The sequence below is a fragment of the Deltaproteobacteria bacterium genome (assembly GCA_016875395.1).
In the GTDB taxonomy this organism is placed as follows: Bacteria; Myxococcota_A; UBA9160; order UBA9160; family UBA6930; genus VGRF01.
This window is the reverse complement of sequence record VGRF01000003.1, coordinates 1-112,986: the sequence shown is the minus strand read 5'-3', so window position 1 is coordinate 112,986 and position 112,986 is coordinate 1. Positions and strand designations below refer to the sequence as shown.

Genomic DNA, 112,986 nt, shown 5'->3' with positions numbered 1-112,986 from the left:
GTTTGAGGGCGAAGCCGGTATCGAGCAGATCGCGCGGGATCTGCGAATCCCGTACCCGCAAAAGGTCGAAGGTGGTCCGGCGGAGGGTTAGATCCGATACACCCGCTCCGCCGTCCCGCGGAACATCTCCTTCTTCTCCTCCGCGTTGAATCCCGACGCGATGCGCTTGAAGCTGTTCCACAGCACGGGATAACTGCACGAGACGCGGTCCATCGGGAAGTTGCTCTCGAACATGCAGCGCTTCGGGCCGAAGCGGTCGATCGCGTGCAGGTACCAGTCGCGCGTGGTGGCGGCGATCTCTTCGGAGCCGGGCGGCTTCGGGCGCTTGTCGAAGCCCCAGTTGTTGATGGCCATGAGCAGGCCGCCGAGCTTCGCGACGACGTTCTCGCAGCGCGCGAGCTCGGCCACGTCGCGCTTCCACTGCGCGAAGATCTCGGCGCGCTTGCCCTGATAAGGCCCGATGCCGAGCGGGCCGCCAAAGTGATCGAACACGATCGTCACGTTCGGGAACGCGCGCGCCAGCGCGGTGAGCTCGGGGATCTGGTGGTGATAGAGCCAGGCGTCGAAGCTGAGGCCGCGCCGCTCGAGCTCGGCGAAGCCGCGGCGGAAGGCGGCGTCGCCTAACAAGCCGGCCGGCGGCGCGGTGTGCGAGCGGCGGATCTCCGGGTTCGGGTCGAAGGCGCTCGCGTGGCGGATGCCGCGGAAGCGGTTCGGGCTGGCGGCGATGTGCGCGTCGAGCAGGCGCGGCACGTCGGCGCCGCGTGTCAGGTCCGCGCGGCTCACGATGCCCGCGCACGCGCGCACTTCGCCGTAGTGCCCGCTCGCGCTCATCGCCGCGACGCCCTGCACGAACTCCGTCTCGCCCACGAAGCGCAGCGCCTCGTCGCCGTCCGCGCGATAGAACGCGGCGCACTCGACGAACACGGTGCTCACCACGCGATGCCCGCCGAACTCGGCGAGCAGCTCGTCGAGCAGGAAGCGCTCGCTGTGGCTGACGCGGTCCCACAGGTGGTGGTGCGGATCGCAGATCGCGAGCTCGGGCTCGAGCACGTCTTCGCGATGCTGCGCGAGCCAAGTCAGGTCGCCGGGCATGGGGGCCTCCTCGTGGCGGCGCGCCGCAGGGCGCGCGGGTGCCGCACGCTAGGTCAGCGGCGTAGACTGCGGCCTAAGGTTGCACGTGTGCAACGGAGGCGCCGACATGTCCCGCGCGAAGCTGATCGAGATGGCGAAGCACATGGTGACCCTCACGCAGGAGGATCGAGTCGAGCAGGCGCCCGACGTGCTGCGCATCCCGGCGCAGCACTACCTCAGCGAAGAGCGCGCGAAGCTCGAGAAGGAGAAGATCTTCAAGCGCGTGCCGCTGATGCTCGCGGCGTCGTGCGAGCTGCCGAAGGCTGGCGACTACAAGTCGATCGAGGCGGCCTCTGTACCCGTGCTGATCGCGCGCGGGACCGACGGCGTCGCGCGCGCGTTCGTGAACTCGTGCGCGCACCGCGGCGCGCAGATCATCACCGAGACGTGCGGCAACGCGCGGCGCTTCACCTGCCCGTATCACGCCTGGGCCTACGACCTCGAAGGCAAGCTCACGGGCGTCTTCCAAGAGAAGGACTTCGGCAAAGTCGACCGCGCGACGCACGGCCTAATCACTCTGCCGACGCTCGAACGCGCGGGCCTGATCTGGGTGATTCTCGATCGCAACTCCAAGCTCTCGATCGAGAACTTCCTGTGCGGCTACGACGAGATGCTCGGCGGCTTCGGCTTCGAGTCCTGGTACTTCTTCGCGCGCCGCACGCTGAAGGGTCCTAACTGGAAGATCGCCTACGACGGCTATCTCGATCTCTATCACCTCCCCATCCTTCACAAGAACACCTTCGGCCCCGACATGCCGAACCGCGCGCTCTACTACCCGTGGGGCCCGCACCAGCGCGTGACCGCGCTCGGCCGCAACGCGCCCACGCGCGTCGACCAAGTGGGCGCGGGCACCGCGTCGTCGAACGAGCTGAAGGCGCCCGAGGAGTGGCCGGACGCGGCTCTGATGAGCGGTGTGTGGACGATCTTCCCGCACATCTCGATCGCGTCGTTCGACGGCGGCGGGCGCGGCGTGATGATCTCGCAGCTCTTCCCCGGCGAGAGCGCGCTCGAGTCGTACACGGTCCAGAACTACTTGATGGAGAAGCCGCCGACCGACGAGCAGCGCGAGAGCGCGGACAAGATGTTCGGGATGCTCGAGTTCGTGGTCAGGGAAGAGGACTACGCGACGGGTCTGCGCCAGCAGCGCGCGCTGCAGAGCGGCGCACGCACGCACGTACTGTTCGGCCGCAACGAGAGCGGCGGTCAGCGCTTCCACGGCTACACGGACCGCCTGATCGCGATGAGCGACGAAGAGCTCTGCAAAGAGTTCGGAGGCTGAGATGACCGACGCACCCGTGCTGCTGCGCGAGGACAAGGACGGGGTGGCCACGCTCACGCTGAACCGCCCCGATCAGTTCAACTCGCTGAGCGAAGCGCTGATCGACGCGCTCTCGGGCGAGCTGACGCGCATCGCGAGCGACGAGACGGTGCGCGTGGTCGTGCTCGCCGGCGCCGGCCGCGCGTTCTGCGCGGGGCACGACCTGAAGGAGATGCGCGCGAACCCGCGCCAGAGTTATTACGAGGATCTGTTCGGGCGCTGCGGGCGCATGATGCAGCAGGTCGTCGCGCTGCCGAAGCCGGTGATCGCGCGCGTGCACGGCGTCGCGACCGCGGCCGGCGCGCAGCTCGTCGCGAGCTGCGATCTCGCGCTCGCGAGCGAGAACGCGCGCTTCGGCACCACGGGCATCAACCTCGGCCTGTTCTGCTCGACGCCGAGCGTGGCCGTGTCCCGCGCGATCGGGAAGAAGCGCGCCTTCGAGCTGCTCTTCACCGGCGACATGATCGACGCCAAGACCGCCGAGAGCGTCGGCCTCGTCAACCGTGCCGTGCCGCTCGCCGAGCTCGACGCCGAAGTCGCGAAGCTCGCGAAGAAGCTCTCCGCGCAGCTGCCCGTCGCGGTGCGCACGGGCAAGCAGATGTTCGAGAAGCAGCTGCGCATGGAGCTTCCCGACGCCTACAAGTTCGCCGGCGACACCATGGCCTCGAACATGATGGAGGCCGACACGGTGGAAGGGATCGACGCGTTCATCGAGAAGCGCGATCCGAAGTGGAAGCGGGCCTGAGCGCGCGCTGAGAACCGTCCGAGGGGAAACGAGCGATGGCCGACAACACGCAGATCCTCTTGATGGAGCGGCCGCGCGGTCCGCTCACCGAGAAGCACTTCGCGTCGCGCAGCGCTGCGATTCCGGCGCCTGCCGACGGACAAGTGCTCGTGCGCAGCGTGCTGCTCTCGCTCGACGCCGCGAACCGCGCGTGGATGCAAGGGGCGACCTACCGCGCCGCGCTCGAAGCGGGCCAGCTGATGAGCGGCTACGGGCTCGGCGAAGTCGTCGAGTCGCGCTCGCCGAAGTTCGCGCGCGGCGATCTCGTTCTCGGCGAGCTCGGCTGGCAGGAGTGGTGCGCCGCTGACGCGAAGACGTTCGCACGTGCGAGCGCGCACCGGCCGTTGTCGCATCAGCTCTCGGTGTTGGGCGTGACCGGCAAGACCGCGTATCACGGCTTACTCCACGTGCCCGGCATCGCAGCGGGCGAGACGCTGCTCGTCTCCGCCGCTGGCGGAGCGGTCGGCTCGCTCGTCGGGCAGATCGGCAAGATCAAGGGCGCGCGCGTCGTCGGCGTCGCGGGCGGCAGCGAGAAGTGCGCGTGGGTCGTGCGCGAGCTCGGCTTCGACGCGTGCATCGACCACAAGGCGGACGACCTCGCGGCGCAGCTGAAGCGCGCAGCGCCGGAGGGCATCGACGTTTACTTCGACAACACCGGCGGCGCGATTCTCCAGGCCGCGCTGTTCGCGATGAAGCCGCGCGGTCGCATCTCGTGCTGCGGCGCCGTCTCGCAGTACGACGTCGCTGCGCCGAAGAGCCCCGCCGGCGTGCCCGGACTGCTCGTGGTGAAGCGGCTGCGCATGGAGGGCTTCCTCGTCATGGACTTTGCCGACAAGGACGCCGAAGCCGAGCGCGATCTCTCCGCGTGGGCAGCGAGCGGAAAGCTGAGAGTCGTCGAAGACGTGATCGACGGACTCGAGAACGCGCCTCGCGCGCTGATCGGGCTGCTGGCCGGTGAGAACCGCGGCAAGCGCATGATTCGGGTGGCGGCGGAACCGCGCTAGCCGAGCGAGTGGGTCTACGCGGTGCGCCGCGCGAGATAATCGTCCGCGATCTCGACGAGCCGTGCTCGCCCGAAGCTCGGATCGTGCCCGCCGTGCACGACGCTCACGGGCAGCTCGCGCAGCCGCCGCATCGTCGCCAGGTAATCGGGAACGTTCGCGCCGGGGATCTGGTCGAGCAGCGGGCCGTCGTAGATCGCGTCGCCGGAGAAGAGCGTGCCGCTCTTCGCATCCCAAAGGCCGATGCTGCCGGGCGAGTGGCCGGGCAGGTGCAGCACCTCGAACGCGCGGTCGCCGAGGTCGATCACGTCGCCCTCGTGCAGCACGCGCGTCGCGGTGGCGGCTGCGAGCCGATGCGCGGCAGGGTCGAAGCCTTCGCGCGGGATCGCAGTGATTAGGCCCGCGCTGAGGTCGTAGCCGAGATTGGCGAAGAACTTGCGCGTCGCGTCGTCGTAGGCGGCGAGCTCGAGCGGGAGGTTGTTCTCGCCGCTCGCCATCGCATCCGCCTCGCTCGCGTGAATCCAGCGCTCCGCGAACTCGTGCATTCCGCCGGTGTGGTCGTGATGCACGTGCGTCGCGACGGCGGCGAGCGGCCGCTCGAAGAGGTCGCGCGCGGCGTCGACGAGGCTCGCGACGCCGAGGCCGGTGTCGACGACGAGGTCGCGCGCGCGGCCGCGCACGTGCCAGACGTTGCAGCGCAGGAGCGGCGCCACGTGCGGCTCCCACAAGAGCGTCACGCCGCGGCCGACTTCGCGGCGCGAGAACCAACGCTCGGCGACGCGCAGCGCCATCGCGGCTCCTTCGCGCGCGAGAGTCGCACGCCGCGAATGCGCGTAGCTACGGTCGCGCGCCCGAACGAAGGAGCACTCATGTCCCTCGCAGGTCGCGTCGCACTCGTCACCGGCGGTAGCCGCGGCATCGGCCGCGGCATCGCGCTCGCGCTCGCCGAAGACGGCGCGGACATCGCGGTGAACTACCGGCGCGAGGAAGACGCCGCGCGCGAGACCGTCGCCGCGATCGAGAAGCTCGGGCGCCGCGCGCGTGCGTACGCCGCGTCGGTCGACAGCTACGACGAGGACCAGCGCATGGTCGAAGCGATCCTGCGCGACTTCGGCCACGTCGACATTCTCGTCAACAACGCCGGCATCGCGAGCCGCGGCAACAGCGTGGAGAAGACCGACCCCGCGGAGATGGAGCGCGTGGTGCGCACGCACGCGTTCGGCGCGCACTACCTGTGCCAGCTCGTGCTGCCGAGCATGAAGGCGCGGCCGCGCGGCGACATCGTGATGATCTCGAGCGCGGCGACGATCGGTTACGGCGCGAACGGCGCGCCGTACAACATGGGCAAGGCGGCGCTCGAGGCGCTCGCGTTCACGCTCGCGAAAGAGGTCCGCCACAAGAACATCCACGTGAACATCGTCGCGCCGGGACTCGTGGAGACGGAGATGGGGCGTCGGCTCGCGAAGGCGGCGGCGGGCGTCGAGGACATCCACCAGCTCGACCGCACGATGCCGTTCGGGCGCGTGTGTCAGCCGGAAGACGTCGCGAACGCGGTGCGCTTCTTCGTGTCGGAGCGCGCGTCGTACGTGACGGGCGAGCGGCTGTACGTGTACGGCGGCGGTCAGGAGATGCGGCGGGGGTGAGCGCCGCGCAGGGAGTCAGCTGCGCGCCACCACGACCGGCATCTCCTCGATCCCGAGCACGAAGGTGCCGCGGCGCCGGCGCAGCGGCTGTGCGGGCTCCGCCAGCCGCACGTCGCTCCAGCGCGCGAGCAGTTCTTCGAAGAGCACGCGCAGCTCGAGGCGCGCGAGCTGTGCGCCGAGGCAGTGGTGGCGGCCGAAGCCGCCGAACGCGACGTGGTCGTTGGGCGTGCGCTCGATGTCGAACGCGAACGGGTCACGGAACACCGCCTCGTCGCGATTGCCGGACGGATACAGCAGCAGCATGCGGTCGCCCGCGCGGATCTTTTGGCCGCGCAGCTCGGCGTCGCGCGTCGCGGTGCGGTTCATGTTCTGGATCGGCGTCACCCAGCGCAGCATTTCCTCGACGGCGCTCGGCACGAGCGCCGGATTCGCGCGCAGCTTCGCGAGCTGCGCGGGATGCTCGAGCAGCGCCGCGAGGCCGCCGCTGATCACGTGGCGCGTGGTCTCGTCGCCGCCCACGAGCACGAGCATCGTCTCGAAGATCAGATCGTCCTCGCTGAGCCGCTCGCCGTCGACGACGGCGTTCACCGCCAGGCTCACGAGATCTTCCGCGCTCCCGCCGCGGCGCTGCGCGATCACGCGCTGGATGTACTCGGCGTAGGCGATCACCGCGTCGCGCACCTGCAGGCCGATCTCAGCGTTGCCCGTCGCGAACAAGTCGGACCAATGCAGCAGCGTGTCGTGGTCCGCTTCGGGCAGGCCCATCAACTCGCCGATCATGTACATCGGCAGCGGCGTCGCGACGTCGCGCACGAAGTCGCAGCGGCCCTTCGCCGCGGCCGCATCGAGCAACTCGCGCACTTTGCGGCGCAGGAACACCTCGTGGTCCTGCACGCGGCGATGCGTAAAGCCTGCCGAGATGATGCGGCGGCGCAGCGTGTGCTGCGGGGGATCGAAGTTGATCATGCTCGGCACCGAGCTGTCCGGCCGCGAGCCCTCGCGGGAGCAGAACGTCTCCCACTCGCGCGCGACGGTCATGATGTCGTCGTAGCGAGCGATCCCCCAGATTCCGGTCGCGTCGTCCCAGTAGACCGGCGCATGCGCGCGCATCCACGTGCAGAGCGGATGAAGGTCGGCGTAGAAGTCCGGCGAGAGCAGGCGGATTTCGTCGCGCGTTGCGTGCTCCGACTTGCGCGTGTTCGGGCGCAGCTTGCGCGTGTACTTGCTCTCGACCACGGGCTCCGGTGCCGCGCCGTTCGCCATCTCGCGTCTCCTTGAATTGCGACTGGTAGCTCAGTGCGCGCGGGCCCCGGGCGGAAACACACTCACCGCGCGGCAACCAGCCTGCGCAACTCCTCGTGGAGACGGCCCTTCGTGGATCGGCTGCGCGTCTTCGCAACCGCGGTGCATGAAGCGAGGTTCGAGCGCGAGCCGCCTGGGCATTTTGCCGGTTGATTGCTCTGCCGTTCTGACGAAACCGTCTGGGTGAATCTACGTAGCCCAAATGTGGCAGGCGGCCGCGCTTGCTCGCGCGAGCTCTGCGCGAGAGCACGGACACTTGCGTGCGCGCTGGTCGCCGTCGCCGCGCTCTTCTCCGCCGAGCCCGACTTCGACGTCGGGCTCGACAGCGGCGCGAACACGTTCACATGCGCGCCGATGCGCGACGCCGACGGATGCGACGCGGCAGCGCGTGCAACGCGCGTGCGCCCGAGCGGGACGCTCGCCGGCGCATCGCTGAGCGCCACGCCGAGCTTCGAGCTGCGCTTCCAGGCGCGTGTGCAGTGAAGACACAGCAGGAGGATTCGAGATGAAGTCACTAGCGAGTCTGAGGCGAGCAGTCGGAGCCGCAGTGTGCGTGCTCGCGACTGCGAGCTCCGTCCATGCGCTGGGCACCGCAGCCGGCACGGACATCGTGAACACTGCCACCGTGACCGCGGACGTGGGCGGCTCGCCGGTGTCGGCGAGCAGCACGCCGAACACGATCACCGTCGCCGAGTTGATCGACGTCGACGTGACGCTGCTCTCGATCGGCAACGTGCTCGTGAACTCGCCGTCGAGCGCGCGCGTGCTCACGTACCGCGTCACGAACACCGGCAACGGCATCGACGCGTTCGCGCTCAGTGTGAACAACGGTCTCGCGGGCGACGACTTCAATCCGGTGTTCGCGGCGATCTACCTCGACGCCAACGCGAACGGCGTTTACGACGTCGGCGTCGACACGCTCTACAGCAACGGCGTGAACGACCCGGTCCTCGACGCGAATCTGGCCGCGCAGGACGACATCGTCGTGTTCGCGCTGAGCGACATCCCCGCTCCGCTCGTGAGCGGCGACCTCGGCGACAGTCTCCTGGCCGCGGCGTCGACGACGGGCACGGGCTTGCCCGGCGACGTGTTCCCCGGCGCCGGCGAGCTCGGCACGGACGCGATCGTCGGCACGAGCGGCGGCGACGACTCGGATCAGGGCACTTATCAGGTCTCCGCCGTCGCGCTCACGATCGCGAAGACCTCGGCGATCGCAGACCCGTTCGGCGGCGCGCAGCCGGTTCCGGGCGCGACGATCACCTACACGCTCACCGTCACGGTCGCAGGAGTCGGCAACGCCGACGCGACCACGCTCACCGACGCCATCCCGGCGAACACGACCTACGTGCCGGGCTCGATGATGCGCAACGCGGTTCCGCTCACCGACGCGGCCGACTCGCCCGTCGACGAGGCGGACTTCGGATTCACCACGGCCGGCGCGATCAGCGTCGGCCTCGGTTCGCTGCCGGCCGGGGGGCCAGCAGAAGTGATCACGTTCCAAGTCACGATTGATTAGGGAGGAAACCCAATGACTCTTCACACGAATCGAATGCGACTCGGCGCGGCGATGGCCGCCGCGCTGCTTTGCGCGACGGGCGCACTCGCCGAGGCCGGGAGCATCTCGCTCTCGGCGAAGGTCGAGAAGCGCGTGCTCGCGCAGAACCCCGACGGCACGGCGGCCGAGCTGTACGTGCCGGCGGCCGAGGTCGTGCCGGGCGACGTCGTCGCCTACACGATCGAGGCGAAGAACATCTCGCAGCAGAACGCGGATCGCGTGGTCGTCACGGATCCGATTCCTGCCGAGGTGACGTACCTGGACGGCACCGCGACGGACGCGGGCGCACAGGTGCTGTTCTCGGTCGACGGCGGCTTCCGCTTCGATCGCCCCGAGAAACTGACCGTCGCGAACGAGGACGGCACGCGCCGTCCTGCCCTCGCCAGCGATTACACGCACGTGCGCTGGGTCTTCGCGGCGCCCCTCGCTCCGGCCGAGCAGCGGTCGGTGCGCTTCCTCGCGCAGCTCGAGTAGCGGCGCGTGGATCTCTCGCTCGTTCCTTCGTTCCCAACAACCAGGAGAAAGACCATGCAACGGGTTTGGAGAAACAACGCGCGCGCCGGGATCTTCTCGGCCGCGCTCTTGATCGTGGCTGCGCAGGGTGCGCAGGCCATCGGGACGGACTCAGGTACGTCCATCGCGAACCGCGCGACGGTGTCCTACGACATCAGCGCCACAGCGCAGCCGGTGATCGAATCGGCGCCGGGCGCCGGCAACAGCAATCCGGGCGTCAACAACGGCTCCGACACCACGTTCCTCGTCGACAACAGCATCAGCCACATCGTCAACGAAGTGGCCGGCACCTACACGGGCGTCCCGGTGAACGGTGTCAACGAAGTCCTCGAGTTCACCGTCACCAACACGGGTAACTCGACGCAGGACTACGTGCTGACCGCTACGAACGGAACGGATCCGTTCGTCGTCGGCCCGGACGACTTCGACATGACGGGAACGACCGTCGTGGTCGACGACGGCGACGACATCTACGAGCCTTTGGCCGACACCGCGACGTTCATCGACGAGCTCGTTGAAGACGCCGACGTCACCGTCTGGGTCGTTCGCAGCGTCCCGGTCGGGCGGGTGGATGGCGATGTCTCGGCGATCACGCTCAGCGCGCAGGTCCGCGCGGGCGGCGCCGCCGGTCTCGGCGCGGTCGTCACGAACTCCGCGGGCGCGGACACGGCGGGTGTCGACATCGTGTTCGCGGATCTCGGCGGCTTCGCCGACGTGGCGAACGACGGCCTCCACAGCGATGCCGGCGCGTACCAGGTGCAGACGGCGTCGATCACCGTCGCCAAGGCCTCGGTCGTGATCAGCGACCCGATCAACCTCGGCGTCAACCCGAAGGCGATCCCCGGCGCGACGGTCGAGTACACGATCACGATCTCGAATGCGGGTACCGCCACCGCGACCGCCACGAACGTGGCGGTGAGCGACAGCCTGGCCTCGGAGATCGCGAACGGCACGGTCGACTTCGACTTGAATGGCTATGGCCCTCTCGCGGGCATTCAGGTCACGGCGCCGAACCTCTACGGCGGCGCTGCGACGCCGCTGACCAACGCGGCGGCCGACGACGAGGGCGAGTTCGTGCTCGACGTCGCAGGCCACGGTGCGCTTCCGAGTCGTCATTCAGTAGCGACTCGTGAGCGCTCAGCTTCCGAACCCGATGCATGGGCCCCGGCGGGCCCGCGCGGAGTCTTCGCGACTCCGCGCGGCGCCCGCTGCGGGCTTCGTGCGTTCGCGCGCCGGAAGCTGGATCTGCGCGTGGCTGGCGATCGCGCTGTTCGCGCTCGCCGGCCATGCGCAGACGCCCCCGGGCACGCCGATCTCCAACACCGCGCAGGGCGTGTTCACGCCGCCCGGCGGCGTGCCCAGCGCGGTGCTCTCCAACACCGACACGATCGTCACGACGACGATCCGCACTCCCTCGACGACCCAGTTCCTTCACTACGCGCCCGGCTACCTGGGCGCGGTCGCGACGAACGTCGGCGCCGCGATGTGCAGCACGAGCGGCACGCTCGCCGGCCCGTTCGTGGCATCGCCGAACCCCACGGATCTCCTAGGCGCGCCGATCAATCTCGGCGCGCCGGTCGATTTGTTAGGGGGAGGCGCCTACCACCAGGGCGAGGCGTTCTTCGTTCGCGTTTCGGACGCCGACCAGAACCTCGATCCGCTGGTCGCGGAGTCCGTGCTCGTCACCGTCGACTCTCAGCTCGCGGGCGACAGCGAAGTCGTGCGCGCGGCGGAGACGGGCCCGAACACGGGCGTGTTCGTCGGGTATCTGATGAGCGGGCCGCCGCCCGCCGTTTCCGGAGATTGCGTGCTCTCCGTCGCCTCGGGCGACAGCTCGGTCGCGACCTATCGCGATCCGGCCGACGCCGCCGACAGCACGAGCGCCGGAGTCCTCGTGGATCCGCTCGGCGTCGTCTTCGACTCGCAGACCGGCGCACCCGTGAACGGCGCGCAGATCACGCTGATCGACTCGGGCACCGGCCTTCCCGCCGCCGTCTTCGGCGACGACGGCGTGTCCACGTTCCCGTCCACCGTCAGCTCGGGCGGAGTCGTCATGGACTCCGGCGGCACCAACTACGCCTTCCCGCCGGGCGGCTTCCGTTTCCCCCTCGTCGCGCCGGGCACGTACCGCCTTCAAGTCGTGCCGCCCGCGACGCACACGTTCCCATCCAGCGTTCCCGACGCCGCGCTGCAGCTGCTTCCCGGCGCGCCCTATGTGTTAGGGCCCGGCTCGCGCGGCAACGACTTCCCCGTCCCGATCGGCCCGATCGTGACGGTCGACGTGCCCGTCGACACCGCGAATCCGAGCGGTGCATTCACGCTGGTGAAGCGCGCCGGTCGCGCCACCGCGGGACCGGGTGAGTTCGTCCCCTACACGCTTCTCGCGGGCGCCCCGAACGGCAGCGCCGGCCAGCCCGCGTTCATCGAAGACCGCCTCCCGCCCGGCTTCCGCTTCGAGCGCGGCTCGCTGCGCATCGGCGGCCTGCCCGCGCCGGATCCCGCGGTCACGGCCGACGGCCGCACGCTCTCGATTCCGCTCGGCGTGCTCGCGGCCGGCGCACAGGTGGAGGTCCGCTACGTCGCGCGCCTCGGTGCGGGCGTGCGCGGCGGCAAGGCCGTGAACGAGGCGATCGTGCGCGCCGGCATCCTCTCCTCGAACGCCGCGCGCGCGACGATGCTCGTCGTCGCGGATCTGCTCAGCGAGCGCGCCACGCTCGTGGGCCGCGTGCTCGAAGGCAGCTGCGCCGATCCGCGCGACGTCGCGCACAAGGGTGTCGCGGGCGTGCGCATCTTCCTCGAAGACGGCACGAGCGTCGTCACGGACGAGCTCGGCCGCTTCCACTTCCCGCTCGTGAGCGCGGACACGCACGTCGCGCAGCTCGACATGCAGACGCTGCCCGACGGTCTCACGCCCGCCGCGTGCGAGGGCTCGCGCTTCGCGGGCCGCGCCTACTCGCAGTTCGTCGAGCCACAGCGCGGCTCGCTCTGGCGCACCGACTTCTTCCTCGAGCGCGCGCCCACCGCGCGCGGCTTGCATCAGCAGCTCACGGTCACGCCGGCTGGCGAGCGGCAGCACGTCGAGCTGCGCGTGAGCGTCGGCGGCGCAACGCTGAAGGGCATTTCCGGCGTGGTGATGCTGCCCGATGGCGTGCAGCCCGTGCCCGGATCGCTCGAGGTGATCGGCGCCGGCGCCGAGGTGGACGCGTCGGCGCCGGTTCCGACCGTGCGCGCCGCGCAGGTGGCGCCAGGCGGAGAGGTGACGCTGCGCTTCATGCTCGCAGTGGACCCGAGCGTGCAGGTGAACGCGATGGCGAGCGGACGCCGCGGCACCGGCGAGCCGGTGCGTACGCCCGTCGTGAAGACTGCGCTCGACGCGAAGCGCTCGTTCACGCAGACCGCGACCTGGGACGAGTTGCCGCCTCCGCCGCCGAAGGAGCCCGAGGAGCTGCCGCCCGACGCCGCGTTCGGAGCAGCGTGGCTCGCGCAGGTGGAGCCTGAGAACCGCTGGGTTTATCCCAACCCCCTCGCGATCCTGCGCATTCCGTCGACGAAGGTCGGCATCCAGCACGACCCGGATCTGAGCGTGCGCCTGTTCCTGAACGGCGAGCTCGTGCCGCCGCTCAGCTACGACGGCGCACAGAAGAACGCGTCGCAGACCACCGCGATCTCGCGCTGGCGCGGCGTCGGCCTTCGCGAAGGCCCCAACACCTTCCTCGCCGAGCTGCTGAACGAGCGCGGCGAAGTCGTGGCGAGCATCCAGGAGAAGCTCCACTCCTCGGGACCGCCGGTGAGCGCAGAGCTGATGCCGACGCTCTCCACGCTCGTGGCCGATGGCCGCATCGTGCCGGTCGTGGCGCTGAAAATGTTCGACCGCTGGGGCCAGCCGGTGCGCGAGGGCATGAGCGGGAGGCTCGAGGTGGCGGCGCCGCATCGCGCGAAGGAGTCGGTGGAGCGCGCGCGCGAACGCAAGCTCGCGGTGCCGAATCTCGGCGCAACCGAGTTCGTGGTGGGGAAGGGCGGCATCGCGCGCATCGAGCTCGAGCCCACGACGACCACGGGACGCTTCGCACTCACGGTCGATCTCGCGGACGAGCGCCGCGAAGAGATCGAAGGGTGGCTCTCGCCTGGCCGCCGCGAGTTCACGCTCGTCGCGCTCGGCACCGGCGAGCTCGGCTTCGGCGACAACTCGGGCGACGACGGCACGCGCCGCGCGGCGAAGGTCGACGCCTCCGACCAGCAGGGCCGCGCCGCGCTGTTCGCGACCGGCACCGTGCGCGGCGACTGGCAGGTCACCGCGGCCTACGACAGCGACGCAGAGCGCACTGCGCCCGGCGAGAGGCTGCGGAGCACGCTCGACACCGAGGAGCACTTCGCGCTCTACGGCGACGCCACCGAGCAGCGCTACGAAGCGCCCACCGCGAACGGCTACTTCTTGAAGGTGCAGCGCGACCGCTTCTACGCGCTCTACGGCGATGCCGAGACGGCGCTCTCGGGGAACGACCTCTCGCGCTACGAGCGGGTCGTCACGGGTCTGAAGAGCGAGTACTACGGCGAGAAGCTGCGCTTCAGCGGCTTCGCGAGCGACACCGGCCAGTCCTTCGCGCGCGACGAGATTCGCGGCAACGGCACCTCGGGCCTCTACCGCCTCTCGCAGTCGCCGGTGCTCGTGGGCAGCGATCGCGTGCGCATCGAAGTGCGCGACCGCTTCCGCCCCGGCCGCGTGCTCGACGTGAGGCCGCAGACGGCGCAGATCGACTACGACCTCGATCCGTACAGCGGCACGCTCCACTTCCGCTCGCCGGTGCCGAGCCGCGACGCGCAGCTCAACCCGGTGCTGATCGTCATCGAGTACGAGGTGGACGGCCCCGGCGATGCGATCTCCGGCGGCGGCCGCATCGCGGGCCTCTTCCTCGGAGGTGCGCTCGAGATCGGCGCGACCGGCATCCACGAAGGGCGCGGCGCCCAGAAGGGCGATCTCGTCGGCGTGGACCTCACCTATGAATGGGACGAGGCGAACACGCTGCGCGCGGAGTGGGCGGGAAGCGACAGCACGACCTTCACGAGCTCCGAGCGCGCGCTTGCGTGGCTCGTGTCTGCGGAGCATCGCAGCGAGAGCCTCGAGCTCGAGGCGTACGCACGCGAACAACAGGACGGCTTCGGCCTCGGGCAGCTCTCGGCGATCGACCAAGGCGCGCGCCGCGTCGGCGCCGATCTGCGCTGGCGCTTCCGCGAGCGCTGGACGTTCGAGACGAGCAGCTTCCACGAGCAGAACCTCGCGACGAACGACGACCGCCAGATCGCGGAGTCGCTGATGAAGTGGGACGACGGGGGCCGCCGCGGAGTGCACGCCGGCGCGCGCTACGTGCGCGACTCCGCTCCCGCGACGGGCGAGAGCACGGGGCAGCTGTTGCTGGGCGGCCACTATCAGCTGTTCGGCGACAAGCTCACGCTGCGCGGCGGCAGCGAGGTCGGCTTCGGCAGCGAGGGACCGCACGGGGACTACGCCGACCGCGTCGGCGCGGGCGCGGACTACAAGCTCACCGACTGGCTCACGCTCTTCGCGCAGCACGAGATCACGTTCGGCGACACGCGCCGCGGGCAGGACACGCGCGTCGGAGCGAACGTCACGCCTTGGGAGGGCGGGCAGGTCGCGCTCAGCCTCGGCCGCGGCGGTCTTCCCACCCAAGGCGCGGCCGGTGCGTCGGCGACCTCGAGCCTGGGCGCCACTCCGACAGCGAGCACCCTCGGCGAGTACGGCCCGCGCACGTACGCGAACCTCGGCATCGCGCAGCACTGGAACCTGTTCGAGCGCTGGGGCTTCGATCTCTCGATCGACCGCTCGCAGACGATCTCGGGCGGAAGCACGCCCGCCTTCGACCCCGACGTCCCCACCTTCTCAGGCCCGGCGGACGACGACTACACCGCGATCTCGATCGGCGCCGGCTACAGCCACGGTCCGACCGCGATCACGACGCGCGTCGAGACGCGCCGCGGCGAGATCGAGGACGGCTGGAACCTCATGCTCGGCGCGCTGCGCGAGCACGAGCGCACCTCGTACTCCGCGAACGTGGAGGTGTTCAGCGCCGAGCGCTCCGGCCCCGCGCCCACCGAGGAGGACACCTACGCGGCGCGCCTCTCGCTCGCCTATCGGCCCCTCGACACGCGCTGGATCCTGCTCGAGCAGCTCGAGTTCGAGCACGGCCTGTCCACCACGTCGGGCTCCGGCCTGCGCGGCGACCGGGTCGTGAACCACCTGAAGCTCAACTACACGCGCGACGAGCGCACGCAGATCGCGCTCCAGTACTCCGCGAAATGGGTAAAGGAGCGCATCGACGGTGCGACGTACGACTCGCTCGGCCACCTGTTCGGCATCGAGGCGCGCCAGGACTTCGCGAAGGGCTGGGACATCGCCTTCCACGCCCGCGCGCGTCAGATCGAATCCGACCGCGCGACCGATGGCCACTACTCGGTGGGCGCGAGCCTCGGCCGCCGCCTCTACCGCAACGTCTGGGCGAGCGTCGGATACAACGTGATCGGCTTCGAAGACGACGAGTTCTCCCAGGCCGACTACACCGCGAAGGGCGCGTTCCTCCGCCTGCGCGTCAAGGTGGATGGGGAGAACGTGCGGGACTGGCTCGAGTGGAGCCCGCGCGCTTCTCGCTGGCTCGCGGGCGGGCGAGGTCAGCGCTGAGCGCGATCCGCGCAGGCGCACCGACGCTCACGGTTCTCCACGTTCACCCCGCAGCGGGCTCGAAGACTCGCCCGCTGTTGCGCGCTTCGCCGGCGGCCTCGGCTGATCTGCGCAGAGAAGCGTGTCCCCCGGAGGACGCGCCGTCGTCTCGTCGGCGCGGCAACACCCAGCGGTCGCGTCGCTCCAGAGCCTCGGTTGCGGGGGCGACCGCGGTCGCATTGCAGTTCGCAGCGCTGGCGCGAAGGCGCGCGAGCCGCGCGGCCCCGGTCACCACCAGGCCAGCCCTCGCAATCCCGTTGACCGCGGTGCGCAGGCTGAGGCATAAAACTCGTTCTAACGAACGAAGGAGCCTCCGTGGCCAAGCACTTCAGGTTTGGGATCGCCGCCCTCGTGTGGGCGATCGCCCTCCCCGCATTCGCGCAAGATGCGGCGCCCACGGCGGCACCTGCCGACCGCGACTCGGGCGTCGAAGAGATCATGGTGACCGCGCGGCAGAAGGAAGAGACGCTTCAGGACGTGCCGGTGACGGTCGCGGCGTTCACGGAGATGGACCTCGACCGCTACAACGTCCAGAACCTTCAAGAGGCTGCAAAGCTCGTCCCAAACTTCCAGATCGTTCAGGGCAACTCGGGCAACGGCTCGAACCTCTACCTCCGCGGCGTCGGCTCGAGCTCGATCAGCGCTGCCTTCGATCAATCCGTCGCGATCAACGTGGACGGCGTCGTCGGCAACATCGGCCGGCTCATCCACAACGCCTATCTCGACATGGCGCAGCTCGAGGTCCTGAAAGGCCCGCAGAGCCTCTACTTCGGAAAGAGCGCGACCGCTGGCGTGGTCTCGGTGCGCACGAAGGATCCCGGCGAGGAGCTCGAGGTCGAGCTGATGACGGGCTACGAGTTCGGCTACTCCCAGCTCTACACCGAGGCGATCGTCTCAACCCCGGTCACCGACACGCTCGGAGTGCGCCTCGCGGCGGGCTGGAGCAAAGCCGACAAGCTGCGCGAAAACCTGTCGACCGCCGCGAAGCACCACTGGCGCGGCGATGAGTCGGCGAACGCGCGCCTCACGGTCGTGTGGGATCCGCTCGACAACCTCACCGCGCGCTTCAAGCTGAATTTCTCGAAGTACCAGAACAACGGCTCGAACGGAATCACGGAATCGCGCTGCCTTGGCGCCAATGGAGCGCAGCAGCGCACGAACTCCGGCTTCGGTGGTGTCTTCACGAACTTCAGTGAGGACTGCAAGTTCAACGGGAACTTTGCGATCTCCGACGTGACACCGAAGCAAGCGATCGGCCTTCCCTACGGCGGCGACGATGGCGTTCCGTTCCTCGATCAGGACACGTGGCTCACGTCCCTCGAGCTGAACTGGGGCCTGACCGACGGCCTGAATCTGACTTCGATCACCGGCTACCTGAACCTCGATCACCGCGACCTCGACATCTATTGCTACTGCAGCCCGACCAATGGCTCGACGCCTGCCGGCTTCTACAACGGCCTGCACCGCAACATCTACAAGGGCATCACCCAGGAGCTCCGGCTGTCGAGCGACTTCGACTTCCCGGTCAACTTCCAGGCAGGCTTCTTCCTGCAGGACGTCGAGCAGGTGTTCGAGGCATACCAGTACGCCGTGAACGTGGCCTTGTCCCCGGCGCTGCCGGCGATCTTCCCCGCGCGCTTTCTGCCGGACGGGCGCGATCCCGCCACCGGCAACGGCTACGACTACAACAAGAATCACTACCTCGATACGCGCGTGTACTCCGCTTACGTCGCCGGCTATTGGGACATCACGGACGATCTCGAGCTGACGGCGGGCGTCCGGTACACGGATGAGAGCAAGCAAGGGCGCATCGACATTCCGTACATGCACGCGTTCTTGGCGTCCATCGGATTCCGTCCGAGTGGCTTCAGCATCTCTGACGGACTCGAGTTCGACGACGACAACTGGTCACCCGAGGTCGCCCTCAACTGGACGATCACTGACGAGGTGAGCGTCTACGGCGCCTACAAGCAGGGCTTCAAGTCGGGCGGCATCGACAACAGCGTTCTGCCCAACAGCGGCTTGAACACCTGTCCGCCAGCTCCCGTGAATCCGGTGACGGGCCAGTGCAACTTCCCCGGAGCCCTGATCTACGACTCGGAGACCGCGAAGGGCGGTGAGGCGGGACTCAAGAGCAACCTCTTCGACAACAGCCTGCGGCTATCGGCGACGGTCTTCCACTACCGGTATGAGGACCTTCAAGTACAGCAGTTCAATTCGACCGCGATCCAGTTCTTCACGTTCAACGCGAGCGAGTTGACGACCAAGGGTTTCGAGCTCGACTTCCACTGGATGACGCCGGTCGAGGGCCTGACCTTCAGGGGCGCCTTCGCGCTCACCGACGCCGACTACACGAAGCAGTTCATTCAGGTCGACGGCCAGGATCTGAACGGCTATCCGCGCGAGCGCAGTGCCGACGTCGCCTTCTACGTCGGCACCTCCTACGACCTCGATGCGGGCAATGGCTGGCGCGTCGGGTTCAGTAGCGATGTGAGGTACAGCAGCGGCTACCCGCTCGAGGGGCGTCCGAACGCATTCGAGCAGGACGCGTTCGCTCTCGTCGACGCAGCGATCCGCCTCTACACGGAGGAGGGCCGCTGGGAGATTGGCGTGGTCGGCAAGAACCTCGGCGACAAGACCTACGCGTTCAGCGAAGGCTCCCGCCCCGGCGCGATCGCGCCGGTCCCGGGCGGCCTCCAAGATCGCGTGACCACGACATCGCTCGGTCGCGAGATCCTGCTGCAGCTGCGCGTTCGGCTCTAAGCCGCACGCTCCCAACAACAACGCCCCGGAGAGCGAGCAATCGCTCCGGGGCGTTTGCTTTGGCGCGAGCGGCTCAGCCCTCGTACTTCTCCCGCAGCCGCTGCATGCCGCGGATCCAGCGGTCGTAGTCGCCCGCCTTGCGCTGGATGTAGGTCGCCACTTCGGGGTGCGGCAGCACGAGGAAGCGCTCCTCGGCGAGCGCCTCCGTAACGACCTGCGCCACCTGCTCGGGCTCGATCATGCCGTTGACGCTCGCGACGCCGTCGGGGTTGCCCGCGGTCATCGCGGTCCGCACGGCTTGCGGGCAGAGCACCGAGACCTTGATGCCGTCGCGCGCGTGCGTGATCGCGATCCACTCGGCGAACGAGACGGCCGCGTGTTTCGTCACGGCATACGGCGCAGAGCCGAGTTGCGTGAGCAGGCCCGCGGCCGACGCGGTGTTCAGCAGGTAGCCGCCGCCGCGCTTCGCCATGCGCGGCACGAGATGGCGCGCGGCGTAGATGTGGGACATCACGTTGATCTCCCAGATGCGCTGCCACTCGCTGTCCGCGACCTCGGCGCCGCCGTGGATGCCGATGCCGGCGTTCGAGCAGAACAGCGCGATCGGTCCGTGTACGCGCTCGGTGTGCTCGATGAGCTCGGCGATCTCGCTCTCGCGCGCGACGTCGACGCGCCGCCCTTCGCCGCCGACCTCTGCGGCCACCTTCGCGGCGCCGTCGCCGTCTCGGTCGACGACGACGACCTTGCGCGCGCCATCCGCCGCAAAGCGCAGGCACAGCGCCCGCCCGATGCCGCTCGCGCCGCCCGTCACCACCACGACCTGATCCCTCACGCGCATCACGCACCTCCGGTGAGCGGCGCAGTGTGCGCGCGATCGGGCGCCGAAGCCAACGCGTTCGAGTTGTTACGGAGCGGCGCCCTGGTTCAGGCGAACTTTCCCGGCGGCGGCGCGCCGGTGATGAACACTTGCGGGCAACGCGCTGCGAAGACGCTGCGCGCGTGCTCGACGTCGCGCTCGCCCGTCGGGTACTGCAGCAGATGCCTCACGGCGAAGCCCTCCTCGTGCTCGCGCGTGAAGTGCCCGAACACGACCCGCCGCGGATTCAGCACGGAGACGATGTGCGCGCTCTCTTCCGGGTCGGGCACGATCGTGCCCGCGCTCCCGAGCAGGCCGGGCGGCACGCGCGGCGGGCGCAGCAGCGTGGTGTGGATGCCGATGCAGAGCGTGTCCACGTAGCGGCCGCGCTGATCGAGCGCGAACTCCGCGCCGAGCACGCGCTTCTCGTTCGCAGCGAACCAGCCCGCGTGAACCCCGTGCGGCGCCATGCACAGCCGCTCGCGCGAGAAGTTGTCGCGCAGCACGTACGCGGTGTTGCGGGCATAGCCTTTCAGCGCGAGCAGCGTGATCGAGTCTTCGAGCATCAGCGCGCGCCCACCGGGCTCCAGCGCGACGGTGCGGTGAAAGCCGACTTGCTTCGCGAGCTGCGCGCACGCCGGCGGGCCGATCACGAGCGCGCGCCGCGAGATGCGCTCGAGCGAGGGTTGATGCGTGTGATCTTGCTCGAAGCTCGTGAGCAGCACCGCGTCGATCTCGGGCAGCTCCTCGAGCGGGATCACGGGAGCGTGCACGCGGTGCCCGGTGAAGAAGCCGCGCGGGCCAGAGAAGTATGGATCGCCGAGCCAGCTGTCGACGAGCACCGTGAAGCCGCCGATGTCGAGGATCCACACGGACGCGCCCTCGTCGCACGCCATCACGCCGATCGCGAAGTCTCGATCCCGCATCGCGGCTCTCCGTCGCTGGAGAGCGAGCAAATCCGACACACGCGCGCGCCACAATGCAAGGCGAGTTGCGTCTGCGCAGAAAAGTCCCCGCTGGGCGAGCATGGACGCCCACAACGAGGAGAGCTGCGAGATGGATCTCGGGATTCGTGAAAGGCGCGCGGCGGTGGCGGGAGCGTCCGCGGGGCTCGGCTTCGCGACTGCGAAGGCGCTCGCAGCCGACGGTGTGCGGGTCGCGATCTGCGGCCGCGAGCGCGCGCGCATCGATGCGGCCGCGCGCGCGATCGGCGCGAACGCGCTGCCGCTCGTCGCGGACGTGAGCACGCCCGCCGGCGCGGCGCAGTTCGTGCGCGATGCGCGCGCGGCGCTCGGCGGCCTCGACATTCTCGTGCCGAACGCGGGCGGCCCGCCGCCCGGGAACTTCGCGAGCACGCCGGTCGAGGCGTACCCGAAGGCGATCGAGCTCAACCTGATGAGCGTGATCGCGATGTGCAAAGAGGCCGTGCCGGCGATGCAGGCGCAGCAGTGGGGCCGCGTCGTCGCGATCACGTCGATCGCAGTCGCGACGCCGCTGCCGCACCTGATCCTCAGCAACACCGCGCGCGCCGGCGCGACGGGTTTCCTGAAGACCCTCGCGCGCGAGGTCGCGAAGGACGGCGTCACCGTGAACTCCGTGCTGCCCGGCGTGCACGACACCGAGCGCATCAAGGGCATGCGCGGCAACGCGACCATGGAGGAGATGGCGCGCGGCATCCCGGTGGGCCGCCTCGGCACGGCCGACGAGTTCGGCCACGTGGTCGCGTTCCTGTGCTCGCAGCACGCCGCGTTCATCACCGGCGCCGCAGTACCGGTGGACGGCGGCGCAGATCCCCATCTCTTGTAGGCGCGCGGCCGAGCCGAGTCGCGCGCGCTTCGGCGCGAATGACGAGGCCCGCTTCAGCGAGATCGCGCGCGGACGCGCATGAGCAACGCCGAAGCGCGCCGCGCGCAGCGAGAATCCCCGTGACGCGGCCGCGCGCGCGGGGAATCATGTGCGCGCGCACCGAGGGGAGGTCTCATGGCGATCGCAGTCTTCGGCTTCATGTTGCTCGCGCTCTCGTTCATGCTCGGCGGGCTCGCGACGCGCACGCCGGGCGGCCAAGCCAGCCGCGCCGCGTGGATGACACGCGCGCTCGGCGTGCTGCTCGTCGTCGTCGGCGTGCTCGTGGGCAGCGCGGTAATCGTGCCCGCCGGCTTCCGCGGCGTACTGCTTCGCTTCGCCGCGGTGCAGGGCACGCTCAACGAAGGCTTCCACCTGATCATTCCGTTCGTGAACACGGTCGAGCTGATGGAGGTGCGCACGCAGAAGGAGGAGAGCCAGGCGACCGCCGCGTCGCGCGACCTGCAGAACGTCACGACTTCTCTGGCGCTCAACTTTCGCGTCGATGCGGCGGGCGTGGGCGAGCTCTTCAAGAACGTCGGCACCGGATACAAGGCGCGGGTGATCGACCCGGCGGTGCAGGAGTCGCTGAAGACGGTGACCGCGAAGTACACCGCCGAAGAGCTGATCAAGTTCCGGCCGAAGGTGAAGGCCGAGGTCGAGGAAGAGATCACGCAGCGACTCTCGAAGTACAACCTCGTGGTCGAGCCGTCGGGTCTCTCGATCACGAACTTCGCGTTCTCCGACGAGTTCAATCGCGCGATCGAAGCGAAGCAGGTGGCGCAGCAGCAAGCGGAGCAGCAGCGCTACGTGCTGCAGAAAGCGGAGCTCGAAAAGCAAACGGCGGTGATGATCGCGCAGGGCAAGAGCGAGGCGGCGAAGCTGAACGCGGAAGCGCTGAAGGTGCAGGGCGGCGCGCTCGTGATCTCGCGCGAGTGGATCGAGAAGTGGGACGGCAAGCTGCCCGCGGTCTACGGCAGCGGCGAGGGCGGCATGATCATCGACCTCGGCTCGCTGATGAAGGACACCCGGTAGGCGACCGCCGACATGCGAGCGATCGACGTTCACGCCCACGTCGTCCTCGAAGAGACGTTCGGCACCGCGGGCGCGCACGGCCCCACGCTGAGCGACGAGGACGGCGTGCCGGTGTTTCGCGTCGGCGCGTACTGCCTGCGCGGCGTGCGCTACCGCGGCAGCCCGTTCATGGATCCGGCGAAGCGCGTCGCCGCGATGGATGCGGCGCACATCGGCGTGCAGGTGCTCTCGCCGAATCCGCTCACGTACTTCCACCACGTCGCGGCGAAGGACGCGATCGCGTTCTGCCGCCGCCACAACGACGCGCTCGCGAAGTTGTTACGGGCGTGGCCCGGCCGGCTGCTCGGCTTCGCGGCGCTGCCGATGCAGGACGTCTCCGCCGCGCTCGACGAGCTCGATCGCGCGCGCGAGCTGGGCCTGCTCGCGGGCTACATCGGCACCGACTTCGGCACGCTGCTCGACGCGCCCGCGCTCGATCGCTTCTACGAGGGCTGCGTCGCGCGCGACGTGCCGCTGTTCCTGCACCCCGCGCCCGCGGGCATCGACGGCCCGCCGGGAGACCCACGCCTCGGCCGCTTCGACCTCGATCTCGTGATGGGCTTCGCCGCGGAGGAGACGCTCAGCGTCGCGACGCTGATCTACGGCGGCGTGCTCGACCGGCACCCGAACCTCGACGTGTGCATCAGCCACGGCGGCGGCGCCGCGCCGTACCTCGTGGGGCGCATGGCGGCCGCTGCGCGCAAACGCGCCTGGGCGCCTGCCGCGATCAAGCCCGACGGCGCGTTCGAAGAGCGCCTCGCGCGCCTCTGGTACGACGTGCACGTGCACGACGCGCGCGCGCTCGAGCTGTTACGGAGCGTGGTGAGCGACGCGCGGCTCGTCTACGGCACGAACTTCGCGGGCTGGGATCAGGCCGATCCGCAGCCCGTGGGCGCGCTCGGCGAGACGCTCGCGCGCAACGCGGCGCGCTTGTTACGCAAGCCGGAGCTCGCATCGCCATGAGCCGACTCGTCTACGACCCGACCGACCCCGATCAGCTCGAGCGCATCAACGAGGTCTACGCGCGCCTGCGCGAGGAGTCGCCGGTTCACTACGCGGAGAAGTTCGACATCTACGTCGTGTCTCGGCACGCGGACGTGGAGGCGATTCTCAAGGACACGGAGCGCTTCTCTTCGCGGGGCGCGAATACGGCGCTCGCGTACACGCCGCCCGAGGTGGCCGAGGTGCTCGCCGAGGGTCGGCCCGAAGCCGAGGCGCTGCTCACCGCGGACCCGCCGCGCCACGCGCGTCACCGCGCGCTCGTGAACCGCGCGCTCACGCAGCGGCGCGTGGACCAGAAACGGCCGCGCATGCAGGCGCTCGCGCACGCGCTGATCGACCAGTTCGAAGCGCAGGGGCGCGCGGACCTGATCGCTGCGTTCGGCGTGCCGTACCCGCTGAACGTGATCGCCGAGGTGATGGGGATCCCCGAGGCCGACCGCGCGCAGCTGAAGGCGTGGTCGAGCGACTTCGTCGCGCGCTTCTCGCCCGATCTCAGCATCGAGGACCGCAAGCAGCGGGCGCGCGGCTTCGTCGCGTTCCAGCGCTACTTCGAGCAGCTGATCCTCGCCGCGAAGCGCGACGGTCGCGACGACTTCATGGGCGACTTCGCGCGCGCTGCGTTCGCCGAGCCGCCCGTGTCGATGGAGGACCAGCTCACGACGCTGATGCAGACCGTCGTCGCGGGGCACGAGACGACCACGAACCTGATCGGCGGCGCGCTCGTGCACCTGCTCACGAACGCGTCGGTGCGCGAGCGGCTCGCGCGCGAGCCGCAGCTCATGCCGGCGTTCATCGAGGAGGTGCTGCGGCTCGAGACGCCGACGCAGGCGCTGTTCCGCACCGCGAACGTGGACGTGACGCTGCATGGCGTCACGATCCCCGCCGGCAAGCACGTGCAGATCCTCTACGGCAGCGCGAACCGCGATCCCGCGGCGTTCCCGAATCCCAACGCGCTCGATCTCGATCGCGACGACCTGCGCGGCCATCTCGCGTTCGGCCTCGGCATCCACTTCTGCCCCGGCGCGCCGCTCGCGCGCACCGACACGCTCGTCGCGCTCGAGGCGCTCACGCAACGCCTGCCGGGTCTGCGCCTCGTTGCTGGCGCGGCGCTCGTGCACACGCCGCACTTCTTCCTGCGCGGTTATCAGGCCGTGCACTGCGAGTGGCGCTGAGCGCGCCTGGAACCCTTCCGGCGATTCGCGCCGAGGAACGCCGAGGCTAGGTTCGCCCGCTCGCATGGACCCGAAGATCGTCGCGATCCCCGCCTATCTCGCGCTGCTCGCGCTGGAGCTCGCCGTCGCGCGCGCGCAGCAGCGCGACATCCAGACCACGCGCGACTCGCTCTCCAGCATCACGCTCGGCGCCGGCAGCCTCGTCGTCGGCGCAGGCTGGGGCGCGCTCACCGTGGGGGCGTGGGACGCAGTTTCCGCGCTGCGCGTCGTCGATCTCGGTGACGGCCCGTGGGCGTTCGCGGCGGCGATGATCGCCGTCGACTTCGCCTACTACTGGTTCCACCGCATCCACCACGAAGTGCGCATCTGCTGGGCCTCGCACGTCACGCACCACTCCAGCCAGCGCTACAACCTCGCGACCGCGCTGCGGCAGCCGTGGCTTCCGTTCACGAGCCTGCCGTTCTTTCTCGTGCTCGCGTTCTTCTTCACGCCCGCGCAGATCGCGACCGCCTACGGCATCAACCTCGTCTACCAGTTCTGGATCCACACCGAGTTGATCGGGCGCATGGGCCCGCTCGAGTGGGTGCTCAACACGCCCTCACATCACCGCGTCCACCACGGCGCGAACGTGCAGTACCTCGATCGCAACTACGCCGGGATCCTGATCGTGTGGGACCGCTGGTTCGGCACCTTCGAGCCCGAGGGCGAGCGCGTGCGCTACGGGCTCACGCAGAACATCACCACGCACAACCCGATCTACGCCGCATTCCACGAGCTCGTCGCCGTCGTGCGCGACGCCGCGCGCGCCGGCTCGTGGCGCGAGGCGGCGGCGTACTTGTTACGGGCGCCGGGCTGGAAGCCGCGCGGCGAAGGCGCGACTGCGAGCGACCGGAAGCGCATGGCCGGGCTCGCCGCGTGAGCGAGATCGACGACGAGCTCGCCGTCATCGACGTGAGCGACGACGCGCCCGCTGCGACCGTCGTGCCGCTCGACGCGCTCAGCCCCGAGGCGCTGCGCGGCCTGATCGAGAGCTTCGTGCTGCGCGAGGGCACGGACTACGGCGCGGTGGAGCGCAGCCACGAGCAGAAGATCGCCGACGTGATGCGCCAGCTGAAGCGCGGCGAAGCGAGGATCGAGTTCGACGCGAAGACCGAGACGGTGAACATCGTCGCGGTGCGTTGACGGCTACGCCTCGCGCGCCCACAACTGGTGCGCGAACACGCCGGCGCGCGCTTCGATCGCGGCGAGCGCGTCGAGGATCGCGTCCTCGCGGAAGCGCCGGCCGACGATCTGCACCGCGCAGGGCAGGCCGTTCGCGAAGCCGGCGGGGACGACGCCCGCTGGCAGCCCGAGGTAGTTCACGCCGTAGCTGTAGATCAGCGCGTCCATCACGTCCTTCGTCTGCGCAGGGCCTTCGGCGTCGTAGTTCCAATCGTACGTGGGGCGCATCAGGAACGGCGTCAGCACGAGCGGGTAGTCCTCGAGGAACACGCTCCACGCGCGCGTCATGCGCGTGCGCTCGGCGACGCCCGCGAGGTAGCCCGCGCCGTCGACGCGCTCCCCGAGCGCCTCGTACCACGCGAAGCTGTTACGGATCGCCGGGCTGCCAACGCGCTCGGCGATCGGGAAGACCAGCTGCTTCATCTCCGCGAGCGCGACCGAGAACCACGCGCGCGCCGGCTCGGTGATCGGCGGCGGCTCGACCTCCTCGACCTGATAACCGGCATCCGCGAGCCACGCGGCGGCGCGCTCGAGCGCGGCGCGAATCTCGGGATGCAGCGCGTAGCCGTGCGCGTTCTTCGTGAACGCGACGCGAATCGGCCGCGCCAGCGCCTCGCCGATCCATGGCGCCGGCACCCACCACGGGTCGCGCGCGTCGCGCTGCGCCATCACCTCGGTCGCGACGCGCACGTCGCGCACCTCGCGGCAGATCGCGCCTTGCACCGACATCAGCTGCGCGAGCAGGCCGCGCTCCGCCGTCGCCGAGGGATTGAACGCGGGCACGCGGCCCTGCGTGGGCTTCACCGTCGCGACGCCGCACGCGAACGCCGGGATGCGCAGCGAGCCGCCGATGTCGTTGCCGTGATGGATCGCGCCGAAGCCCGCCGCGGCTGCAGCGCCCGCGCCGCCCGAGGAGCCGCCCGGCGACGCGTCCGGGTGCCACGGGTTCACGGTGCGCCCGTGCAGCGGGTTGTCCGTGGTCACGCGCAGCGAGAACTCCGGCACGTTCGTGCTGCCCACGCAGATCGCACCCGCGCGCTTCAGGTTGCGCACGAGCGGCGAGTCGTCGGGGGCAACGATCGACTCGAAGGCGGGGACACCGTTCGGTGTCGGCTTGCCCACCTGGTCGACGTTCGACTTGATCGTGACCGGTACGCCGTGCAGCGGCCCGACGGCGCGCCCCGCCGCGAGCTCCGCGTCGGCACGCGCCGCGGCGGCGAGCGCCTCCTCGCCGAAGTCGTAGACGATCGCGTTCAGCGCGGGATTCTTCGCGCGTATGCGCGCGACGACCGACTCCATCACCTCGCGGCACGAGTACCGCCGTGCGCGAATGCCCTCCGCTTGCTCGCACGCGCTCAGCTTCCAGAGATCGTCTGCCACGAGCTCTCCTTGCTAGGTACGAGGCTGCCGCCGCATCAGCCACCAATGCGGACCGCCCGTCGGCGCCTCGGTCTCGTGCACCACCTCGAAGCCGTGCTTGCGGTAGAAGGGCACGTTGCGCGCCTTCTGCGTCTCGAGGTAGGCGGGCAGTCCCTCGCGGTCGCACTCGGCGAGCACCGGCTGCATCAGCTCGCCGCCGACGCCGCGACCTTGATGCGGCGGGTCGACGCCGAGAATCATCAAGTACCAGTGCGGCTCGGGCATCAGGCGCTCATGCAACTCGCCGAGGTGGCTCATGTTCTGTCCGAAGCGGGTCAGCGCCTCCAGGCCGAGTCGGCGCGGCGCGTCGCTGAAGCCCGCAGCGGCGAACGCTTCGTCCGACAGCGACGGAGTCCCAGGCGGCATCCACACCGCGGCGCCTGTGACCCGCGCGTCCGTGTGTACGCGTCCGACGCCGAGCACCGCGCGCACGCCGACCGAGAAGAACCAAGGCGATTCGCGGAAGCGGTGATCGGGGTCCGGGAACGCGTAGCTGATGAACGGGTCGTCGAAGAACGAGCGCGCGAGCACGAAGCCGGCGTGCTCGATCTGCGTCTCGCGAAGCGGCAGCACGGTGCTCACGGCGGACTCCTCGGCGCGCGGCCCGAGCATGACGCAGGTGCGCGGGTTGCCGCTGCCCGCACGCGGACCTAACACGCGTTCATGCCGGTCGCCGACTGCGCGGGCCTCGCGATCCACTACGAGTGCTTCGGCGCGGGCGCACCGCTCGTGCTCGCGCACGGCTGGGGCTCCGACCTCGCGCACAACTGGGTCGCGACGGGCTGGGTAGAGGCGCTCGCCGCGCAGCGCCGCGTGATCGCGCTCGACTCGCGCGGCCACGGCCGCAGCGCGAAGCCGCGCGAGCAGCGCCTGTACGGCTATCGCGCGATGTCGCGCGACGTGATCGCGGTGCTCGACCATGCGGGCGTCTCGCGCGCGGACTTCTTCGGCTACTCGCTCGGCGCATTCCTCGGCGGGTGCCTGCTCGCCGACGAGCCCGCGCGCTTCCGCGCGTTCGTGCTCGGCGGCATCGGCGACGAGACGCCGGAGAGCGCCGCGGCGGGAGCGGAGATCGCGCGAGCGCTGCGCGGCGAGCCGACGTCGCACCCGCTCGCGCAGGCGACGCGCGCGTTCGTCGCGCAGAACCCGGCCAGCGACTTCGAGGCGCTCGCGCTCTCGGCGGCGGAGATGTGGCCGCAGGGCTACCCGCGCGCGCTGGGCGGCGCCGCGCTCGCAGAGGCGCGGGCGCCCGTGCTGATCGTGAACGGGGCGGAGGATCGGCCCTACGTCGCGACCGACTCGCTGCTCGCCGCCGCGATCCCGAGCGCGCGGCTGGTGCGCATCCCCGAGCGCGACCACCTCTCCGTCGTGGCGGATGCGGGCTTCCAGCGCGTCGTGTGCGAATTCCTCGCCGAGGTCGAGCGCGCGCGCTGAGCGGCGATTTGCGCCGCCCTGAGAACTCGTGACAGCGTCTCGCCATGAGCGCGGAAACGGCGAGCGCGGCGAGCCCGAGCGAGGGCTATCGCCGCTACGCGCTCGGTCTGCTGCTCACGGTCTACGTCTTCAACTTCCTCGACCGGCAGATCCTCACGATCTTGAACCCGGCGATCTCGCGCGACTTGCAGCTGAGCGACGGCGCGCTCGGCTTTCTCGCCGGCCCGGTCTTCGCGCTCTTCTACACGACCGCGGGCATTCCGATCGCGCGCTGGGCGGACATCGGGGTGCGGCGCTCGATCATCGCGCTCGCGTTGTTCGTGTGGAGCGCGATGACGGCGCTCTCCGGGCTCGCGCAGAACCTCGGTCACATCGCGTTCGCGCGGCTCGGCGTCGGCCTCGGCGAGGCGGGCGGCACGCCGCCGGCGCACTCGATCATCTCGGACTTGTTTCCGCCCGAGCGCCGCGCCTCGGCGCTCTCCACCTACGCGCTCGGCGTCTCGATCGGCGGCGCGCTCGGCTTGTTGTTAGGGGGATGGCTCGAGGAGTGGATTGGCTGGCGCTGGACCTTCGCCGCGGTGGGCCTGCCCGGCATCGCGCTCGCGCTCGTCGTGCGGCTCACGCTGCGCGAGCCGCCGCGCACGCACGCCGCGAGCCGCGCCAGCATGCTCGAGGGCTTCACGTTCATGGCGAAGCGCCGCTCGTTCGTGCACATGGCGAGCGGCGCGGCGCTGCTCGCCTTCAGCGGCTACGGCACCGGCGCCTTCAGCGCCGTGTTCCTCGAGCGCGTGCATCACCTCTCGACGGGCGAGGTCGGCAGCTGGCTCGGCGGCATCGCGCTCGGCGCAGGCGCGCTCGGCACCTGGCTCGGCGGCGCGCTCTCCGATCGCTTCGGCCGCGCCGACGCGCGCTGGTATCTCGGCCTGCCCGCGATCGCCGCGCTGCTGAGCCTCCCGTTCAGCGCGCTCTACTACCTCTGGCCCGAGGGCCGCACCGCGATCGTGCTGTCCGCGCCCGCGTCCGTGTTCGGGATCATGTACCTCGGCCCCACCTTCGCGATGACGCAGGGCCTCGTGCGCCCCGAGATGCGCGCGCTCGCTTCGGCCGTGCTCTTGTTCGTGATCAACGCGATCGGCCTCGGTCTCGGCCCGCTCTTCGTCGGCCTGCTCTCGGACGCGATCACGCCGCGCTTCGGAGTCGACGCGATCCGCTACGCGTCACTCGCGACAGCCGTCGTCAGCACGATCTGGGCCGCCGCGCACTACGCGCTCGGCACGCGCACCTTGCGGGAGGAGCTGCGCGCGGTGGCGTGAGCGCTCAGCGGCCGCCCGTCACGTCGAGCAGCGCGCCGGTCACGTAGCTCGCGGCCGGCGAGAGCAGCCACACGATCGACTCCGCGATCTCCTCCGGCGTGCCGGCGCGCTTCATCGGGATCGTGGGCGCGATGCGGTCGGGGCGGCCGGGCTCGCCGGTGCTGGCGTGGATGTCCGTAACGACCAGCCCAGCGCGCACCGCGTTCACGCGCACGCCTTCGTCGGCGACTTCGCGCGCGAGGCCGAGCGTGAAAGTGTCGAGCGCGCCTTTGGTCGCGGCGTAGTCGACGAACTCGTTCGGTGAGCCGAGCCGCGACGCGCCGGAAGACACGTTCACGATCGCGCCGCCCGCGCCGCCGTGCCGCGTCGACATGCGCTTCAGTGCTTCGCGCGCGCACAGGAACGGCGCGATCGCGTTTACGCCGAACACCCAGCGCAGGCGCTCCTCCGTCATCGCCTCGACGCGCGCTTGCACCGCGCACACCCCGGCGTTGTTCACGAGCGCGTTCATGCGCCCGAGCCGCGCGTCTACTTCCGCGAACACGCGCACGACATCCGCTTCGCGCGCGACGTCGCCTTGCAGCGCGAGCGCGCGCCCGCCCGCGCGCGTGATCTCCGCGACCACCGCGTGCGCCGCCGCTTCGTCGCGCAGCCAGTTCACCGCGACCGCGAAACCGTGCGCGGCGGCGAGTCTCGCCGTGGCGGCGCCGATGCCGCGCGATGCGCCCGTGACGAGGGCGACTGCTTGATTCGTCGTGGTCATGCGCTCCGTGCTGCTCCGCTTTGCCCCAGCGTCGCACGCCGCGGCGCCGCGCGCGCCGGTCGTGCAGCCGTTCTGGGCTGCTGCGCGCCGTGCCTTCGCTGTCATAGCGTCGCAGCCTCGAACCACAGCGCGCCGCGCGCGCGAGGAGGCCGCGATGTCTGCGACGATCCAGACCGTCACTGGCAGGATTCGACCCGAGCAGCTCGGCCGCACGCTCATGCACGAGCACGTGCTGGTCGGTTACCCCGGCGTGGAGGTCGACTGGATCCGCCCCGGCATGTCGCGCAGCGAGATGCTCGCGCGCGCTGCGGACAAGATCGAAGAGATGAAGGCCGAGGGCATCGCGGCGATGATCGATCCGTGCCCGGTCGACCTCGGCCGCGACATCGAGCTGATCGCCGAGGTCTCGCAGCGCGCGAAGTTTCCGATCGTCGCGGCGACCGGCCTCTACCACGAGCACGAAGGCGGCTCGCCGCACTGGAAGTCGCGCGCGGCCTTCGCCGGCCCGCAAGAGAACGCGATGGCGGAGCTGTTCATCAAGGAGCTGACGGAGGGCGTGGGAAGGAGCGGGATCAAGCCCGGCATCATCAAGGTCGCGACCAGCGCGGGAGTGATTACGGAGTACGAGAAGACGACGCTGCGCGCGGCCGCGAAGGCGTCGATCGCGACGAACACGCCGATCACGTCGCACACCGACCGCGGCACGATGGGCCCCGAGCAGCAGCAGTTCCTGAAGGACCTCGGCGTGCCCGCGCACCGCATCGTGGTCGGCCACTGCTGCGGCACGAGCGATACCGACTACCACATGCAGATCGTGCGCGGCGGCTCGTACCTCGGCTTCGACCGCTTCGGCCTCGACGTCGTGCATCCCGACAAGGAGCGCGTCGCCTCGCTGCTGCGCCTGATCAGGAACGGTGCGGCGTCGCGCGTCGTCGTCTCGCACGACAGCGTGTGGTGCTGGAAGGGCGACCCGATCGGCAACCCCGCAGCGCTCGCGCAGATGGAGCAGGTGTGGACGCCGTCGCACTTCACGCGCCACATCGTTCCGCAGCTGCTCGAAGGCGGCGCCACGAAGGCCGACATCGACACGCTGCTCGTCCACAACCCGCGCAGGTACTTCGCCGGCGAGCCGCTCCCGCTACCGCGTTGACTACGCTCGGCTTCGCCTCGCTGCGCGCTTCGCTTGCGATTCCTCAACACCAAACAACCAAGGAGTTCTCATGTTCAGTCACGTCATGGTCGGCGCGAACGACGTCGCCGCCTCGAAGAAGTTCTACGACGCCGTGCTCGGTGCGCTCGGCCACAAGCCCGGCACGATGGACGACAAGGGCCGCTGCTTCTACTTCACGCCGGGCGGCATCTTCGCGATCACGAAGCCGATCAACGGCGCGGCGGCGAGCGCGGCGAACGGCGGCACGGTGGGCTTTGCCGCCGCGTCACCGGAGCAGGCGAAGGCCTGGCACGACGCCGGCGTCGCGAACGGCGGCAAGACCTGCGAGGACCCGCCGGGTGAGCGGCCGGGCTCGGGCATGTACCTCGCGTACCTGCGCGACCCGTCGGGCAACAAGATCTGCGCGCTGCATCGCATCAAGCGCTGAAGCGCGGGCCGAGAGCGCGCTCGCTCAGGCGACGAGCTTCGCCGCGAGCGAGCGCGCGTGGCGCCAGAGCAGCCACGCGGCGACGAGGTTGATCGTGGCTGCAGCGAACGAACCTGCGAAGCGTACGAACTGCCCGTCGCGCATCTCGCCCTTCGGATAAAGGCCGAGCGTGGTCGCCAGAGTGATCGCGGAGGCGGCGAGACCCACACCAACGCGCGCGAGCTGATTCATCGGGTTCGGCACCAGCGGCGTCATCGCGTCACCTCTTCTGTTGGCGGCGCAGGATATGCCCTCGCTGGACTACGCTCGCGGGCGTTCTCACCGCGAACGCCGAGGCCCCGCGATGACCGATCCCGCCGCGAGCGACCGCATCCTGCGCGTCGACCTCAGCGCGCAGAGCGTGCGCTTCGAGGCGTTCCCCGCGCACTGGCAGCTGCTCGGCGGCCGCGCGCTCGGGGCGCGCATGCTGCTCGAAGAATGCGATGCGCAGTGCGACCCGCTCGGGCCCGGCAACTTGTTGGTGATGGCGCCCGGCGTGATCTCGGGGACGATCGCACCGACCTCGGGGCGCATCTCGTTCAGCGCGAAGAGCCCGCTCACGCGCGGCACGAAGGAAGCGAACGCCGGCGGCGAGCCGGGGCAGCATCTGATGAAGCTCGGCATTCGCGCCATCGCCGTAACAGGTGCGGCGCCCGCGGGCCGGAGGCTCGCGCTCGAAGTCGACGCGAGCGGCGCGCGCCTCGTGCCCGCGGACGAGCTCGCATTCGCGCGCAACTACGCCTTGTGCGAGGCGCTCTCCGCCAAGTACGACGCGCGCGCCTCGTTCATCGTGACGGGGCCGGCGGGCGAGTACGGCATGAAGGGCGCGTCGATCGCGTGCACCGACAAGGGCGAGCGCCTGCCCACGCGCCACGCCGCGCGCGGCGGGCTCGGCGCGGTGATGGGGACGAAGGGCCTCAAGTACGTCGCGATCGATCCGGGCAAAGCGAAGACGCGCGCGCCCGCGGACGCGAAGAAGTTCAACGAGATTTGCAAGTCGTTCTCGAAGCACTACCTCGAGAAGGAGCAGATCTTCAACTACGGCACGAGTGTGTTCGTGGGCGCGGCGAACGTGCTGTTCTCGCTGCCCACGCACAACAGGCGTCATGGCCAGTCGCCCCACGCGCACTCGCTCGACGGCCAGCGCATCGTCGAGGGCTTCGCGACGCGCGGCGGCGGCATGCACAACTGCATGACGGGCTGCATCGTGCAGTGCAGCAACCGCGTGCACGACGCGAACGGCAACTACGTCACCTCCGCGCTCGAATTCGAGACGGTCGCGCTGCTCGGCTCGAACTGCGGGCTCGAGCACATCGACCAGGTCGCGAAGCTCGACCGCCTGTGCGACGACCTCGGCCTCGACACGATCGAGACGGGCGCTGCGATCGGCGTGTGGATGGACGCGGGGCGCCTCGCGTTCGGTGACGAAGCGGGCATGCACGCGCTCTTCGACGAGATCGCGCGGGGCAGCGAGCTCGGCATGCTGATCGGCAATGGCGCCGCGGCGGTGGGCGCGGCCACGGGCCACGCGCGCGTGCCCGTCGTGAAGGGGCAGTCGATCGCGGCGTGGGAGCCGCGCACGCTTCACGCCACCGGCGTTTGTTATGCCACGAGCGGGCAGGGCGCGGACCACACCGCCGGCCTCGTGCTCGATCCCTCGATCCCGCTGGACCAGCTCGCGCGCACTTCGCAGGAGCTGCAGCAGGTGATCGCCGCGAACGACTCCTCGGGCTGCTGCCACTTCCTGAAGACGACCCTCGACCATCTGCGCGCGCTCTACGGCGCGTTCTATGGCCGCGAGGTCTCGCGCGCGGAGATCGCCGACATGGCGTGGCGCATCCTCGAAGACGAGTGGGAGTTCAACCGCCGCGCCGGCATCACGCGCGAGGGCGACAAGCTGCCCGCGTGGATGGCGAAGGAGCCGCTCGGCCCCAACAACGCGGTGTGGGACGTGCCGGACGCGGTGATCCGCGCCGTGTACGAGCGCATGCCCGTGCGCGACGAGCTGTTCGCGATCAAGACCACTGCGTAGGAGCACGCGATGAATCTCACGCTGTTCACGGGAGCGAACCTCATCGACGGCAGCGGTGCCGCGCCGCGCCGCGAGGCGGTGCTCGTCGCGGGCGAGCGCATCGCCGCCCTCGGCGCCGAAGCGGAGAAGCGCGCCGCGGCGGAGAACGCGACGCGCGTCGACCTCAGCGGGCTCACGCTGATGCCGGGCCTGATCGACGCGCACTGTCACGTCACGTTCGACGAGCCCGTCAGCAACGACGAGCTGTTCTTCCACCGCCGCCCAGGCCTCGCCGCGATCATTGCGGCCTTCAACGTGCGCAAGTTGTTACTGGCCGGCGTGACGAGCTTCCTCGACGCCGACACGATCTTCGATCTCGGCATCGACCTGCGCGACGCGATCGACAGCGGGGCGGTGCTCGGCCCGCGCATGAGCACCGGCGCCCACGCACTGCTCACCTCGGTCGGCGGCACCGCGGGCCGCTTGTTCCCCGACGAGGGCGAGCGCGGCTACGCGCAGATCGTCGGCACGAAGGACGAGATCGTGCGCGAGGTGCGGCGCCAGATCAAAGCGGGCGTGGACTGGATCAAGGTGCACGCGACCGGGCTCTACCCGCGGCAGCGCGAGCAGGGCGAGATCCAGGTGTGGAGCCTCGACGAGCTGCGCACCGTGGTCGGCGCGGCGCACGACCTCGGCGTGCCGGTCGTCGCGCACTGCCGCAACAGCTCGTCCACGCGCGACTGCGCGATCGCCGGCGTGGATCTGATCCTGCACGCGACGTTCATGCAAGACGACGCGCTCGACGCCGTCGTGAAGCGCAAGGTGCCGCTCGTCCCCACGCTCACCTTCCAGGTGAACCTCGCCGAGCACGGCGCAAAGGTGGGCAGCGATCCCGCGCTGATGGAGCTGTTCCGCCGCGAGATCTCCGGCAGCGCCGGCGCGCTCCGCCGCGCCTACGACGCGGGCGTGCCCCTGCTATGCGGCAGCGAGAGCGGCTTCTCCCTAACACCTTACGGCCACTGGCACTGGCGCGAGCTGGAGGTGTTCGTGAAGCACCTCGGCCTCTCGCCGCTCGAAGCGATCCGCTGCGCCACCGCGAACGGCGCCTTTGCGATGCGCAGGCCCGGCGAGCTGGGCGCGATCAAAGCCGGCGCGTACGCGGACCTGCTCGCCGTCGACGGCGACCCGAGCGCCGACGTCGCGGTGCTCGGGCGCCGCGAGAAGATTCGCGGCGTGTGGAAGGGCGGCGTCGCGACGGACCTCACGCAGCCGTGGCCCACGCGCGCGCCGATCTCGGGCGAGCGCGTGAGCCACTACTCGCGGCAGGTGCTGACGCGGGAGATGGCGGAGGGGTGATGCAAACGCTGCCGATTTTGCTCACGGTGGTTGCACTCGGGGCGCTCACGCCAAGCGGCGCCCTCAGCCAAGAGCGTGTCGACAACAGTGACGGCACATACACCATCGATGGGGCCGGTCCGTTCGTGCCGATGGGATTCGTCGTCCTTCGTTCGACGCGCGACTACGCGGACGCACTGCGCTTCGCGAAACGCGCAAGCCGCTGGCTCGACGTTCCCCTCGACCTGCGCGGCCTGATTCACGACCCGGAGCACGGCCTGACTTGGTCGCGTGAATCGTGCGCCGAGGATCCCTTGTATCCGTATCCGTGTTACACGGCCCGCGGACGCTGGGAAGGCACGAAGCACTACGTCTCGATCGAGCGCTCCGACGCCTACCGGTCGATGCGCCCCGGATTCTTCGTCGTGATCGCGGCGACCGGGGAACCCAAAGAGATGCAGGCCTTCGCCGTGTCCGTTCGCAAGAAAATTCCGGATGCGTACGCGAAGGCCGAGGACGTCTACCACGGCTGCCTCCACTGACATGCAGTCGGTCACGCTCTCCCGCTTCGAGGACGTCGAAGCCGCCTTCCGCCACCCCGCGCTGCGGCAGGCGCTCTACGACGAGGGCGCAGTCGTTACGGCGGACACGCTGCTTGCGCTGCACGGCGAGGCGCACCTCGCGCGGCGGCGGCTCGAAGCGCGCGTGCTGAAGGCGGACGTGTTCCGCGAGTACGAGCGCGAGGTGGTGCCGCACGCGATCGCGGATGCGCTGGCGGCGTGCGTGCAGCACGGGCGCGTCGACGCGGTCGCGTTCGGGCGGCGCGCGGCTTTTCATCTCACCGCGCGCATCACCGGCATCGACGTTGCGCCCGCGCAGCACGCGGACCTGCTGCGCCTCGTCACGAAGTTCGGCGAGGGCGCGACGCTCGTGCACTCGAAGCGCGACAAGGAGGAAGTGCGCGCCGAGGTGCGCGCGGCGCTGGAGGAGCTCGACGCGACCTTCCTGCGCGCCGCGATCGCGCGGCGCCGCGCGTTGCTCGAGCAGCTCGGTGCGGGCGCGATTGCCGATGGCGCGCTGCCGCGGGACGTGCTCACCGTGTTGTTACGGAACGAGGATCGCCTCGCGCTGCCGCCGGACGTGGTGCGCCGCGAGGTCGCGTTCTTCCTGCAGGCCGGCGCGCACTCCACCTCGAACGCGCTCGCGCACGCCCTGCACGAGCTGTTCGAGCACGGCGCGCGCGCGCCGGCGGACCTCGCGCGCGCACGGCGCGACGCGCTCTTCCTGCAGCGCTGCATCCACGAGGCGCTGCGCCTGCATCCCGCGAGCCCCGTCGCGTGGCGGCGCGCGGTGGAGCCGTGCGAGGTCGCGGGCGCCCAGCTCACGCCCGACGTGCTGCTCGTGCTCGACATGGACGCCGCGAACCGCGACCCGCGCGTGTTCGGCGCCGACGCGAAGGAGTTCCTCCCGGAGCGTTCGCTGCCGCCGGGCGTGCTGCCGTTCGGCGTCACGTTTGGGCCGGGCCTGCACGCGTGCATGGGGCGCGACCTCGCGGCCGGAACCGTGACACGCGGCGAAGGCGAGCGCCTGCTCGGCTCGCTCACGCTGTTCGCCCACGCGCTGCTCGCGCGCGGCGCACGCCGCGATCCCGCGCAGCCGCCCGTTCCCGACGCGAACACGGCGCGCAAGAACTGGGCGCGCTACCCGCTCGTGCTGGAGGATGCCGCGTGAGGTCGATGCTCGTTACGGGCGCTGCGGGTGGCATCGGGCGCGCCATCGCCGAGCGCGCGAGCGCCGCGGGCTACCGCGTGGGCGTGCTCGATCTTCAGGCCGACGCGACGCGCGCGGCCTCAGCCACGATCGCGAACGCGGTGCCGCTCGTCGCGAACGTCTCGGACGAGGCGCAGGTCGAGGCCGCGCTCGATGCATTCGGCGCGTGCGACGTGTGGGTGAGCAACGCGGGCATCGTGCGCTTCGGGCCGCTCGCCGAGCTTCCCCTCGCGGAGTTTCGCGCCGCGGTCGACGTGAACCTCGTGGGCACGTTCGTCGGCGCGCGCGCGGCAGCGAAGCGCATGATCGCGCGCGGACACGGCGGTGCGATCGTGAACATCACCTCGATGAACGGCGTCGTCGCGGGCCCGACCTCGGGCGCGTACGCCGCGACGAAGGCGGGCGTCGCGCTGCTCACGCAGCAGATGGCGCTCGAGTGGGGGCGCTTCGGCATTCGCGCCAACTCGGTCGCGCCGGGCCTGATCGATGCGGGCATGAGCGCGCGCATCCTCGCGGATCCGGCCGTACGCCGCGCGCGCGAGGAGCGGATCCCACTCGGGCGCCTCGGCACCGGCGACGACATCGCGCGCGCCGTGCTCTTCCTCGCGAGCGACGAGGCGAGCTACGTGACGGGGCAGAACCTGCTCGTCGACGGCGGCGTCACGCACAGCATCATCGCCCACCTGCCGCGGCCTGCTCACGTGGAGCGCGGGGAGTGAGCCGCGACGCGCGCGGGCTGAGCGTGCTCGTGACGGGCGGCGGCTCCGGCCTCGGCGCCGACGCCGCTCGCCACTTCGCCGCGCGCGGCGCGCGCGTCGCGATCGCGGGACGGCGCGCCGAGCGAGTCGAGGCGGTCGCGCGCGAGATCGGCCCCGCGTGTGTCGCAGTGGTCGGGGACGTGACGAGCGCGGCGGACCGCGCGCGCATGCGCGACGCCGCGCTCGCGCACGGCGGGCGGCTCGACGCGCTCGTGTGCGCCGCGGGCAACATGCTGCGCGCGCCGATCGAGGCGCTCGACGAACGCGCCGTGCTCGATCTGTTCCACACGAACGTGGTCGGCCACATGGCGCTCGTGGGCGCGAGCGTCGATGCGCTCGCCGCCGCGCGCGGCGCGGTCGTGTTCTTCGGCTCGGTGCACACGCGCCGCGCATTTCCCGGCGCCAGCGCCTACGCCGCCACCAAGGGCGCGCTCGAGTCCATAACAAGAGTGCTCGCCGCCGAGCTCGGCCCGCGCGGCATCCGCGTGAGCTGCGTCGTGCCGGGCGCCGTGCCCAGCGAGATCAACGTGCGCGCGGGCCTCGCGACCGACGCGGAGAATCGCGCGCGCCTCGAAGGCATGGCCGCGATGCACGCGCTCGGGCGCATCGGCAGCGGCGCCGAGGTCGCGGAAGCGGTGGAGCACCTGGTGTGCGCCGAGTGGACCACGGGCGCGGTGCTCGAGGTCGACGGCGGACTCGGGCTCGGTGTGACGCGGGCGTAACGCGGAGGCGAAACCGTCCGAATCGCGGTGCCAGCGTCAGACGCGGATTCCGCGATTTCGAGCCACGCGGCTCACGCCCGTTCCGCCAGCAGCTGCTGCAGGCACACCGTCGCGGGGTTCTCGAGCCATACGCGCTGGTCGGCGGGCATCTCGCCGCGGGCGACGGCGCGGTTCATCACGCGCACCACGATCGCGCAGTAGCGCGCGGCGGCGAGCACTTCGTAGAAGTAGGTATCGCCGACGCGGACGCCCGCGTGTTTCTCGTAACAACTGCGCTGCTCGTCACGCGTCAGCTCGCCGGGCAGGCGCGGGACGCCGCCCATCGACTCGTGGCTCCAGCGGTCGAACATCAGCCACCAACCCACGTCGTAGGCGCGCGGCGCGATCGCGACGTTCTCGAAGTCGGTGACGCACACGCAGCGAAAGTCGCGCCAGATCATGTTGCCGATGCGCGAGTGCCCCCCGAGAGCACCAGCTCCTCGCCGTGCGGCGCGTTCGCGCGCAGCCACGCGAAGCTGTCGGTCATCAGGGGGTGACTGCGGCCCGCGAGCTCGCGCTCGGCGTAGCTCGACCACAGCTCGATCTGGCGCAGCGTTCCGGGCATCGTGCCGGCGGGCGAGAGCCAGCCGAAGCCCGCGGCGCGCCAGTCGACGGCGTGAATCGCGGCGAGCACGCGCAGTCCGTCGTCGAGGAGGCGCGTGCGCTCTTCGGGCTTCGCCTCCGCGAAGAATCCCTGCGCGGCATAGGGCGGCGCGACGCCGGGGACGACGCCGTCGACGAAGCCCATCACGAAGAACGGCGCGCCGAGCACGGCCGCGTCGCGCTCGAATCCGACGAGCGGCGCCAGTGGTACGCGAGAGTGCTGCGCCAGCGCGCGCATCGTGCGCCACTGAATCTCGATCTCGACATCGAGCCCGGGCGCCTGCTGCGGATACACCGCGGGCTCGGGCATCTCGCGCCGGAGCACGTAACGCTCGGCCTGTTCCGCGCCCGCGCGCGTGACCGTCGCGTCGAGCACGATCGTCTCCGCCGAGTATCCGCCCGACAGCCGGCGCGGCGGGGCGAGACGCACGCGCTCGGCGCCCAGCTGCCCCCCGAGCCAGCCCTCGAGCCTCGAGATCTCGCCCGCGTCGATCCCGAAGTCGGCCACGTCGCCTCCGCCGTAACTTTTTCGCGTCGTCAGTCGTTCAGCGGCGTACGGTATGCGAGCCGCGTCACAGCACGCCTCTCACGGACTGGGTGAACCTGCCGCGCGGCAGCACGGGAACTCGCGGGTCGGAATGCAGATCGCGTATCGCATCCTCGCTGGCATCGTCGGCGCCGCGCTCGCGGCGGGTGGCGCGACGTTCTTCGCGAGCTTCTTCGTGTACCAGCAGCCCGGCAGCGAGGCGCCGCTGCCCGGCGGCCCGCACGCGCACTACTTCGCGGCGACCGCCGGCTGCGCGCTCGTCGCGTGGGGCGGAGCGTTGCTCGCGGGCGCCGTGCGCAACGAGCTGTCGCGCTCGCTCGGCACCGCGAGCGCCCTCGCGTTCGTGCTGCTCGCGTTGATGCGCATGCTCGCGTGGTTCAACGGCGATTATTACGGCGCCGGCGAGCTGCCGCGGATCGAGGCGGCGGTTTTCCTCGCCGCAGCCCTCGCCTTCGTGTGGCTGCGGCCGGACCGCGCGCAGAGGAAGATCTGGTCATGATGCGCGGGATCGCCACGGCGTTCATCGTGTTGCTGTTCGTGCTCAACGCGTACCTGCCGAGCAGCGCGCTCGGCCGGCGCGTGACCGAACGCGAGGTGCGCGCGCACGTCGCGGCGGCGGCACAGCTCGTGGGGCAGCCGCTGCCCGCGCTCGCCTTCGAAGACGCTTCTGGCCGCGCGGTGCGGCTCGGCGATCTGATCGATCGCCCCATCTTGCTGATCTTCGAACGCAGCGTGGATTGGTGACCCTTCACCAAGGCGCGGCTCGTCGAGCTGCGGAGTCTGCTGGCCGACGAGCCGGAGCTCGCGGTGGTGTGGGTGATGGCGAAGGCGCAGTACAACGCGCGCTCGGATCGCTTCGTCGACGACTACAACCTGCGCGGCCGAGTTCACTTCTGGCGAGACCCGGACTCGCGGGCGATCGATGCGCTCGGGCTGCGACGGCCGAACGCAGAGCCGATCGAGGCGGGCGTCCCGCACCCGACGACGTTGTTACTGGATCGCGGCGGCGTGGTGCGTTTCGTCGACGTGCGCGAGGACTACCACGTGTGGCTCGATCCGGCGGTGATTCGCGAGGCGCTGGGGAAGGTCGAGTAGGTCCGAAACTCGAGGGCGGCGTCGAAGACTCGCCGCCCTGCGTTGCGCGGTGGTTGATGCGTGTGCGTGGTTCGGAGGAGGCGTGCGGGCAGCGCGCTCCGCGGGCGGGGCGGGAGGGGTGCTGGCCGACTGCGGGCCTACTCGTGGTTGCCTTGCGTGCAGGGAGATCAGCGGTCGTTTGGGTGGGTGATGCGCGGTGCTCGTCGCGCCGGTTGGCTGGGGACCTGGGTGGTCACGGGCGCCCGACGTGTGTTCCGGCGGCGTGCCGTGCAGCCTTGGGTGCCGGTAGCCGGCCCTCCGCGTCCACACCCCGATCCCGCCCCGCCCGCTGCGCGCTTTTGCTCGTAGCGCGCGCGTTGACTGTTAGGGGGAAGGTGAAGTTCACGGCGGCATTGAGCCGCCGTTAACTTCACTTTCGGAGGCACCGCGTTGGTCGCGACCATTTCGTTGTTGGCGCGGCTCAGGCCGTCAGCTCGCGTGCGGCGAAGACGATCTCACGGGTTGTCGGCTGTGCGGACCAGCCTTCGCGGTGGATTGCGGCGGCGGCTTTGGTTGTGGTGTGCGTGTCGAGGGAACGTGCGGGCTGGTAGCCGAGGCGCTGCGCGAGGCGGAAGAGCCAGCTGTTCACGAGGCGGAAGGGGAGACCGGCGCTGAATTCGGAGAGGTAGCCGAGGGCCATGGGGCACAGGAGGCGGGCGTCGACGCCGGCTTCGGCGAGCGGAACGAACGCGCGGTTCCCCAACACGCCGGGCGGAAGCGGCTCGACCCAGTGGCCCGTGAAGCGCCAGAAGCCGAGGCCGACGAGTCCGAGCTGCGCGAGCTCGTAGCCGCGTGCGCCGAGCGCGGCGCTCGCCCACGCCCCGCTTGCGGAGAGCGCGACCCAGAACGCGCAGAGTGCGATCGCGAAGCGCCGCTCGCCGAAGCTGAACGCCTGCGCGCACAGCGCCGCGCACGCGAGCGCGCTCGCCGCGGGCCCGCCCCAGTACGCGATCGCCACGAACCAGAGCCCCGCTTCGAGCGGGAACGCCGCGTGCGTCGCGTGGTTGTACCAGTGCGTGTGGTACGCGGCGTAGGTGACGTTCTGCAGCTCGAACGCGCGCGGGCCCCAGTTGTTATGGATCTGGTAGGTGTACGGCATCGACTGCAGGCGGAAGACGGTGCGCGGCGCGGCGTGCGCGAACGTGTAGAACGCGGCGACGGCGGCGAGCGTCGCGACCCAGAGTGCGTGCGTGACGTCCGCAGCGATGAGCGCGCCGAAGATCGCGGCGAGAGAAGCCGCGATCAGCGCTGCGCGGAACGCGATGCGAGCCGCGGACATGTGCCCTCCGAGCGAGGCCATGAATCTGCTGCGCGCGCCGCGTGCTCGTCAGCGCAACGCGGGTTGCGCGCAGCGGCCGTTGCGCGGCAAAGCGCCGCATCTCAGCGCTTCGTTTGCGCCGCCTCGAAGAGCTTCTTCGCGCCGGCGTAGTCCGCCTTGCCGTTCGGCGCGCGTGGGACCCGCGGCACGAGCACGAGCTGCTTCGGGAGCTTGTACGACGAGAGCCTGCGCTTCGCGTCGGCGAGCACGTCGTCGCTGCTCGCGCTGGCCCCCGCGGCGAGCGAGGCGACGCCGACGACGCGATTCCCGAAGCGATCGTCGGGCACGCCGAACACGAGCGCGTCCTCGACGGCGAGGTGCTTCTTCAGCGCCTCCTCGACCTCCTCGGGGAAGACCTTCTCGCCGCCCGTGTTGATGCAGTTCGAGCCGCGGCCGAGCAGCGTGATCGTGCCGTCGGCCTCGACCGTCGCCATGTCGCCGGGGAACGAGTAGCGCTGGCCGTTCACCTCTTTGAACGTGCGCGCGGACTTCTCAGGGTCTTTGTAGTAGGCGAGCGGCACCATTCCGCCGTTGGCGATCATGCCGATCTCGCCCGACCCCGGCTTCACCTCCGTGCCGTCGTCCTTGAACACGCGCGTCGTCGGGTTGAGGCGGAACTTCGCGGTCTCGGCGGTCGCGCCCTTCTTCGCGAACGACATGCCCATGCCGCCTTCCGTCGAGCCGAGCACGTCCGCGATCGTGAGGCTCGGCAGCTGCGCGGTGAGCGCCTGCTTCACCTCGAGCGAGAACATCGCGCCGCTCGAGACCATCAGGCCGAGGCACGACGCATCCCAGCGCCCCGGGGTTCTCCTCGAGCGCCCGCAGCATCGGCTTCGCGAACGCGTCGCCGACGACGACGAGCAGGTTCACGCGCTCGCGCGCGACCGTGCTCCACAGCTCGACCGGATCGAGGCCGCGTTTCTCTAACAACACCGCGGTGCCGCCGAGCAGGTGCGGCACCATCATGCCGAGCCAGCAGCCGGTGCCGTGCATCAGCGGCGGCCCCGACATCGCGACGGTCGCCTGGCCCGCGTCGCGCAGCTGCTTCGCGAGGCCGGGCAGTGCGCTCGGATCGGGCACTGGCGCGAGCCCGACCATCTGCGGGTACGTCTTGAGGAAGAACTCGGTGAAGCCCGACAGCGGGTACATCACGCCCTTCGGCATGCCCGTCGTGCCGCCGGTGTAGAACATGTAGATCTCGTCGCCGTGTGGCGCGACGCGGGCGGCGGGCGACTTCGTGCGCTGCACGTCGTCGTACCTCACTGCGCGCGCGACGTCGTGCGCGCCGTCGCTCGCGGGGCCGTCGTCGACCTCGACCAGCAGCTTCAGCTTCGGCATGCGCGGCGCGACGCGCGCGACGCGATCCGCGAGCGAGCTGTGATAGACGAGCGCCTCGCTGTCGGAGTTGTCGAGCAGGTAGGCGAGCTCGTCGTCGAGGTACCGGTAGTTCACGTTCACCGGCACCGCGCGGATCTTCATCGCCGCGTAGTTCGTCTCGCAGTACTCGGGCGAGTTGTAGAGGTACATGCCCACCTTGGAGTGGGCGCCGAGGCCGGCATCGAGGAAGGCCTGCGCGAGCCTTGCTGCGCGCGTGTCGTACTCGCGCCAGCTGAAGGCGCGCGCGCCTTGGACCACCGCGGGCGCATTCGGGGTGGCGTCGGCGACTCGTTCCCAGAGGTAGGAGAAGTGGGTGTGCATCGGGCGCTCGAGGGTGCCACAGCGACTGAGAGTCGGCGGAAAGTGCTGGCGGTCACGAAACGTCAGGGGTAGAAGGGCGGCTTCGCGCGCCGATTGGGCCCGCGCGATGGAACAAAAGGGGACCTCATTTCACAGCACCATTGGCTCCGCTGGCTGCTCGCGGCGTCGTTCGCGCTGCCGATCGCAGCCGCCGCCCAAGACGCGCCTGCAGCGCCCGAGGAGGACGAGGCCGAGGTGATCATCGTGACCTCGCGCAAGCGCGAGGAGAGCGTGCAGGACGTGCCCTTCGCGATCAGCGCGAAGACCGGCGAAGACCTGCGCGAGGCGGGCTCGGGCAACCTCGAGGACATCGCGCGCATCGTGCCGAGCCTCTCGGTGCAGAACCTCGGCCCCGGCCAGAGCCAGGTCGCCATGCGCGGCATCTCGGCGGGCCAGATCGTGCGCGACCAGCCCGGCGTGAAGGAGCAGGTCGGCATCTACCTCGACGAGTCGGTGGTCTCGCTCTCGCTGTTCACGCCGGACCTCGACCTGTTCGACCTGAACCGCGTCGAAGTGCTGCGCGGGCCGCAAGGCACGCTGTTCGGTTCGGGCTCGGTGTCGGGCACGGTCCGTTACATCACGAACCAGCCGAACCTCGAGGAAGTGGACGCCGCGCTCGAAGCGGGCATCAACTTCGTGCAGGACGGCGGACGCGGCGGCGACCTCAAGGGCGTGATCAACTACCCGCTGATCGAGAACAAGCTCGGTCTACGCGTGGCCGGCTACTGGACGGCGTTTCCGGGCTTCCTCGATGCGCGGACGCCGAACGGCAAAGACCACGATGTGAACGAAGGCGATCGCTGGGGCTTCCGCGCGTCGCTGCTGTTCCAGCCGAGCGACGTCGTCAGCATCACGCCGCGCATCGTCTACCAGCAGGTCGACGTCGACGGCATGAATCGCGTCGACCGCTTCAACATTCTCGCGAACGAGTTCACGACGGCGATCACGCAGCCTCCGGTGAGCCTCGGCAAGCGCGAGCAGTTCCGGCAGCTGACCGAGAAGTTCATCGACAAGTTTCTGCTCGCCGACTTGAACATCACGATCAACGCCACCGACTGGCTCACGATCACTTCGATCACGTCGTTCAGCGATCGCGACATCCTGATGAAGCGCGACGCGACGCAGCTGACGGCGAGCATCACGGGCGGCTCGATCGGGTTCGGCCCGAGCATCTACATGCTCGACGCGCCGCTCGATGATGCGACCGACGTGAAGACGATCACGCAGGAGCTCCGGGCCGCGGGCGCTCACGAGATCGACCAGCCGTGGATCGACACGATCGACTGGGTCGCGGGCTACTTCTACAGCAACATCGACCGCGACTACGGGCAGACGCTCAACGTCCCGGGCTTCGAGACGCTCTCCGGGATCCCGACGGCGGGCATCATCGCCGGCACCGATCAGCTGTTCTTCTCGCGCATCCCGTACGACTTCAAGCAGGAAGCGATCTTCGCGGAGACGACGCTGTCGTGGGCCGGTCTCGTGCACCTCACCGGTGGCGTGCGCTGGTACACGTTCCACGAGGACCGCACGCTGAACTTCGACGGCATCTTCGCGGACCAGACGATCGGTCTCGAAGGCTCGACCTCGTCCGACGGCTTCAACGGCCGCGGCATCATCTCGCTCACGCCGACGGAAAACATCGAGGTCAGCTACCAGGTCGCCGAAGGCTTCCGGCTCGGCGGCATCAACGACCCGCTGAACCTCCCGATCTGCACGCCCCAGGACGCGCAGACCTTCGGCGGCTTCGACACGTTCAGCGACGAGCGAGTGCTCAACCACGAGATCGGTGTGAAGACGCAGTTCATGGGTGGGCGCCTCACGACGAACGTCGCCGGCTTCCTCACGAAGATTCGCGATCTGCAGGCGACCCTCGACGCCGGTACCTGCTCCTCGCGCATCGTGTTCAACGTGCCGAAGGCGCAGTCGATGGGCATCGAGTTCGAACTGGCGGCGAGCCCGATCGACAACGTCGATGTGCAGTTCGCCGCGAACTACACGGACGCGGAGCTGCGCTCGACCGTCACGTCACAGCCGCCGGTCGGTCCGCCGGTCGTGGTGGGCGGGCTGAAGAAGGGCCGCCGGCTGCCCACGATCCCGAAGTTCCAGCTCTCGGCCGCGCTCACCTACACCGCGCCCGCGATCGTGAAGGACATGGACGGCTTTGCGACGGTCTCGTACCAGCACGTCGGCTCGCGCTGGACGCAGACGGGCGATCAGGATCCTTCGTTCCTGAACCCCGTGAACCTCTTCACCAACGTCGGCAACACATCGGTCTCGCAGCTCAGCTTCGACCCGAAGCTCAGCTCCTACGACCTCGCGAACATCCGCCTCGGCGTTCGCAACGAGAGGTGGGAGCTGGCCTTCTACGTCAACAACCTCGGCGACGAGCGCGCCGAGCTGGCGCTCGACCGAGAGCGCGGAGGCCGGGCGCGCGTGGGGTTCCTGACGAACCAGCCGCGCACCTTCGGCTTCACGACGCGCGTCAACTACTAGCCGAGGTTCCCTAACAACGAGCGCCCGCAGCGGAGACGCTGCGGGCGTTTCGTGTCTCAGCGCTTGCGGTCGCGCGCGAGCTGCTCCGCGAGCGAGGTGACGCCGCCGAAGCGTGAGACGTCGTTCACGCCCACGCTCGAGCCGGCGGCTTCCGAAGCCGCTTGCACCTGCGCCAGCCGCATCGGATGCGTATCGAAGTAGTCGGCGGCGTAGACGACCCAGCCGTCGCGGAACTTGCGCACGCTGGCGCCGCGCGTGAACGGGACCTTCGAGCCGTCTGGAAGCACTGCCTGGAGCACCCACTCGTCGAGCGAGGTGTCCTCGCCGTTCGCGCCGCGCACGAAGAGCGGCGGCTCGGTCGCATCGAAGCTCACGTTGCCGACCATCGTCATCACCGGCACCAGCCACGCGCGGATCGCTTCTCGGCCGTAGAACGCGCCGAAGATCGGGTCGAGATAGAGCGAGTCGGTGGGGTGGCAGTGATCGCAGAACACCTCGAAGAAGCGCGCGCCGAGCGAGCGGTCGTTCACGATGCGGTGCAGCTCTGCGTGATCGATCGATCGCCTCACGCGCTCACCACGTATCCACGCACGGGCGCTTCTTTCCCGCGCGCGGCAGAGGCGGCGGTGACGATACGAGCGCGCGTGTGATCCAGCGGCGCGAGTCGGCGGGGTCGATCACGTCGTCGATCTCGAACGTGCTCGCGGTGCTCACGGCTTTCCCGTGGTCGTACATGCGCTTCACCATCTGATCGAACAGCGCCTTGCGCTTGGCCGGGTCGGTCTCCGCGGCGAGCTCCTTGCGGTAGCCGAGCTTCACCGCGCCCTCGAGGCCCATGCCGCCGAACTCGCCCGTCGGCCACGACACGGTGAAGATCGGCGCCTTGAAGCTGCCGCCCGCCATCGCCTGTGCGCCGAGGCCGTAGCCCTTGCGCAGCACGATCGTTACGAACGGAACGGTCAGGGAGCCGCCGATCACGAACAGGCGCGAGGCGTGGCGCACGAGGCCGGTCTTCTCGACTTCGGGGCCGACCATGATGCCCGGCGTGTCGCACAGGAACACGACGGGGATGTCGTAGGCGTCGCAGAGCTGGAGGAAGCGCGCACCTTTGTCGGCAGCCTCGCTGTCGATCGCGCCCGCGAGGTGCGCGGGGTTGTTCGCGACGACTCCGACGGGGCGGCCCTCGATGCGCGCGAGCGCCGTCACCATGCCGTGGCCGAAGCCGCGGCGCAGCTCGAGCACGCTCCCGGCGTCGGCGAGCGTCGCGATCAGCGCGCGGATGTCGTACATGCGCAGCCGGTTCTCGGGAATCGCGCGCCGTAACAAGCGCTGGTCCGCGCACTCCCAGCTCGCGAGCGGGCCCTGGAAGTACGCGAGGTACTTCTTCGCCACCTGCGCGGCTTCGCGCTCGTCCTCGACGCGAATGTCGACGACGCCGTTGCGGAACTGCACGTCGAGCGGCCCGACCTCGGTGGGCTTGAAGATGCCGAGCCCGCCGCCCTCGATCATCGCCGGGCCGCCCATGCCGATGTTCGAGCCCTTGGTCGCGATCACGATGTCGCAGCAGCCGAGGATCGCGGCGTTGCCCGCGAAGCAGAAGCCGCTCGTGATGCCGACGAGCGGCACGAGCCCTGATAGCTGGCCCCAGTACTGGAATGCGAGGCAATCGAGGCCCGCGCCGCCGATGCCATCGGTATCGCCCGGCCGCCCGCCGCCGCCTTCGGCGAAGAACACGACCGGCATCCGCATGCGCTCGGCCAGCTCGAACAGGCGGTCCTTCTTGCGGTGGTTCTGCCCGCCCTGCGTGCCCGCGAGCACCGTGTAGTCGTACGACATCACGACGCAGCGCGACTTCTCAGGGGTGAACAGGTCGCCGTTCACGCTGCCGATGCCGGCGATCATGCCGTCCGCCGGCGTATTCGCGATCAGATCGTCCATGCTGCGCCGCCGCCGCTGCGCCGCGACCACGAGCGGCGCGTACTCGATGTAGGAGCCGGGATCGAGCAGCTCGTTCACGTTCTCGCGCGCGGTGCGCTGCCCCGTTTTGCGCCGGCGCTCGACCGCAGCAGGGCGATTCTCGTCGAGCGTGACGGAGTGGCGCGCAAACACCTCGGCGAGATCGGGGCGGATGTAGTTCGGGTCCGCGTCGGCTTGCTTGGCCTCGGTTGTTACGGACACGCTCGCCTCTTCGAGGAACACGAGCGCGTGGCCCTCGAACACCGTGTCGCCCTTCGCGACCGCCACGCCGCGCACGATGCCGCTCGCGGGCGCGGCGACGACGTGCTCCATCTTCATCGCTTCCATCACGAGCAGCTGCGCGCCCTGCGCGACCTCGGCGCCCTCGCGTGTGTCCACCGAGACGATCGTGCCCTGCAGCGGCGCGCGCACCGCGACCGTGCCCGCGGGCGCATCCTCGTCGCTCGACGCGAGGATCGCGGCCTCTGCCTGCGGCGGCGTCTCCGTGACGACGTCTGCGCCGCCCTTGCCGTAATCGAGCACCGCGAGCGGATCGGCGGTGCCGAGCCTTGCGCCTGCGAGCACGGGCTTTGCGCTCGCGGCAGTGCGCGCCTGGGGCAGCTCGCTCGACGCGAAGTTGAGCGCAGGCTCCGTGTCTGCGTTCGCAGCGGCGGCGACGAGCGAGGCCGCGTGCTCGTCGACGAAGCGCGTCGTCACGCGCGCGGCCGCGAAGTCGGGGTGGCGCAGGATCGCCTGCAAGAACGCGGCGTTCGTGGCGACGCCCTCGACGCGCAGCTCGGACAGCGCGCGGTCGGCGCGCGCGATCGCGTCGGCGAAGTGCGTTCCCGGCGCGTGCGCGATCACCTTCGCGAGCAGCGAGTCGTAACGCGGGTTGGTCGTGTAGCCGGCGTAGCCGTAGTGATCGACGCGCAGGCCGGGGCCGCTCGGCACGTCGAACGCCGCGAGCGTGCCGCCCGTCGGCCGCACGCCGCCGTCGGGCGCGATCGTCTCGGTGCACACGCGCAGCTGGATCGCGTGGCCGCGCGGCGCCGCGATCTCGCGCTGCGCGAGGCCGAGCTGCGCGAGCGTCTTGCCGCGCGCGATCTCGAGCTGTGCGCGCACGAGGTCGATGCCCGTAACAACCTCGGTGACGGTGTGCTCCACCTGGAGCCGCGCGTTCGCCTCGATGAACGCGATGCGCGAGGAATCGCCCGCATCGAGCAGGAACTCGATCGTGCCGAGCCCGCGGTACTTCACGGACTTCGCGAGCTTCACCGCGTAGGCGAGCAGGCGCGAGCGCGCGTCGGCATCGAGCGCTGGGCTCGGCGCGAGCTCCACGATCTTCTGGTGCCGGCGCTGCACGGTGCACTCGCGCTCCCACACGTGCGAGACCGCGCCCGTCCCGTCCACAACGACTTGCACCTCGAGGTGCCGCGCGCGCGGTAGCCACTCCTCCACGTACACGTCTGCGACGCCGAAGGCCTTCTCGGCCTCGGACCGGCAGCGCGCATACGCCTCTTCCAGCTCCTCCGCGCGCGCCACCGCGCGCATGCCGCGCCCGCCACCGCCGGCGATCGCCTTGATCATCACCGCGCCCGTCTCGGCGAAGAACGCGCGCACGTCCGCGAGCGACGTCGGCCCGTTCGTGCCGCGCAGCACCGGCACGCTGCACTTCTCCGCGAGCGCGCGCGCCTTGCTCTTGTCGCCGAAGGCGTCGAGGGCCTCGACGCTCGGGCCCACGAAAACGACGCCCGCCTCCGCGCACTTCGCCGCGAACGCCGCGCTCTCGGAGAGAAAGCCGTAGCCGGGGTGGATCGCGCCGCAGCCGTTCGCGCGCGCCGCGGCAACGAGCTGCGCCATGTCGAGATACGCCGCGGGTCCGCTGCCGCGCAGCGCGACCGCCGCGTCCGCGCGCCGCACGTGCAGCGAGCGCGCGTCGTCCTCCGCGTACACCGCGACGCTACGCAGCCCCAGCTCTGCGCACGCGCGCGCGACGCGAATCGCGATCTCCCCGCGGTTGGCGATCAGCACGGCATCGAACGACATCGCGATTCCCCTCTCGTTACGAGCTTGCGAGAGATGCACGTACGTCCCCGTTGCACGTGCAACGGGGACGTACGTGCAGCAGTCCCGTTGCGCTCGCGCCCGGTTCGCCCACATCCTCGCGCAGCTGGCTCGACCGCCGCGACTGCGGCGCACGGCAGAAGCGGAGGCGGCGCGAACGTGAGCGGCGAGGGCGCAGACGGAGGCGTGCGTTACAGCGGGGCGCGCATCGCGGGGCTCGGCGTGCTCGCGGTGCTGGTGCTGCTGCCCGTGACGCTGCCGATTACGGGGCTGCGCGAGCTCGTGCAGCACCGCTTTGCGGTGTCGGAGTTCGCGGCGCACGCGTTCATGTCGATCAACATGATCGGCGCGTTCCTCGCGGCGCCCCTCGCGGGTGCGCTGGCGGATCGTTGGGGCCGCCGCCGCGGGCTGCTCGTCGCTGCGCTCGCGCTCGACGCGCTCTGCTTCCTCGCACTCACCGCCGACTTCCCGTTCGCCGCGTTCATGGCGATTCGCTTCGTCGAGGGCTGCGCACACATCGGCGCGCTGTCGCTGCTGATGGGCGTCGCCTCGGGGGCGCGGCCCGAGCACGAGCGCAGCCTCGCGCTCGGCGTCGTGGGCTCCGGCCTCTTGTTAGGCGTTGCGCTCGGCGCGCCGATCGGTGCGCAGCTCGGCGAGCGCGGCGAGCTGCTGCCGCTCCAGGCCGGCGCCGCGATCGTGCTCATCGCGGCCGTGCTCGCCGCCGCGCTCGTGCGCGAGACGGGGCGCGCGGGCGAGGCGCGCCCGAGCTTCCGCGAGATCGCCGCGCTCGTGCGCGCGCACCCGATCGTCGCGCTGCCGCTCACCTACTCCTTCGCGGATCGCTTCACGGTCGGCTTCTTCACCACCACGTTCTCGTTCCTGATGCGGAACGAGCACGACCTCCCGCGCCTCGAGGTCGGCGCCCTAATCGCGTCGTTCATGCTGCCGTTCGCGGTGCTGTCGTTTCCGTTCGGGCTGGTCGCGCAGCGCACCTCCCGCGCCCTGCTGCTCGCGGGCGGCAGTCTCATCTACGGCATCTTCGTCGCGAGCCTCGGCTTCTGGCCGCGCGAGTGGTTCTGGTGGGCGATGCCCCTCACCGGCATCACGGCCGCGGTGATGTTCATGCCCTCGATGCTGATGACCACCGAGACGACCCCGGAGCGCATCCGCACGATGTCGCTCGGCGCCTTCAACGCCGCCGGCAGCCTCGGCTTCATCGTGGGGCCGCTGGTGGGCGGCGCGGTGAGCGCGCTCGTGTCTCGCGAGCACGGCTCGCTCGCGGGTTATCAGGCCGCGTTCGTCGTGGCGGGCGCCTCGCAGATCGTGCTCGCGCTGGCGACGTGGATCCCGCTGTGGCGGTTCGAGCGAGCGCGGAGCGGCGTGCAGTGAGGCCTCGCTCCCCCCACTCGCGCTGATACTCTGCGCGCGCGCTCGCAGCGATCCCCCTTCGCCGCAACGCGAACCCTGGGGATTGCATGGCCAAGCTCTTCGCGCGCAAGCCGGTCGAGTCGTTTCACGCGTACCTCGCGAGCAAAGATCACTCGCTGAAGCGCGCGCTCGGGCCGCTCGAGCTCACGCTGCTCGGCATCGGGGCGATCATCGGCACGGGCATCTTCGTGCTCACGGGCGTCGCCGCGGTGGACGACGCCGGCCCCGCGGTCGTGCTCTCGTTCGCGCTCGCGGGCCTCGCGTGTGGCTTCGCCGCGCTCTGTTACTCCGAGTTCGCCACGATGATCCCGATTTCGGGCAGCGCCTATAGCTATGGCTACGCGACGCTCGGCGAGCTCGTGGCGTGGATCATCGGCTGGGATCTCGTGCTCGAGTACGCGCTCGCGTCGAGCGCAGTCGCGTCGGGCTGGTCGGGCTACGCGTACGGGCTGCTCGGCGATCTCGGCGTGGCGCTCCCCCACGCGATCTCGGGCCAGCCCGATTTCGCGAACGGCGTCTACTTCAACGTCCTCGCGTTCCTGATTCTGCTCGTAGTCACCGCACTGCTCGTGATCGGCGTGCGCGAGAGCGCGCGCACCAACGCGATCTTCGTGGCGCTGAAGACCGCAGTCGTGCTGCTCGTGATCGCCCTCGGCGTCGGCTACGTGAACCCCGAGAACTGGACGCCGTTCCTCCACCCCGAGAAAGGTCTCTTCGGAATCGTCACGGGCGCGGCCACCGTGTTCTTCGCGTACATCGGGTTCGACGCGGTCACCACGGCCGCCGAGGAATCGCGGAATCCCGAGCGCGACATGAAGATCGGCATCATCGGCTCGCTCGCCGTCTGCACGCTGCTCTACCTGATCGTATCGGCGATCCTCACCGGCATGGTGCCCGTCGCGGAGATCGACAAGGCGGCGCCGGTCGCCAGTGCGTTCCGCAGCGTCGGCGAGAACTTCGCAGCAAGCGCGATCTCGTTCGGCGTGATCGTCGGGCTGCCGAGCGTGCTGATCGTGATGCTGCTCGGTCAGTCTCGCGTCTTCTTCGCGATGTCGCGCGACGGGCTCCTGCCCGCGTTCTTCAGCAAGATTCACCCGCGCTTCGGGACCCCGTACCTCTCCTCGCTTCTCGTGGGCGCCGTGGTCGCGCCGCTCGCGGGGCTCGGCACGCTGGAGACGCTCGCCCATCTCGTCAGCATCGGGACGCTCTTCGCGTTCGTGATCGTTTCGGCGGGGGTGCTGGTCCTCCGCGTGACCGACCCCGACCGCCGTCGCCCCTTCCGTTGCCCCGCCGTTTGGTTCGTCGCGCCGGCCTCGATCGCGATCTGCCTCTACCTCATGTCCGCGCTTCCTTGGGTCACCTGGGAGCGCTTCTTGATCTGGCTCGGTCTCGGTCTCGCCGTCTACTTCGCGTACGGCATGCGACACAGCCGCGTGCAGAAGGCGCTCGCGAGTCGTTAGGGAGATCGCATGGCAGCAGGCAGCATCACCGCCGGCGGCGTCGCGCTGCGCATCGGCCTCGCGATCGCGCTCGTGCTCGCGACGCTCAACCCGACGCGCTGGAACTACCTGCGCTGGGCAACGGAGAGCATCGAGGAATTCGGGCCCGAGAAGCTGATCGCCGGCTTGTTATTGGCCGCAGCTTGGGTTCTCTACGTGCGGGCTGCGCTGCAATCGATCGGCTTCGTCGGCGCCGCGCTGATCGCCGGCATCGTCGGCGCGTTCGTGTGGCTGGCGATCGACAACGGCTGGCTCGATCCCGCGAACACGAGCGCGCTGATGTGGATCGCGCTCGTCGCGTTGGGCCTGATCCTCGGCATCGGCCTCTCGTGGTCGCACTTCCGGCGGCGCATCACGGGGCAGGTGGATGTGGAGGGCGACTCTCCGCTGAGTTGAGCCCGCCTTCAGTGATCGACGTGCGGCTCCTTCAGCGCCGCGGCGCGCCACTTCGCGACGCCGGGGTGCGCGAGCATCGCGTCGCAGTAGGGGCGCGCGGTGGCGTCGAGCGGAACGCCGTAGCCGAGGAAGCGGAACACGACCGGCGCGTAGAAGCAGTCGGCGGCGGAGAACGCGCCGAACAGGAACGGGCCGCCGGCGCCGAAACGCGTGCGGCACGCGCGCCAGATCTCCTGCACGCGCGCCGCATCCGCGAGCGCTTCCGGCGTGTGGCCCTTGCCCGGCGCGCTCGTCTGAATGTCCATCGGCATGTTCTGCCGCAGCGCCGTGAAGCCGCTGTGCATCTCGGCCGCCGCGCTGCGCGCCAGTGCACGCGACGCGGCGTCACGCGGCCAGAGGCTGGCGGCGGGGAACTTCTCGTGGAGGTGCTCGGTGATCGCGAGCGAGTCCCAAATGCCGAGCGCGCCGTCGATCAGGAACGGCACCTTCCCGCTCGGTGAGACGCGCCTGATCTGCTCGCGCCAGTCCGGGTTGCCGAACGAGATGAGCGCCTCCTCGTACGGGGCGCCCGTGTGCTCGAGCGCCAGCCACGCGCGCAGCGACCACGAGGAGAAATTCTTCGAGCCGATCACGAGCTTGAGGGACATGCGAAGTCTCCGACGTGCAACGGGGACGTACGTGCAACGCGCATGGGGGACGCCCGTGCATAGCTCGCGTGCACCGAGGAGGGGAGAGATGCACGTACGTCCCCGTTGCACGGCGTATGCTGCGCCCCATGACGTACGCCGGCGCGCGCAGAATCCTCGACGCGGACTCGCACCTGATGGAGCGCGCCGATTGGCTCGCGTCGTACGCGGATCCGCACATGCGCGAGCGCATCCCGCCGTACCTTGCGGGCGACGACGCGGGGCGGGAGCGGCTCGCGGAGGCGGAGCGCGCCTACGAGCGGCGGCGCGCGGACGCGGGCGAGCGCGCGCGCGCCGAGGCGGAGCTGATGGCGATGGCGCGCAAGGGCTGGCACGGCCTCGGCGCGTGGGACGCGCAGGAGCGCACGCGAGCGCTCGATCTGCTCGGTTTCGAGCGGCAGCTGTTGTTCCCGACGCTCGCATTCAACCAGTTCACGTTCACCGAGGACGAAGAGGTGCTCGTCGCCGGCACGCGCGCGTTGAACCGCGGCATGGCGGAGTACGGGCAGGCGGACGCGCGCTTGCTCCCGGTCGGCTTCGCGCCGCTGCGCCTCGGTCCGGAGCGCACGGCGGGGCTCATCGACGAAGCGTTCGCGCTCGGCTGCAAGACCGTGCTCGTGGAGATGGTGGCGCCGGAGGGCGCGCGCTCGTTCTCACATCGCGACTACGACCCGGTGTGGGCGCGCTTCGCCGAGCGGCGCACGCCGTTCGCGCTGCACGTCGGCGCCGAAGGCGCGTACAAGGCGATCCCACGCGGCTTCACCGAGAACGGCTTCCCGCGCATGCCGCAGAACGACGACGCGCCGCGCGACGCCCACGCGCTCACCGCGGTCGGCTTCGCGCCGACGCTGTTGTTATCGGCGCTCGTGTTCGACGGCGTGTTCGCGCGCTTCCCCGCGCTGCGCTGCGCCGTCACCGAGCTCGGCGCGAGCTGGGTGCCCTCGTTCCTGCGCAGCATCGACCACTCGCTGCGCGCCTTCCGCCGCCTGCAGCCGCAGCTACAGGCGCTGCCCGAGCTGCCGAGCGAGACGATTCGCCAGCGCGTGAAGTTCACGCCCTTCGCGGGCGAAGACGTGGGCTGGCTGATCGAGCAGTGCGGCGCCGAGGCGATGCTCTTCTCTTCCGACTACCCGCACCACGAAGGCACCGACGACCCGATCCGCCGCTTCGACGCGACGCTGAAGCACACGCCCGCGGACGCGATCGAGCGCTTCTACAGCAAGAACTTCGAGGCGCTGATCGGCGCCTGAGTGCCAGCGCGACTCGTGCGCCCAGATGCCGAGCCGCGCCTCGCGCGCCGCACGCTCCGCGTCCGCGAACTCGCGCGGATAGCGGCCCGCGCCGTAGCGATCGAAGTAGGGCGACCAGCCGGCGCGGATCATCGCGAGGTTGAGGTGTTCGTCGCCCGCCCACACGTACGCGAGCAGCCGGCCGTGGTCGTCGCGCTCCTCGTCGCCGAGCTCGAGCTCGACGTTGCGGCCCGCGATCAGTGCTTCGAGCGCGTCGCCGGCTTCCTCGTACAGCGCGTCGTCGCGCTCGGGCGTGTCGATCTGCAGCATGCGCACGCGCTCTTTGCGCCCGTCGCAGCGCACGTTCAGCGTGTCGCCGTCGGTCACGTGCGTGACTTCGCAGGGCCCGAGCCGGTCCGACTGCGGCGCCGCGACCGGCGCCCCCGGTGCCGCATCTGCGGCCGGCGCCGCCGTTTCGCGCTGCGCCGCGATCTGCTCTGCGGCCTCGCGCCGGAAGTAGAGGTGCGCCATCACGGCGACGACGAGGAGAAAGATGAGGCGCGCGATCAGCGGCTTCGGCATGGGCCCAGGCTATCGCGCGGCGATTCTCGGTCGCACGCTCAGAACGTGAGCTGCGCGAACAGGTAGAAGAAGTCGACATCGCGATGCGCGCCGGTGTCGCGCAGGAAGTGGCCGGCGAAGAAGTGCGCGTAGCCGCCGCCGAGCTGCGTGTGCGGGCCGAGGCGGTAGACGGCGGTGAGGTCGATCTCTTCGCCGATTTCGCGCGACGCCCCCGGCGCTGGCGCGCGCAGCGGCGCGCCGCCCGCGCTCGCGAGGCCAGCGCCTCGGCCTGCGCGGCGAAAATGATGCACCGCGAGCTCGGTCACGAGTGCGGGCAGTGGGCGCAGAGAGACGCCGGCGCTCGCGGCGATCACGTTCTGGCGCGCGACCAGATCCGCGACTCCGAAGTAGGCGTGTCCGAGCGGGAAGAGTTGGTCGAACGTGGCGATGTCGCAGTCCGCGCGCGCGTCGCCGCTCGCCCAGTCGAAGCCGACGAAGAAGCGCGGTGACGTGCGCAGGCCCTGCACCCAATAGCCGAGCTGCGCCGCGAGCATCCCCGCGGAGATGTCCGCGCTTCCGAGCGAGCCGAACTGGTAGGCGGCTTCGCCTTCGACGTCGAAGCGTGTGCCCGCGATCGCGAGCGAGCCACGCGCGCCGAGCGTGTGCCGGCGCTCGTCTTCGCCGCCGCGTTCGCGCGCGAGGCCGTAGTAAAAAGCGTCTGCGATCGCGGCGTTCTCGAAGCTGCGCCGCGCGTGCACGCCCCAGAAGCCGAGGCCGGTGACGTGGTCGTTGCGCTCGTACGGGCGCACGCGCACGGGCGCGACGGCGAACACGGCGAGGTCCGTGCGCGCGCCGAGCCACTCGAGCGTCGCGCCGTCGAAGGTGCGGCGCGCGTTTGCCCAATCGAGCGGTGAGACGAGGCGCTGCTTGCCGAGCCGCAGCTCTTGGCGCCCGACGCGCGCGCGCCACTTCGCGCCGCTCGCGACGGGCTGCTCCCACTCGACGAAGCCGTTCTGCAGGTCGATCGTGTCCGAGTCCGTCGCGCGTACTCCGCCAAAGGAGCGCGGCTCGCTCGTGAACGCCGCCTTCGCCTCCACGAACACGCGGAAGCGCTCGCCGACGTGCAGGTCGCCGTGCAGGCGCAGCCGCGTCAGCCAGAGCGCGTCGTCGTCGTCCGCGGGCGCGCCGAAGCTGTACCCGTCCCAAACTTCGAAGCGCACGCGCGCTTGGCCGCCGAGCGAGAGCGCCGCGCCGTCGCCGAGCGCGATCCACTTCGCGGCGTCGAAGCGGTCGCGGCTCGCGAGCGAGCTCGGCTCTGCAAGCACGCTCCAGTCTTCGTCGAAGCGCAGATCGCGGAAGGCCGGGCGCTCGCCGCCGTGCGCAGCGGGGGCGAGGGCCAGCATGATCATTAGGAACGCGGCACGCATCGAGAGGCTCCGGCGATACAGTGACGGCATGTCGAAGGCGCGCAAACGGCTCGCGCGAGCGCTTCTCGCGCTAGCGATCGGCCTCGCGTCCGCGCCTGCCTTCGCGCAGCAGGTCGGCGAGATCGAGGGCCGGGTCGCGCTCTCGCGCAAGAAGCTGTTCGGCAAGCCCGAGCGCGTCGCGGACGTGCGCGATGTCGTGGTTTACGTGACTGGCTTCACGAGTGCGCCGCCGACCCGCGCGCCCGCGACCCTCGATCAGCGCGGCGAGCAATTCGCGCCGCGGCTCCTGCCGGTCGTCGCGGGCCAGGAGGTCGCGTTCCCGAACCGCGACCGCATCTACCACAACGTGTTCTCGGTCTCGCCCGTGAAGTCGTTCGACCTCGGCCAGTACAAATCGAGCGACGCGCCGAAGCGCGAGCGCTTCGAGCGCGCGGGCCTCGTGCCCGTCTACTGCAACATCCACCCGCACATGATCGCCTACGTCGTCGTGCTGGAGAACGCGGCCTACGCGCTCGCGGCGCCGGACGGCACGTTCACGATTCGCGGCGTCCTGCCGGGCCGCCACACGCTCCACGCGTGGACGCCGGGCGCCGAGCCGGTGCGCCGCGAGATCGAAGTCGCGACAGGTGTTACGGCACGCGCGGACTTCGAGCTGACCGCCCGCGCAATCCCGGGCCACAAGCGCAAGGACGGCACGGAGTACCCGCCGCCGGGCAGCGAGCTCGAGAGGTAGGCGTGCTCGGTCCGCGCCGCTTCGCGACGAAGCTCTTTCTCGCGTTCGCGGCGCTGGTGCTGTGTGCGCTCGCGATCGCGGGCGTCGCGCTGGAGCGCGTCTCGCGCGAGCGCGCGGAGGAGAGCTTCGCGGCGCGCTTCGAGCAGACGCGCGCCGCGTTCGTGGAGCTCGGCCGCCTGCGCGCGCGCTTCGTCGCGGACGAGATCGAGTCGCTCGCGCGCAGCAATCCGCAGTTCCGCACGGTGCTCTCCACCGCGTCGCTAGCGCCCGACCTCGGGCTCGGCGCTGCGAGCGGCGGCGCCAGCGCCGAGGCCGCGACGCAGGACGCGCACCTGCGCCTGCGCTCGCTCGTGCCCGGCCTCGCGCTCGCTGCGCGCAGCGACGTGTTGTTACTGCTCGCGGCGGACGGCCGGCTGCTCTACTCCGCGTCCGACCCGGGGCGCGCAGGCGAGGATCTCTCCGCGCTCGCGCTGTTCCAGGAGACGGTGAACACCGGCGAGGCCTCCGGCGTGTGGACCGAGCGCGAGCCGCACGCCGCCGGCCTCGCGGTCGTGCCGCGCGCGGCGGGCCCAGCGGTGTACGAGGTGGTCGCGCGCCCCGTGGTGTTCGACGAAGCGATTCACGGTGTGGTGATCGCGGGCGCGCGCGTGGACGCCGCGGCGCTCGAAACGCTCAAGAAAGTCGCGGGGCTCGATCTCGCGCTCGTCGCGCACGGCCGTCTCGTCGCGTCGACGCTCGCGTCGGCGGCCGAGTGCGAGCTGGTGAAGCGCTGGTTCTCGCTCGGCTAAGGGCCGCCAAAGCAGGCGCCGCTCGGCGCCGACTACTGGGTGCGCACCACGCCCGTCTCCATCGCGCACGCGCCCACCGCCGAGTTCGTGCTGATCGCGTCCTACGCCGAGGAGCGCGCGTTCGTGCGCAGCATGCGCACGTCGCTGCTCGCGGTCGTGGCGGTGATTCTCGCTGCCTCGCTCGCAGCGGCATTCACGATCGCGCGCGGCATCACGACGCCGGTGCGCGCGCTCGCCAAGGCCGCGCGCCGCATCGGCGCCGGCGAGCTCGACGCCGAGGTGCGCATCGCCTCTCCGGACGAGCTCGGCGAGCTCGGCGACGCGTTCAACGAGATGACGCGCGGCCTGCGCGAGCGGGATCGCCTGCGCCGCACGTTCGAGCGCTACGTGTCGAAGGAAGTCGCGGCGGAGATCCTGCGCCACCCCGAGCTCGCGCCCGTCGGCGGCGTCGCGCGCGAGCTCACCGTGGGCTTCATCGACATCGGCGGCTTCACCAGCCTCGCCGAGAAGCTCGGTGCGCAAGAGATCGTGGCGCGCCTCAACGAGTACTTCGAGACGGTGTGCCGCGCGGTACTCGCGCGCGATGACACGGTGAACGAGTTCGTGGGCGATGGCGTCGTCGCGTACTGGGGCGCGCCGATGCCGCAGCCAGACCATGCCGTGAGGGCGTGCCTCGCCGCGCTCGCGTGTCGCGACGCGCTGGAGCGACTCGCGGCGAGCTGGCAGGCCGCGGGCCTGCCGAGCCCGCGCTTCCGCATCGGCCTGCACACAGGAGCGCTCGTGGTGGGCGAGATCGGCAGCCAAGAGCGCCGCGCGTACCGCGCGGTCGGCGACGCGATGAACCTCGCCGCGCGGCTCGAGAGCGCGAACAAGCAGTACGGCACGCGCATCCTCATCTCCGAGACGACGCGCGCGCAGGCCGGCGACGCGATCCTCGCGCGCGAAGTCGACTGCGTGCGCGTCGTGGGCCGCGCGCAGCCGGTGCGCCTGTACGAGCCGCTCGCGCCCGCGGGCGCTGCGAGCGAGGCGCAGCGCGCACTCGTCGCGCGCACGGCGCAGGCGTTCGCGCACTACCGCGCACGCGAGTTCGCGGCGGCAGCGCGCGACTTCGCCGCGTGCGCGCCCGACGCCGCGGCGGAGCTGCTGCGCGACCGCGCGCAGGCGTTCGCGACAGCCCCGCCGCCCGCGGACTGGGACGCGGTGCACGCGCTCGACTCGAAGTAGCGCGCAGCGTGCTCTCGAAACCCGCCATCGAGATGCGCTTTACTCCGCGCGCCCGTTCACACCTCACGCCCTTGGAGGCCCGCATGCTTCGCTTCGCGCTCGCCGCAATCGCCGCCTTCTCCGTAACAGCATCCGCGCTCGCGCAGGACTCGTGGTACCCGTCGCGCTACGGCGCGGACGACCGCATCGGCGCGGCGAACAACCTGTCGGCCGACGGAACGAAGCGCGCCGCCAAGCTCGTGAAGACGGGCAAGACGTACTCGCTCGGCATGACGACCGGCCCGGACTCGCTCGCCTATCCGCCGCGCAAGTTCGGCATCGTGGTAACGCAGTCGAACGACGGCACCGGCAGCGCCAGCGGCGAGAACCTCCTCACGGTCAACGACGACATCCTGATGACCTACTTGGGCATCGGCTCGCAGCTCGACGGCCTCGGCCACCTCGGCGTGAACCACCGCTACTACAACGGCCTGCGCGCGCAGGACTTCGTGCAGCCCGGCGGTCTCCAGCAGCTCGGCACCGACACGGTGCCGCCGATCGCCACGCGCGGCGTGCTGCTCGACATGGCCGCGCTGAAGGGCATGGACCGCGTACCCGCGGGCACGGCCTATAACAAGTCTGAGATCGACGCGGCCGTGAAGCGCCAGAAGCTCGCGCCGATCGGCAAGGGCGACGTCGTGATCTTCCACTCGGGTTGGCAGAAGGACGTCGCGGCGAACCCCGACTACGCGAAGCTGCTGCACCCGGGGTTGGGTGTGGAGGGCGCGCAGTACCTCGCCGATCTCGGCGTGGTGGCGGTGGGCGCGGACACGATGGGGCTCGAAGTGATCCCGTTCGAGAACCCGAACCGGCCGTTCGACGTGCACCAGACGCTGCTCGCGAAGAACGGCGTCTACATCCTCGAGAACATGTTCACGAACGAGCTCGCGGCGGACGGCGCGCACGAGTTCCTGTTCGTGCTCGGCCAGCCCAAGTTCAAGGGCGCGGTGCAGGCGGTGATCAATCCCATCGCGATCCGATAAACGTACGCGCCACCGAGGAGGCGCGAGGTGGGGCTGTTCGATCGAGCGAGGCCGCTGCGGCCACGGCAGCGCCGCGTGTTCGCGGCGCGGGGCCGCTGGCTCTCGCGCCTGCCGCGCTGGAGCGGGCGGCGCTGGCTCGCGACGGCGCTGCTGCTCGCGCTGTTGGGTCCGCTCGCGCCCGTCGCGTGCTTCCGCGTCGTCGACCCGCTGGCGAGCAGCATCATGCTGCGCGACGGCTTCGCGCGGCTGTTCTCGGGCGAGGGCTGGATTGCGCACGAGTGGGTCGATTGGGACGAGATCGCACCCGCGATGCGCTTCGCGGTCGTCGCAGCGGAGGACCAGCGCTTCCCGGAGCACGACGGCTTCGACTTCGAGGCGATCGGAAAGGCGGCGAAGCACAACCGCAAGAGCGAGCGCAAGCGCGGCGCCAGCACGATCTCGCAGCAGGTCGCGAAGAATCTCTTCCTCTGGCACGAGCGCAGCTGGCTGCGCAAGGGACTCGAGGTCTACTTCACCGTCGCGATCGAAACGGCCTGGCCGAAGCGACGCATCCTCGAGGTCTATCTGAACGTCGCGGAGCTCGGCGACGGCGTGTACGGCGTGGAGGCGGCGTCGCAGAAGTTCTTCGGCCGCAGCGCGAGCAAGCTCACCGCGCGCCAAGCGACGACGCTCGCCGCCGTGCTGCCGAGCCCGAAGAAGATGCGCGCGAGCGCGCCGGGCCCCTACACGCAGCGGCGCGCGCGCTGGATCGAGCAGCAGATGCGGCAGCTCGGGCAAGAGCACCTCGCGGGGCTCGACTGACGCGAGCGAAGCGCGCAGCGAGGTGCAGCCGAGCGGAGCCAACCGGGAGTGCGAAGTGCGCTGCGAGCTCCCGGGACCGGTTGCTCGCGCATCGTTTCCAATCCACCTACGGTCGCGCGCCGCATTCGCAGGAGCTCCGATGCCCACGCACTGGAAGCGCGATCTCGAGACCGACGGCAGGAAATTCCGCGACTGGCTCGCCCGCACGATTCCGGGCGCGAGCGACGTCGCGATCACGCCGCTGACCTCGCCGACGAGCAGCGGCTTCTCGAACGAGACGCTGCTGTGCGAGGCGACCTGGAGCGAGCGCGGGGCGCAGCGCAGCGAGTCGCTCGTCGTGCGCGTGCAGCCGATCGGATATCAGGTGTTCCCCGAGTACGACATGGGCCTGCAGTTCCGCACGATGCAGCTGCTCGGCCGCACCGACGTGCCGGTGCCGCGGGCGCTCTGGCTCGCGGAGCGCGACACCGAAGTCTTCGGCGCGCCGTTCTACGTGATGGCGTGCGTGAACGGGCGGGTGCCCACCGACCAGCCGCCGTATCACGCGGGCGGCTGGATGCACGAGATCTCGCCCGAAGAGCGCCGCGCGATCTTCCTCGGCGGCTTCGAGGCGATGGCGAAGATTCATCGCCTCGACGTGGAGAAGACGGGCTTCGGCTTTCTGCGCAAGCCGGGCTTCGCGAACGGGCTCGAGCAGGAGCTCGCCTTCTACCGTAATTACTTCGCGTGGGCGGCCGCGGGCCGCGAGCAGCCGATCATCGAGCGCGCGCTCGCGTGGCTCGAAGCGAACGAGCCGAGCGGCGAGCCCAACGGCCTCGTCTGGGGCGACGCGCGCATCGGAAACATCCTCTTCGACGGCACGCGCGTGGCCGCGGTGCTCGACTGGGAGATGGTGACGGTCGGCAGCCCCGAGAAGGATCTCGGCTGGGCCGTGTTCCTCGACCGCCACCACAGCGAGGGGATCAACACGCCGCGGCTCGCGGGCTTCCCGAGCTACGACGAAGCGATGGCGCACTACGAAGCGCTCTCGGGCCACCGCGTGAAGCACCTGCACTACTACCAGGTGTTCGCGGGCTTCCGCTTCGGCGTGGTGATGATGCGCATCGCGCAGCAGCTGCTGCACTACGGCCTGATGACCGCGGAGCAGAGCCGCGCGATGGAGCAGAACAACACCGTCACGGAGCTCACGGCGAAGCTGCTCGGCGCGCCGCATCCGCAGGAGTTGTTACGGCCGTAGCCGTCGACGCGGCTCAGTACGCCAGGCACCCCTTCAGCTCGTCGAAGGGCAGCATCACGTGCGTGCGGAAGGGCTCGCGCTCGCACAGCGCGGCATACCCGCGCGCGACGTTCGGCAGCAGCTCATCCGTGACGTCGAGGTTGGTGTAGCGGTACATCAGCGCGCCGACGGGAACGTCGGCGAGCGACAGCGCGTCGCCCAACAAGAAGCGGCGCCCCGCGAGCGCACGGTCGAGGATGCGCATGTAATGGCGGCAGCGCGCGAGCAGGAGCCCGTTCTGCGCGACGTTTCGCTGCGCCGCGGGCGTGCGCCAGTGCCCCCAGAACAGGTCCATGAACGCCGCGTCGAGCTGCGCCTGCGACCAGTCCATCCAGCGCTCGAAGCGGCTGCGCTCGGCGGGGTCACTCACCCAGAAGCGCTCGGGTGCGAGCTTCGCCGCGAGGTACCGGAGGATGGTGTGCGACTCCCAGATCGCGACGTCGCCATCCACGAGCGTTGGCACGCGCCCGTTCGGGTTGAGCGCGCGATAGGACGGCGCATCGAGCCCGCCCGCATCGCCACCGGTCGCGACGAGCTCGTAGTCGACGCCGAACTCGCCAAGGAACCACAGCACTTTCTGGCAGTTCGAGGAAGTGCGGCGCGCGTAGAGCTTCATGCGGGCCCCTCTGCCTCGATCGAGCGGCACGCGCGCGCTACGGCTGCGGCAACGCGAACGCCATCAGCGCGTCGTTCGGCGGCGTGCCGAGAATGCCGTGGCCGCCGGCGGCCACGACCACGAACTGCCGGCCCGTCGGCGTCAAGCGATACGTCATCGGCGTCGCGTGCGCGCCCGTCGGCAGGCGGCGCTTCCAGACTTCTTCGCCGGTCTCGGTGGAGAACGCGCGCAGGTAGAAATCCGTGGTGGCGCCGATGAACACGAGGCCACTCGCGGTGGCGATCGGGCCGCCGATGTTCGGCGTGCCGATCGGCAACCAGATCGGGAACGGCGCTTGGTCGCGCGTCGTGCCGAGCGTGACCTCCCACTTCTTCTCGCCCGTCACGGTGTCGATCGCGATGAGCTGGCCCCACGGCGGCGGCGTGCACGGCGCGCCGAACGGCGAGAGCAGCGGCATGCGATCGAGCGCGTAGGGCGAGCCCGCCTGCGGTTCGATGCCGAACGGATTCTCCGTCGCGTGTGAGGCCACATCTTCCTGCGGGACGAGCTGAATGCGGCCCGCGATGCGCTGCACGTTCGTCACGACGACGCGGCGATGCGGATCGACCGCCACGCTGCCCCAGTTCATGCCGCCGACGTAGCCCGGATACTGCACCGAGCCTTCGAGGCTCGGCGGCGTGTAGATCCCGTCGTGGCGCAGCGCTTCGATCTGCCTGCGGCACGCGGCCTTGTCGATCGGCGTGAACCCGAACGCGTCGTCCGGGCCGAACTCGAACGGGTGCAGCGGCTCGGGCTTCGTGGTGAACGGCTGCGTCGGAGCGAGGTACTCGCCGGGAACCGCGCCTTCTTGCGGCACGGGGCGCTCCTCGATCGGGAAGAGCGGGGCACCCGTCTCGCGGTTCAGGAAGAACAGCATGCCGAGCTTCGTCGGTGCGATCAGGCCGGGCTGCGCGCCGCCTTCGCCGCGGAAGTCGAACAGCACCGGCTGCGAGGCGATGTCGTAGTCCCAGATGTCGTGATGCACGGTTTGGAAGTGCCAAGCCACGCGGCCGTCGTTCACGTCGAGCGCGACGATCGACGCCGAGTACGCGTCCGCGCCTTCGCGGTGGCCACCGTAGTAATCCGGCGAGGTGTTGCCGGTCGGCACGTAGACGAGGCCGCGCTCGAGGTCGACCGAGAGCGCGCTCCACGCGTTCGTCGTGCCGCGCTTGTAGAGCACGCCTTCGCCGCGCGGCGCGAGGCCGGGGTGCTCCGGCGGAATGGGGTCCCACGCCCAGGCGAGCGCGCCCGTGCGCACGTCGTAGGCGCGCACGACGCCGCTCGGTGCATCCACGCGACGCGAGTCGAGCACCATCGTGCCCGTGACGATGCGATCGCGCACGATCACGGGCGGCGACGTCACGCCGTACTCACCCGGCTTCGCATCGCCGATGCCCGCCGCCAGATCGACGGTGCCGCCAGCTCCAAACTCCGCGCACGGCTTGCCCGTGCGTGCGTCGAGTTCGATCAGGCGCGCGTCGATCGTGCCCATCACGATGCGCTCGCGGCACGCAGCGCCGAACACGGCGCTCGGGTCCGTCCACTGCGAGACGCCTCGGCAGTTGAGAATGTAGAAGCCCTTCGCATCGACCGCGGGATCGAAGCGCCAACGCTCTGCGCCGGTCTCGGGATCGAGCGCGAACACCTTGTTACGGGGCGAGCAGTACACGAGCGAGCCGGCGGCGATGATCGGCGTCACTTGCAGCGAGCTCTTGCTGAAGCCGCCCGTGCCGTCGAGCACGTCGCCCGAGCGATGAATCCACGCGAGCTCGAGGTCGCCCACGTTGTCGGGCGTGATTTGTGTCAGCTTCGAGTAACGCGAGCCGCCGGCGTCGTTTCCGTACGCGCTCCAGCCCTCGATCGGGCCCGTGAGATCGGGTGTGCTCTCGGAGCAAGCGAGTGCGAGTGCGGCGAGAACGACGAGCGAGGCGCGGCGAAACATCGGGGCTCCCTGGCGAAAGAAGGGGCGCAGATTCGCAGAGCGCCGCGCGATACGCTGCGCCGCTTCACACGAACGGAGATGCCATGACGAAGACGTTGCCCCTCACGCCCGACGAGCTGCTCACCACGACGCGCGCGGTGCGCAAGCGCCTCGACTTCACTCGCCCCGTCGAGCTGAGCGTGATCCGCGAGTGCCTTGAGATCGCGCTGCAAGCGCCGACCGGCAGCAACGCGCAGGGCTGGCAGTTCGTGGTCGTCACCGACGCCGCGAAGCGCGCCGCGCTGGCCGAGCTCTACCGCAAGGCGTGGGCCGTCTACGAAAAGATGCCGATCGCCGCACACCACGTGCACGCGCACGACCCGTCGATGAAGGAGATTCAGGAGCGCGTGGTCTCGTCCGCCGAGTACCTCGCGTACAACCTCGAGAAGGCGCCCGCCTTCTTGATCCCGTGCCTCATGGGGCGACTCGACGCAGGCGCGGGTCCGATGATCAACATGATGGCCTCGGCCACGCTCGGTTCCCTGTTGCCCGCGGTGTGGAGCTTCATGCTCGCCGCCCGCGCGCGCGGCCTCGGCACGTGCTGGACCACGCTGCATCTATTCCACGAGCAGGAGGCGGCGAAGATCCTCGGCATCGACTTCGCGAGCGTCGCGCAGTGCGCGCTGATCCCGATCGCCTACACGAAGGGCACCGACTTCAAGCCCGCGCCGCGCAAGCCGCTGGACGGCGTGCTGCACGTGAATCAGTGGTGAGCGTTCGCACTCACGCGAACATGATTACCTGCCGTGCCACCTTGCCCGCCTTCATGTCCGCGAACGCGGTGTTGATCTCGTCGAGCTTGATGCGGCCCGAGATCATCTCGTCGAGCTTGAGGCGGCCGTCGAGGTAGAAGTTCACGTACTTCGGCATGTCGATGCGGAAGCGGTTGCCGCCCATCATCGAGCCGAGGATGCGCTTGCCTTGCAGCACGATGTCGAGGCCGGCGAGCGGCACGTCGACGCCGGCAGGCACGACGCCCACGAACACCGCGGCGCCGCCCTTGCGCGCCATCATCACGGCTTGGCGGCAAGTCCCGGGCGTGCCGATGCACTCGAACGCGTAGTCGACGCCGCCGGGCGCCTTCGCCATCAGCTGCGCGACGGGGTCGCCCTTGCTCGCGTCGATGCCGTCGGTCGCGCCGAGCTTCTGCGCGAGCTCGAGCTTCCACGCCGCGGTGTCGACCGCGATGATGCGCGACGCGCCGCCGATGCGGGCGCCTTGGATCGCGCTGAGGCCAACGCCGCCGCAGCCGATCACCGCGACCGTGTCGCCCGGGCGCACCTGCGCGGTGTTGAGCGCGGCGCCGACGCCAGTTGTTACGCCGCAGCCGATCAGGGCGGCGCGGTCGAGCGGCATCTCGGGGTTGATCTTCACCACCGCGGTCTCTGGCACGAGCATTTCTTCCGCGAACGCGGAAAGGTGCGCCATCTGGAAGATCGTCTCGTTGCCCTTGCTGAGGCGCGGCTTCGCGTCGCGCGCGCGCATCGTCGCGGTGCCGCCGCAGAGGTTCGGCTCGCCGCGCAGGCAGTAGTAGCAGTTGCCGCAGAACGCGCTGAGGCAGCCGATCACGTGGTCGCCGGGCTTCACGTGCGTGACTTGGCTGCCGACCGCGAGCACGATGCCCGCGGGCTCGTGGCCGAGCACGCACGGCGGCGGCACCGGTAGCGCGCCTTCGAGCACGTGCAGATCGCTGTGGCAGACGCCGCACGCGACGGTCTTGATGCGCACCTCGCGCGGGCCCGGGTCGTCGATCTGGATCTCTTCGATCGAGAGCGGCTGGTGGTAGGCGCGGAGGACGGCGGCTCGCATGGGGGCTCCTTGGACTGAGTTGTTACTGAGGCGGCGCTAAGCGCTCGCGTGCGCAGGATCCTGCTGCAGCTCGATCGTGTTGCCGGTGGGGTCCGCGATCCACACGATGCGAACGCTGCCGATCGTCATGTCGCGCATCTCGATGCCGGCGCCGCCGATCTCCGCGATCGCTTCATCGAGATCGGCGACGTACCAGGAGACGTGCGTGTTGACGGGCTCGCGCAGCTCGCCCTTCTTCTCCACGCCGATCAGGTGCATCTGCACGCCGGCGTGCTCGACCCAGAGCCCCATTGCGGAGCCGAACACCGGCTCGCGGCCTGGGAACGAGATCGGCACTTCGGGGATGCCGAGCAGCTTCGTGTAGAACTCGCGCGCCTCGGCGACTTTGCCGGCGACGTTGTAGGCCATGTGGTTGATGCGGGTGATCTTCATGCGCGTCCCCCGTTGACGAGTGACGCGACCGTATCACGCGTCCCGCCCTCGCTGCGCGCGGTCCGTCGGCGTACCGTGCCGCGCCTTCCACGAAGGAGACCCCCGTGATCAAGCTGTACGGCGTGCCGACCTCGCGCGCGGGGCGCTGCATCTGGGCGCTCGAAGAGCTCGGGGTTCCCTACGAGCTCGTGCCGGTGAGCTTCACGGGCGACAACAAGAAGCCCGAATACCTCGCGGTAAACCCGAACGGCCGCGTGCCCGCACTCGACGACGATGGCCTGATCCTGTTCGAGTCGCTCGCGATCAACCTTCACCTCGCGCGCAAGTATGGCGTCGAGAACGGGCTCTGGCCCGCGTCCGCCGACGATCAGTCGCGCGCGATCCAGTGGTCGCTGTGGACGGCGAACGAGCTCGAGCCGCACGTGATCGCGCACCTGCTGAACTCGCGGATGCTGCCCGAGCCGATGCGCGACGCAGCGAAGGCGAAGGCCGCGGTGGAGGCGCTGCCGAAGCCACTCGCAGTGCTGAACGGCGCGCTCGCCGGCAAACAGCACGTCCTCGGCGGCGGCTTCACGATCGCGGACCTCAACATCGCGGCCGTGCTCACGCTCGGCTGGAAGATGAAGGCCTTCGACGCGGCGGCGTTCCCGAACGTCGCCGCGTGGCTCGAGCGCGCGAACGCGCGAGAGGCGGCCGTGCGCGCGAACGCGAAGCGGAGCTGACCGGAGCGGCAGGTCGGGGCGTGTGCGATGAAGCCGCAACTACGGAGGGTCAGACCCTGCGTCCCGCGGGGCGCAACTTTGCAGGGTCTGACCCCTCGCCCCGAGGGACGCAGCTACGCAGGGTCTGACCCCAACGCATCCCCCAGCCCCCAGAGATCGTCGTGACGCGCATCCCCGATCGCACACCCATTCTCGTTGGCGCCGCGCAGATCGTGCAGCGCGCGGAGGATCCGCTGCGCGCGCGTGAGCCGCTCGCGCTGATGGAGGAGGCGCTGCGCGCCGCGGCGGAAGACGCGGGCGCGCCGCAGCTGCTCGCGGACGCAGACTGCATCGCGGTGTGCGCGGGACTCAGTCACTACGGCGATCCGGCGCGCTGGCTCGCGCAGCGCTTCGGCGCGCGCGCCGAGAGCGTGCTCGGGCTGATCAGCGGCACGACCTCGCAGCAGTTCGTCGCGGATGCAGCCCGCGCGATCGCAGCAGGGAAACGCGACGTCGTGCTGATCGCGGGCGGCGAAGCGGAGCACAGCGCGCGCCGAGTACGCCGTGCGGGCGCGAAGCCCGAGCGCAGTCGCGCGGAGGGCGCGCCCGATCGCACGATCGGCGTGCACGTCAGCGAGGCCGAGTGGCGCGGCCGGCCCGACGGCGACGCGGGGCTCGTCACGCCCGCGGCCTGCTTCGCCGTGTTCGAGACGGCGATGCGGCATCGCTACGGGCTGAGTGTCGCCGCGCATCGCCGGCGCATCTCGGAGATGTGGGCACGCAACGCGCGGGTCGCATCGCGCAATCCGCACGCCTGGATCCGCCGCGCGCCGAGCGCGGAGGAGATCGCGACGCCGAGCCCTGACAACCCGTGGGTCGCGGCGCCGTACACGAAGCTGCTCGTCGCGAACATGGTCGTCGACCAAGCCGCGGGGCTGATCCTCACGTCCGCCGAACGCGCGGGCCGGCTCGGCATTGCCGAGGCGCGCTGGGTGTTCCCACAGGCGAGCGCGGAGGCCGTGGTGGTGCGCCAGATTTCGGAGCGCGAGAGCCTCGCCGCCGAGCCACCGCTCGCGCTCGTCGCGCAGCGCGCCTGCGAGCTCGCGGCGCTCGATCCGATGCGCGCGGACTTCCTCGACTTCTACTCGTGCTTTCCCGCGCCCGTGCAGTTCACCGCCGAGGCACTGGCGATTCCGCTCGAGCGCGAGCTGACCGTGACCGGCGGACTCACCTACGGCGGCGGTCCGCTCAACAACTACGTGCTGCACGCGATCGCAACGGTGTTCGCGCGCCTGCGCGAGAGCGCCGGTGCACGCGCGCTCGTCACCGCGGTCGGCGGGAACTTCTCGAAGCACGCGGCCGGCGTGTACGGCTGCGAGCCGCTCGCTGGCGGCTTCGCGTTCGCGGACCTGGCGGACGACGTGCGCGCCATGCCGCAGCGCGCGTACGAGCAGGGCTATACGGGCGACGCGGAGATCGAGGCGTTCACAGTGCTCGCCGACGCGGGGCGCCTCTCGCGCGCCGCGATCGCCTGCCGCACGCCGCGCGGCGCGCGCACCTGGGCGCGGGCCAGCAACGCCGCGCTCGCGGAACGCTTCGCGCACGAAGATCTCGTGGGCGCGCGCGTGCGCATCGCGAGCGACCGCGAGATCGGGCTCGGCTGAGCGCGAACGAATTCGCCCGCACGCTCTCCGGCGTTGCAGAATGCGCGGATCGGAGGCCGCGCAATGAGCTACGCAGGCGAGCGGGTCATCTTCGACGCGGACAGCCACCTGATGGAGCTGCCCGACTTCTTGTCGCGCCACGCCGACGCGAAGACGCGCGAGCTGCTGCCATCGCTCGCGTCCGTAACAACCGGACAGTTCGATCCGGGCGCGTTCTCGGGCCAGCGCGGCCACGCGCCCGAGGTCGTCGCCGAGCTCGAGAAGCTCGGCGATCGCCTCACGCGCGGACCGAAGTGGCACGCGGCGCTCGGCGCGTTCAGCGGCTCAGAGCGGGGCCGCGCGCTCGATCTGCTCGGCTTTCGCGCGCAGGTCGTGTTCTCCTCGTTCTGCGCGCGCCTCATCTTCGAGGCGCCGCTCGAAGCCGCGTACGCGACCGCGCGCGCACACAACCGTGCGATGGCCGAGTTCTGCGACGCGGATGAGCGCTTGATCGGCGTCGCGATGGTGCCGCTCGACGATCCCGAGCGGGCGCTCGCCGAGATCGAGCACGCCAGCGCGCTCGGCCTCGGCGCGATCTGGATCTCCGCCGACGCGCCGGGCGGGCGCTCGCCCGGTCACCCCGCGCACGACCGCATCTGGGCCACGCTCGCGGAGCGCGCGCTCCCGTTCATCCTCCACGTCGGCAGCTCGCCGCTTTCGATTCCCGCGCCGTGGATGAACGACGGCCACCCCGAACGAAAGACGGCGCGCGGCGGCGCGGAGGTGATCGGCTCGAAGGACCTCACGGTGATCCACCACGGCGCGCACCGCTTCCTCTCGGCGCTCGTGCTCGACGGCGTGCTCGAGAAGTTCCCCGCGCTGCGCGGCGGCGCGATCGAGATTGGCGCCGGCTGGGTGCCCGACATGATCCGGCGCCTCGATCACGCGGCGGCGATCTGGGCGAAGTCCGAGCCGCACCTCGCGCAGATGAAGCGCACGCCGTCGCAGCAGATCCGCGCGCAGCTGCGCTTCACGCCGTATCCGTTCGAGGACGTGGCCGAGCTCGTGCGCGAGTCGTCGCCGGAGCTCTACCTCTTCTCGTCCGACTACCCGCACGCCGAGGGCGGGCGCGATCCGATCGGGCGCTTCGAGGAGTCGACCGCGGCGCTCGGCGAAGACGCGCGCGCGGGCTTCTTCGCGCGCAACTTCGCCACGCTATTCCCGGCAAGCGCAGCGAGCTGACGCTCGGCGTCGCGGGTTACTCCGCGGCGCGCAGGGTCGTCAGGGCGAACACGAGCAGCGTGCCGTGGCCGTCGAGGAAGCGCGTCTCGATCCAGCCGTTGCGCCCGCGCTTGCGGATCACTTCGCTCTCGATGAAGAAGCCGTCCTGGATCGGCTCGAAGTAGTCGATGCGCATGTTCATCGTGTGCAGCCAGCCGCGCGGCGAAGTCGGCGGCTGCCCCGCGCGATAGGTGAGCAGCGCGACGAGGTCGACGTAGGTGGGCGTGAAGCCGCCGAACAAGTCCCCGCGCGGGTTGCGCACCTGCGGCGGGAGATGGACGCGCAGGCGCAAGAAGCCGTCGCGCTCCTCGAGTAGCTCCCACTCGTACGCCTCGAGGTAGTCGCCGACGGGATGCCCGCGCCCCATCAGCCGCCCCGCCGCCCGCTCGGCGAACACGCGCCGCAAGCCTTCGGGGAACTCGGGCAACTTCGCCTCGTGCGGCTTCGTGCTCATCGGCCGGGCACGCTAGCGACACGCCACCGCACGCTGCCGGACGCCCGCCGACAGGCGCCATTCCGGCCGGGCCGAATTGGCTCCCCCGTCCTGCGCTACGCGAGTTCCGCCCGCACGCGCAGCGCCGCCGGCACACGGAACACCGAGGCGCCCCAGGCGAGGGGCGCCGCGTCGCGCGCGAGCGACTTCGTGCGCGCGACCAGCGCGCCGAGCGCCTCCTGCGCCTCCATGCGCGCGAGGTGCATGCCGAGGCACGCGTGCGTACCCGCGCCGAAGGCGAGGTGCGGATTCGGTGTGCGCGCGACGTCGAAGGCGTCGGGGTTCGGGAACTGCGCGGGGTCGCGGTTCGCGCTCCACAGCGAGAGCCACAGCGTCGTGTTCGCCGGGATCGTGCGGACATCGAGGTTCGCGTCCGCGTGCAGCACGCGCGTCGTCATCCCGATCGGGCCTTCGAAGCGCAGGCACTCCTCGATCGCTGAGCTTGTTAGGGACGGATCGCGCCGCAGGCGCTCCTGCTGATCGGGATGATCGATCAGGTTCTTCGCGCCGAGCCCGATCAGGCCGATCGTCGTCTCGAAGCCCGCGACCAGCAGGCCGATGCTCTGAATCAGCAGCTCGGTCGGCGAGAGCTGGTCACCGGCTTCCTCGGCGCGAATCAACGTCGAGATCAGGTCGTCGCCGAGGTGCTTGCGGCGCTCTTCGATCAGCGCGTTGAAGTAACCGGCGAGCTCCTGCACGGTCGCCTCGACGCGCGCGCGCTCCTCGCCAGCGAGATAGGAGCCCCGCAACAAGTGCGTCGCCACCCCGGTCCAGCGCGTGAAGCGCGCGCGGTCGGCGCTCGGCACGCCGAGCATCTCGCAGATAAGCTGGCTCGGGAGCGGCAGCGCGAGCCCGGCGATCAGGTCGAACTCGCGCTGCTCGATCGCCTCGTCGACGAGCCCGCGCACGATCTCCCGGGCGCGCGGCCGCAGCTTCTCCGCCGCGCGCGGTGTGAAGGCCTTCGCGACGAGCTTGCGCAGCCGCGTGTGCGTGGGCGGATCCTGCTGCAGCATGAACTGCCCGCCCGCGCCGTTGCTCCCGCCTCCGCCCATCGCGTTGCCCGGTGCCGTCCCGTCCGTGCGACGCACGCCGCACGGCAGCTCGCGCAGCACGCGCACGCAGTCGGCGTAGCGGTACACGCGCCACAGCTGCGCGGGCGTGTGGTTCACCGGCGCGCGTGCGCGGAACCACGCGAGCGACGGGAACGGGTCGTCCCAGCGCTCGGCATTCGGGCTCTCAGGATCGACGCCGTGCCACGACGGCTCGGCTTGGGGAGTTCGCAGCATGGGCACCTCGGCAGCGCGATGCGAACTTCGCGGAATCGAGGAGCGCGAGCCAGCTCCGCGACGAGCGTCTCTCTGCTGTTGGCGGCATATGCTCGCGCGATGCGTGAGGCAGCCCCCGCAACCTGGGTGCGCCGCATGAACGCGGCGACCATCGATGGACTCGTGTACGTGCTGCTCGACGGCTGCTGATCGCGCCTCTTCGGGCAATCCACTCCATGCGCCTCCTGCTTTACCTCCAAGTGCCCCACTTCGTGCTCGGCGGCATCGGATACGAGTTCTACATAGGCGCCCTCACCCTGCTCGAGATCAACGGGGCAGGAGACTTCCTCGTCAAACCTGGCGGCGGCGCGGGCTTTCAGATGACGTTCGACGCGTCGGCCCAATGGGCAGTCAGCGTGAACTTCGCGCCGTTCGTTTTCCTCGCGTGGCTCGGCAGGGTCGAGCGCGCACTGTTCCACCTTGCGGATGTGCGCGCGGGCCTCGCGAAGGGCGACTGCTAACGCCTCCCCACCGCCCCGCGCTGTGCGCGCTCGATCAGCCGCTGGCGCACCTGCGCTTCGTCCACGCCCTGGTCGTCACGGAACGCGACCGCGAAGGCGCCGGCCATCTGCTTGATCACGTCGCCGACGGTGGCGTAGCCGGCGGCGTAATCACTCGGCTTCTTCCCGCCTTTGCCGGGCGCGGGGCGCACGTCGACGTGCTTCGCCTGCGCGCGCAGCGCCCCCACGGTTGCCTGCGCGCGCGGCAAATGGCGGAACGGGTCGTACGAGAACACGCGCATCGCGTTCTTGTGCGTGATCGCGTCGACCTCGGCGTCGGGCACGCCGGCGAGGCTCTCCCAGAGCGCTTCGGGCGCGTTAGGCCATGTGCTGTCGCTGTGCGGGTAGTCGCACTCCCAGGTGATCGACTCGACTCCGATCAGGTCGCGGTTGCGCACGCCGACGGCGTCGTCGATGAAGCACACCACGACGTGCTCGCGGAACACGTCGCTCGGGAGGCGCCCGCCGAAGTCGTTGAGTGTCCACTTGTGGTGGTGGCGGTGGACGTAGTCGGCGCGCTCGAGGAAGTACGGGATCCAGCCGATGCCGCCTTCGCTGAGCGCGAACTTCAGGTTCTTGTACTTGGGCAGGAACTTCGAGTAGACGAGCTCGTTCACGCCGCCGAACAGCGAGATCGGCGTGCCGGTGATCATGATCTCCACCGGCGCCGTCATGTCCTGCAGGTTCATCCCCGTGCCGGAGCCGATGTGCATGCACAGCACCGTGCTGCACTCGTCGGCGGCCTCCCAGATCGGCGTCCAGTAATCACTGTGCAGGCTCGGGTAGCCGAGGCCCGGCGGAACGTCGGGGAACGTCATCGCGTGGCAGCCGCGCTTCGCGAGGCGGCGAATCTCGTCGGCGGTCGCCTTGGGATCCCACAACAGCGGCAGCGCGAGCGGAATGAAGCGGCCGGGCGCGCCGCCGCACCAGTCGTCCACGTGCCAGTCGTTGTACGACATCGTGAGCACGCGCCCGAGCTCCTTGTCCTCGAGGCGCCCGAACAGCTCGCCGCAGAAGCCCGTCATCGAGGCGAAGCACATCGAGCCGAGCACGCCGCTCGCGTTCATGTCGTCGACGCGCGCGCGCCGGTCGTAACAACCCGCGCGCAGCTGCTTCAGCTGCGTCGGCTCCATCCCGTACTCCTCGTGCGGCCGGCCGGCGACGGCGTTGAGGCCGATGTTCGGAATCTGGTGGCCTTCGATGTGCCACGCGTCGTTTCCGTCGTTCTTCTGAAGAAGCCGCGGCGCGCGTGTGCGCCACTTCTCGGGCACGTGGCGCTCGAACAAGTCCGGCGGCTCGCACACGTGGTCGTCGACCGAAACGAGGATCATGTCGTTCATCTGCATCGTGAGCCTCCGAGCGGGGTCAGCGTTGGGCGGGGGTGAGCGATGCGACCAGTGCGCCGATCGCGTTCCAGTCCACCACGTTCCTCCGCTCTAACAACGGCCACCGTATCACGCGGGCGGCGCACGCAGCGTGCGCGAAGATCGCGCCGAGGTCACCGCATGAGCTGGCTCGAGAACCTTCGCCTCGATGCAGAGGAGACCGCCCGCAATCTGCGCCTCCTGCGACGCGTGCTCGCGATCAAGCCCGAGGGTGCGTTCACCGTGGCGGACGCGTTCGAGGCGAACGTGCGGCGCGCGCCCGGCGCGATCGCGCTGCGCTTCGAGGAGCGCGTGCTCAGCTACGCCGCGCTCGACGCCGAGGCGAACCGCGTCGCGCGCTGGGCGCAGCGCGAGGGGCTCGCGCACGGCGATGTGGTCGCGCTCTTCATGCAGAACTGTCCCGAGTTCATCGCGACCTGGCTCGGGCTCGCGAAGCTCGGCGTCGTCACGGCGCTGATCAACACGAACCTCACGGGCATCCCGCTCGCGCACTCGCTGCGCATCTCGGGCGCGAAGCAGCTCGTGCTCGGGGCTGATCTCGCCGAGCGCTTCGCTTCGGCGGCGCCGCTGCTCGAACCGCCGCCGCGTGTGTGGGCGCGCAACGGCGACGCTCCGGGCGCGCAGAGCCTCGACGCCGCGCTCGAAGCCGAGAGCAAGGCCGCCTTCGATCGCGGCGCGCGCGCGAAGCTCCGCGCGAACCACAACCTCTTCTACATCTACACGAGCGGCACCACCGGCATGCCCAAGGCCGCGAACTTCAGCCATCACCGCTTTCTCGCGACCGCGACCGGCCTCGGCGTCGGCGCCGACCTAACAAGCGGTGACTGCACGTACGTCGCACCGCCGACGTTGCCTGCCACACGCTCGGAACGGGATTGCCGAGGCGCTCAGCGTTCGCGGCGAGCTTCCCGACGAGCGCGAGGTAGGCGGCCGGGTCCGGGGCGCGCACGATGAAGGCCTGGCTGATGCCTCCCGGCGACGTTTGCGCGCGCATAGAGCTCCGAAAGTGCGTGACTCGAACGCGGCGGCGATAGCACGCGCCGAGCGGCGGAATCGCCGCGCCGGCAGGTTCGCGGCAAGCCGGCCGCAGGCGGACGCGAGCGGTCGGAGGCGAACGCAGGATGGCAGGGGCGAGGCGCGACCGGACCGACCCGATCCCTCAGCGCCAGACGCCGGACGATCGACCTTCCCAGCGGCCTAGGCGCTCAGCGCTTCAGCCTGATCGGGCAGGCGACTCCAGTGCCGCCGAGGACGCAGTAGCCGTCGGGGTTCTTGTCGAGGTACTGCTGGTGGTAGTCCTCGGCGAAGTAGTACTCGGGCGCCTCGCGGATCTCGCTCGTGATCGCGCCGTAGCCCGCGCGCTCGAGCTCCTTGCCGAACATCTCTGCGCTCTCGCGCGCTGCCGCGAGCTGCTCCGCGCCGTACGTGTAGATCGCGCTGCGGTACTGCGTGCCGACGTCGTTGCCTTGGCGCATGCCCTGCGTCGGGTCGTGGCTCTCCCAGAACACGCGCAGCAGCTCGGTGTACGCGATCTGCTTCGGGTCGAACACGACGCGCACGACCTCGGTGTGCCCCGTGAGGCCCGAGCACACTTCTTCGTAAGAAGGATTGGGCGTGTAGCCGCCCGCGTAGCCGACCGAGGTGCTCCACACGCCGCGCGGTTGCCAGAACTTGCGCTCAGCGCCCCAGAAGCAGCCGAGCCCGAACATCGCGAGCTCGAGGTGCGCAGGGTACGGCGGCAGAAGCGCGTTGCCGAGCACGGTGTGGCGCGCCGCGACCGGCATCTTCTGCGCGCGGCCGGGGAGCGCCTCGGCGGACGAAACCAAGCGCTGCTTTTTGCGGAAGTAGTCGAGCACCATGACGCGTCTCCTGAGAATGGGCGCAACGTAGCCCGCGCAACGACGCGGGACGGGCCCCGCGGTACCGGCGCGCCGGACGGGCCCCGTCCACGGAGGCGCGTGCGGCTGAGACATTTCGGCCCGGCCGGAATGTCTCACGCGCGGTCATTCCGGCCGGGCCGAAATGACCGGGCCAACTCCGCACGCCCCGAACGCCTCGGCGCTACGGCAGCTCCGCACCGCCATCGAGCAGGGCGCTCGCGATCGCGGCGCGCTGCGAGCGCGCGTCGCCGAACGCGACGCGCGAGGCGAGCGCGCGGCGCAGGTAGAGGTGCGCGTCGCAGTCCTCGGTGAAGCCGTAGCCGCCGTGGAACTGCACGGCGCGATTGCAGGCGTGCGGGTACACCTCGTTCGCGGCGGCCTTCGCCATGCGCGCGAGCAGCGGCGCCTCCGCGTCGTTGGCTTCGAGCGCAGACGCCGCGACGTACACGAGCGTGCGCAGCTGCTCGACGCCGATGAGCACGTTCACGAGCGGGTGCTTGATTGCCTGGAACGAGCCGATCGGGCGATCGAACTGCACGCGCGTCTGCGCATACGCGGCGGTCAGCGTGAGCGCTGCATCGGCGCCGCCCGCCATCTCTCCGGCGAGCGCGATCTGCGCCCACGGGACGAGCGCGCGCCACGCGGCCTCGGCGTCGCCCGCGAGCACGTCACACGCGGCGCGCTCGAAGCGCACGCGGCCTTGGCGGCGGCTCGGGTCGATCACAACCTCTGCGTCGTGCGTGACGCCCGCGGCGCTCGCTTCCACCACCGCGAGTCGCAGCGCGCCGTTCTCGCGCGCGGGCACGACGAACACGCTCGCGCTCGGCGCTGCCCAGACGTGCGCCTTGCTCCCTGACAACCGCTCGCCCGCGATCATCGCGCTCGTCGCGTCCGCCTCCCACGCGCCGCTCGCCTCCGCGTGCGCGAGCGTCGCGATGCCGTCACCGCGCGCGATGCGCGGAAGCCAGCGCTCGCGCTGCGCATCGCTCCCCGCGAGCTCGATCGCCTTCGCTGCGAGGAGCGTCGGCACGAGCGGCGAAGGCAGCAGCCTGCGCCCCGATTCCTCGCAGATCACGGCGAGCGCCACCGCGACGAGGCCGGCGCCGCCGCACTTCTCGGGCGTGACGAGCCCCGTCCAGCCGAGCTCGCCCAGCTGCTTCCACCACGCCGGCTCGTCGCCGCGCGCGTCTTGCGCGAGGCGGCGCAGCTCCGCGGGCGTCACGCGCTCGGCGAGCCAGCGCCGCGCTTCGTCGCGCAGCAGCGCGTGGTCTTCGTCGTAGCGGAGGCGGACGCTCATCGCGGAGATCCTCGTTGTTAGGGACGCGGGGAGGGCGCGGGCGCCGGCTCGAGCGTGCCGCGCAGCGCGCGCACGTAGACGCACTCGGGGTCGCCTGGGTCGAGGTTGTCGATCGTGCCGCTGCGCACGTAGCCGAGCCGCGCGAGCAGCTCCCGCATCGGCGCGTTCGACGCGTTCGTCGACGTGAACAGCTTCGCGCTGGCGCAGCGCTCCTCCGCGGCGCGCACGAGCGCGCTGCCGATGCCTCGGCGCCGCGCGCTCTCGCGCACGACGAGGAGGCGCAGGAAGCCGTGGTCGTAGAACGTGTGATCGACGATCGCGAAGCCGAGCACGTCACCCGCAGCCCACGCGACGAGGCATTCGCCGGCGTCGATCGCGTGCCGCAGCGTCCGCACGCGCGCGCCGTCGCTCGCAGCGAGCGCGTCGAGCGCGCGCATGGCGTCGAAGTCGGCGGCGGTGGCCGCGCGAATCGCGATGTCGGCCGCGCGCGCCACTCAGCGGCTCTTCGGAAGCCCGAGCACCTTCTCGCCGAGCACGTTGCGCAGGATCTCGCTCGTGCCGCCGGCGATCGTGCCGATGTAGGAGTTGAAGTAGCTGTGCGCCCAGTCGCCCGAGTCCGCCACTGCGGGATCCTTCCAGAGCGTTCCGCCGAGGCCCGACAGCTCGAGGCCGAAGTCGGTCGCGCGCTGCGTGAGCTCGGAGCTGACGAGCTTGCCCATCAGTGGCAGCGCCTGCGGGCGGTCCACGGTGAGCCCCGGCGTGCGAATGCGCGCCGCGGCGTAGCGCAGCGCCACGGTCTCGATCGCGAGCGCGGCCAGCTTGTCGCGCACGATCGGATCGTCGCGCAGCGCGGCGGGCGCGCTCCGTAACAACTCGAGCAGCTCGCCGAGCGAGGCGCCGCCCACGCCCGACGCGCCCGCGGCCCCCTCGCTCGCGCCGCGCTCGAACGAGAGCGTCGCGGTCGCGAGCTCCCAGCCTTGTCCCTCGCGGCCGAGCAGCGTGTCCGCGGGGATGCGCGCGTTCGTGAAGATCACCTGATTGAAGCCGCCCTCGCCGGTGAACTTCACGAGCGGGCGCACCTCGACGCCGGGCGCGTGCATGGGCGAGAGGAAGTAGGAGATGCCCGCGTGCTTCACGGCGGCGGGGTCGGTGCGCGCTAGCAGGATCATGTGGTCCGCGAATTGCCCGAGCGAAGTCCACACCTTGTGGCCGTCGATGACGTAGGCGTCGCCGTCGCGCACGGCGCGCGTGCGCAGCGACGCGAGGTCGCTGCCCGAGCCCGGCTCGCTGAAGCCTTGGCACCAGATCTCGTCGGCCCGTAACAACTTCGCGAGGTAGCGCAGGCGCTGCGGCTCGCTGCCGTAGTGCAGGATCATCGGCCCCGCCCACGCGAGCGCGACGTTGTTCACGAGGAACGGCGCGCCGCCGCGCGCGAGCTCCGCATCGATCGTGCGCTGCGCGCCGCGCGCGAGCCCGCGTCCGCCGTACTGCGTGGGCCACTCCGCGCCGACGAAGCCGGCGTCGTAGAGCCGCGCCTGCCACGCGCGCAGCCACTGCATCTGCTGCGTGTTCTGCACGGTGAGCGCGTTCTGCGGCAGCGCGAACGCCGGCGCGGGAGGAAGGTTCGCGCGCAGCCACTCGCGGACGCGCGCACGGAGCTCGTCGTGTTCATCTGCCATGGGGCGCGCAGGCTACCGCGGGCCCCGGTCATTCTGGCCGGGGCGAAATGACCGGGCGATCAAAATGGCCCGGCCTGAACGTTCGCTCGGGTGCTACCTCCGCGCGCATGCGTCTCGCGACTTGGAACGTGAACGGCCTCCGCGCGCGGCTCGATTTCGTGCAGCACTGGCTCCGCGCGCGGCAGCCCGACGTGGTCGGCCTGCAGGAGCTGAAGCTCACCGACGAGCAGTTTCCGCACGACGTGTTCGCGCCGCTCGGCTACCGCGCCGTGACGCACGGGCAGAAGGCGTGGAACGGCGTCGCGATTCTCGCGCGCGAAGCGGCGCGCGTGGTGCAGACCGGGCTGCCCGGCCAACAAGAGATGGGCGCGCGGCTGCTCAGCGCCGAGGTCGCGGGTGTCGTGTTCACCACGGTGTACGTGCCGAACGGCAAGCACGTCACGCACGAGGACTACCCGCGCAAGCTCGCCTGGCTCGACGCTCTGGCCGAGCACTTTGCGAAGCACGGCATCGCGAGCGCGCCGCACTTGTTGTGCGGCGACTTCAATCTCTGCCCCACACCGCTCGACTCGTGGAACGAGCCCGCGCTCCACGGGCACATCTTCCACACCGACGACGAGCGCGCGCGCTGGCAGCGCTTGCTCGCGCTCGGCTTCAGCGATCTCTTCCGCGCGCAGCATCCCGACAAGCAGGCCTTCTCCTGGTGGGATTACCGCGACGGCGCCTTCCACCGCGGCCACGGCCTGCGCATCGACTTCGTGCTCGGCAGCGCGCCGCTCGCCGCGCGCGTGAAGGCAGTCGAGATCGACCGCGAGTACCGCAAGAAGCAGGACGGCTTCACGGCGAGCGATCACTCCCCGGTGTGGGTGGACGTCGCCTAGCGCGCCGCCGCCGACGGATCGAGCGAGACCGCGTCGATCTCTCTTCGCAACGTCGCGATCTCCGCCTCGCGCATCACGCGCAGGAAGTTCCCGCTCGCGAGCTTCGCGAGGTCCTCGTCGCTCCAGCCGCGCAGCACGAGCTCGGCGAACAGGTTCGGGTACATCGAGACGTCGCTCAGGTCTTCGGGGAACCCGAACGCGCCGTCGAAGTCGCCGCCGAGGCCGACGTGATCCACACCCGCGACGTCGCGTACGTACTCCACGTGATCCGCGACGTGCGCCGCCGTCACCCGCGGCAGCTTCAGCGCGCCGAAGATCTGCTTCCGTAACAGCTCGCGCGCGGCGTCGTCCTTCGCCGCCGCTGCCTGTTCGCGATACGCCTTCATCGCGGGCAGCACGACGTTCGCCATCTCCTGCGACACGAAGCCTCCGACGAACGTGACCATCACGATGCCGCCGTTCTCGCCGAGCGCGCGGAGCACCGCGTCGGGCGCGTTGCGCGGGATGTCGCAGATCGCGCGCGCGGCCTGGTGCGAGAAGATCACGGGCGCGCGCGACACGCGCATCGCATCCAGCGCCGTCTCGTCGCTCGCGTGCGACAGGTCGACGAGCATCCCGAGCCGGTTCATCTCGCGCACGACATCTTCGCCGAATGCGGTGAGCCCGCTGTGCTTCGCGGGCAGCGCCTGCGAGTCGGCCCAGTCGAGCGGCGCGTTGTGGATGAGTCCCATCGAGCGCACGCCGAGCTCGTAATAACTGCGCAGCAGGGCGAGGGAGCTCTCGAGCCCGTAGCCGCCTTCCATCGCGAGCAGGCCGCCGATCTTGCCGGCGCGCATCGCGGCCTCGAGCTCGTCCGCGCTGCGAGCGAGCACGACTTCGCCCGCGCTCGATTCGATCAGGCGCTTCATCAGCTCGATCTGCTCGAGCTGCATGCGCGCGGCGTGAGTCTCCTCGCCGGGAATGAACACGCTCCACAGCTGGCCGCCGATGCGGCCCGCGCGCAGGCGCGCGAGGTCGGTTTGCCCCTCGGGCCGCATCTGCGGAAACGCGCCGACGCTCAGCGTGCCGTCGCCCGCGGCCTCGCGCAGTGCGATCGCGAGGTCGTTGTGGCCGTCGATCACCGGCGCACGCGCGAGCACGGCGTGCGCGCGCGCGAGCGCCTGGTCACGGCTGAGCTTCGGCGGCCCCGCAGCGACTGCACTCGCGAGCGCGAGAAGCAGGACCGCGCCTCGCGCTGGCTGACGCTTCATCAAGCTAGGCCGGGAAGCTCTCACCGAGCGCTCGCTCCGAGACTTCCCAGAGTCGCCTCGCTTGCTGCGGATCGAGCGCGTACGGCGCGGCCCCCGCGGAGCCCGGCGGCGGCGCGGTGCCGGAGATCTGCGTCTCCTCGAGGTAGAGCCCACCCTTGCCGTCGAGCTCGGGCGCCGTCGCGCCCCACACTTGCGTCGACGCGCCCTGCTGCTCGTTCTTCCAAACCATGACGCCCTTCGATGCGCGCTGCTGCGAGCGCTCGGTGAGCAGCTTGATGTCCTCCTCCGTGAGGTGCCGGCCCAGCTCGGTGCGAATGCCGCCAGGGTGGTTGGAGAACGCGCGCACGCCGCGCGACGCGAAGCGGCGATCGAACTCGACCGCGAATAGGATGTTCGCGGTCTTCGCCTGGCCGTAGGACATCCACTTGTCGTAAGCGCGGCGCTCGAAGTGGATGTCGTCGAACACGACGGGGGAGAACTGGTGTCCGGCGCTGCTGACGGAGATCACCCGCGACGGCGCGCCCGCCTGCAGCGCGGGCAACAACAGGTTCGCGAGCAGGAAGTGGCCGAGGTGGTTCGTCGCGAACTGCATCTCCCAGCCCTCGGCGGTGCGCATCAGCGGGCAAGCCATCACGCCGGCGTTGCCCACGAGCATGTTCAGGCGCGCGTGCTTCGCGAGGAACGCCTTCGCGAAGGCGCGCACGCTGGCGGGCTTGTCGAGGTGCAGCTCCATCACCTCGAGCTGCGCCGCGGGATGCTTCGCGCGAATCGTGGCGGCTTGCTGCTCGATCTTCGGAACGTCGCGCGCGGCCATCACCACGCGCGCGCCCTTTGCCGCGAGCGCGCGCGCCGTCTCGACGCCGAGGCCGGAGCTGGCGCCCGTAACAAGTGCCAGCTTGCCGCTGAGGTCGATGCCTGCGAGCACGTCGTCGGTCGTGGACTTCGAGGAGAAGACGCGGGCCATGGGGGCCCCTTCTGAAAGTTGCGCGCCGTGCGAGCGGCGGGTTTACACAACTTTACGCCGCCGACGCTTCCGCGAAGCCTCTGCCGCGTAGCTTCGATCGAAGCGAAGCGCGCGCCCGACGCGCTTCACGAGGAGAACGCGATGAAGTTCACGATGAATCGACGGCGCTGGATCGGCCTCTCGCTCGCGGGCATCGCCGGCGCGGGCGCGCTCGGCGCGCTCTTCGCAGCGCCCGCTCTCGGCGGCGGCGGAGGCTGGCTCGGCCACGGCGGCGGACGCTGGGGCCATCACGGCCGGCATCACTTCGACGAGAGCGAAATTCGCGATCTGCGCGCGCTGCGCAGCGCCTTCGAGCGCGGCGGCATCGAGACGAGCGCGTGGCCCGACCCCGTGACGACAGCTGCGATCAGCGGCTCGCTCGTACTGGTCGCGATCGTGGCCGGCGTGATGCCCGCCCTGCGCGCCGCGCGCGTCTCACCGGCGGAGGCGCTGCGGGCGTACTGAACGCGGAATCGCGAAATCAGCGTCAGGCGCGAAGTCCGCGATTTCCCCCGATTCAACGAGTTGCGGTCGATGCTGCGAGAAAATCGCCAACTCGGCGTCAGACGCGTTTCCCTCGATTCCGCTCCGATAGAGTCGCGCTCCTGTCGCTGCACCGGAGTCGCCATGGCCGCCCTCGAACGCGCCCGCGCGCTCGCCCCATTGATCGAGCACTCGCCGCAGAGCGAAGGGTGGACACGCGTGAACGGAGGCGGACTCCGACGCCGGGTTCCGGGGGCGCGGGCATGAACGCCGCCGACCGCCAGCTCATCGCCGACGCCACCGCGTTCGCACTCGAGGCGCACCGCGGGCAACGGCGCAAAGGCACGAAGATCCCGTATGTCTCGCACGTGATTCGCGTTTGCGGCCTCGTGCTCGAGCACGGCGGCGATGCGCGGCAGGCAGCGGCGGGGCTGCTGCACGACACGATCGAGGATTGCGGCGTGAGCGAGGCGGAGCTGCGCGGGCGCTTCGGCGCAGACGTGGCGAAGATGGTGCGCGCGCTGAGCGACGTGCTCGAGGGCGACACGGCCCGTAACAAGTCCGACTGGCTGAAGCGCAAGCGGCGCTACGTGGCGCATCTCGCACGCGTGAAGAAGCGCGTTCGCCTCGTCTCGGCGTGCGACAAGCTCGACAACCTGCGCGCGCTGGTGGACGACGTCGCGACCCACGGCGTGCGCACGCTGCGCCGCTTCTCGGGCTCGCCGAGCCAGATCCGCTGGTACTACGAGGCCGTCATCGAGGCGCTCGGCACCGGCATCCCGCCGCGCTTGCGCGCAGAGCTGCGCCACCTCGCTGCCGAGCTCGCGCGCTTCGTTCCGGAGGCTTCAGAGAAACCATGAAGCTCGTTCGCAACTCGGTCATCGCGCTCTCCGTGCTGCTCGTCGTCGGGTTCTGCGCGCTGCCGCGCGTCGCCGATCGCACGATGAACGCCGTCGAACGCCCTGAGACTCCATTCGCGACGTCGCCCGCCGCGCGCGCGTTCCACGCCGAGCTGCGCATCGCGGATCTTCACGCCGACCCGCTGCTCTGGCCGCGCGACATCCTCGCGCGCGGCGACGCGGGGCAGGTGGACGTGCCGCGTCTGATCGAGGGCCGCGTGGTGCTGCAGGTGTTCGGCGTCGCGACGCAGTCGCCCTGGGGTCTCAACTTCGAGCGCAACTCGGCGGAGGCGTTCGACATGAACACGCCGCTCTCGATCGCGAGCGGCTGGAGCCCGCGCACCTACACGAGCCGCCTGGCGCGCGCGCTCACGCAAGCCGAGTTGTTGCGGAACGCGGCGGCGGGCTCAGGCGGGAAGCTCGCGCTCGTCGCGGGGCGCGCCGATCTCGCCGCGCATCTCGAAGCGCACGCGCGCGATCCGCAGCGCACGGCAGCGTTCCTCGGGCTCGAAGGCATGCACGCGCTCGACGGCAGGGTCGAATCGCTCGACGCGTTGCACGCCGCGGGCTTCCGCATGGTCGGCTTCGCGCACTTCTTCGACAATCCGTTCGCGGGCTCCTCGGCGGGCGAGGAGAAGCACGGGCTCACGGAGCTCGGCCGCGCTGCGGTGAAGCGCATGGGCGAGCTCTCGCTGATCGCGGACCTCGCGCACGCTTCGCCCGCCACGATCCGCGACGTGCTCGCACTCGCGACGCGCCCGGTCGTCGTCTCGCACACGGGCGTGCAGGCCACCTGCCCCGGCCCGCGCAATCTGAGCGACGACGAGATTCGCGCGATTGCCGCGAACGGCGGCGTGATCGGCATCGGCGCGTTCGCGGGCGCGGTGTGCGACACCGCGCCGCGCGCGGTCGCGCGCGCGATGAAGCACGTGCGCGACCTGGTCGGCATCGAGCACGTCGCGCTCGGCAGCGACTTCGACGGCGCCGTGACGACCGCGTTCGACATCAGCGAGACGCCCGTGCTCGTCGACGCGCTGCTGGCCGAGGGCTTCTCGCCGGAAGAAGTGCGCCTCGCGCTCGGCGAGAACACGCTCGCGCTGATCGCGAAGCTGCTACCGGAGTGAACGTGCCGAACAGATTCGAAGCGACCCTCGAGAGCGTGAAGTCGCACCGCGCCCCCGCGTGGTACGGCGAGGCGAAGCTCGGCATCTTCGTGCACTGGACGCCGGCGTCCGTGATCGGCTTCGCGCCGCGCGAGAAGGAGATCAACGAGCTCCTGCTCGAGCGCTACACCGACATGCAGGTCGAGGTGCCGTACACGGAGTGGTACGAGAACTCGCTGCGCTTCCCGAATTCGAGCGTCGCGATGTATCACCGCGAGCACTTCGGCGCGAAGCCGATGCACGAGTTCGCGGCAGAGTTCGCTCGCGTCGTCGAGGAGCGCTGGGATCCCGAGGCGTGGGCCGACGCGTTCGCCGCGGCGGGCGCGCGCTACGTCGTGCTCGTCACCAAGCACCACGACGGGTTCTGCCTGTGGCCCACGCGCGTGCCGAATCCGAAGCGCCCCGGCTTCCATACGCGGCGCGACGTCGTGGGCGAGCTGGCGCGCGCGGTCCGCGCGCGGGGCATCCGCTTCGGGACTTATTATTCGGGGGGGCTCGACTGGACCTTCGACGCGCGCCCGATCGCGAACATCGGCGACCTGATCGCCGCGGCGCCCGGCGGCGCCTACCCGCGCTACGCGGACGCGCACTTCCGCGAGCTGATCGAGCGCGTGCAGCCGGACGTGCTCTGGAACGACATCTCGTGGGCCGGCGACAAGGCCTCGCTGCTGCGCCTCTTCGCCGACTACTACAACGCGATCCCCGAAGGCCTCGTGAACGATCGCTGGTCGCCCGTCTACCCGATGGGGCGGCTGATGCGAATTCCGTTCGTGCGCAATCGCTTCAACGCGCGCGTGAAGGCCGCCGTGCTGAGAGCGCGCGCGGCGCTCACGCCGCCGCCCGGCGTGCACTGCGACACGCGCACGCCCGAGTACACGAGCTTCGCCGACGTGCGCCCCGAGAAGTGGGAGAGCGTGCGCGGGATGGACAAGAGCTTCGGCTTCAACCGCGCCTCGCGCCCCGAGGACTTCCTCTCGCGCGAGGCGCTGATTCACTCGCTCGTCGACATCGCCTCGAAGAACGGGAACTTGTTGCTGAACGTGGGGCCGCGGGGTGAAGACGCGCAGATTCCCGGCGAGCAGCTCGCTCGCCTGCGCTGGCTCGGCAGCTTCACGCGGCGAAACGGCGAGGCGCTCTACGCGACGAAGCCGTGGAAGCGCGCGGAAGGCAAGACCGCAGAGGGCCTCGGCGTGCGCTTCACCGCGCGCGGAGACACGGTCTACGCGTGGCTGATCGGCGCACCCGGCGCGAGCGCCGAGCTGTTAGGCGTGAGCGCGGAGGCGGCGCGGCTCGTGGGCGGCGGCGCGCTCGCGCTGGAGGCGACGCCGCGCGGCGTGAAGCTCGCGCTCCCCGCGCTCGGCGACGAGCCGGCGCATGCGATCGCGCTCAGCGGCGTGCGGGATCTCGCGAACGCTCAGGCCTGAGCCCTCGCCTCGATCTCACTGCGCAGCGCGCCGTGGCGCGCGCGCGAGATGTCGTAACGCGCCATCGCGAAGAGCGGCAGGATCAAGCTGAGCGCGACGAATGGCCCGGCCACGAGGCCGAGCCGCATGAGCACGTCGTCGGCGACCGCGCCCGGCTTCATGCCCGGCAGCACGCCGACCCACGCGATCAAGAGGCCGCCGAGTACGTTGCCGAGGCCCTGCGGAACCTTGAGGCCGAACGCGAGCGCCGCGAAGAACACGCCGTCCTTACGTTCACCGTGCTGCACTTCGTACTCGTCGGCGATGTCGGCGATGATCGACGGCCACACGCTGCCGTTGAGGACGAGCACGAGCACGGTCAGAAAGTTCGTGGCGAGCGCGATCCAGAAGATCGCGTCGGTGCCGTTCGCCGGGAGCAGCCCGAGCAGGCGCGCGCTCGGGAACCAGAGCGAGTTTGCGATCAGCACGAGCATCGTCGCGAAGTAGAGGGTCTTCTTCTCGAAGCGCTGGCTGAGCGGGCCGGTCACGAGGAACGCCACGAGGGTCGGCGCGATCGACGTGAGCGTGATGATCGAGGTCTGGGCGGTGGTGAACTCCCAGAAGTAGAGCCAGGTGAGCGCGGTGAACATGGTCGAGACGCCGGTGACGCCGCCGGCGATGAGGAGCGCGCCGAACACGCGGCGGAAGTTGTGGTTGCGGAGCGCGAATGCGACGTCGCGGAACGGGTCGAGCAACGTGAGCCTGCGCTGCTCGCGCGGCACCGGCAGCCGCGGGATCGCGGCGCGCGTGCCGAGCGCAGAGGTGAACGCGACCGTCACGATCACGGCCGCGGAGAGCGCCGCATAGATCGCGTAGTTGCTCTCGACGAGCCGGCCGTCGTTGCCCGCGCTCGAAGTGAAGATGAGCTGGTAGGCGGCGGTGGGCAGCAAGATTCCGCCGAGCCACGCGAGCACGTTGCGGTCGCCCGCGATCTGCGTGCGCTCGGCGTAATCGGTCGAGAGCTCCGCGCCGAGCGCGGTGTGCGGAATCGCGAAGAACGCGAGCAGTGCGCGCACCAACACCATGGAGGCCATGGCCCACGCGAAGAGCGCAGTCTGTGAGAGGCCCGCGGGCGGGTTGAACAGCAGGTAGAACGCGGCGGCGTAGGGCACCGCGGCGGCGAGCATGAATGGGTGTCGGCGACCGAGGCGCGAGCGCGTGTTGTCGGACCAGGTCCCGATCACCGGATCGATCAGCGCGTCGGCCACCTGCGCGACCATCGACGCGATGCCGAACAGCGCGCCCGGCAAGCCTGCGACCTGCGTGTAGAAGAGCAGCAGGAAGTGCACGACCGCGGCGTCCTTCACCGACGTCGCGGTCCCGCCGATGCCGTACGCGAAGCGCGCGGCGTAGCTCGTCTGCGCGGGCTGCACCCTAAGCGTTCCGCTGCGCTTCCAGGCGTGAGTGCCGGAGCTTGTACCTGAGGCGCAGCGGCAGCGCAGGGGCGCTGGGCTCAGCTGTCATGGCCTCCGCTGCGGTCGCGCTCATCGCGCGCTCAGACTGCGAATCGATAGGCGCCGCCGTCGCGCACGATCTTGCCCGCGGTCGGCGTCGCGAAGTGCGTGCCGATGATCAGCACGGGGCGATCCGCGTAGCGCGCGAGGAAGTCGTGGCGCGTTCTCTCTGCGGCGTCGCCGTCGCTGTCCGCGCTGCTGCGCCACTCCGGGTGCGAGCACTGCGCGGGGTGATGCATCAGGTCGCCCGTGATCACCGCCTCCTCGCCGCGCGAGGTGACGTGCACGCTCACGTGGCCGGGCGTGTGCCCGAGCGTCTGCTCGAGCTTCACCTCGTTCGTCACGACGTGATTCGGCGTCACGAGGTCGACCTTGCCCGCCTCGTACACCGGCAGCACCGACTCCTGCACCACGCTGCCGTACTGCGACTGCTCGGTCTTCGACCAGTGCTCGTACTCGGCACGGTTCCACAAGTACCGCGCGTTCTTGAACGTGGGCACCCACTTCCCGTTCTCGAGCGAGGTGTTCCAGCCGACGTGGTCGACGTGGAGATGCGTGCAGAGCACGGTGTCGATCGAGTCCGCGGGGAAGCCGGCCGCGGCGAGGTCCTTCAGGAATGGGCCTTGGCGCTTGTTCCAGTTGGGCACGTTCAGGTTCTTGTCGTTGCCGACGCACGTGTCGACGATGATGCGCTTGCCCTGCGACTCGATCAGCAGCGCGTGGATGCTCATGACGACCTCGCCGGCGTCGGTCGCGAAGTGCGGCTTGCACCACTCCAGCTCGGGCCGCGCGAGGTTCTCGGCGGTGAGGTCGGGCAGGATCCAGGTCGCTTTCCCGGCGACCTCGACCTCGGTGATCTTCGTGATCGTGACGTCGCCAATCTTCCACTTCATCCGAGGTCTCCTGGCTGCTTGTTAGGGGGTGGTGCGCTCGTTCTCGGGGCGAACGACGCGGCCGTAGCGGCCCTGCTGCAAGAGAGGGCTCGCGCAGGTGCCGGGCTTGCGGTCGTAGCTGAGCAGCGCGACCAGCCGGTCGCGCGCGCCGCGGATCTTCGAGACGCAGTGGAGCGAGTGGCGCCCCTGGAAGAGCAGCAGCGTGCCGGGCTCCATCGGCACGCGGCGCACGCGCTGCGACGCGCCGTCGAGGACCGCGCCCACGTCGCCATAACACTCGTCCGCGTCGTTGCGCACGCGCGGCGCGTACAGGAAGTCTCCGCCTTCCTCCGCGGGCACGAGCGCGAGCGAGACGACGAAGTCGGTCTGATCGAAGTGCCACTCGAGCTCGTCGCCGTCGCCCATCACCGCGACGTTGAGCGCGCCGAGCGGGTCTGCGTAGAAGTGCAGCCTCGCTTCGCCGAGGCAGGCGGCGAGGAAGCGCGTGAGCCCGTCCCATTCATAGAGCTGTCGCAGCGCGTGCTCGCGCGGGATCAGGTCGTAGGCGACGGCGCCGACGCGAAACGGGTTCCAGCGCTTGCGCGGGTGATCCGCCGGCCAGTGCTCGGCGGGCAGCTCGAGGTACGGCGTCGCCGCGCCGCGCTGATAGTGCGCGCGCGGCGCGATCTCGCCCGCTTCGCGCTGCATGCGCGCGAGCGCGTCGCGGCGCAGGAAGCCGGGCAGCTCGCAAGCGCCGTCATCCGCGAGCTGCGCGCGGCACTTGGCAACGAGCGCGCGGCCGGCGGGGGAATCGAGTTCGATCACGGGGTATCGCGCGAGGTCGACGAATCTCGCGGGGTCCTCGTGCAGCGCCATCGCGCGAGCGTCACCCAGCGCGAGAGCGCGCGGCAAGGGGCGCGCGGCGTATGCTGCGCCGCCCGACACCCCGAGGTGCGTATGCCGCTCACGTTCACGCCGCTCACCGCCGCGATCGGCGCCGAGGTCGGCGGCATCGACCTGCGCGCGCCGCTCGATCCTGTCACGACGAAAGAGCTGAACGAGGCTTGGCTGCGCCATCAGGTGCTGTTCTTCCGCGATCAGGAGCTGACGCGCGAGCAGCACAAAGCCTTCGCGCGCAACTTCGGCGAGCTGCACGTGCATCCCGTGCTGCAGCAGCTGAAGGACGAGGGGCACCCCGAGATCATCGTGCTCGAGAGCGACGCGAAGCGGCCGTTTCTCGCGGACCGCTGGCACAGCGACGTGACGTTCGAGCACGCGCCGCCGAAGGGCTCGATCCTGCGCGCCGTCGCCGTGCCCGAGACCGGCGGCGACACGCTGTGGGCGAGCATGTACCTCGCGTACGACGGCCTCTCGGACAAGCTGCAGCGCTTCCTCGATGGCCTCGAGGCGTATCACGACCCGGCGCATCACGGCGTGACGGCGAAGGAGCGCGGCGTCGCGATCGAGTCGGCGACGCACCCCGTCGTGCGCCGTCACCCCGAGACGGGGCGCAAGGCGCTGTTCGTGAACTCGGGCTTCACGCGCCACGTCGTGGGCCTGAAGCGCGACGAGAGCGACGCGCTGCTGCGCTTGTTGTTCGCGCGCATCGCCGAGCCCGACATCCAGTGCCGCTTCCGCTGGCGCGCGGGCTCGCTCGCGATGTGGGACAACCGCTGTACGCAGCACCGCGTCGTCGCCGACGCGCGCAGCGAGTACCGCCGCATGGAGCGCGTGGCGCTGATCGGCGACGTGCCGCGGGCATGAGCGAGCAAAGCGTGCGGCGAGACGGATTGGGAGTCGCACGCTGACGCGCGAGCCCGGCGCGCCGCGTCGCTCAGCGACACACACCTTCACGGAGACTGCGATGGCCGACACGCTTCACTACGAGTGGATCCAAGCCGGTGCGCTGCGCTTCGAGGTCGCGACGGCCGGGGATCCCGCGAGCAAGAAGCTCGCGCTGCTCCTGCACGGCTTTCCCGAGTGCGCGTTCTCGTGGCGGCACCAGCTGCAGTTTCTCGCCGAGCGCGGCTACCGCGTGTGGGCGCCGAACCAGCGCGGCTACGGCAACTCCCCGATGCCGCGCGGCGTCGCGAGCTACCGCGTCGACGAGCTCGTCAGCGACGTCGCGAACTTGATCGACGCGTCCGGCGCAGAGAGCGTGCACCTCGCCGGGCACGATTGGGGCGCGATCGTGGCGTGGGAGTTCGCGATGCGTCGCGCGCGGCCGCTCGAGCGGCTCGCGATCTTCAACGTCCCGCACCCCGCGATCTTTCGCGAGCAGATCCGTAACAACAAGACGCAGCGCCGCCGCTCGTGGTACGTCGCGTTCTTCCAGCTGCCGTGGTTGCCCGAGTACATGGTGCGGCGCCGCAACGCCGCGATGATCGAGCGGGCGTTTCGGGGCATGGCGATCGACAAGTCGCGCCTTCCCGACGACGTGATCGACGTCTACCGCGCGAACGCGCTCCGCCCGGGCGGCGCGACCGCGATGATCAACTGGTACCGCGCCGCGGGCCGCAGCTTCGGCGCCGAAGTCGCGACGCCCGTCATCGAGACGCCGACGCTGATGGTGTGGGGCGAGGAAGACAGCGCGCTCGGCAAGGAGCTCACGTACGGCACCGAGCGCCACGTGAAGGACCTGACGCTGCGCTACCTGCCGCAGGTCTCGCACTGGGTGCAGCAAGAGGCGCCGGAGCGCGTGAACGAGATTTGGGGCGCGTGGCTCGATGGGCGCGAGGTTCCGGGGAACACGCGCTGACCTTTCGCCGCGATCGCCGACGTGCGAAAGGGGAGCGCGATGGCCGTTTCACGAACCGAGGACCAGCTCGAAGCGCTGAAGACGGGCGACCCCACCGAGCGGCTGGCGCTCGTGTCGCTGTTCGCGGTGCGCGATGCAGCGGCGTGGCCGGCGTTCCTCGCGGCGCACGACGGGGCCGCGAAGGCGAGCATGGGCGCGCGCGCGTACTTCGGGCGCGTCGAAGCGGTGCTCGTGGGAACGGCGTCGCGCTTCGACTTCATCGCGATCGACGAGTTCCCTTCGCGTGAGCTCGCCGCGGAGTCGCTGCGCCTCGAGAACCCGCACGCGAAGGACGCGCTCGCCGAGGCGGTCACGCTCGTCGTGCGACCGCGCCGCGCGCCGGCGCTCGCGCTTGCGGCGATGCGGCTCGCGGCGCGCATCCGCGGGCGAGGCGAGGGCGCGCAGAAGCGACCGCTCACGGACGCGCCGCAAGGCGACGCCGCAATCGAGCCGCCGCATCGCGAGCTCGAGGCGTTCCTCTCCGCGCAGCCGAGTGCGCCGCTCGTCATGCTCAATCTGAATCGCCACCGCGAGCGCGCGAGCTACGCGAATCCCGCAGAGGCGCGTGGCGACGCGAGCGTGAGCGGCAAGGCGGCCTACGCGCGCTACGGCGCGAACACGCTGCCATTCGTGCTGCGCCGCGGACGCGGGCCCGTGTTCCTCGGCGAGCCGATCGGCCTCGCGGTGGGCGATGCGGGCCACGCGCTCGCCGGGCCGTGGCACGAGCTGCTGCTCGTCCACTACCGCGAGCGCAGCGGCATGCTCGACATGCTCACGGCCGCCGACTACCAGGCGGGCCTCCCGCATCGCAACGCGGGCCTCGAGCGCGCCGCGCTGATCGCGACATCGCCGGCGTAACCGCACCGCAGGTTCGAGCGTGCCCCCGCGGTTCGTCGCGCTACGCCGCGCTGCGCTTGGCCGCCCAGTCCTTCGCGCGAACGAACTGGATCGACTTCGGGTCGCGGCGCAGTGTCGGCGCCGGGTCTCGCAGCAGCGCTTCAGCCTCGGCGCGATCGGCGGCGGTGAAGTCGCGCACGAGGGTGCAGAACTCGACCATGATCCCGTTCGGGTCGTTCGTGTACACGGACACGCACCAGTCGTGATCGATCTCCATCACGTCGCAGCCGTGCGCCAGCCAGCGCTCCTTGCGGCGCGCGAGGTCGTCGAGGCCGTCGGCGGAGAAGGCGAGGTGGTTCACGCCGGGCGGCAAGCCCTGGCCGCGCGAGATGTCGGCGCTCCAGTCACCGAGCGACGGATCGTGGAGGTCCCAGAACGCGATCATTTGGTCTCGCGCAGAGCCCGTCGAGTAGAAGAGATGCTTCGCCCAGCCCTTGCCCATCTGCGCGACTTCCACCTTCACCAGCTCGAAGCCCATCGCCTCCGTGTAGAAGCGGTGGTTGGCCTCGACGTCCTTGGTCGCGAACGCCAAGTGGTGAACGCCCATTGCGGTTCCTCCGAATGCGCCCCGAAACGAGCCTACTCCAACAGCGGCGGAGCTCGGGGTGTGAATGAGGCCACAGCGGAAGCGAGCCCTCGAAGCGGCGGCATTCACGGGTTCTTCATCGATTGCCGAGCGCGCGCGCGTAGGGTTCGCGCGGGGGCAGGAGCGGGCGATGCGGTGGCTCGGGTGGGCGGCGCTGGCGGTGTTCACTTCGGCGAGCGCGGCGCTCGCGAGCCCGCCGGCTCAGGCATCCATCCCCGCAATCCCCGAGCCAGAGGCGCTCGCGTTGTTCCTGCTCGGCGCGAGCGTCGTCGGCGTCGCGATCCGGCGGCGCCAACCGTGAACGCTCGCGCCACTGATTAGGCTCGCTCGCCGAGCCCTTCAGAATTCGCGCCGCCCCTCTTGACCGGCTCGCCCGAGCTGGTCGACCGTCCGCCCTCCATGACTGCGCCCGCGCCCGCCATCCCGACGCAGCCCGAGTTCTCCCGCGCCCGCACGAACTACTCCGTGGCGCTGCTGATCGTCGTCTACACGTTCGCGTTCATCGATCGCAACATCGTGAACGTGCTCTTGCAGCCGATCTCCGAGGAGTTCGACCTCACCGACACGCAGCTCGGCTTCTTCGGCGGCACCGCGTTCGGGATTTTCTACGCGATCCTCGGCGTGCCGATCGCCTGGGTCGCCGATCGTGTGCCGCGCAAGCGCATCATCGCCGCGGCGCTCGCGTTCTGGAGCCTCTTCACGGCGCTTCAGGCGGTTGCGACGGGCTTCATCAGCCTCGCGATCGCGCGCGTGATGGTCGGCGTCGGCGAAGCGGGCTGCAGTCCGCCCGCGCACTCGATCGTCTCGGACATGAACGAGCCGTCGCGCCGCGCGCGCGCCCTCGCGACCTACGCCTTCGGCATCCCGATCGGCGGCGCGCTCGGCGTGCTGATCGGCAGCGTCGTCCGCGAGTTCGCCGGCTGGCGGGAGGCGCTGCTCGTCGTCGGCCTCCCAGGGATCGTGCTCTCGGTGATCGTGCTGCTCACGCTGCCCGAGCCGACGCGCGGCTACTGGGAAGGCGGCGCGAGCGCGCGCAAGCAAGGACCCCAAGAATCGCTGACGGTCGTGTTCCGCTTCCTCTCGCAGCTCCCGTCGTTCTGGCACCTCGCATTCGCAGGCGCGCTGCACGCGTTCTACGGCTATGGCGCCGCGAGCTTCAGCCCCGTCTTCTTCGAGCGCAGCCACCAGATGGAGCCGCTGCAGTACGGCTACTACGCCTCCGCGATCGGCCTAACGACCGGCGTGCTCGGCACCTACCTCGGCGGCTGGCTCGGCGACCGCTACGGCGCGAGGGACGTGCGCTCCTACCCGCTCGTACCGGGCATCGGCAGCGTGCTCACGGTGCCGGTCGTGTTCGCGGTCTACCTCGCGCCGAGTCCCGAGCTCGCGCTGCTCATCTCGCTCTTCTCGTCCGTCGCGAGCGGCCTCTACCTCGGCCCCACCTTCGCGATGACGCAGGCGATCGTGCCGGTGCGCATGCGCGCGCAAGCCGCCGCGATCATGCTGCTCGTGCTCAACCTGATTGGCCTCGGCCTCGGCCCGCAGTTCGTGGGCTGGCTCTCGGACATGCTGAAGCCCGCCTACGGCATCGAGTCCGTGCGCTGGGCGCTGCTCTCGACGATCGCGGTCGGCGCCGGCTGGAGCGCGATCCACTACTGGTACGCGTCGCGCACGCTGGGTCGCGACCTCGAGGCGCAGAAGGCGATGGCATAGGCGCGGCATCACGCCGGCCGGAAGTTCACCACCGTCCCGCCCTCGACGTCCTCGTACGCCGCTTCGAGTCGCATGCCCACGCGCACCTTCGCGAGGTCGCAGTCGACGAGGCGTGCGACACAGCGCGGACCTTCGTCGAGGTCGACGATCGCGACGACGTATGGCGCGAGCTTCGCGAGCGCGGGCACCATGCCGGTGCGGTCGATCGTGAACGAGTGCAGCGAGCCGCGGCCGCTCGCGGTCTGCCACGTCCAGTCCGTGCCGAGGCACGTGGGGCAGTGGCTGCGCGGGTAGAAGAAGAAGCCGTCGCGCGGGCAGCGCTGCATCGCGAAGCGCCGCTCGCGCGCCGCATCGAAGTGCGGGCGCGTGGTGGGATTGACGAGCGGCAGCGGGCGACCGCTCGCGTCATGCCTCGTTCCCATTTCTTACGAGCTCCGCTCGGCTGTTTGGTTGCGGCTGACTGGCTGTGTAGGAGGGAGCCCGCCTCGCTGCGCGCGGCCTGCGACGCTTGCGCGTCGTTGGGCCGCTTGCCGGGCGTCGAGGAGTTGCGTCGGCATCGCTCATGCTCCCTGGAAGATCAGCGCGACTTGCTCGGCCATCATGCCGCCGGTGCCGTTCGCGTACGCGACGTCGCACTTCTTGAGCTGGCGCGCGCCGGCGCGGCCCTGCACTTGGCGCACGGATTCGGTGAGGTGGCCGAGGCCGCCGGCCATGCCGGGCTGACCGCAGCCGAGCTGACCGCCGTGTGTGTTGAGCGGGAAGTCGCCGTCCCAGCGCAGCGAGCGCTCCGTCACGAAGCGTTCGCCTTCGCCCTTGCCGCAGAAGCCCGCGTTCTCGAGCGTCACGAGCACGGTGATCGTGAAGCAGTCGTAGGGCTGCACGATGTCGACCGCGCTGCGCGCCACGCCCGCCATGCGGAACGCGCGCTCGGCCGCGACGTGAATCGGGTTGTCGAGCAGGTCGGGCGCGTAGGTGATCGACTTGTGCGTGAGGTGCTCGCCGAATCCGGCGACGAACACCGGCCGGTGTTTCGTGCGCTTCGCTCGCTCGGCAGTCGTCAGGACGAGCGCGCCGCCGCCGAAGCACGGCATCACGATCTCGAGCAGCTTCAGCGGATCACAGATCATCCGCGACTGCATCACGTCTTCCACCGTGATCGGCTTGCCGTAGAACATCGCGTCGGGGTTGAACTGCGCGTTGTAACGCTCGTCGGCCGCGATCTTCGCGAGCGTCTCCTCGCGCAGGCCGTAACGCGCCATGTAGCGCTGCGCGACCATCGCGTAGCTCGGCACCGCCGCGACGAGGCCCGCGGGAATCTCGAACGCACCCTGCGGTGAGCCCCACGCGTCGCCGCCGAGGTAGATGGGAAAATCCATCTTGCCGCGCGCGGCTCCATCGGGTCGCGGCGGCATCACGCTCGGGCAGATCACGAGCACCGTCTCGCACGCGCCCACTTCGATCGCGGCCGCCGCGCGCCACAGCATGCCCGCCGGCGTCGCGCCGCCGAGGTCCACCACCTCCGCGAAGTTCGCGCGCACCCCGAGATACTCCGCCGCCGCGCTCGGCCCGAACAGCGGCGACTCGTAGATCGCGCCGAGGCACAGACCGTCCACCTCGCGCTTCTCGATGCCCGCATCGGCGAGCGCGAGCGCCGCGAGCTCCGCGCACGCCTCGAGCGAGAACATCGGGCGCGACCACACGCGCTCCGGCTTCCACTCGGCGATGCCGACGACTGCAGCGTGCTGCTTTCCCATGCGCGTGCTCCCCACGCGATGAAAGCACAGCGAGCTGCGCAGCGCGCTCACGGTGTCGCGCTTGCGTCAGACCCCAGGAGCGGCGCCGCGATGTCGCTCCGCCTACGTGTCGAGCTCGTCGTCTGCCGCGCCGGCCTTCAGCCGCTGCTCGAGCTCTTCGAGCCGCCGCTCGAGCTCGCCCATGCGCTGTTCGAGGCGCTCGCGCAGCTCGGGGAGATCGCGCTCCATCCAGCCCATCGCGCGCGGCGGTACGAGCGGCTCGCCGCTGAGCGTCGCCGCGAGCTTCGCGGGCTTGCCCTCGCGCACGACCTCGAGCGCCAGCTCGCTGTCCTTCTCCGCGCCCATCACCTGCCGGATCACGTCGCGCGTCGCGCGCACCGGCTCGCCTCCGATCGCGACGATCACGTCTCCCACGCGCACGCCGGCCTTCTCCGCCGCGCTGTCCTCGGTCACGCGCACCACGAGCACGCCGCGATCCTCGGGCGCGCGCATGAACTCGCGCAGCTCGGGCGTCATGTCCTGCAGCTGCACGCCGAGGCGGCCTTGCGTGGGGATGAAGCGCTCGAAGAAGAGGCCCTCTCGATCGCGACCCGGGTGATGCGGATCGGCGGATGCACTCGCGGCGGCGAGCAGGGCGAAGGCGAACGACGCGGCGATGCGGTTGCGCATGGCGATTCCTCCACGCGCTGGGAACCCCGCTCGCCGCCGCGGGTTCCGCGTCGCGAGGGTCAGCGCCGTCTGCGTCGCAGCGCGGCGAGGAGCGGCAGCGCGAGCGCGAGCTCGGGGCCGATGCCGCAGCCGGTCGCGGCGTACTCCTCGGAGGCGTCGAGGCCGTTCGCACAGCCGAGGTCGGCGGGATAGTCCGCACGGCCGTCCGCGTCGTTGTCGAGCGCGTCGTAGCAAGCGGCCGGCGCGAGGCTCTTCACCGCCGCGTCGACCTGGATGCGCGGGCGCACGAGGTTGTTTGCGCCAGCCCGCGTGTCGACGAGCGGACGCCCCGTGCTCTGCAGGGCCGAGACGAGTGTCGCGAGCGGCGCGTTCGGCGCTGCCTGCCGCAGCACGGCGAGCGCGCCCGAGACCTGAGGCGTCGCCATCGAAGTCCCTGTCGAGTAGCTCTGGCCACCGCCGGGCGCGGCGGAGCGCACGGTCACGCCCGGCGCGAGGAAGTCGAGCTGCGCTCTCGCGTTGGACTTCGCCCAGATCGCATCGTCGTCGTGCGTCGCGCCGACGGCGATCGCGGCGTCGATGCACGCGGGCGCGTTCAGTGCGGCCGTGAAGCTGTCGTTGCCGGACGCCGCGACGGGCGCGACGCCCGCGGCGGCGAGCGCGAGCAGCGCGGCCTTGGTCGCGGGGTTCGCGGACTCACAGCTCGATCGCGACGTGAAGCGCCCGCTGCCGAAGCTCATGTTCGCCGCGACGAGCGGCAGCGAAGCGCGCAGCGTGAGCACGTGATCGAGGCCGACGAGGATGTCGCTCGGCCACGCCAGCGCGCACGGGTCGTAGCCGGTGCCCGCGCAGTCGGTGCCCGTGAAGCGCGAGAAGATGCGGATCGAGACGAGCTGCGCGCCGGGCGCGACGCCCTGATAAATCGCGTGCTCACCGGCGGCGATGCCCGCCACGTGCGTGCCGTGAAAGCAGCTGCCCGCAAAGCCGCACTCGTCACCGGCGCCTGGCCCGATCTGAGTGGTCTGCCCGTTCGGGCAGTCGCCGTTCGCCGAGAAGCACGCCTCCGCGACGATGCGGCCTGCGAAGAACGGGTGCGTGCGATCCACGCCCGTGTCGAGGATCGCAATCGCCGCACCCGTGCCCGCGAAGCCTGCGTCGACCACAGCGGTCGCGCCGATCACGGGCGCGGTGCTGTCGAGCGTCGGAGCCGCGAGGGCGGCGTCGCTCGTCAGCGAGATCACCTCGGGCGCAGCCGCCAGCGCGCGCAGCTCTGCGGCGCTCGCCTCGAGCGCGACGGCGTCGAAGTGCGTGTAGCGGCGCACGTCGCTCGCGCGTGCCGCCGTGCGCGCGAGCGCGGCGTCCTGGCGCGCGCGCCGCTGCCAGCGCGCCGCCGCCGGCGCGAGCTGCACGATCACGCGCACGCGACCCGCGGCGAGCGCGTCCTGCTCGAGCTGTGCGGGCAGCTTCGCGCGCGCGTGCGCCGCTCCCGCACACGCGAGTGCGAGCAGAAGCGCGAGCGAGGGGCGAGAGCGATAGCGCGTCACGCGGAGCTCCGGGTGGGAGCGAGGCTACGCCTCCCCGCGGCTGGCGGAGCCTCGTGCTCCTCGAATGCGAGCGCCCGCAACCCCCGCGCAAGCCGCGCGCAGCCCCGTTGTTAGGCGCCGCCGATCACGCCCGCTTCGCGCAGCGCGCGGAGCTCGCTCGCCCCGAGCCCGAGCTCCGCGAGCACCGCGCTCGTGTGCTCTCCGAGCCGCGGCGCCGGCGCGGCAGGCACATGTGGCGCCGCGTCGAAGCGCGCTGCGGGGCGCACCTCGCGGATGCGCGTGCCGCCTTGCAGCTCGCGCTCGAACAGCGTGCCGTTCGCGCGCACCTGCGGGTCCTCGTGCAGCTCCGCGAGCTCGCGCACGATGCCGACGGGCACGTCGTGCGCGTCGAGGCGCGCCTCGATCTCCGCGCGCGTGAGCTTCGCCGCGGCCGCCGGGACGTCGCGCTGAAAGAGCGCGCCGATCTCGGCGAGATGCTGCATGCGCAGCGCCACCGTCGCGAAGCGCGGGTTGCTCGCGGCCTCGTCGAGCCCGAGCGCGCGGCACAGGCCCTGGAACTCGGCGTCGCTGAGCGCGCCGGGGGAGGCGAAGCCGTCGGCCACGCGCAGCATTCCATAATTGCTCCCGATCGGCGGCTGCCGCGTCACGCCGTCGCCGAGCATCATCACGTCGGCGGCGGCGTCGGGCCAAAGGAAGGCGACCGCGGCGTCGAGCATCGACAGCTCGACGTGCCGGCCCTGGCCGTCGCGCCCGCGCCCGATCAGGGCGGCGCAAATCGCCTGCGCGGCCGTCAGGGAGGTGAGCTTGTCGCAGGCGAGCTGCTTCAGCAGCGAAGGGTCGCCCGCGGCGCCCTGCACCGAGGCGAGCCCGGAGTACGCCTGCACCACGTTGTCGTAGACGCGCTTCTTCGCGTACGGGCCGCTCGCGCCGAAGCCGCTGATCGAGACGTGGATGAGGCGCGGGTTCGCCGCGTGCAGCGCGTCCCAGCCGATGCCCATGCGGTCCACCACGCCAGGGCGGAAGTTCTGCACGAACACGTCGGCGCGCTGCACCAGCTTCACGAGCAGGTCGCGACCGCGCGCATCGGCGAGGTTCAGCGCGACGCCGCGCTTGCCGCGGTTCACCACGTGAAACATCCCCGAGACGCCGGCGCGGTTGCTGCCGACGTGGCGCAGAATGTCGCCGCCCGCGAGCGGCTCGACCTTGATCACTTCGGCGCCTTGATCCGCGAGGATCGTCGTGGCGAGCGGCCCCGACACGACCGCGGAGCAGTCGACGACGCGGATGCCGGAGAGCGGAAGAGCTGCGGACATCGAGCCTCCAAGGTGGACGCGAGCGGACGGAAGCGACCACGCGCGGGCGCGAGCGTGCGCGGCAGCGGGGACGTTCCGCAAGAAAGTAAAGCAGCGCGTCGTTGACTTCGTTGCGGAACGTCCCCGGTTCTGCGCCCCTCGCTCCTCAGGGCGCCGGCCTCGCCCGCAACTCCGCCTCAAGGCCCGCGCGCTTCCTTACGTATGATGCGAAGCCATGTCCGACGCCGCGCGCGACCTGCTCCGCTTCATCGACGCATCGCCCACGCCCTATCACGCCGTGGCGGAGGCGAGTCGCAGGCTCGAGCGCGCGGGGTTCACGCGCGTCGCGGAGACCGAGGCGTGGGCGCTCGCGCCCGGCGCGCGCCACTACCTCGTGCGCAGCGAGTCGTCGCTGCTCGCGTTCGAGGTGGGCGAGGCGCCGCTTGCCGACGCCGGCTTTCACGCGATCGGCGCGCACACGGACTCGCCGAATCTGCGCGTGAAGCCCGCGCCCGACATCACCGCGCACGGCCTGCGCCAGCTCGCGATCGAGCCGTACGGCGGGGTGCTGCTGCACACCTGGCTCGACCGCGACCTCTCGCTCGCGGGCCGCGTCGTGCTCGCGACGGCGAGCGGCCTGCGCAGCGTGACCGTCGACTTCGCGCGCCCGCTGCTGCGCATCCCGAATCTCGCGATCCATCTGCAGCGCGAGACGAAGACCGAGGGGCTGAAGCTGAACGAGCAGACGCACCTCGTGCCGGTGCTCGGCCTCGAGGGCGCGCCGCCGCTCGCGGAGCTCGTGGCCTCCGAGTTGCGCGCGCAGGGGCACGGCGACGCCACTGCGAGCGCGATCCACGGCTTCGACCTGATGCTCTACGACACGCAGTCGAGCTGCGTCTCCGGCGCGCGCGGCGAGTTCCTGCACGCGCCGCGCCTCGACAACCTCGCCTCGTGTCACGCGGCGCTCTCCGCCCTAACAAGCGCGCAGCGCGCGCCGCTGCCGGCGTTCAGCCGTGTCGTCGTGCTGTACGACCACGAAGAGGTCGGTTCGCGCAGCGCGCAGGGGGCGCAGAGCGGGCTCCTCGCGGACACGCTCGCGCGCATCGAGAGCGCCGCGAAGAGCGGCGGCCCGCAGGGCTTCGCGCGCGCGATGGCGCGCTCGCTGCTCGTGAGCGCCGACATGGCGCATGCAGTGCACCCGAATTACTCGGATCGCCACGAGCCGGGCCATCGCCCGAAGCTCGGCGGCGGGCCCGTGCTCAAGGTGAACTCGAACCAGAGCTACGCGAGCGACGCCGTCACGCTCGGGCACTTCACCGCGCTCTGTCGCGCGCGCGGCATCGATCCTCAGCACTTCGTCGCGCGGAGCGATCTCGGCTGCGGCTCCACGATTGGCCCGATCAGCGCCGCGCGCGCCGGCATCCGCACCGTCGACGTGGGCTCGCCGATGCTCTCGATGCACTCGTGCCGCGAGATGGCCGCGGTCGCCGACGTCGAGCCGATGATCTCCGTGCTGCGCGGCTTCTTCGAGACCGCGCTCGATCTCGCGTGATGAGAGATTTCGCAGCGAGCGAGCAGAAGATGCGCGCCGCGGGCCTGCCGGACCTCGCGATCCGCGCGTTCCGCCGCAACTTCGAGTCGCTCTTGGCCGGCGACAACGGAACCCTCCCGAAGCGCGACATCGACGCCGTCGCGGACGTGCCGCAGTTCGAGGAGACGCCCGCGCTGCGCAAGGCCGGCGAGGACGCGCTGCCGCACGCGGTCGTGATCAAGCTCAACGGCGGCCTCGGCACGACGATGGGGATGACGCAGGCGAAGTCGCTCCTGCCCGTGAAGAACGGGCTCACGTTTCTCGACGTGATCGCGCTGCAGATCCGCGCGCTCGCGGAGCGCACGCGCGTCGCGGTGCCGCTCGTGCTGATGAACAGCTTCCGCACGCAGGCGGACTCGCTCGCCGCACTCGCGAAGCACGGGCAGCTGTCAGGCGCGCTCGCGCCCGACTTCATGCAGCACAAAGTGCCGCGCCTGCTCGCGAGCGATCTCTCGCCCGTGTCGTGGCAGCAAGAGCCCGAGCACGAGTGGTGCCCGCCCGGCCACGGCGACCTCTACACCGCGCTCGTCACGTCGGGCTCGCTGGAGCGCATGCTCGCGCGCGGCCTCCGCTACGCGTTCGTCTCGAACAGCGACAACCTCGGCGCGGCCCTCGACCTCGGCTTGTTAGGGTGGTTCGCGTCGAGCGGCGCGCCGTTCGCGATGGAAGTGAAGCGCCGCGCCGAGGCGGACAAAAAGGGTGGTCACCTCGCGCGCACGAAGAACGGTCGCCTCGCGCTGCGCGAGACGGCGCAGTGCCCGAGTGCGGCCGACGAGGTCGCGAACTTCCAGGACACCGCGCTCCACAAGTTCTTCAACACGAACAACCTGTGGATCGACCTGCGCGCCCTCGCGCGCGCGCTCGACGAGAACGGCGGTGTGCTGCCGCTCCCGTTCATCCGCAACGAGAAGAACGTCGATCCGCTCGACGCGACCTCGCCGAGAGTGATCCAGCTCGAAACCGCGATGGGCGCTGCGATCGCGTGCTTCGAAGGCGCCCGCGCGATCCAAGTGCCCGCGCACCGCTTCGCGCCCGTGAAGAGCACCGGCGACCTGCTCGCGATCCGCAGCGACGCCTACGTCCTCAGCGACGACTACCGCGTCCTGCCCGCGCCGGGCGGACCCGGCGATCAGCTCGTGGTCGACCTGGATCCCACGTACTTCAAGCGCGTCGACCAACTCGACGCGCGCACGCCGCACGGGCCGCCGAGCTTGATCCGAGCGAGGCGCCTGACAGTTCGCGGGGACTACACGTTCGCGAAGGGCGAGGTATGCGAGGGAGAGTGCAGGATCAGCAGTTAAACGCGGCGGCTCGTTCTGAAATAGGATGGTGCCAAGGTGGCGATGCAGGGACCTGCCAAGCGTCTGGTTCTAACGGCACTGGATGGTAGCGCCGCTGCGGTGCTCCCGGGAGTCGTGTTGCTGTTCGACGAACCTCAGATCGGGTTCGCATGCCTCGCTGTCCTAGCCACATCCGTCTACGGCATCTGGGTCGCACGGTCGGCCTGGGCGGATGCGGAACGCCATCGAGCAATGTCCGTCGAGTGGATGGCGCCCTTCATCGCGGTCTCAGGCATCCTCGGAGCAATCGCATCGGACACTCGGATCGCACGCGAACTCGACGAAGCTCTGATCGCAATCCCCGCAATCGTTGCTCTTGGGCGAGTAGTGGCAGAGCGTTGGTTAACGGCCGCTGACCTGAGCGCGGTGCGGATTCACCTCCAAGAATGGCCCCGCCGGCACGCGACGCCGATCGCTGTCTCACTGCTTTCCCTGCTCGTTGCGGTCGCCGTGATCGGCGCTGTGATGGGGCTCTACCTCGATCCGCGGCGGGATACGAGTGAGGCCGTGAATAGCCTCTTGTCTCGAGGTGAGCGCGGCGTGGCCGGCAGCGCGGACGCCCTGCCTGACGATGTCGAATGGAAGTCCCAACACCCGGCTTTAGCCGAAGGAATGAAGCGCGTCGCTGCGGAGCGCCTCGAAGCGCAATGCCTGACAGTGCGAGCCTATCGGGCAAAGTGGCTTCAAATCGACACGGAGCGCCTCGAACAGGCGCGGAAGGCCTGCGCTGATCATGAGAAGGCTGCCGCAACGGAACGGTCAATCGCGGCGCGGCGCGATGCAGAGGAGAAGCGGAAGCAAGAGGAGCGGGACAAGCACGAGGCCGAGTTCATGGCCACCAACTGGGCGATCGAAGCACAGCAGCGACTGCAAGGACTTGAGCCGGGCGTAGATGCTCCGATCTCGGTGGCGCATCTGTATGCGGCGTGGGTACAGGGGACGGACCTGCAGCGAGCAGCGATCGCGGATGCGCTCAACCCACTGCGCGTCGTGTGGACGGCCGAGGTTCGGTCCGTCACTGAGTTGCGCGAGCATTCGTCGTTCGCCAGGACATACCAGCGCACGGGATGGAGGCTTTTTGCAACCGCCGACTGCAGGCCGAACGAGGGCTGCAACGCGACAGTCGTTTGCGATTTCCCGCTGCCTCAGGCAGCCGTTCTCGCCGACCTGGCGGTCGGCGAAGCCGTCCAGGTCGAGGGTTCGCTGACCAGCGCATCGCTGGTTGGGTCCGAGCTGACTGCCACGCTCGGAGACTGCACACTGCCATGACTTCGGTCGCGCAATGACCCTCGAAGACTCGCTACGAGTGCTCGGGATTGCGCCGGGCGCATCGAAGGAGGTGGCACGCGCGGCCTACCTCGCGAGAGTTCCCCAATACCACCCCGACAAGGTGGCTGCGCTCGGCGTTGAGCTTCAAGACCTCGCGGGAGAGAAGACGAAGCAGATCAACGAGGCATATCGGATCGTCCTCGCAGCAGCTGCTGCTACCGGCAGAGTTCCCAGTCCTCTGAAGGCCAGCGAGCCGCCGGAGGACCTCAGTTCGGCTCCGTCCGCTTCCGCATCGGACCCCCGCCAGTCTACTTCGATGGCCGACACTGCCTGGTGGGGCTTCATCTCCTTCCTTCTCGAAGGAATGCGCCGAGCTCCGATCATTCCAGTCGCTCTGGTCGGCTGGTGCGGTGTCGAGCTGTTCAGTGCCGACTACGAACCTCCCGCGCCCGGTCCCCCAGTTACTACGCCTACAACGACGCTGGAGTACACGCCTTCCGACTCCGAGCATGCGCCCGCGCCTCGTGGCTCCATCGCCCTCCCGGACCTCGACCTGAGCGACGGAGTCCTGGCGCCTTCTCCCTCGGCATCCCCGTCGTCGCCACTGGATCCAGCGATGGGGCAAGTGGCGTCTGCCTGGCGGTCAGACCTGGCTTGGACTCGCCCGGATCATGCACCGAATGGCGCAACCTGGCCGTACTCATCCGGCTACATCGCCGGGTACGAGCGGCTCAACGCGAGCGGGCTCGCGAGCATCACAATCGACAACACTCGGAACGAAAGCGACGTCCTCCTGAAGGTCGTGAGCCTCGACGCAGGCGAACCCCTTGCCGTTCGAGTGGTGTTCATTCGCGCACGCGACAGCCTCAAGATTCGAAGCATCGACCGAGGCCGATACGACATCCGTTACCGCGACCTCGACTCCGGCGCGATCTCGAAGTCAGACTCGTTCGACATCGTCCAAATCGAAGATGCCGATGGCACTCGCTACAGCGACCTCACGATTACCCTCTACAAGGTCGAGCACGGGAACATGCACACAGTGCGAATCCCCGAGTCCGAGTTCTAGGAGAATCGATGGACTACAGCCGCATCATTACGATCGAGCCCGGCAAGCGCGGCGGGAAGCCGTGCATCCGCGGTATGCGCATTACCGTGTACGATGTGCTCGATTATCTCGCGTCGGGAATGACCGAAGCGGAAATCCTCGAAGACTTCCCGGACCTGACGGCTGATGACATCCGCGCGTGCCTCGCCTTCGCGGCCGATCGCGAGCGCCGGCTGGTCTCGATCTCCGCGAAGTGAAGCTGCTAATCGATCACAACCTGTCGCACCGCCTCGTTGCGCGCCTCGCGGATGCGTTTCCCGACTCCATGCATGTTCGCCACATCGGGCTTGAGCGCTCCGGTGACATCGAGATCTGGGAGTTCGCTCGCTCGAACCACCTCGTCATCGTTTCCAAGGATGCGGACTTCCACCAGTTGAGCTTCACGCTCGGTCATCCGCCCAAGGTCGTTTGGATCAAGCGCGGGAACTGCTCGACGCGCGAAGCGGAGCGATTGATTCGGCGCGCACGAGCCGAGATCGAGGCGTTCGAGGGAGACCTCGAAGCGTCGTTCCTCGTAGTGGAATGACGCGCTCGACCTAGTTGATCCGCATCACCACCGGCCGCAACGCTTCGATGCTCTCGCGCACGGCGTCCGCGTCCTCCGCCTTCGGCTCGAGCGCGAGGTACTTCTCGAAGTCCGCGAGCGCGGGGCCGTAGCACTCGAGGCGCGCGTAGAGGGCGCCTCGGTCGCGGTGCTCCGTCGCGATCTCGGGCGCCAATAACAAGATGCGGTCGCACAGGCCGATCGCCTTCAGCCATTCCTCTTTGCCGAGGTGGATGTGCTTCAGGTTCGAGCACATGCGCACGAGCGTGGCGCGCGTGTTCGCGGGGCGCAGGAAGATCTGGTCGAGCTTCGTCTTCGCGCCGAGCGCGGCTTGCAGGCGCTCCGTCGCTTCGATGTCGCCGACGAGCTTGAAGTGGAACGGGTCGCCGAGGATCGGGGGCTCGTCGTGCGTGCGAACCAGGAAGTGCGACGGGAAGGGCACGCCTTGCAGCGGGACGCCGCAGCGCGCGCCGACTTCGATCGCGACGATCGCGAGCGTGATCGGGATGCCGGTGCGGCGCGCGATCACCTGCGAGAGGTCGCTGTTGCGCGGGTCGCCGTACTCGGCGCGGTTACCGAAGTAGCCGCAGTCGCGCTGCAGGAAGCGCAGCAGCAGCTCGAGCCGCGTTCCGGCGGGGCCGTCGGCGGGCACGCGCTTTCTCGCGTCGTCGCCGAGGCGGTCGAGCTCGGCGAACGCCTTCGGGGGATCGACCCGCGCGAACTCGGCGGCGAGCGCGAGCGCGCCCTCCGCGAGCCCGACCGCGTCGTTCGCGCGCAGCTTCGCGGCAAGGGCCTGGAAGCGTTCGCTCGGCGGGTTCGCGTCGTCCATCGCGCGGAGTAAACGCGCGGCGCGCGACCCGCGCAACGCGGCGCGGTGTGCACGTACGTCCCCAGTGCGCGCTTTGGTGCACGTACGTCCCCGGTGCGCGGAGATGTGCACGTACGTCCCCTGTGCGCGCTTTGGTGCACGTACGTCCCCGGTGCGCGCTTCTCGCCTACAGTCGCGCGCCTCATGCGGCCCCTGATTCGACACGAGATTGCAGGCGTGCCCGTCGCGGACATCGCGCGGGATCACGGAACCCCCACTTACGTCTATGACGCGGCCACGATCGCGGCGCGCGTCGCCGAGCTGCGCGCGTTCGACGTCGTGCGCTACGCGCAGAAGGCGAACTCGAACCTCGCGGTGCTCGATCTCGTGCGGCGCGGCGGCGCGCTCGTCGACGCGGTCTCCGCGGGCGAGATCCATCGCGCGCTGGCCGCGGGCTACGCGGCGACCGGCGATCCCGCGCCGATCGTCTACACGGCCGACGTGTTCGACCGCGAGTCGCTCGACGTGATCGCCGAGTACGGCATCGCGGTGAACTGCGGCTCGACGGACATGCTCGCCCAGTACGCGGAGCGCGTTCCGGGCGGCGAGGTGACGCTGCGCGTGAACCCGGGCTTCGGGCACGGGCACAGCAAGAAGACGAACACGGGCGGCGAGCACTCGAAGCACGGCATCTGGCACGAGGAGCTGCCGCGCGCGCTCGAGATCGCGGCCCGTAACAACTTGCGCGTGTCGGGTCTGCACCTGCACATCGGCAGCGGCGCGGACCTCGAGCACCTCGCTCTCGTCGCGGGCGCGGCAGAGCAGCTCGCGAGCGTGGTCGGCGCGCAGCTGCACACGCTGAGCGCCGGCGGTGGGCTCCCGATCCCGTATCGCGCGGGCGACGTGCGCCCCGACATCGGCGGCTACTTCCGCATCTGGGACGCAGCGCGCAAACGCGTCGAGTCGAAGCTCGGCTGCCGCATCTCGCTCGAGATCGAGCCGGGCCGCTACATCGTCGCCGAGGCGGGCTACCTCGTCGCCGAGGTACGCGCGGTGAAGCAGATCGCGTCGCGCACCTTCGTCTTGCTCGACGCCGGCTTCAACGTGCTCGCGCGCCCGGTGATGTACGGCTCCTATCACCCGATGTCGCTCGCACCGAGCGATGCCACGCCGCGCGCCGAGCGCGACGTCGTCGTCGGCGGCCCGCTCTGCGAGAGCGGCGACATCTTCACGCAGGAAGAAGGCGGCGTCGTCCGCACGCAGCGCCTCCCCGAAGCGCGCGTCGGCGACTGGGTCGTCATCGAGTGCGCCGGCGCCTACGGCTTCGCGATGTCGAGCAACTACAACAGCAAACCCCGCCCCGCCGAAGTCCTCGTGAAGAGCGGCAAGGCGCTCCTCACCCGCGCCCGCGAAACCAGCGCCGACATGCTCCGCGGCGAAGTGATCCCGCCGGAGTAATCAACACCGTACCGAGCCCCGAACGAGAGACCGCCGACGCCCAGCCCCAAAGCGTGACGCGCCGAGGCAACGCCAGAACAACCGCGAAGTCGAACGCCACGACCCAGCACGTCGGCCGAGACCGCAAGCGAAGCGCGCAGCAAACCGCGGAGTCTTCGACGCGGTTTGCGAAGTAAACAAGAAAGCCGGCGAGCGCCCCGAAACCGCAAAACGCCCCGCCTACCACTCCTTCCGCTTATCGCCCCCATGACTCGGAATCTTCGCGAGCCGGTGCGCGAGCGAGCGGATGAAGCGCAAACCGATCGCGGGGTTCGCGGTGATGAAGCGCTCGAGCTCCGCGGCGTTCAGCACCACCGCCCACACCGGCCCGGCGGCGTGCATGCTCGCGGTGCGCGGCATCGAGGTGAGCGTCGCGACTTCGCCGAGGAACGAGCCCTCGCGCTCGACCCGTGCGAGCTCGCGGCCTGCGCGCGAGACCGTGACGTGGCCCTTGAGCAGCAGGAAGGCGTAGTAGCTGTGCTCGCCCTCGGCGCACATCTGCTCGCCGTCCTCGAACTTCACGAAGTACGAGCGCAGCGCGGGGCGCTTGCAAAGGTCGATCAGCAGTGGGTCGACGAGCGACTCGATCAGCTGCGTGAGCGCGGTGTCGTCGACGTTGTTGCGCCGGCTCGCGGCGAACGTGGTCGACTCGAACGACCAGCCCGCGACGGCTGCGTTCACCCGCACGAGCACCTCGGCCACGCTGCCCGGGCGCCGCGTGGGATCGAGGTAGAGCATGCTCATGATCACGTCTTCGAGCTCGGGCGAGCAGGTGAGGCGGCGCTCGCTCAGCTGCGGCAATCCGTAGATCGCGTCTTCGCCGCCGGTCCGTAACAAGTCCTCGCGCTCGGCGAGGTTGAGCCCCGCGGCGAAGGCCCAGGCGGTGGCGCCGAGGCCCCAGAGGTCGGTGCGCAGGTCGTACTGGTCGAAACGCTCGCCGCGCTGCTCGGGCGCCTGATAGCCGCGCGTGCCCACGCTGAACGGAAGTAGGCCGCGGCTGATGCGCGACGCCTGCGAGACGCCGAAATCGGTGAGCACGTAGCCGCCGCGCCCGTCGAGCAGCACGTTGGCGGGCTTGATGTCGAGGTGGAGCAGCGAGGCGCGGTGCGCGACATCGAGCGCGGAGAGCAGGTCGCCGAGCAGGCGCCACACCTGATCCTCTTCCGCGGGGCCGGCGAGCGGCATGTGCTCGCGCAGGCTGCCTTCCGGGAAGTACTCCATCACCACGAACGCGGGCAAAGCGTCGAGCCGCCAGTCGTACACGCGCGGGATGCGATCGTGCTGGATCGCGAGCAACGCCGAGAGCTCGCGGCGCGCGAGGTCCGAGGACGCGCCCTTCGAGTCGCCGAGGATCTTCACCGCGACGCGCTCGGGCGGGCTGTCGTCGCGCCGGCGGTCGTGGTCGAGGCAGCGCGCGAAGAACACCGAGCCGAACGAGCCCTTGCCGAGGCGCTTGATCAGCCGGTAGCGAAAGCGCGCGCGCAGCTCGCTGCCGAACGTCGGCATCCCCGACTTCGCTTCGCCCGCCTCTGGCGAGGTCGCTTCGCTGCTGCCCTCGGGCTTCACGCGCACCCCCAACGCGTTCGTTGCGGAGGAACCGCCCGCGCCCTTGAGGCGCCCGAGGCGGGGCGAGGCCGTCAGCGACCGACGCTCGAGGGCGTCCCCGCTTCTCCGCCTCGGCCGCGGCCTCGGCGCGAATCTGCGCATTCCTTGCGCATTCGCTCTTGCTCCGACGGTGGGGCGCTTGTACCTAGCCGCCACTTCGGCGTAGGGAGGTGAGCATGCCGGTCAGTCCCGATCTTCTGCGCGAGCTCTGCTCGCGCACACTCGACAGCACGAACTTCAGTGGCCTGGGAACGCGCATCGAGGGCAAGGTGCGCGACAGCTACGTCGACGAGAAGCGGCGCACGATCGTGGTCTCGGACCGCGTGAGCTGCTTCGACGTCGTGGTGGGCACGATCCCGCTGAAGGGGCAGGTGCTCAACCAGATGGCCGCGTTCTGGTTCGAGAAGACGCGCGAGATCGCGCCGAACCACCTCGTTTCGGTGCCCGATCCCTCGGTCTCGATCGTACGCGAGGTGAAGATCCAGCCCGTCGAGTTCGTGACGCGCGCGTACCTCACCGGCGTCACTTCGACCTCGATCTGGACCGCGTACTCGAAGGGCGCGCGGGAGTACTGCGGGCATCGCTTGCCCGAGGGCATGACGAAGCACCAGAAGCTGCCGCAGGCGATCGTCACGCCCACCACGAAGGCGGAGAAAGGCGAGCACGACGAGCTCACCTCGCGCGCCGAGATCATTCGCCGCGGCGTGATGAGCGCCGCGCTCTACGACGAGGCCGAGGCGCTCGCGCTGAAGCTGTTCGCCGCGGGCAGCGCGTGGGCCGCGAGCCGCGGGCTGATCCTCGTCGACACGAAGTACGAGTTCGGCCTCGACGACACGGGCCGGCTCACGGTCGCGGACGAGATCCACACGCCCGACTCGTCGCGGTACTGGTATCTCGACACGTACGAGCAGGCGATGCGCGAGGGCGCGGACCCGAAGGCGCTCGACAAGGAGTACGTGCGGCGCTGGTTCGTGAACGAGCGCGGCTACAAGGGCGAGGGCCCGCCGCCGCCGCTGCCCGACGACGTGCGCATCGAGGCCGCGCGCCGTTACATCGAGTCGTTCGAGCAGCTCTCGGGCCGCGCGTTCGTGCCCGACACGAGCGATCCGATCGCACGCATCCAGCGCAACCTCGGCCTGTAAGCGCGCGCATGAGCGAGCAGCGCCCGGGCGACGGCATCACGCCCGCGTACTCGAACTACGTCCTCGCGCTGCTGTTCGTCGCCTACGTCTTCAACTTCATCGACCGCCAGATCCTCGGGATCCTGCTCGACTCGATCAAGCAGGACCTCGCGCTCAGCGACACGGTGATGGGCCTGCTCACGGGCACGGCGTTCGCGGTGTTCTACGCGACGCTGGGGCTGCCCATCGCGCGGCTCGCCGACAAGTGGGTGCGCCGCTCGATCATCGCGCT

106 protein-coding genes and 1 pseudogene (1 of these 107 only partly in view) are annotated in these 112,986 nt (G+C 70.2%); 66 read left to right on the top strand and 41 right to left on the bottom strand.

The features are described 5' to 3' along the window. Positions 1 to 91 carry the 3' portion of a hypothetical protein gene (locus FJ091_03910; protein MBM4382496.1) on the top strand. Its footprint begins 374 nt before the window's first position, so only the last 91 of its 465 coding nucleotides appear in the window; its start codon lies off the left edge, out of view; it ends in the stop codon at positions 89 to 91. Here the strand turns inward: FJ091_03910 and FJ091_03905 are convergent. Continuing rightward, positions 88 to 1,092: an amidohydrolase family protein gene (locus FJ091_03905; protein MBM4382495.1), complete on the bottom strand. Its 1,005-nt coding sequence runs from the start codon at positions 1,090 to 1,092 to the stop codon at positions 88 to 90. The two genes, FJ091_03910 and FJ091_03905, sit on opposite strands and share 4 nt — an antisense overlap. 106 nt (positions 1,093 to 1,198) lie before the next feature. On the opposite strand from FJ091_03905, the gene FJ091_03900 reads away from it, so the two are divergent. The 3 genes from FJ091_03900 to FJ091_03890 are packed head-to-tail and all read left to right on the top strand — an operon-like array spanning position 1,199 to position 4,237. After that, positions 1,199 to 2,410, top strand: coding sequence for an aromatic ring-hydroxylating dioxygenase subunit alpha (locus FJ091_03900; GenBank protein MBM4382494.1), 1,212 nt, complete (start codon positions 1,199 to 1,201; stop codon positions 2,408 to 2,410). A 1-nt stretch (position 2,411) separates the two neighbouring features. Beyond that, complete coding sequence (locus FJ091_03895) at positions 2,412 to 3,194, top strand: enoyl-CoA hydratase (protein MBM4382493.1); 783 nt, start codon at positions 2,412 to 2,414, stop codon at positions 3,192 to 3,194. Positions 3,195 to 3,229: 35 nt separating this feature from the next. After that, positions 3,230 to 4,237 carry an NADP-dependent oxidoreductase gene (locus FJ091_03890; protein ID MBM4382492.1) on the top strand — a complete coding sequence of 336 codons (1,008 nt, stop codon included), beginning with the start codon at positions 3,230 to 3,232 and terminating at the stop codon, positions 4,235 to 4,237. Between the two features lie 14 nt (positions 4,238 to 4,251). On the opposite strand, the gene FJ091_03885 is transcribed toward FJ091_03890, so the two are convergent. Then, complete coding sequence (locus FJ091_03885) at positions 4,252 to 5,025, bottom strand: MBL fold metallo-hydrolase (protein ID MBM4382491.1); 774 nt, start codon at positions 5,023 to 5,025, stop codon at positions 4,252 to 4,254. Positions 5,026 to 5,103: 78 nt separating this feature from the next. Between FJ091_03885 and FJ091_03880 the strand changes: the two genes are divergently transcribed. Continuing rightward, positions 5,104 to 5,877, top strand: a complete 774-nt coding sequence (locus FJ091_03880) for a glucose 1-dehydrogenase (GenBank protein MBM4382490.1) — start codon at positions 5,104 to 5,106, stop codon at positions 5,875 to 5,877. A 15-nt stretch (positions 5,878 to 5,892) separates the two neighbouring features. Here the strand turns inward: FJ091_03880 and FJ091_03875 are convergent, their stop codons facing one another. After that, on the bottom strand, positions 5,893 to 7,140 hold the full coding sequence (locus FJ091_03875; GenBank protein MBM4382489.1) for a cytochrome P450: 1,248 nt from the start codon (positions 7,138 to 7,140) through the stop codon (positions 5,893 to 5,895). Between the two features lie 243 nt (positions 7,141 to 7,383). On the opposite strand from FJ091_03875, the gene FJ091_03870 reads away from it, so the two are divergent. From FJ091_03870 to FJ091_03845, 6 genes and pseudogenes are all read left to right on the top strand, one after another. After that, positions 7,384 to 7,662, top strand: coding sequence for a hypothetical protein (locus FJ091_03870; protein ID MBM4382488.1), 279 nt, complete (start codon positions 7,384 to 7,386; stop codon positions 7,660 to 7,662). Between the two features lie 64 nt (positions 7,663 to 7,726). Beyond that, entirely contained in the window at positions 7,727 to 8,695 is a 969-nt protein-coding gene (locus FJ091_03865) for a DUF11 domain-containing protein (protein MBM4382487.1), read from the top strand. A gap of 12 nt (positions 8,696 to 8,707) precedes the next feature. Then, entirely contained in the window at positions 8,708 to 9,208 is a 501-nt protein-coding gene (locus FJ091_03860) for a DUF11 domain-containing protein (GenBank protein ID MBM4382486.1), read from the top strand. 720 nt (positions 9,209 to 9,928) lie between these two features. After that, a pseudogene (locus FJ091_03855) lies at positions 9,929 to 10,132 on the top strand (hypothetical protein). A gap of 334 nt (positions 10,133 to 10,466) precedes the next feature. Then, a complete protein-coding gene (locus FJ091_03850) occupies positions 10,467 to 15,938 on the top strand; it encodes a hypothetical protein (protein MBM4382485.1) in 5,472 nt (1,823 codons plus the stop codon). A 354-nt stretch (positions 15,939 to 16,292) separates the two neighbouring features. Continuing rightward, positions 16,293 to 18,740 (top strand): TonB-dependent receptor, encoded by a 2,448-nt coding sequence (locus FJ091_03845; protein ID MBM4382484.1) that lies wholly within the window; start codon positions 16,293 to 16,295, stop codon positions 18,738 to 18,740. A 73-nt stretch (positions 18,741 to 18,813) separates the two neighbouring features. On the opposite strand, the gene FJ091_03840 is transcribed toward FJ091_03845, so the two are convergent. Together FJ091_03840 and FJ091_03835 are read right to left on the bottom strand one after the other, a co-directional pair. Then, positions 18,814 to 19,578, bottom strand: coding sequence for an SDR family oxidoreductase (locus FJ091_03840; GenBank protein MBM4382483.1), 765 nt, complete (start codon positions 19,576 to 19,578; stop codon positions 18,814 to 18,816). An 86-nt stretch (positions 19,579 to 19,664) separates the two neighbouring features. Then, positions 19,665 to 20,522: an MBL fold metallo-hydrolase gene (locus FJ091_03835; GenBank protein MBM4382482.1), complete on the bottom strand. Its 858-nt coding sequence runs from the start codon at positions 20,520 to 20,522 to the stop codon at positions 19,665 to 19,667. 130 nt (positions 20,523 to 20,652) lie between these two features. Here FJ091_03835 and FJ091_03830 point away from each other — a divergent pair, with 130 nt between their 5' ends. The 6 genes from FJ091_03830 to FJ091_03805 all read left to right on the top strand — a co-directional run bounded on the left by FJ091_03830 (position 20,653) and on the right by FJ091_03805 (position 25,868). Continuing rightward, the gene (locus FJ091_03830; protein MBM4382481.1) at positions 20,653 to 21,402 is read left to right on the top strand and encodes an SDR family oxidoreductase; all 750 of its coding nucleotides are present in this window, start codon (positions 20,653 to 20,655) and stop codon (positions 21,400 to 21,402) included. A gap of 174 nt (positions 21,403 to 21,576) precedes the next feature. Continuing rightward, positions 21,577 to 22,473 carry a prohibitin family protein gene (locus FJ091_03825; GenBank protein ID MBM4382480.1) on the top strand — a complete coding sequence of 299 codons (897 nt, stop codon included), beginning with the start codon at positions 21,577 to 21,579 and terminating at the stop codon, positions 22,471 to 22,473. Between the two features lie 12 nt (positions 22,474 to 22,485). Further along, positions 22,486 to 23,475, top strand: coding sequence for an amidohydrolase (locus FJ091_03820; GenBank protein MBM4382479.1), 990 nt, complete (start codon positions 22,486 to 22,488; stop codon positions 23,473 to 23,475). Next, positions 23,472 to 24,686 (top strand): cytochrome P450, encoded by a 1,215-nt coding sequence (locus FJ091_03815; protein ID MBM4382478.1) that lies wholly within the window; start codon positions 23,472 to 23,474, stop codon positions 24,684 to 24,686. Before FJ091_03820 ends, FJ091_03815 begins: the two co-directional genes overlap by 4 nt. A 64-nt stretch (positions 24,687 to 24,750) precedes the next feature. Further along, complete coding sequence (locus FJ091_03810) at positions 24,751 to 25,605, top strand: sterol desaturase family protein (GenBank protein ID MBM4382477.1); 855 nt, start codon at positions 24,751 to 24,753, stop codon at positions 25,603 to 25,605. Positions 25,606 to 25,637: 32 nt separating this feature from the next. Next, positions 25,638 to 25,868: a YheU family protein gene (locus FJ091_03805; GenBank protein MBM4382476.1), complete on the top strand. Its 231-nt coding sequence runs from the start codon at positions 25,638 to 25,640 to the stop codon at positions 25,866 to 25,868. A 3-nt stretch (positions 25,869 to 25,871) separates the two neighbouring features. Here FJ091_03805 and FJ091_03800 read toward each other — a convergent pair whose 3' ends face one another. Together FJ091_03800 and FJ091_03795 are read right to left on the bottom strand one after the other, a co-directional pair. Continuing rightward, complete coding sequence (locus tag FJ091_03800) at positions 25,872 to 27,287, bottom strand: amidase (GenBank protein ID MBM4382475.1); 1,416 nt, start codon at positions 27,285 to 27,287, stop codon at positions 25,872 to 25,874. Between the two features lie 12 nt (positions 27,288 to 27,299). Then, positions 27,300 to 27,908 carry a GNAT family N-acetyltransferase gene (locus FJ091_03795; GenBank protein MBM4382474.1) on the bottom strand — a complete coding sequence of 203 codons (609 nt, stop codon included), beginning with the start codon at positions 27,906 to 27,908 and terminating at the stop codon, positions 27,300 to 27,302. A gap of 81 nt (positions 27,909 to 27,989) precedes the next feature. Here FJ091_03795 and FJ091_03790 point away from each other — a divergent pair, with 81 nt between their 5' ends. Beyond that, positions 27,990 to 28,760: an alpha/beta fold hydrolase gene (locus tag FJ091_03790; GenBank protein MBM4382473.1), complete on the top strand. Its 771-nt coding sequence runs from the start codon at positions 27,990 to 27,992 to the stop codon at positions 28,758 to 28,760. 44 nt (positions 28,761 to 28,804) lie between these two features. Beyond that, a complete protein-coding gene (locus FJ091_03785) occupies positions 28,805 to 30,073 on the top strand; it encodes an MFS transporter (protein MBM4382472.1) in 1,269 nt (422 codons plus the stop codon). A gap of 4 nt (positions 30,074 to 30,077) precedes the next feature. Here the strand turns inward: FJ091_03785 and FJ091_03780 are convergent, their stop codons facing one another. Beyond that, positions 30,078 to 30,836 carry an SDR family oxidoreductase gene (locus tag FJ091_03780; GenBank protein MBM4382471.1) on the bottom strand — a complete coding sequence of 253 codons (759 nt, stop codon included), beginning with the start codon at positions 30,834 to 30,836 and terminating at the stop codon, positions 30,078 to 30,080. A gap of 154 nt (positions 30,837 to 30,990) precedes the next feature. Here FJ091_03780 and FJ091_03775 point away from each other — a divergent pair, with 154 nt between their 5' ends. Together FJ091_03775 and FJ091_03770 are read left to right on the top strand one after the other, a co-directional pair. Then, entirely contained in the window at positions 30,991 to 31,986 is a 996-nt protein-coding gene (locus FJ091_03775; GenBank protein ID MBM4382470.1) for a phosphotriesterase, read from the top strand. Positions 31,987 to 32,056: 70 nt separating this feature from the next. Beyond that, positions 32,057 to 32,434 carry a VOC family protein gene (locus tag FJ091_03770; protein ID MBM4382469.1) on the top strand — a complete coding sequence of 126 codons (378 nt, stop codon included), beginning with the start codon at positions 32,057 to 32,059 and terminating at the stop codon, positions 32,432 to 32,434. A 24-nt stretch (positions 32,435 to 32,458) separates the two neighbouring features. Here FJ091_03770 and FJ091_03765 read toward each other — a convergent pair whose 3' ends face one another. Then, the gene (locus FJ091_03765) at positions 32,459 to 32,689 is read right to left on the bottom strand and encodes a hypothetical protein (GenBank protein ID MBM4382468.1); all 231 of its coding nucleotides are present in this window, start codon (positions 32,687 to 32,689) and stop codon (positions 32,459 to 32,461) included. A gap of 88 nt (positions 32,690 to 32,777) precedes the next feature. On the opposite strand from FJ091_03765, the gene FJ091_03760 reads away from it, so the two are divergent. Genes FJ091_03760 through FJ091_03735 form a run of 6 tightly spaced genes read left to right on the top strand, consistent with a single transcriptional unit; the run spans position 32,778 to position 39,069 of the window. Next, complete coding sequence (locus FJ091_03760) at positions 32,778 to 34,505, top strand: aldehyde ferredoxin oxidoreductase (GenBank protein ID MBM4382467.1); 1,728 nt, start codon at positions 32,778 to 32,780, stop codon at positions 34,503 to 34,505. A 9-nt stretch (positions 34,506 to 34,514) separates the two neighbouring features. Further along, on the top strand, positions 34,515 to 35,840 hold the full coding sequence (locus FJ091_03755; GenBank protein ID MBM4382466.1) for an amidohydrolase family protein: 1,326 nt from the start codon (positions 34,515 to 34,517) through the stop codon (positions 35,838 to 35,840). Then, complete coding sequence (locus FJ091_03750; protein MBM4382465.1) at positions 35,840 to 36,361, top strand: hypothetical protein; 522 nt, start codon at positions 35,840 to 35,842, stop codon at positions 36,359 to 36,361. The genes FJ091_03755 and FJ091_03750 overlap by 1 nt, the downstream gene beginning before the upstream one ends. A gap of 1 nt (position 36,362) precedes the next feature. Beyond that, positions 36,363 to 37,550 (top strand): cytochrome P450, encoded by a 1,188-nt coding sequence (locus FJ091_03745; GenBank protein MBM4382464.1) that lies wholly within the window; start codon positions 36,363 to 36,365, stop codon positions 37,548 to 37,550. A 5-nt stretch (positions 37,551 to 37,555) separates the two neighbouring features. Then, a complete protein-coding gene (locus FJ091_03740) occupies positions 37,556 to 38,308 on the top strand; it encodes an SDR family oxidoreductase (protein MBM4382463.1) in 753 nt (250 codons plus the stop codon). A gap of 17 nt (positions 38,309 to 38,325) precedes the next feature. Further along, positions 38,326 to 39,069, top strand: a complete 744-nt coding sequence (locus tag FJ091_03735; protein MBM4382462.1) for an SDR family oxidoreductase — start codon at positions 38,326 to 38,328, stop codon at positions 39,067 to 39,069. Between the two features lie 71 nt (positions 39,070 to 39,140). Here FJ091_03735 and FJ091_03730 read toward each other — a convergent pair whose 3' ends face one another. Both FJ091_03730 and FJ091_03725 read right to left on the bottom strand, forming a co-directional pair. Beyond that, on the bottom strand, positions 39,141 to 39,509 hold the full coding sequence (locus FJ091_03730; protein ID MBM4382461.1) for a hypothetical protein: 369 nt from the start codon (positions 39,507 to 39,509) through the stop codon (positions 39,141 to 39,143). Further along, on the bottom strand, positions 39,506 to 40,219 hold the full coding sequence (locus tag FJ091_03725) for a phosphotransferase family protein (protein ID MBM4382460.1): 714 nt from the start codon (positions 40,217 to 40,219) through the stop codon (positions 39,506 to 39,508). Before FJ091_03725 ends, FJ091_03730 begins: the two co-directional genes overlap by 4 nt. Positions 40,220 to 40,349: 130 nt before the next feature. Between FJ091_03725 and FJ091_03720 the strand changes: the two genes are divergently transcribed. The 3 genes from FJ091_03720 (at position 40,350) to FJ091_03710 (ending at position 41,353) form a co-directional block, all read left to right on the top strand. Beyond that, positions 40,350 to 40,757 (top strand): hypothetical protein, encoded by a 408-nt coding sequence (locus FJ091_03720; protein ID MBM4382459.1) that lies wholly within the window; start codon positions 40,350 to 40,352, stop codon positions 40,755 to 40,757. After that, the gene (locus FJ091_03715) at positions 40,754 to 41,002 is read left to right on the top strand and encodes a hypothetical protein (GenBank protein ID MBM4382458.1); all 249 of its coding nucleotides are present in this window, start codon (positions 40,754 to 40,756) and stop codon (positions 41,000 to 41,002) included. Before FJ091_03720 ends, FJ091_03715 begins: the two co-directional genes overlap by 4 nt. A 63-nt stretch (positions 41,003 to 41,065) precedes the next feature. Next, entirely contained in the window at positions 41,066 to 41,353 is a 288-nt protein-coding gene (locus FJ091_03710; GenBank protein MBM4382457.1) for a hypothetical protein, read from the top strand. A 460-nt stretch (positions 41,354 to 41,813) separates the two neighbouring features. On the opposite strand, the gene FJ091_03705 is transcribed toward FJ091_03710, so the two are convergent. Further along, a complete protein-coding gene (locus FJ091_03705) occupies positions 41,814 to 42,671 on the bottom strand; it encodes a hypothetical protein (GenBank protein MBM4382456.1) in 858 nt (285 codons plus the stop codon). Positions 42,672 to 42,772: 101 nt separating this feature from the next. Further along, the gene (locus tag FJ091_03700; protein MBM4382455.1) at positions 42,773 to 43,462 is read right to left on the bottom strand and encodes an AMP-binding protein; all 690 of its coding nucleotides are present in this window, start codon (positions 43,460 to 43,462) and stop codon (positions 42,773 to 42,775) included. Between the two features lie 1,180 nt (positions 43,463 to 44,642). Between FJ091_03700 and FJ091_03695 the strand changes: the two genes are divergently transcribed. Next, a complete protein-coding gene (locus FJ091_03695) occupies positions 44,643 to 46,943 on the top strand; it encodes a TonB-dependent receptor (GenBank protein ID MBM4382454.1) in 2,301 nt (766 codons plus the stop codon). A gap of 56 nt (positions 46,944 to 46,999) precedes the next feature. On the opposite strand, the gene FJ091_03690 is transcribed toward FJ091_03695, so the two are convergent. Beyond that, positions 47,000 to 47,512, bottom strand: coding sequence for a hypothetical protein (locus tag FJ091_03690; protein MBM4382453.1), 513 nt, complete (start codon positions 47,510 to 47,512; stop codon positions 47,000 to 47,002). Positions 47,513 to 47,516: 4 nt separating this feature from the next. Then, complete coding sequence (locus FJ091_03685; protein ID MBM4382452.1) at positions 47,517 to 50,945, bottom strand: carbamoyl-phosphate synthase large subunit; 3,429 nt, start codon at positions 50,943 to 50,945, stop codon at positions 47,517 to 47,519. Positions 50,946 to 51,122: 177 nt separating this feature from the next. On the opposite strand from FJ091_03685, the gene FJ091_03680 reads away from it, so the two are divergent. From FJ091_03680 to FJ091_03670, 3 genes are all read left to right on the top strand, one after another. Beyond that, complete coding sequence (locus FJ091_03680; GenBank protein ID MBM4382451.1) at positions 51,123 to 52,352, top strand: MFS transporter; 1,230 nt, start codon at positions 51,123 to 51,125, stop codon at positions 52,350 to 52,352. Positions 52,353 to 52,438: 86 nt separating this feature from the next. After that, positions 52,439 to 53,851: an amino acid permease gene (locus FJ091_03675; GenBank protein ID MBM4382450.1), complete on the top strand. Its 1,413-nt coding sequence runs from the start codon at positions 52,439 to 52,441 to the stop codon at positions 53,849 to 53,851. Between the two features lie 9 nt (positions 53,852 to 53,860). After that, positions 53,861 to 54,286: a hypothetical protein gene (locus tag FJ091_03670; GenBank protein ID MBM4382449.1), complete on the top strand. Its 426-nt coding sequence runs from the start codon at positions 53,861 to 53,863 to the stop codon at positions 54,284 to 54,286. Positions 54,287 to 54,294: 8 nt separating this feature from the next. Here the strand turns inward: FJ091_03670 and FJ091_03665 are convergent, their stop codons facing one another. Next, positions 54,295 to 54,933 carry a glutathione S-transferase family protein gene (locus FJ091_03665; protein ID MBM4382448.1) on the bottom strand — a complete coding sequence of 213 codons (639 nt, stop codon included), beginning with the start codon at positions 54,931 to 54,933 and terminating at the stop codon, positions 54,295 to 54,297. Between the two features lie 128 nt (positions 54,934 to 55,061). On the opposite strand from FJ091_03665, the gene FJ091_03660 reads away from it, so the two are divergent. After that, positions 55,062 to 56,222, top strand: a complete 1,161-nt coding sequence (locus tag FJ091_03660) for an amidohydrolase family protein (protein ID MBM4382447.1) — start codon at positions 55,062 to 55,064, stop codon at positions 56,220 to 56,222. A 599-nt stretch (positions 56,223 to 56,821) separates the two neighbouring features. Here FJ091_03660 and FJ091_03655 read toward each other — a convergent pair. Beyond that, positions 56,822 to 58,189: an alginate export family protein gene (locus FJ091_03655; protein ID MBM4382446.1), complete on the bottom strand. Its 1,368-nt coding sequence runs from the start codon at positions 58,187 to 58,189 to the stop codon at positions 56,822 to 56,824. Between the two features lie 28 nt (positions 58,190 to 58,217). On the opposite strand from FJ091_03655, the gene FJ091_03650 reads away from it, so the two are divergent. The 6 genes from FJ091_03650 (at position 58,218) to FJ091_03625 (ending at position 63,994) form a co-directional block, all read left to right on the top strand. Further along, positions 58,218 to 58,922, top strand: coding sequence for a hypothetical protein (locus FJ091_03650; GenBank protein ID MBM4382445.1), 705 nt, complete (start codon positions 58,218 to 58,220; stop codon positions 58,920 to 58,922). Between the two features lie 2 nt (positions 58,923 to 58,924). After that, entirely contained in the window at positions 58,925 to 59,710 is a 786-nt protein-coding gene (locus FJ091_03645) for a hypothetical protein (GenBank protein MBM4382444.1), read from the top strand. A 39-nt stretch (positions 59,711 to 59,749) separates the two neighbouring features. Next, complete coding sequence (locus FJ091_03640) at positions 59,750 to 60,934, top strand: HAMP domain-containing protein (GenBank protein MBM4382443.1); 1,185 nt, start codon at positions 59,750 to 59,752, stop codon at positions 60,932 to 60,934. 83 nt (positions 60,935 to 61,017) lie between these two features. Then, positions 61,018 to 61,956, top strand: a complete 939-nt coding sequence (locus FJ091_03635; GenBank protein MBM4382442.1) for a cyclase family protein — start codon at positions 61,018 to 61,020, stop codon at positions 61,954 to 61,956. Positions 61,957 to 62,064: 108 nt separating this feature from the next. Then, positions 62,065 to 62,757, top strand: a complete 693-nt coding sequence (gene mtgA / locus FJ091_03630; GenBank protein ID MBM4382441.1) for a monofunctional biosynthetic peptidoglycan transglycosylase — start codon at positions 62,065 to 62,067, stop codon at positions 62,755 to 62,757. A gap of 139 nt (positions 62,758 to 62,896) precedes the next feature. Continuing rightward, on the top strand, positions 62,897 to 63,994 hold the full coding sequence (locus tag FJ091_03625) for a phosphotransferase family protein (GenBank protein MBM4382440.1): 1,098 nt from the start codon (positions 62,897 to 62,899) through the stop codon (positions 63,992 to 63,994). Positions 63,995 to 64,007: 13 nt separating this feature from the next. Here the strand turns inward: FJ091_03625 and FJ091_03620 are convergent, their stop codons facing one another. Together FJ091_03620 and FJ091_03615 are read right to left on the bottom strand one after the other, a co-directional pair. Next, on the bottom strand, positions 64,008 to 64,649 hold the full coding sequence (locus tag FJ091_03620; GenBank protein MBM4382439.1) for a glutathione S-transferase family protein: 642 nt from the start codon (positions 64,647 to 64,649) through the stop codon (positions 64,008 to 64,010). Between the two features lie 37 nt (positions 64,650 to 64,686). After that, positions 64,687 to 66,630: a pyrroloquinoline quinone-dependent dehydrogenase gene (locus FJ091_03615; protein ID MBM4382438.1), complete on the bottom strand. Its 1,944-nt coding sequence runs from the start codon at positions 66,628 to 66,630 to the stop codon at positions 64,687 to 64,689. 83 nt (positions 66,631 to 66,713) lie between these two features. On the opposite strand from FJ091_03615, the gene FJ091_03610 reads away from it, so the two are divergent. After that, the gene (locus FJ091_03610; GenBank protein ID MBM4382437.1) at positions 66,714 to 67,382 is read left to right on the top strand and encodes a nitroreductase family protein; all 669 of its coding nucleotides are present in this window, start codon (positions 66,714 to 66,716) and stop codon (positions 67,380 to 67,382) included. A 10-nt stretch (positions 67,383 to 67,392) separates the two neighbouring features. Here FJ091_03610 and FJ091_03605 read toward each other — a convergent pair whose 3' ends face one another. Beyond that, positions 67,393 to 68,478: a Zn-dependent alcohol dehydrogenase gene (locus FJ091_03605; GenBank protein ID MBM4382436.1), complete on the bottom strand. Its 1,086-nt coding sequence runs from the start codon at positions 68,476 to 68,478 to the stop codon at positions 67,393 to 67,395. A 36-nt stretch (positions 68,479 to 68,514) separates the two neighbouring features. Further along, on the bottom strand, positions 68,515 to 68,910 hold the full coding sequence (locus FJ091_03600; protein MBM4382435.1) for a VOC family protein: 396 nt from the start codon (positions 68,908 to 68,910) through the stop codon (positions 68,515 to 68,517). Positions 68,911 to 69,014: 104 nt separating this feature from the next. Between FJ091_03600 and FJ091_03595 the strand changes: the two genes are divergently transcribed. The 3 genes from FJ091_03595 (at position 69,015) to FJ091_03585 (ending at position 72,496) form a co-directional block, all read left to right on the top strand. Next, positions 69,015 to 69,632: a glutathione S-transferase family protein gene (locus FJ091_03595; protein ID MBM4382434.1), complete on the top strand. Its 618-nt coding sequence runs from the start codon at positions 69,015 to 69,017 to the stop codon at positions 69,630 to 69,632. A gap of 161 nt (positions 69,633 to 69,793) precedes the next feature. Further along, positions 69,794 to 71,275, top strand: a complete 1,482-nt coding sequence (locus FJ091_03590) for a hypothetical protein (protein MBM4382433.1) — start codon at positions 69,794 to 69,796, stop codon at positions 71,273 to 71,275. A gap of 63 nt (positions 71,276 to 71,338) precedes the next feature. Beyond that, the gene (locus tag FJ091_03585) at positions 71,339 to 72,496 is read left to right on the top strand and encodes an amidohydrolase family protein (protein ID MBM4382432.1); all 1,158 of its coding nucleotides are present in this window, start codon (positions 71,339 to 71,341) and stop codon (positions 72,494 to 72,496) included. Between the two features lie 16 nt (positions 72,497 to 72,512). On the opposite strand, the gene FJ091_03580 is transcribed toward FJ091_03585, so the two are convergent. Together FJ091_03580 and FJ091_03575 are read right to left on the bottom strand one after the other, a co-directional pair. Next, entirely contained in the window at positions 72,513 to 72,989 is a 477-nt protein-coding gene (locus FJ091_03580; protein ID MBM4382431.1) for a PaaI family thioesterase, read from the bottom strand. 95 nt (positions 72,990 to 73,084) lie between these two features. Beyond that, a complete protein-coding gene (locus tag FJ091_03575) occupies positions 73,085 to 74,314 on the bottom strand; it encodes a cytochrome P450 (GenBank protein ID MBM4382430.1) in 1,230 nt (409 codons plus the stop codon). Between the two features lie 215 nt (positions 74,315 to 74,529). Here FJ091_03575 and FJ091_03570 point away from each other — a divergent pair, with 215 nt between their 5' ends. Next, positions 74,530 to 74,814: a hypothetical protein gene (locus tag FJ091_03570; protein ID MBM4382429.1), complete on the top strand. Its 285-nt coding sequence runs from the start codon at positions 74,530 to 74,532 to the stop codon at positions 74,812 to 74,814. On the opposite strand, the gene FJ091_03565 is transcribed toward FJ091_03570, so the two are convergent. After that, positions 74,811 to 76,199, bottom strand: a complete 1,389-nt coding sequence (locus FJ091_03565; GenBank protein ID MBM4382428.1) for an amidohydrolase — start codon at positions 76,197 to 76,199, stop codon at positions 74,811 to 74,813. The genes FJ091_03570 and FJ091_03565 overlap by 4 nt on opposite strands. 159 nt (positions 76,200 to 76,358) lie before the next feature. Between FJ091_03565 and FJ091_03560 the strand changes: the two genes are divergently transcribed. Further along, positions 76,359 to 77,192: an AMP-binding protein gene (locus tag FJ091_03560; protein MBM4382427.1), complete on the top strand. Its 834-nt coding sequence runs from the start codon at positions 76,359 to 76,361 to the stop codon at positions 77,190 to 77,192. A gap of 251 nt (positions 77,193 to 77,443) precedes the next feature. Here FJ091_03560 and msrA read toward each other — a convergent pair whose 3' ends face one another. The 4 genes from msrA to FJ091_03540 all read right to left on the bottom strand — a co-directional run bounded on the left by msrA (position 77,444) and on the right by FJ091_03540 (position 81,094). Beyond that, the gene (gene msrA, locus FJ091_03555) at positions 77,444 to 78,097 is read right to left on the bottom strand and encodes a peptide-methionine (S)-S-oxide reductase MsrA (GenBank protein ID MBM4382426.1); all 654 of its coding nucleotides are present in this window, start codon (positions 78,095 to 78,097) and stop codon (positions 77,444 to 77,446) included. A gap of 202 nt (positions 78,098 to 78,299) precedes the next feature. Continuing rightward, positions 78,300 to 79,415, bottom strand: coding sequence for an acyl-CoA/acyl-ACP dehydrogenase (locus FJ091_03550; protein MBM4382425.1), 1,116 nt, complete (start codon positions 79,413 to 79,415; stop codon positions 78,300 to 78,302). A 17-nt stretch (positions 79,416 to 79,432) separates the two neighbouring features. Further along, positions 79,433 to 79,909, bottom strand: a complete 477-nt coding sequence (locus FJ091_03545) for a GNAT family N-acetyltransferase (GenBank protein MBM4382424.1) — start codon at positions 79,907 to 79,909, stop codon at positions 79,433 to 79,435. Continuing rightward, positions 79,910 to 81,094 carry an acyl-CoA dehydrogenase family protein gene (locus FJ091_03540; protein ID MBM4382423.1) on the bottom strand — a complete coding sequence of 395 codons (1,185 nt, stop codon included), beginning with the start codon at positions 81,092 to 81,094 and terminating at the stop codon, positions 79,910 to 79,912. It lies immediately after the preceding gene. A gap of 107 nt (positions 81,095 to 81,201) precedes the next feature. Between FJ091_03540 and xth the strand changes: the two genes are divergently transcribed. Then, positions 81,202 to 81,975, top strand: a complete 774-nt coding sequence (gene xth, locus FJ091_03535) for an exodeoxyribonuclease III (protein ID MBM4382422.1) — start codon at positions 81,202 to 81,204, stop codon at positions 81,973 to 81,975. Here xth and FJ091_03530 read toward each other — a convergent pair. Next, a complete protein-coding gene (locus FJ091_03530) occupies positions 81,972 to 83,225 on the bottom strand; it encodes a dipeptidase (GenBank protein ID MBM4382421.1) in 1,254 nt (417 codons plus the stop codon). The genes xth and FJ091_03530 overlap by 4 nt on opposite strands. 4 nt (positions 83,226 to 83,229) lie before the next feature. Then, entirely contained in the window at positions 83,230 to 84,189 is a 960-nt protein-coding gene (locus FJ091_03525; protein ID MBM4382420.1) for an SDR family NAD(P)-dependent oxidoreductase, read from the bottom strand. Positions 84,190 to 84,330: 141 nt separating this feature from the next. On the opposite strand from FJ091_03525, the gene FJ091_03520 reads away from it, so the two are divergent. The 4 genes from FJ091_03520 to FJ091_03505 all read left to right on the top strand — a co-directional run bounded on the left by FJ091_03520 (position 84,331) and on the right by FJ091_03505 (position 88,197). Beyond that, positions 84,331 to 84,693, top strand: a complete 363-nt coding sequence (locus FJ091_03520; protein MBM4382419.1) for a hypothetical protein — start codon at positions 84,331 to 84,333, stop codon at positions 84,691 to 84,693. Positions 84,694 to 84,974: 281 nt separating this feature from the next. Continuing rightward, positions 84,975 to 85,571 carry a bifunctional (p)ppGpp synthetase/guanosine-3',5'-bis(diphosphate) 3'-pyrophosphohydrolase gene (locus FJ091_03515; GenBank protein MBM4382418.1) on the top strand — a complete coding sequence of 199 codons (597 nt, stop codon included), beginning with the start codon at positions 84,975 to 84,977 and terminating at the stop codon, positions 85,569 to 85,571. Continuing rightward, entirely contained in the window at positions 85,568 to 86,734 is a 1,167-nt protein-coding gene (locus FJ091_03510) for a membrane dipeptidase (protein ID MBM4382417.1), read from the top strand. Before FJ091_03515 ends, FJ091_03510 begins: the two co-directional genes overlap by 4 nt. 2 nt (positions 86,735 to 86,736) lie before the next feature. Beyond that, complete coding sequence (locus FJ091_03505) at positions 86,737 to 88,197, top strand: alpha-L-fucosidase (GenBank protein ID MBM4382416.1); 1,461 nt, start codon at positions 86,737 to 86,739, stop codon at positions 88,195 to 88,197. Here the strand turns inward: FJ091_03505 and FJ091_03500 are convergent. The 3 genes from FJ091_03500 to FJ091_03490 all read right to left on the bottom strand — a co-directional run bounded on the left by FJ091_03500 (position 88,188) and on the right by FJ091_03490 (position 91,438). Next, positions 88,188 to 89,609: an MFS transporter gene (locus FJ091_03500; protein MBM4382415.1), complete on the bottom strand. Its 1,422-nt coding sequence runs from the start codon at positions 89,607 to 89,609 to the stop codon at positions 88,188 to 88,190. The genes FJ091_03505 and FJ091_03500 overlap by 10 nt on opposite strands. Positions 89,610 to 89,731: 122 nt before the next feature. Then, positions 89,732 to 90,583: an MBL fold metallo-hydrolase gene (locus tag FJ091_03495; protein ID MBM4382414.1), complete on the bottom strand. Its 852-nt coding sequence runs from the start codon at positions 90,581 to 90,583 to the stop codon at positions 89,732 to 89,734. A gap of 21 nt (positions 90,584 to 90,604) precedes the next feature. Beyond that, positions 90,605 to 91,438, bottom strand: coding sequence for a hypothetical protein (locus tag FJ091_03490; GenBank protein MBM4382413.1), 834 nt, complete (start codon positions 91,436 to 91,438; stop codon positions 90,605 to 90,607). An 81-nt stretch (positions 91,439 to 91,519) separates the two neighbouring features. On the opposite strand from FJ091_03490, the gene FJ091_03485 reads away from it, so the two are divergent. The 3 genes from FJ091_03485 (at position 91,520) to FJ091_03475 (ending at position 94,217) form a co-directional block, all read left to right on the top strand. Beyond that, positions 91,520 to 92,326, top strand: coding sequence for a TauD/TfdA family dioxygenase (locus tag FJ091_03485; protein MBM4382412.1), 807 nt, complete (start codon positions 91,520 to 91,522; stop codon positions 92,324 to 92,326). Positions 92,327 to 92,426: 100 nt separating this feature from the next. After that, entirely contained in the window at positions 92,427 to 93,320 is an 894-nt protein-coding gene (locus FJ091_03480; protein ID MBM4382411.1) for an alpha/beta fold hydrolase, read from the top strand. 39 nt (positions 93,321 to 93,359) lie between these two features. Next, entirely contained in the window at positions 93,360 to 94,217 is an 858-nt protein-coding gene (locus FJ091_03475; protein MBM4382410.1) for a hypothetical protein, read from the top strand. Positions 94,218 to 94,257: 40 nt separating this feature from the next. On the opposite strand, the gene FJ091_03470 is transcribed toward FJ091_03475, so the two are convergent. Then, the gene (locus FJ091_03470) at positions 94,258 to 94,803 is read right to left on the bottom strand and encodes a VOC family protein (GenBank protein ID MBM4382409.1); all 546 of its coding nucleotides are present in this window, start codon (positions 94,801 to 94,803) and stop codon (positions 94,258 to 94,260) included. A 169-nt stretch (positions 94,804 to 94,972) separates the two neighbouring features. Here FJ091_03470 and FJ091_03465 point away from each other — a divergent pair, with 169 nt between their 5' ends. Both FJ091_03465 and FJ091_03460 read left to right on the top strand, forming a co-directional pair. Continuing rightward, positions 94,973 to 95,143, top strand: a complete 171-nt coding sequence (locus FJ091_03465; protein MBM4382408.1) for a PEP-CTERM sorting domain-containing protein — start codon at positions 94,973 to 94,975, stop codon at positions 95,141 to 95,143. 98 nt (positions 95,144 to 95,241) lie between these two features. After that, positions 95,242 to 96,555 carry an MFS transporter gene (locus FJ091_03460; GenBank protein MBM4382407.1) on the top strand — a complete coding sequence of 438 codons (1,314 nt, stop codon included), beginning with the start codon at positions 95,242 to 95,244 and terminating at the stop codon, positions 96,553 to 96,555. 8 nt (positions 96,556 to 96,563) lie between these two features. On the opposite strand, the gene FJ091_03455 is transcribed toward FJ091_03460, so the two are convergent. The 5 genes from FJ091_03455 to FJ091_03435 form a co-directional block, all read right to left on the bottom strand. Next, a complete protein-coding gene (locus FJ091_03455; protein MBM4382406.1) occupies positions 96,564 to 96,977 on the bottom strand; it encodes an OB-fold domain-containing protein in 414 nt (137 codons plus the stop codon). 138 nt (positions 96,978 to 97,115) lie between these two features. Then, positions 97,116 to 98,309, bottom strand: a complete 1,194-nt coding sequence (locus tag FJ091_03450) for a thiolase family protein (GenBank protein ID MBM4382405.1) — start codon at positions 98,307 to 98,309, stop codon at positions 97,116 to 97,118. A gap of 102 nt (positions 98,310 to 98,411) precedes the next feature. After that, positions 98,412 to 98,978 carry a PDZ domain-containing protein gene (locus FJ091_03445; GenBank protein ID MBM4382404.1) on the bottom strand — a complete coding sequence of 189 codons (567 nt, stop codon included), beginning with the start codon at positions 98,976 to 98,978 and terminating at the stop codon, positions 98,412 to 98,414. A gap of 59 nt (positions 98,979 to 99,037) precedes the next feature. Next, positions 99,038 to 100,519 (bottom strand): S8 family serine peptidase, encoded by a 1,482-nt coding sequence (locus tag FJ091_03440; protein ID MBM4382403.1) that lies wholly within the window; start codon positions 100,517 to 100,519, stop codon positions 99,038 to 99,040. 110 nt (positions 100,520 to 100,629) lie between these two features. Next, positions 100,630 to 101,832 (bottom strand): CoA transferase, encoded by a 1,203-nt coding sequence (locus tag FJ091_03435; protein MBM4382402.1) that lies wholly within the window; start codon positions 101,830 to 101,832, stop codon positions 100,630 to 100,632. Between the two features lie 214 nt (positions 101,833 to 102,046). Between FJ091_03435 and FJ091_03430 the strand changes: the two genes are divergently transcribed. Genes FJ091_03430 through FJ091_03405 form a run of 6 tightly spaced genes read left to right on the top strand, consistent with a single transcriptional unit; the run spans position 102,047 to position 107,645 of the window. Next, positions 102,047 to 103,363, top strand: coding sequence for a M18 family aminopeptidase (locus FJ091_03430; GenBank protein MBM4382401.1), 1,317 nt, complete (start codon positions 102,047 to 102,049; stop codon positions 103,361 to 103,363). Continuing rightward, the gene (locus tag FJ091_03425) at positions 103,363 to 104,703 is read left to right on the top strand and encodes a UTP--glucose-1-phosphate uridylyltransferase (protein ID MBM4382400.1); all 1,341 of its coding nucleotides are present in this window, start codon (positions 103,363 to 103,365) and stop codon (positions 104,701 to 104,703) included. Before FJ091_03430 ends, FJ091_03425 begins: the two co-directional genes overlap by 1 nt. 36 nt (positions 104,704 to 104,739) lie before the next feature. Next, the gene (locus tag FJ091_03420) at positions 104,740 to 106,011 is read left to right on the top strand and encodes a hypothetical protein (protein MBM4382399.1); all 1,272 of its coding nucleotides are present in this window, start codon (positions 104,740 to 104,742) and stop codon (positions 106,009 to 106,011) included. Between the two features lie 13 nt (positions 106,012 to 106,024). Then, on the top strand, positions 106,025 to 107,080 hold the full coding sequence (locus FJ091_03415) for a hypothetical protein (GenBank protein ID MBM4382398.1): 1,056 nt from the start codon (positions 106,025 to 106,027) through the stop codon (positions 107,078 to 107,080). Between the two features lie 8 nt (positions 107,081 to 107,088). After that, complete coding sequence (locus FJ091_03410) at positions 107,089 to 107,316, top strand: DUF433 domain-containing protein (GenBank protein MBM4382397.1); 228 nt, start codon at positions 107,089 to 107,091, stop codon at positions 107,314 to 107,316. Further along, complete coding sequence (locus tag FJ091_03405; protein MBM4382396.1) at positions 107,313 to 107,645, top strand: DUF5615 family PIN-like protein; 333 nt, start codon at positions 107,313 to 107,315, stop codon at positions 107,643 to 107,645. The genes FJ091_03410 and FJ091_03405 overlap by 4 nt, the downstream gene beginning before the upstream one ends. 10 nt (positions 107,646 to 107,655) lie before the next feature. Here FJ091_03405 and FJ091_03400 read toward each other — a convergent pair whose 3' ends face one another. Next, complete coding sequence (locus FJ091_03400; protein MBM4382395.1) at positions 107,656 to 108,492, bottom strand: tetratricopeptide repeat protein; 837 nt, start codon at positions 108,490 to 108,492, stop codon at positions 107,656 to 107,658. Positions 108,493 to 108,675: 183 nt separating this feature from the next. On the opposite strand from FJ091_03400, the gene lysA reads away from it, so the two are divergent. Then, positions 108,676 to 109,929: a diaminopimelate decarboxylase gene (lysA, locus tag FJ091_03395; GenBank protein ID MBM4382394.1), complete on the top strand. Its 1,254-nt coding sequence runs from the start codon at positions 108,676 to 108,678 to the stop codon at positions 109,927 to 109,929. Positions 109,930 to 110,148: 219 nt separating this feature from the next. Here lysA and FJ091_03390 read toward each other — a convergent pair whose 3' ends face one another. Further along, entirely contained in the window at positions 110,149 to 111,534 is a 1,386-nt protein-coding gene (locus FJ091_03390) for a protein kinase (GenBank protein MBM4382393.1), read from the bottom strand. Between the two features lie 215 nt (positions 111,535 to 111,749). Between FJ091_03390 and FJ091_03385 the strand changes: the two genes are divergently transcribed. Both FJ091_03385 and FJ091_03380 read left to right on the top strand, forming a co-directional pair. Beyond that, positions 111,750 to 112,715 carry a phosphoribosylaminoimidazolesuccinocarboxamide synthase gene (locus FJ091_03385; GenBank protein MBM4382392.1) on the top strand — a complete coding sequence of 322 codons (966 nt, stop codon included), beginning with the start codon at positions 111,750 to 111,752 and terminating at the stop codon, positions 112,713 to 112,715. 8 nt (positions 112,716 to 112,723) lie between these two features. Then, positions 112,724 to 112,986: MFS transporter (locus FJ091_03380; GenBank protein MBM4382391.1), on the top strand; the 263-nt coding region annotated here is incomplete at its 3' end.

Bases quoted from the DNA above. Each gene is read 5' to 3' on its own strand.
- FJ091_03905 (MBM4382495.1), bottom strand. From the start codon at position 1,092: ATGCCCGGCGACCTGACTTGGCTCGCGCAGCATCGCGAAGACGTGCTC.
- FJ091_03900 (MBM4382494.1), top strand. From the start codon at position 1,199: ATGTCCCGCGCGAAGCTGATCGAGATGGCGAAGCACATGGTGACCCTC.
- FJ091_03895 (MBM4382493.1), top strand. From the start codon at position 2,412: ATGACCGACGCACCCGTGCTGCTGCGCGAGGACAAGGACGGGGTGGCC.
- FJ091_03890 (MBM4382492.1), top strand. From the start codon at position 3,230: ATGGCCGACAACACGCAGATCCTCTTGATGGAGCGGCCGCGCGGTCCG.
- FJ091_03885 (MBM4382491.1), bottom strand. From the start codon at position 5,025: ATGGCGCTGCGCGTCGCCGAGCGTTGGTTCTCGCGCCGCGAAGTCGGC.
- FJ091_03880 (MBM4382490.1), top strand. From the start codon at position 5,104: ATGTCCCTCGCAGGTCGCGTCGCACTCGTCACCGGCGGTAGCCGCGGC.
- FJ091_03875 (MBM4382489.1), bottom strand. From the start codon at position 7,140: ATGGCGAACGGCGCGGCACCGGAGCCCGTGGTCGAGAGCAAGTACACG.
- FJ091_03860 (MBM4382486.1), top strand. From the start codon at position 8,708: ATGACTCTTCACACGAATCGAATGCGACTCGGCGCGGCGATGGCCGCC.
- FJ091_03840 (MBM4382483.1), bottom strand. From the start codon at position 19,578: ATGCGCGTGAGGGATCAGGTCGTGGTGGTGACGGGCGGCGCGAGCGGC.
- FJ091_03835 (MBM4382482.1), bottom strand. From the start codon at position 20,522: ATGCGGGATCGAGACTTCGCGATCGGCGTGATGGCGTGCGACGAGGGC.
- FJ091_03830 (MBM4382481.1), top strand. From the start codon at position 20,653: ATGGATCTCGGGATTCGTGAAAGGCGCGCGGCGGTGGCGGGAGCGTCC.
- FJ091_03825 (MBM4382480.1), top strand. From the start codon at position 21,577: ATGGCGATCGCAGTCTTCGGCTTCATGTTGCTCGCGCTCTCGTTCATG.
- FJ091_03820 (MBM4382479.1), top strand. From the start codon at position 22,486: ATGCGAGCGATCGACGTTCACGCCCACGTCGTCCTCGAAGAGACGTTC.
- FJ091_03815 (MBM4382478.1), top strand. From the start codon at position 23,472: ATGAGCCGACTCGTCTACGACCCGACCGACCCCGATCAGCTCGAGCGC.
- FJ091_03810 (MBM4382477.1), top strand. From the start codon at position 24,751: ATGGACCCGAAGATCGTCGCGATCCCCGCCTATCTCGCGCTGCTCGCG.
- FJ091_03790 (MBM4382473.1), top strand. From the start codon at position 27,990: ATGCCGGTCGCCGACTGCGCGGGCCTCGCGATCCACTACGAGTGCTTC.
- FJ091_03785 (MBM4382472.1), top strand. From the start codon at position 28,805: ATGAGCGCGGAAACGGCGAGCGCGGCGAGCCCGAGCGAGGGCTATCGC.
- FJ091_03780 (MBM4382471.1), bottom strand. From the start codon at position 30,836: ATGACCACGACGAATCAAGCAGTCGCCCTCGTCACGGGCGCATCGCGC.
- FJ091_03775 (MBM4382470.1), top strand. From the start codon at position 30,991: ATGTCTGCGACGATCCAGACCGTCACTGGCAGGATTCGACCCGAGCAG.
- FJ091_03770 (MBM4382469.1), top strand. From the start codon at position 32,057: ATGTTCAGTCACGTCATGGTCGGCGCGAACGACGTCGCCGCCTCGAAG.
- FJ091_03765 (MBM4382468.1), bottom strand. From the start codon at position 32,689: ATGACGCCGCTGGTGCCGAACCCGATGAATCAGCTCGCGCGCGTTGGT.
- FJ091_03760 (MBM4382467.1), top strand. From the start codon at position 32,778: ATGACCGATCCCGCCGCGAGCGACCGCATCCTGCGCGTCGACCTCAGC.
- FJ091_03755 (MBM4382466.1), top strand. From the start codon at position 34,515: ATGAATCTCACGCTGTTCACGGGAGCGAACCTCATCGACGGCAGCGGT.
- FJ091_03750 (MBM4382465.1), top strand. From the start codon at position 35,840: ATGCAAACGCTGCCGATTTTGCTCACGGTGGTTGCACTCGGGGCGCTC.
- FJ091_03745 (MBM4382464.1), top strand. From the start codon at position 36,363: ATGCAGTCGGTCACGCTCTCCCGCTTCGAGGACGTCGAAGCCGCCTTC.
- FJ091_03740 (MBM4382463.1), top strand. From the start codon at position 37,556: ATGCTCGTTACGGGCGCTGCGGGTGGCATCGGGCGCGCCATCGCCGAG.
- FJ091_03730 (MBM4382461.1), bottom strand. From the start codon at position 39,509: ATGATCTGGCGCGACTTTCGCTGCGTGTGCGTCACCGACTTCGAGAAC.
- FJ091_03720 (MBM4382459.1), top strand. From the start codon at position 40,350: ATGCAGATCGCGTATCGCATCCTCGCTGGCATCGTCGGCGCCGCGCTC.
- FJ091_03715 (MBM4382458.1), top strand. From the start codon at position 40,754: ATGATGCGCGGGATCGCCACGGCGTTCATCGTGTTGCTGTTCGTGCTC.
- FJ091_03705 (MBM4382456.1), bottom strand. From the start codon at position 42,671: ATGTCCGCGGCTCGCATCGCGTTCCGCGCAGCGCTGATCGCGGCTTCT.
- FJ091_03700 (MBM4382455.1), bottom strand. From the start codon at position 43,462: ATGTTCTCGCTCGAGGTGAAGCAGGCGCTCACCGCGCAGCTGCCGAGC.
- FJ091_03685 (MBM4382452.1), bottom strand. From the start codon at position 50,945: ATGTCGTTCGATGCCGTGCTGATCGCCAACCGCGGGGAGATCGCGATT.
- FJ091_03675 (MBM4382450.1), top strand. From the start codon at position 52,439: ATGGCCAAGCTCTTCGCGCGCAAGCCGGTCGAGTCGTTTCACGCGTAC.
- FJ091_03670 (MBM4382449.1), top strand. From the start codon at position 53,861: ATGGCAGCAGGCAGCATCACCGCCGGCGGCGTCGCGCTGCGCATCGGC.
- FJ091_03665 (MBM4382448.1), bottom strand. From the start codon at position 54,933: ATGTCCCTCAAGCTCGTGATCGGCTCGAAGAATTTCTCCTCGTGGTCG.
- FJ091_03660 (MBM4382447.1), top strand. From the start codon at position 55,062: ATGACGTACGCCGGCGCGCGCAGAATCCTCGACGCGGACTCGCACCTG.
- FJ091_03655 (MBM4382446.1), bottom strand. From the start codon at position 58,189: ATGCGTGCCGCGTTCCTAATGATCATGCTGGCCCTCGCCCCCGCTGCG.
- FJ091_03650 (MBM4382445.1), top strand. From the start codon at position 58,218: ATGTCGAAGGCGCGCAAACGGCTCGCGCGAGCGCTTCTCGCGCTAGCG.
- FJ091_03635 (MBM4382442.1), top strand. From the start codon at position 61,018: ATGCTTCGCTTCGCGCTCGCCGCAATCGCCGCCTTCTCCGTAACAGCA.
- FJ091_03625 (MBM4382440.1), top strand. From the start codon at position 62,897: ATGCCCACGCACTGGAAGCGCGATCTCGAGACCGACGGCAGGAAATTC.
- FJ091_03620 (MBM4382439.1), bottom strand. From the start codon at position 64,649: ATGAAGCTCTACGCGCGCCGCACTTCCTCGAACTGCCAGAAAGTGCTG.
- FJ091_03615 (MBM4382438.1), bottom strand. From the start codon at position 66,630: ATGTTTCGCCGCGCCTCGCTCGTCGTTCTCGCCGCACTCGCACTCGCT.
- FJ091_03610 (MBM4382437.1), top strand. From the start codon at position 66,714: ATGACGAAGACGTTGCCCCTCACGCCCGACGAGCTGCTCACCACGACG.
- FJ091_03605 (MBM4382436.1), bottom strand. From the start codon at position 68,478: ATGCGAGCCGCCGTCCTCCGCGCCTACCACCAGCCGCTCTCGATCGAA.
- FJ091_03600 (MBM4382435.1), bottom strand. From the start codon at position 68,910: ATGAAGATCACCCGCATCAACCACATGGCCTACAACGTCGCCGGCAAA.
- FJ091_03585 (MBM4382432.1), top strand. From the start codon at position 71,339: ATGAGCTACGCAGGCGAGCGGGTCATCTTCGACGCGGACAGCCACCTG.
- FJ091_03580 (MBM4382431.1), bottom strand. From the start codon at position 72,989: ATGAGCACGAAGCCGCACGAGGCGAAGTTGCCCGAGTTCCCCGAAGGC.
- FJ091_03575 (MBM4382430.1), bottom strand. From the start codon at position 74,314: ATGCTGCGAACTCCCCAAGCCGAGCCGTCGTGGCACGGCGTCGATCCT.
- FJ091_03570 (MBM4382429.1), top strand. From the start codon at position 74,530: ATGCGCCTCCTGCTTTACCTCCAAGTGCCCCACTTCGTGCTCGGCGGC.
- FJ091_03565 (MBM4382428.1), bottom strand. From the start codon at position 76,199: ATGCAGATGAACGACATGATCCTCGTTTCGGTCGACGACCACGTGTGC.
- FJ091_03560 (MBM4382427.1), top strand. From the start codon at position 76,359: ATGAGCTGGCTCGAGAACCTTCGCCTCGATGCAGAGGAGACCGCCCGC.
- msrA (MBM4382426.1), bottom strand. From the start codon at position 78,097: ATGGTGCTCGACTACTTCCGCAAAAAGCAGCGCTTGGTTTCGTCCGCC.
- FJ091_03550 (MBM4382425.1), bottom strand. From the start codon at position 79,415: ATGAGCGTCCGCCTCCGCTACGACGAAGACCACGCGCTGCTGCGCGAC.
- FJ091_03540 (MBM4382423.1), bottom strand. From the start codon at position 81,094: ATGGCAGATGAACACGACGAGCTCCGTGCGCGCGTCCGCGAGTGGCTG.
- xth (MBM4382422.1), top strand. From the start codon at position 81,202: ATGCGTCTCGCGACTTGGAACGTGAACGGCCTCCGCGCGCGGCTCGAT.
- FJ091_03530 (MBM4382421.1), bottom strand. From the start codon at position 83,225: ATGAAGCGTCAGCCAGCGCGAGGCGCGGTCCTGCTTCTCGCGCTCGCG.
- FJ091_03525 (MBM4382420.1), bottom strand. From the start codon at position 84,189: ATGGCCCGCGTCTTCTCCTCGAAGTCCACGACCGACGACGTGCTCGCA.
- FJ091_03520 (MBM4382419.1), top strand. From the start codon at position 84,331: ATGAAGTTCACGATGAATCGACGGCGCTGGATCGGCCTCTCGCTCGCG.
- FJ091_03515 (MBM4382418.1), top strand. From the start codon at position 84,975: ATGAACGCCGCCGACCGCCAGCTCATCGCCGACGCCACCGCGTTCGCA.
- FJ091_03510 (MBM4382417.1), top strand. From the start codon at position 85,568: ATGAAGCTCGTTCGCAACTCGGTCATCGCGCTCTCCGTGCTGCTCGTC.
- FJ091_03495 (MBM4382414.1), bottom strand. From the start codon at position 90,583: ATGAAGTGGAAGATTGGCGACGTCACGATCACGAAGATCACCGAGGTC.
- FJ091_03490 (MBM4382413.1), bottom strand. From the start codon at position 91,438: ATGGCGCTGCACGAGGACCCCGCGAGATTCGTCGACCTCGCGCGATAC.
- FJ091_03485 (MBM4382412.1), top strand. From the start codon at position 91,520: ATGCCGCTCACGTTCACGCCGCTCACCGCCGCGATCGGCGCCGAGGTC.
- FJ091_03480 (MBM4382411.1), top strand. From the start codon at position 92,427: ATGGCCGACACGCTTCACTACGAGTGGATCCAAGCCGGTGCGCTGCGC.
- FJ091_03475 (MBM4382410.1), top strand. From the start codon at position 93,360: ATGGCCGTTTCACGAACCGAGGACCAGCTCGAAGCGCTGAAGACGGGC.
- FJ091_03470 (MBM4382409.1), bottom strand. From the start codon at position 94,803: ATGGGCGTTCACCACTTGGCGTTCGCGACCAAGGACGTCGAGGCCAAC.
- FJ091_03465 (MBM4382408.1), top strand. From the start codon at position 94,973: ATGCGGTGGCTCGGGTGGGCGGCGCTGGCGGTGTTCACTTCGGCGAGC.
- FJ091_03460 (MBM4382407.1), top strand. From the start codon at position 95,242: ATGACTGCGCCCGCGCCCGCCATCCCGACGCAGCCCGAGTTCTCCCGC.
- FJ091_03455 (MBM4382406.1), bottom strand. From the start codon at position 96,977: ATGGGAACGAGGCATGACGCGAGCGGTCGCCCGCTGCCGCTCGTCAAT.
- FJ091_03450 (MBM4382405.1), bottom strand. From the start codon at position 98,309: ATGGGAAAGCAGCACGCTGCAGTCGTCGGCATCGCCGAGTGGAAGCCG.
- FJ091_03445 (MBM4382404.1), bottom strand. From the start codon at position 98,978: ATGCGCAACCGCATCGCCGCGTCGTTCGCCTTCGCCCTGCTCGCCGCC.
- FJ091_03435 (MBM4382402.1), bottom strand. From the start codon at position 101,832: ATGTCCGCAGCTCTTCCGCTCTCCGGCATCCGCGTCGTCGACTGCTCC.
- FJ091_03430 (MBM4382401.1), top strand. From the start codon at position 102,047: ATGTCCGACGCCGCGCGCGACCTGCTCCGCTTCATCGACGCATCGCCC.
- FJ091_03425 (MBM4382400.1), top strand. From the start codon at position 103,363: ATGAGAGATTTCGCAGCGAGCGAGCAGAAGATGCGCGCCGCGGGCCTG.
- FJ091_03415 (MBM4382398.1), top strand. From the start codon at position 106,025: ATGACCCTCGAAGACTCGCTACGAGTGCTCGGGATTGCGCCGGGCGCA.
- FJ091_03410 (MBM4382397.1), top strand. From the start codon at position 107,089: ATGGACTACAGCCGCATCATTACGATCGAGCCCGGCAAGCGCGGCGGG.
- FJ091_03400 (MBM4382395.1), bottom strand. From the start codon at position 108,492: ATGGACGACGCGAACCCGCCGAGCGAACGCTTCCAGGCCCTTGCCGCG.
- lysA (MBM4382394.1), top strand. From the start codon at position 108,676: ATGCGGCCCCTGATTCGACACGAGATTGCAGGCGTGCCCGTCGCGGAC.
- FJ091_03385 (MBM4382392.1), top strand. From the start codon at position 111,750: ATGCCGGTCAGTCCCGATCTTCTGCGCGAGCTCTGCTCGCGCACACTC.